Origin of the sequence: Cellulomonas wangsupingiae, from assembly GCF_024508275.1 — a bacterium.
GTDB classification, from domain to species: domain Bacteria; phylum Actinomycetota; class Actinomycetes; order Actinomycetales; family Cellulomonadaceae; genus Cellulomonas; species Cellulomonas wangsupingiae.
The window spans coordinates 3,499,366-3,614,708 of record NZ_CP101989.1 but is presented as its reverse complement, the minus strand read 5'-3'; the positions used below and the strand labels follow the sequence as shown (position 1 = coordinate 3,614,708).

Genomic DNA, 115,343 nt, shown 5'->3' with positions numbered 1-115,343 from the left:
GGCCGCGCTCCCGGGGGACGGTGCGGGTTCGTCGGGGTGCTCGCGCGGTGCGTCGGCTGGCATGACGCCACGCTAGGAGTCGGTCGCCCGCCGCGGGTCCACCTGCGGGTGGACCGCACACGGACGGCGTCGCCCGGTGGTGGGAGGGCGGCGGGGGAGCGGGCGTCCGGTCAGCAGCCGGTGCGGGACGTCGAGACCACGACGTCGTCGTACCAGAGGGTGTCGGCGCCGTCGCCGTAGCTCTCCCAGCCCAGCTTGAGGTCGACGAGCCGCGGCGTCCACGCCTTGTTGTGCCACTGGCCGTCGACGTCGTGGGTGGGGGTGCCGTCGGCGACCAGGCCCGTGACGAGCGTGCCGTCGAGCCACGTCGTCAGACGTCCCGCCGGCTCGATGAGCGCCTCGACGCACGACCACTGGCCCGTCGGCAGCGGCCGGCTGAGGGCGACGCCGGCGGGGCTCTGCTCCGGCAGGGTCGCGTCGTCGGAGGACCGGTTCCACTGCAGTGCGCCGTTCTGGCCGCCCATGCGCAGGTCGCGGTTGCCGTCGTTCGCGTCCTTCAGCGCGGCGAACGTCACGTGCGACGCGAGCAGGGCGGTGGTGTGCCGCACCCAGAACCGCACGTACGTCGGCTGGTCCGCCGTCCCCGGGACGGCGCCGTCGGCCTGCACGAAGACGTGGTTGCAGTAGCCCACGGCGCCGTCGACCCGCAGCGAGCGGCTGCCGGTGCGGGCGACCGACGCGTCGATGCTCGCCGTGCCGGTGCCCGAGCAGTCCGGCTGCACGACGCGCCACGGCGCGGCGGGCACCGTGCCGGTCTGCGTCTCGAAGCCGTCGCAGAAGCCGCCGCCGCAGGCTCCCGGCGTCGGCGTGGGCGTCGGCGTCGGGCTCGGGGTGGGTGTGGGGCTGACGGTCGGTGTCGGGCTCGGCGTAGGGCTGACGGTCGGTGTCGGGCTGACCGTGGGTGTCGGGCTCGGCGTCGGGCTCACGCTCGGCGTCGGGCTCGCGGACGCCGGGTCGGTGGGTGTCGCCTGCCCCGCGCACAGGACGCCGTCGAGCCGGAAGTCCGTGGGGGTGGCGTTGCTGCCCGTCCACGTGCCCTGGAAGCCGAAGGACGCGGTGCCGCCGGCCGCCAGCTGCCCGTTCCACGCCGCGTTCGTGGCGGTCACGGCGGAGCCGGACTGGGTCACCGTCGCGCCCCAGGCGTTCGCGACCCGCTGCCCGGACGGGAACGTCCAGGTGAGCGTCCACGCGGAGCGGGCGTCGCCCGACGTCAGGCGCACGTCGGCGGTGAAGCCGCCGGGCCAGGAGGCGGCCGTCCACGCGACGCGGCAGGCGTCCGCGGCCTGGGCCTGCACCGCCGCGACGACACCGCCGACGGCGAGGAGCGCCGCGACGAGCGCGGTGAGGGCGGTGCGCGCGCGCACCGCTGGTCGCTGAGAGGTCATTCCAGCACCCTCGCGCGCACCACGGTGGCTGTGCAGGTCCCGAACCCTTTCACCGGGCGTCCGCGGTGCCGTCCGCCTGTCGGAATCGACGGCGTCCGCATCCTGGGCCGGGCCTACACTCGCGGGGTCCCCGACCGCCCACCGGAAGCGTCCGAAGCCGTGGCTCTCATCGTCCAGAAGTTCGGCGGCTCGTCCGTCGCCGACGCCGCCAGCATCAAGCGCGTCGCGAAGCGGGTCGTCGAGACGAAGAAGGCCGGGCACGACGTCGTCGTCGTCGTCTCGGCCATGGGGGACACCACCGACGAGCTCATCGACCTCGCGCAGCAGGTCACGCCGCTGCCGCCGGTGCGGGAGATGGACATCCTGCTGACCGCGGGCGAGCGCATCTCGATGTCGCTGCTCGCGATGGCGATCCACAACCTGGGCGTCGAGGCGAAGTCGTTCACGGGCCAGCAGGCCGGTGTCATCACGGACGAGGTGTACGGCAAGGCGCACATCATCGACGTGTCGCCGAGCCGCATCAAGGACACCATCGCGCGCGGCGAGGTCGCGATCGTCGCCGGGTTCCAGGGCGTCAACCCGTCGACGAACGACGTGACGACGCTCGGCCGTGGCGGCTCCGACACCACCGCGGTCGCGCTCGCGGCGGCGCTCAAGGCCGACGTGTGCGAGATCTACACCGACGTCGACGGCGTGTTCACCGCCGACCCCCGCATCGTGCCGACCGCCCGCAAGCGCGACCGCATCGGCTACGACGAGATGCTCGAGATGGCGGCGAGCGGTGCCAAGGTGCTCATGCCCCGCTGCGTCGAGTACGCCCGCCGGTACGACGTGCCCGTGCACGTGCGCTCGTCGTTCTCGACGCACACCGGCACGCTCGTGACGAACCAGGAGGACCCCACCATGGAGCAGCCGATCATCGCGGGCGTGGCGCACGACCGCAGCGAGGCCAAGATCACCGTCGTCGGCGTGCCCGACGTCCCGGGCAAGGCCGCGCGGATCTTCGAGATCGTCGCCGGGTCCGGCGTCAACATCGACATGATCGTGCAGAACGTGTCCGCGGCCGCGACCGGCCTGACGGACATCTCGTTCACGCTGCCCGCGACGGACGGGGCGCGCGCGACGACGGCGCTGACGACCGACCAGCCGTCCATCGGCTTCCAGTCGCTGCAGTACGACGACACGATCGGCAAGCTCTCGCTCGTCGGCGCCGGCATGAAGTCGCACCCGGGCGTCTCCGCGAAGCTGTTCGCGGCGCTGTCGGAGGCCGGCATCAACATCGAGATGATCTCGACGTCGGAGATCCGCATCTCCGTCGTCACCCGCGCCGACTCGCTCGACGACGCGGTGCGGGCCGTGCACACGGCGTTCGACCTGGACGCCGAGGACACCGAGGCCGTCGTGTACGGCGGGACGGGGCGCTGACATGGCCGAGGGTCTGAGGGTCGCGGTCGTCGGGGCGACCGGTCAGGTCGGCGCCGTCATGCGCCGCCTGCTGGACGAGCGGGACTTCCCGGTCGGGTCCATCCGGTACTTCGCGTCGGCGCGCTCGGCGGGCACGACGCTGCCGTGGCGCGGAGAGGACGTCGTCGTCGAGGACGTCGCGACGGCCGACCTGTCCGGCATCGACATCGCGCTGTTCTCCGCGGGCGGCGCGACGTCCAAGGAGCACGCGCCGCGGTTCGCCGCTGCCGGCGCGATCGTCGTCGACAACTCCTCGGCGTGGCGCCGGGACCCCCGCGTGCCGCTCGTAGTGTCCGAGGTGAATCCGCAGGCGCTCGACCACATCGAGATCGGCATCGTCGCCAACCCGAACTGCACGACCATGGCCGCGATGCCCGTCCTGAAGGTGCTGCACGACGAGGCGGGTCTGCGCCGGCTCGTGGTCTCGACGTACCAGGCGGTGTCCGGGTCCGGGCTGGCCGGCGCGCGCGAGCTCGACGCGCAGGTCCGCGCGGCGGTCGAGCAGGACACGCTCGCGCTGGTGCACGACGGCGGCGCCGTCGCGTTCCCCGCGCCCGAGAAGTACGTCGCCCCGATCGCGTTCGACGTGATCCCGCTCGCGGGGTCGCTCGTCGACGACGGCCTGCACGAGACCGACGAGGAGCAGAAGCTGCGGCACGAGTCGCGCAAGATCCTCGACGTCCCGGACCTGCTGGTCTCGGGCACGTGCGTGCGCGTGCCGGTGTTCACGGGCCACTCGCTGAGCGTCAACGCGGAGTTCGAGCGGTCGATCTCGGTGGAGCGCGCGACCGAGCTGCTGTCGACGGCCCCGGGCGTGCAGCTCGCCGACGTCCCGACGCCGCTGGTCGCCGCGGGTCAGGACCCGTCGTTCGTCGGCCGCATCCGGCAGGACGAGGGCGCCCCCGACGGCCGCGGCCTGGCGCTGTTCATCAGCAACGACAACCTGCGCAAGGGTGCGGCGCTGAACGCCGTGCAGATCGCCGAGGTCCTGGCGAGCCGGCGGTTCGCGGTCGCCTGACCGCCCGCGCCGCCTGCCCGGGCCCGCGACAGAGCAGTCCAGCAGCGACTGGACTGCTCTCTCGCGCCCGGGGTGGGCGGGTGGGGGAGGTCAGTCGCGGGGGGTGCCGCTCGGGGGGATCGGGAGCGGCTCGCCGTCGAGGATCGCCTGGCCGGCGCGCAGCTTGGTCTCCTGCCACTCGGTGCCCCAGATCTCGTTGAGCGCCTCGATGTCCTCCCAGACGTAGCCGGCGCCCCAGTAGGCGTCGTACTGCGCGCCGGGGGCGGACGAGTTCGGCGCGATCGGCAGGGGCTCGCCGTCGAGGATCGCCTGACCGATCCGGGCCTTGATGTCGGTGCCCTCGTACTGCCACAGCTCGCCGAGGGCGCGGAAGTCGTCGGTGGTGTAGCCCGAGGCCTCCACGGCGTCGTACTGCGCGCGCGTGTACCCGTCGGGCATGAACGACACGTCCAGCCCGACGGTCTTCGCCGCCGTCTCGACCGCCACGGCGACGCCGGAGTACGGGTTCGCGGCGGCGGCCGCACTGCCGGCGCCCACCGCGAGCGTGCCGGTGACCACGCCGGCAGCGACGATCCTGCCGCCGCGGCGCATCGCGACGACGCGCGGGGCCCCGCGACGGGCGAGCGCGTGCTCGACCGCGGCGGCGACGTCGTCGGGGTCGGGTGCGGTGGCGGCCCGGCGGGCCAGCGCGCTGGTGATCCGGGCGGCGAGCTCGTCGTCCTGCGGGGTTCCCGGGAAGCCGGCGGTCCGGCCGTGCTGGCTCATCGTGTCTCCGGTGCGGTGGTGAGGTCGGTCCGGCGCAGGGTGGCGAGGGCCCGGGAGGCGTGGGAGCGCACGGTGGCGCTCGACGTCTCGAGGACGGAGGCGATCTCGGGGTCCGCCAGGCCCTCGTAGTAGCGCAGCACGAGGACGGCGCGCTGCCGGGGTGGCAGGGCGGCGAGGTGCGCCCACATGACGTCGTCGTGGACGGTGTCGTCGGCGTGGTCACCCTGGTGCGGTGCGTGCGCGGCGAGGACGTCGTCGGCGGCGGGGTGGATGGTGCGGACGTGCCAGCGGCGACGCCACGACAGGTGCTCGTTCGTCACCATGCGGCGCAGGTACAGGTCGGGGCGCTCCATGAGCGCGATCCGGTGCCAGCGCACGTGCGCGCGCAACAGCACCTCCTGCACCAGGTCGGCTGCGGTGTGCCCGTCGCCGGTGAGCGCGGTCGCGTAGCGCACCAGGCCCGGCAGGTGCGTCCGCACGACCTCGTCGAGGACGTTCGCACCGGCAGGCGCGTCGCGGCGGCCGGCGTCGGCGTGTGCGGACGAGCGACGGGTCAGGGTCGTCACGACGGGCACCGCGGCGCTGTCCGGGCCGCCGGTCGGGATCCACGTGGTCATCGGACGGCCACCGCCGCGAGGTCCTCGAGCGCGGCACGCGGGTCGCGTGCGGCGTCCGACCCGGGGCGCGGGAGCGGTGCGGGGTCGAGGCAGCGCAGCAGCAGCCGCTCCACCAGGGCCGCGCGCCGCACGATCGACCGCCCGTCGATCTCGCCGGGCAGGATGCGCACCTCCACGGTGTCCCGCACGGGGCGCGTCGCGACGAGCTGGACGAGGTTGACGTCGGCGTACTTCGTCAGCCCCGTCGCGCGGGCCGCCTCCGCCAGGCCGGACCACGCGTCGTCGCCCTGCGGCCAGGGCTCCGCGACGAGCGCGACGAGCGCGTCGGGCAGGGGCGCGAGGCGCCGGCACGCGGGGTTGGTGCCCAGGGCCGCCCACAGCGGCTCGCGCCAGTGGGTGAAGAGCCGCACGAGGTTCGCGAACGCCGTGGGCCGACGGTAGGGGGCGGCGTCGACGTGCAGGTGCACGGCGGCCTCCTGCGGGACCGTGAAGCCCAGCTCGCGCGCCGGGGCCAGCAGGCGTTCGAGGACGCGGGCGTGGTCCTGCGTCAGCGGCGGCGTGACGACCTCGCAGGGCCGCTCGCGTCCGGGGGGCAGCGGGAGCGCGACCGCGATCGTCGCGCCCGTCGGGTCGTTGACGCGCGCCGCGGCGGGGAAGACGTCGGCCCGGACGCCGAAGAGGTCGGCGACCGGGTCGAGCACGGTCGGCAGCGGTGCGGTCGCGTCGACGAGCCGTTCGACGAGGCGCAGCAGCCGTGCGTCGTCCGACAGCAGCCGGTACCAGCCCCGGTGCCCGGGCCGCGGCTGCGACCCGGGCACCGGGACGAGGTCCGCCTCGATCGTGATGTCGTCGACGAGGTGCGCCATCGGCGCCCCCTGCGCGTCCAGGACGTCGAAGGCGGGCGACAGGTGCCGGAAGACGCTGACGCCCGGCACCGGCGACGGCTGGCTGTCCGCGTGGAAGGACCGCCGCACGCTGCCGCCGGCGCGGGCCGCGAGCACGTCCGCCAGGGCCTGCCTGTCGGACCCGGCCGGTGCCAGGAGCTCGATCTCGAATCCGGTGCGCAGCGTCAGCTCGTCCACGGGAGTCCTCGTCGTCGGTGGGGTCGTCAGGGGGCTGCCGTCAGGACGCGGGCGTGCCGCTCGGGGGGACGGGCAGCGCCTGGCCGTCGAGCAGGGCCTGGCCGGCCCGCAGCTTGGTCTCGAGCCACTCGGTGCCCCAGAGCTCGTTCAGCGCCTCGACGTCCTCCCAGAGGTAGCCGGCGTCCCAGAAGGCGCTGAGCTGCGCGCCCGGCGCGGTCGAGTTCGGTGCCACGGGGAGCTCCTGGCCCTCGAGGAGCATCTGGCCGGCCCGGATCTTGGTCTCGGTCCCGTCGGTCTGCCAGAGGTCGCTCAGCGCGTCGAGGTCGTCCGACGTGTAGCCGGCGCCCCACAGGGCCTCGCTCTGCTCGTCGGTGGGGACCTCGGACGCGCCCTCGGCGGGAGCTGCGCCCTCGGCCGCGGGCGGGGCCACGTCCGGCGTCGGCCCCGCGGGCTGCGTCGTGCCCGCCGGTGCGGAGCCGCTGTTCGCGGCCATCGCGGCCGTGGCGCCGGCGACCGACAGGCTCGCCGCGATGACACCGGCCACCATGAGGCGCTTGCGGCGGGGGCGGGACGTCGTGCTGGGGTTCATCGGTCCTCCAGGTCTCGGGGATGAGCGTGCCCCCTGACAACGCCCCTGGGTACCCGAGATGTGGAGTCCGGACGGCGACAGCGTGTGCAGGGTTCGTGACGCTGAGCACCACGAACCCTGCACACCCTCAGCCCCGGGGGTCGATCGGGAAGTTCTGGTCGAAGACGTGGTCCGGGTCGTACGTGCGCTTGAGGGCGCGCAGCCGGTCGAGCGTCAGCGGGGGGAACGCCTCGAGGAGCCGCTCGGGGCGAGGGTCGGTCTCGAACGACAGGTACAGGCCGTCCATGTGGGGGCGCGCGAGGCGGTCCCAGGCGTCGTCGAGCCCTGTGCGGCTCGACCGCCCCGCGAACGCGGAGGCCGAGAAGCTCTGGTGGCGGTGGGCGTACGCGGTCGCGTCCGGGGCGACGTCGGCGCCCGCCCCGCCCGTCGCGCGCAGCTGCACGAGCATCGCCTCGCCCGACCCGAGGAGCCGTCCCAGGTCGTCGGCCGCGTGGTCCGTCATGGTCGGCAGCAGGCCCGAGCGCGTGACGGGCGGCGCGCCGCCGTCGTGGTGCCGCGCGACGGGCCCGACGACGCCGGAGTACGGCGTGAGCGTCGCGCGCTGGTCGAGCACGGTGCCCGCGCCGAGCAGCTCCTCGAGCGCGGCGACCGCCGACGTCGTGTCGTCGTCCGCCCACACCGTCATGGCCTGCGCGAGCGGCGGACGGCCGCCGCCCCCGGCCTGCACGTGCAGGAAGCTGGTCAGCCGCCGGTCGGCGTCCTGGACGACGCCGCCCCAGCGAGCGAGGAGGCGGGCGGGGTCGGAGGCGTCGAACGTCATGGTCGCGAAGACGACGTCGGGCACCTCCGCGGCCTCGATCTCCACCCACGTGACGACGCCGAGGTTGCCTCCCGCGCCGCGCAGGCCCCAGAACAGCTCGGGCTCGCGCTGCGCGTCGACGACGTGCACCGACCCGTCGGCCGTGACCACCTCGTACGCGACGACGTGGTCGATCGTCAGGCCGTACGACCGGCCGAGCAGCCCGATGCCGCCCGTCGTGGCCAGCCCGCCGACGCCCACGCCGCCGTAGTCCCCGGACGAGATCGCCCAGCCGTGCGGGGCGAGGGTCGCGGCGACCTTGCCCCACGTGGCCCCGGCGCCGAGCCGCACGCGCCGCGTCGCCTCGTCGACGACGGTGACCTCGTCGAGCGCGCCGACGTCGAGCAGCACGCCGCCGTCGTTCGTCGAGCGACCCGAGATGCCGTGGCCGCCGGAGCGCACCGCGAGCGGGCCGCGCTGGGCGCGTGCGAAGCCGAGGGCGTCGACGACCTGGGGCGTCGTGCGGGGGAGCAGGACGACGCCGGGTGCGCCGCGGCGCATGTACGTCGAGCGCAGCGCCGCGTAGGCGCGGTCGCCGGGCTCGACGGCGGGCACGTCGGCCGGGACGGCGTCGTAGTCGATGCCGGGGACGCGCCGGGCGAGGGCCGCTGCCGGGCGCACGGCGGCGGTCGAGGTGCCGGACGTCGCGCGGGCCGCCGCCACGGCGTCGCGCACCGCGGGCGCGACCTGCTCGGCGAACGTCCGGATCGTTCCGGGGTCGTCGGTGGCCAGCACGAACGTGCCGATGCCGTCGTCGAGCGCGTAGCGCACGAGCGTGTCGACCCACTGCTCGGGCGGGCCGTCCAGCCCGTCGCCCGGGGTGGGGGCGAAGCGGCCGTTGACGTTGAGCAGCCGGCGGATCTCGCGGGGGTCGCGGCCGGCGGCGGTGGCGGCCTCGTCGATCGTCGTGTTGCCTCGCCCGAGGTCGCCGGGCTGCAGGTACCCCAGGGACGGCAACCAGCCGTCGGCCGTGCGGCCGACGAGCCGCAGCATGCGCGGCTTGTACGCGCCGACCCAGATGCCGATGTCGTGCGCCGGGGCGGGCCCGCGCTTGGCGCCGGCGAGGTGGTGGTGGTCGCCGCCGACGCGCAGCGGGCCGCGGCCGTCGGTGTCCCACAGGGCGCGGATGACGTCGATGGCCTCGCCGAGCGCGTCCACGGCCTCGCCGGGCGTCAGCCGCGGGACGCCCATGCCCTCGATGGCGTCCCAGAACGCGCCGGCGCCCAGGCCGAGCTCGACGCGACCGCCGGACAGCAGGTCCAGGCTCGCGGCCGCCCGCGCCAGGACGGCCGGTGGCCGCAGCGGGACGTTGAGCACGTTCCCGGCCAGGTGGACGCGCTCGGTGCGCGCGGCGACCCACGACAGCAGCGTCCAGGTGTCGAGGAACGACGGCTGGTACGGGTGGTCCTGGAACGTCACGAGGTCGAGGCCGGCCTGCTCGCTGAGCACCGCGAGGTCGACGGGCGTGCGCGGGTCGGCGTTCTGCGGGGTGAGGAACGTGCCGAACCGCAGCTCGTGCCCGTAGTCGGTCATGACGGCCTCCTTGGTCGTGTTCTGGCTAGATCATATGCACAGCAGACGATCTGGTGAACCGCGGGTATGCTGGCGTCGTGACCGAGACCACGACGCGCGCCGGGGACGACCTGGGCTGGCAGCTGGGGACCCTCCTGGCGCGTTGGCGCACGGCCGTGGGCGACGTGCTCGACGACATCCCCGCCGGTCCGCGCGGGTACCACCTGCTGCGCGTCGTCGCCGACACCCCGACGCCGCCCACCCAGGCGGCCCTCGCCGGGCACCTCGGCATCGACCGGACCGTCATGACGTACCTGCTCGACGACCTGTGCGCCGCCGAGCTCGTGGAGCGCTGCCCCGATCCGGCGGACCGGCGCGTCCGGCGCATCACCGCGACCGCGCTCGGCCGCACCGCGCTCGCGGACGTCGAGGACCGCATCGCCGCCGCCGAGGCCACGGTGCTCGGTGCTCTGACAGCCGACGAGCAGGACGCCCTGCGCGCGCTGCTCGCCCGGGCCACGGGTCCGGCCGCGTCCGGTGAGGACCGCTGCGCCGTCGTCACCGCCTGACGCCTGCCGCGCCTCGCGCCGTATCCAGGGACCGCCGGTCCCCGGATCGACGTGACCTTCTGTGCGGCCGGCGGCGCCCCGAGGGTGGAGTCGCGGGCTGCCGCACGGGCGCCCCGCGGACCTCGGAGGACACCATGACCGGCCTCACCACCCCCCGCCGCGCGCTCGTCACCGGCGGCAACCGCGGCCTCGGTCGCGCGAGCGCGCGGGGGAGGCGCTTGCGCAGAACCCCGCGGCCGCCGCGCTGCTCGGGGACGAGTCCGCGCTGACCGGGCTGGACCGCGTCGTCGTGCACCGCTGGTTCGTGCACCCGTCCTCGCGCGACGTCTACCCCGCGCAGGACCACGACGTGCGCGGCCGGGTGTTCGTCTCCGACCTGCGCGCCGCGCTCGCCCGGCAGGGGCCCGGCTCGCGGGCGGAGCAGGTCGTGCAGTCGCTGCTCGCGCGCAGCGAGGAGTTCGCCCGGGTGTGGGCCGGGCTCGAGGTGGGCCTGCGCCACGAGACGCGGAAGCGACTCGTCCACCCCGAGGTCGGGGAGATGAGCCTCGAGTGCCAGCGGCTCGTGGACGTCGAGCGGTCCCAGGTGCTGCTCGTCTTCACCGCCGCACCGGGCACCCCGGACGACGACGGCCGCGCCTGCTGGCCTCCCTGGCTCCCCGTCCGGCGCTCCTCACCCCCTCCTGACCGCCCACCGGCCCGCGGCCGCAGCGCTCTCGGACGACCACTGGTCACCGGGACGCATCCCTCGGTGACCAGTGGTCACTTGGGGGCGGTCGGGTGCCTGGAGAGTGCTCCCACCTGACCAGTGGTCGCCGATGGGGGCGGGCGGTCCCGGCCTGGGTGACCAGTGGTCACGTGGGGGGTGTGGTGTGCCCGCAGAGTGCTCCCAGCTGCCCAGTGGCCGGGCGGACGGGAGGGCTCGAGTCAGCCCGTCGGTCGACCGGGGTTGTGCGTCCTGCTGGTTCTGTGGTTCATTAGTCGAGTAATGAACCACAGAACCAGCAGGGAGGGGTAGCCGTGTTCGACGGACGTGACCCCGTGTACCTGCAGATCGCGGACCAGATCAGGCAGGACGTGCTCTCGGGTGCGCTGGCAGCCGAGGAGCAGGTCATGTCGACCACGCAGTACGCCACGACGTTCCGCATCAACCCCGCGACGGCCGCCAAGGCGTTCGCGCAGCTCGTCGACGAGGGCGTCCTCTACAAGCGCCGCGGCGTCGGCATGTTCGTCGCCCCCGGGGCTCGCGAGCGGCTGCTCGCCGAGGCCCGCGAGTCCTTCTTCGCCGACACGGTCGACCCCGTCGCCGACGCCGCCCGCGTCCTGGGCATCGACGTCGAGGAGATCGTCGCCCGCCTCCGCGCCCGTGCCGCCCGCCCCGCACCCGAGGGAGAGTCCCGATGACCGCGACCACCGGCTGGGGCGTCGAGCTCCAGGGAGTGACGCAGCGCTACGGCGACGTCACCGCGCTCGACGACGTCGCCCTGACGATCCGTCCCGGCACCATCACCGGGCTGCTGGGCCGCAACGGCTCGGGCAAGTCGACGATGGGCTCGCTGCTCGCCGCGTTCCGCCGTCCGACGGCCGGGCGCGTGCTCGTCGACGGCGAGGACCCGTGGGAGAACGAGCGGGTCGTGCCGGGGGTCTGCTTCGTCCGGGAGTCCGGCGACGTGCTCGACGACTACACCCTCAAGGACAACGTCGCCTACCTCTCGGGTGCCCGCCCGCACTTCTCGCACGAGCTGGCCGGCGAGCTGCTCGAGCTGTTCGAGCTCGACCTGAAGCGCAAGCCGTCGAAGCTGTCGCGCGGCAAGAGGTCGGCGTTCGGGATCGTCGTCGGGCTGGCCTCGCGCGCACCGCTGACGATCCTCGACGAGGTCCACCTGGGTCTCGACGCGCCGAGCCGGTACGCGTTCTACGACGCGCTGCTCGCCGACTACGCCGAGCACCCGCGCACCGTCGTGCTGTCGAGCCACCTGATCGACGAGGTCGAGCGGCTGCTCGAGGACGTCGTCGTGCTCGACCGCGGCCGCGTCCTCATCGCCCAGGACGCCGAGTCCCTGCGCGCCGAGGGCGTCTCGGTCACCGGCCCCACGGCCGCCGTCGCGGACTTCGTCGCGGGGCGCGACGTGCTCGCCACGCAGCGCCTCGGCGGCACCACCCAGACCACCGTGCGCGGCGCACTCCTGGAGGGGGACGTGCGCCGCGCACGGGCGGCCGGGCTCGAGCTCGGCCCGGTCCCGCTGCAGGACCTGTTCGTCCACCTCACCGACCCTGCCCGCACCGGCGGAGCGGCGACGCACGCGCAAGGGGTGGACCGATGACCACGACCGTCGCCAGGCACCCGTCACCCACGGTGCACACGGCGCGCCGCCTGGGCGCGGCGCTGCTGACCATGGGGGGGATCTTCTGGGCCCTCGCGGTCGTGGCGGTCGTCCTCGCCACCCTCGTCGTCTGGCGCGTCAACGGCAGCGTCGACGTGTCGATCGCGGTGTACGCCCGGCAGGGTGCGACCTGGTTCCCGTTCTCGCTCGGCATCATGCTCGTCGCCGCCTACCTGCGCGTGCACGTCGCGTCGGGCATGACCCGCCGGTCGTTCGTCCGGGCCGCGCTGCTCGTCGAGGTGGCCGCCGGCGTCGGGTACGCCGCCGTCTTCACCGCGGTCGTCCTGCTGGAGCGCACGGTCCACGACGCCCTGGGCTGGGGGTCGACGGTCACCGAGATCCAGCTCGCCGACGAGTCCGCGTCCGCCGGGGCGATGCTGCTCGAGCTGTCCGTGACGTTCGTCGTCGCCAACCTGTCCGGGCTGCTCGTCGGGGCCGTCTACCAGCGGTTCGGTGCCTGGGCGGGCACGCTCACGCTCCCGCTGACGGTGGGTCCGCTCGTGCTGCTGCTCTACATCCCCGGTGCCCGGTTCGTCGACCTGCCGGGCATCTGGACCACGACCGAGGCGGGCCACCTGGGCCTGGCGGTCGGCGTGGGCGTGGCGCTCGGGGCGGCCATGGCGACGGTCTTCGCGGCCGTCGTGCTGCGGCAGCAGCTCACTCCGACGCCCTGACGCCCCGACCACGCGACCACGAGAGAGGAGGAGGCGATGAGCGCCACCGCCACCGCCGCCCCAGCCGACCGCACCGGCCCGCTGCGGCACACCGTCACCCGGCTCGCCGCCGCCAACCTCACGCTGCTCGTCTGGTTCTGGGCGTGCTCGGTGCCCGTCGTCGTGGTCGCGAGCGTCCTGGTCGACCGGGTGCTGGGTGTCGACGACGCGGCCGTCGTGCTCTACGCGCGGCACGCCGCCATCTGGTTCCCCTTCTCCCAGGCCATCGCCCTCGTCGCCCTCTACCTGCGGGTGCACGTCGCCGCCGGTATGACGCGCAGGACGTTCGCCCGCGCGACGGTGCTCGTCGGGGTCGGCACCGGCGCGGCCTACGGCGTCGTGCTCACCGTGCTCGCGGTCGTCGAGCGCGGCGTCCGCACCGCCCTCGGCCGGGGCTGGCGGGTGACCGACGGCTTCCTCGCCGACGAGTCCTCGCCCCTCGGCCTGCTGCTCGCCGAGCTCGTCGTGTGCTGCGTCGTCGGGAACGTCGCCGGCCTGCTCGTCGGTGCCGTCTACCAGCGGTGGGGCGCGTTGCGCGGCACGCTCGCGCTGCCGTTCACGGCGGGGCCCGTGTTCCTCGTCTTCGCCCTGCTGGGCGCGGCCGGCGGCTGGGGGCCCCTGCCCGCCGTCGCCCCCGGCCCGCCGTGGCCCGCGCTCGGCTGGTCCGTTCTCGTCGTCGCCCTCACCGCCGCGGCCTACGCCGCCGTCGTCCGTCGCACGGAGCTGCGGCCACCGAACCCCTGACCCGCGCACCGCGTCACCCGCGTCACCCGTCCCCACGGACCCGGCACCCGCCGGGGCCGCGGCACCCCGTACCCACGCGTCGCTCCCCGGCGCACCCACCGCCCACCCGGAGGTCAGCATGAGCACCACCCCGGTCGTCCGCGCGGAGCACCTGCGCAAGTCCTACGGCAGCACCCTGGCCGTGCAGGACGTGTCCCTCACCGTCGAACGCGGCGAGATCTACGGCGTCCTCGGACGCAACGGCGCCGGCAAGACGACGACGGTCGAGATGATCGCCGGGCTGCGCCGCCCCGACGGCGGCACGGTCGAGGTCCTCGGGCTCGACCCGACGACGCAGGCCGCGGCGCTGCACGAGAGGGTCGGCCTGCAGCTGCAGGAGTCCGCGATGCCGGACCGGCTGCGGGTGCGCGAGGCGCTCGACCTGTACGCGTCGTTCTACCCGGACCCCGCCGACCCGGTGGACCTGCTGGACCTGCTGGGGCTGACGGCCAAGAAGGACACCGCGTTCAAGGACCTGTCCGGCGGCCAGAAGCAGCGGCTGTCCGTCGCCCTGGCGCTCGTCGGCCGTCCGGAGCTCGCGATCCTCGACGAGCTCACGACCGGTCTGGACCCGCACGCGCGCCGCGAGACGTGGGCCGTGGTGGAGGCGATCCGCGACGCGGGCGTCACGATCATCCTGGTCACGCACCTCATGGAGGAGGCCGAGCGGCTCTGCGACCGGATCGCGCTCATCGCCTCCGGGCGGGTCGCGGCCGTCGGCACGCCCACGGAGATCGTCACCCTGGCGCAGGGCGAGCAGGTGCTGCGGGTCCGCCCGCAGACGCCCGTCGCCGACGCGGTGCTCCTCGCGGCCGTCGCCGGCGTCCCTGACGTCCGCGACGCGGCCGTCGAGGACCGGGCGCTCGTCGTGCACGGCGGCGGCACGGTCGTGCAGGACGTCATGGTCGCCCTCGCCCGGCACGACGTCCGGGCGCAGGACGTCCGTCTGGAGCGCGCGTCCCTCGAGGACGCGTTCGTCTCCCTCACCGGCAGCGACACCGCCGGCCGCGACACCGCACCGCCGACGACGCCGGCGGCCACCCCGACGACCGCTCCTGCGGAGGTGTGACGTGACCCCCACGACCCCGACCCCCGGCCCGACGACCGGCACCACGACCGGCACCGCGAGCCACGTGCTCCCGCGCGACGCCGCCACCCGTCGCCGCGCCCTCGCCCCCGCCCCGGACGGCGTGGCCCGCCGCACGCCCGGCGGCGCCTTGGCTCGCATGATCGTCGTCGAGGCGCGGCTCATGGTGCGCGACCCCTCGGTGCTGTTCTTCGCGCTGCTCTTCCCGGCGCTGCTGCTGACGGTGCTGGGCCTGGTGATGCCGTGGGCCGACGAGCCCTACGACGAGAGCGACCCGCTGCTCGCCGCGGTCACCGCCATCACCGGGTACACCCCGATCGTCCTGAGCCTGGCCGTCGCGACGGTCGCGGTGTCGACGTTCCCCGCGATCATGGCGACCTACCGGCAGCGGGGTGTGCTGCGGCGGCTGTCGACCACCCCGGTCGGACCGGCGCGCCTGCTGGTCGCCCAGGTGGTCGTGAACCTGGTGGCGCTGGTCGTCGCGGCGGCGCTGGCCGTCACGTCGGCGGTCGTGCTGCTGGACGTCTCGTTGCCGGCGGAGCCGCTGACGGTCGTGCTGGCGTTCCTGCTGGCGGTGCTGTCGGCGTTCGCGGTCGGCTCGTTCGTCGCGGCCCTCGCGCCGACGGCGGGGGCGGCCAACGGCTGGGGGATGATGCTCTACTTCGTGTCGCTGTTCTTCGCCGGGGTCTGGCTGCCGCTGCCGCTGATGCCCGACGTCGTGCAGACCATCGCGCAGTACACGCCGCTCGGCGCCGCGACGCAGGCGATGACGGCCGGGTGGGTCGGCCAGCCGTTCCCGGTGGTCGAGATGGTCGTCATGGCCGCCTGGGGTGTCATCGGCATCCCCGTGGCGGTGCGCATCTTCCGCTGGAGCTGACCCGTCCGGCGGCCCCGTCCGGCCCCCACCCCGCCCGCGTCGCCGATCCGGTGACGCGGGCGGGGCGCTCCTCGTGGCGGGCGGTCTGGTCGCGCTCCCACGAGGTGCGCCGCCTAAGCGATTCGCGGCCTGGACGGCCCCCGCGCGCGTGAACAGAGTGAGCGACGTCCAGACCGCACACCGCGGGCGCGATGCCGCGTCCGGCGCCGGCGGTCCGTTCCTTCGTGCAGGACTGGCGGTGCCACCGAGGGCGCCGCCAGGTTCCACGCCGGCACCGAGGCCGTGCGTGGTCGACGCCTAGAAAGGTACGGAAGATGTCCTCTAGCACCCGACGGCGTGCCGTCAGAGCGGCCTGGGCCGTCCTGACGGCCACGACGCTCGTGGCCGCGGGCGGCCTGCAGGCCGCCCATGCCCTGTCCGGGCCGACGACCCAGGCCGCCCCTGCGGCGGTCGTCGTCGACTCCGAGTACGCGGACCGGTTCCTCGAGCAGTACGCCAAGATCAAGGACCCCGCCAACGGGTACTTCAGCCCGCAGGGCATCCCGTACCACGCGGTCGAGACCCTCATGGTCGAGGCGCCGGACTACGGCCACATGACGACGTCCGAGGCGTACAGCTACTGGCTGTGGCTCGAGGCGCTGTACGGCCAGGCCACGGGCGACTGGGACCCGCTCAACGAGGCGTGGACCAGCATGGAGACGTACATGATCCCGCAGGCCGCGGATCAGCCGACGAACTCCTTCTACAAGCCCGACGCCCCCGCCAGCTACGCGTCGGAGTACAACCACCCGAGCAACTACCCGTCGCAGATCGGCAGCAGCGGCTCGGTCGGCAAGGACCCGATCGCCGCCGAGCTCCGTGCGACCTACGGCAACAACGACATCTACCAGATGCACTGGCTGGGCGACGTCGACAACATCTACGGCTTCGGTGCCGCGCCCGGCCCCGGCTGCCAGCTCGGCCCGGACCACGAGGGCATGTCGCTCGTCAACACCTTCCAGCGCGGCCCGCAGGAGTCCGTGTGGGAGACCGTCCCGCACCCCACCTGCGACGACTTCACCTACGGCGGTCCGAACGGCTACCTGGACCTGTTCACCGGTGACGCGTCGTACGCCAAGCAGTGGAAGTACACGTCGGCGTCCGACGCCGACGCGCGCGCCGTCGAGGCCGTCTACTGGGCCAACAAGTGGGCGACCGAGCAGGGCAAGGCCGCGGACGTCGCGTCGGTCGTCACCAAGGCCGCCAAGCTGGGCGACTACCTGCGCTACACGCTGTTCGACAAGTACTTCAAGACGATCGGCTGCACGTCGCCGAGCTGCGCCGCCGGTTCCGGCAAGGAGAGCGCGCACTACCTGCTGTCCTGGTACATGGCCTGGGGCGGCGCCACCGACTCCAACGCCGGCTGGGCGTGGCGCATCGGCTCGTCGCACGCGCACTTCGGGTACCAGAACCCGTTCGCGGCGTGGGCCCTGTCCAACGACCCGAAGCTGACGCCGAAGTCGGCGACGGCCAAGGCGGACTGGACCAAGGCCGCCGAGCGTCAGGTCGAGCTGTACCAGTGGCTGCAGTCGTCCAACGGCCCGATCGCCGGTGGCGCCACCAACAGCTGGGACGGTGCGTACGCGCAGCCGCCGGCCGGCACCCCGACGTTCTACGGCATGGCCTACACCGAGGCGCCCGTCTACAACGACCCGCCGTCGAACCAGTGGTTCGGCATGCAGGCGTGGGGCGTCCAGCGGCTCGCCGAGCTCTACTACGAGACGGGCAACGCCAAGGCGAAGACCGTCCTCGACAAGTGGGCCGCGTGGGTCGTCGACCACATCGAGACCGACGGCGCCGACTGGTCCGTCCCGTCCGAGCTGACGTGGTCGGGCAAGCCCGACACCTGGAACCCGACCAACCCGGGCTCCAACTCCGGTCTGACCGTCACGCTCAAGAGCTCCGGCCAGGACGTCGGCGTCGCCGGCGACACCGCCCGTGCGCTGCTGTTCTACGCGGCCAAGTCCGGCAACACCGAGGCCCGTGACACGGCCAAGGACCTGCTCGACGCGATCTGGGAGAGCAACCAGGACGCGCTGGGTGTCGCGTCGGTCGAGACCCGTGGCGACTACAAGCGGTTCGACGACGAGTACACCGCCGGCGGCAACGGCGTGTACATCCCCGCCGGCTGGTCGGGCACCATGCCCAACGGCGACGTGGTCGAGCCCGGGGTGTCGTTCCTCGACATCCGCTCGTTCTACAAGGACGACCCGCAGTGGGCGAAGGTCCAGGCGGCGCTGAACGGCGGGGCCGACCCGCAGTTCACGTACCACCGCTTCTGGGCGCAGACGGCCATCGCCGGTGCGCTGTCGGACTACGCGCGCCTCTTCGAGGCCGGCCCGACCCCGACCCCGTCGGTCTCGCCGACCCCGTCGGTGTCCCCGACCCCGTCGGTGTCCCCGACCCCGTCGGTCTCGCCGACCCCGTCGGTCTCGCCCACGCCGAACCCCACGGGTGCCTGCGGGGTGAAGTACACCGCCAACAGCTGGAACAACGGCTTCACGGCCTCGGTCCGCGTGACCAACAACGGGACCAGCGCGCTCAGCGGCTGGAACCTGCGGTTCACGTTCGCCAACGGCCAGCAGGTCCAGCAGGGCTGGAGCGCGACCTGGTCGCAGTCCGGCACGGCGGTCACCGCGACCAACGCCGCGTGGAACGGCTCGCTCGCACCGGGCGCGTCCGTCGACATCGGCTTCAACGGGTCGCACTCCGGTACCAACAACGCACCGACGGCGTTCACCCTGAACGGCGCCGCCTGCACCGCCGGCTGATCGGCTGACGGCTCCCGTCGCGACCCCATGCGCGACGGGTGACGGGCCGGTCCCGGGCACGCGCCCGGGGCCGGCCCCTCGTCGTTGCTCCAGACCGGGGGATCTCGTCAAGGACGCTCTCGGCCCCGGCTCGCTGCGGCGCGGGCCTCCGTGCGGGCGCCGGCCTCAGGCCTGGTCGTCGTGCCCGCCCGTGGACTCGCGGGCCACGATGTGGAACGCGGCCTTGTGGAGCCGGGGCGGGCGGACGTCCCGGGGCCCGGCCTCGATGCGCTCGACGAGCATCGCGACGGCCGTCTCGGCGATCTCCTCCCGGCCCGGGTCCACGCTGGACAGCGAGGGGGTCGAGAAGCGGCCGTCGCCGATGTTGTCGAACCCGATGACGGCCACGTCGTGGGGCACCCGGCGCCCGGCCCGGGCGAGCGCCCGCAGGGCACCGATGGCGAGGCTGTCGTTGAGCGCGAAGAGGGCGTCAAACTCGACGCCGGACGCGAGCAGCTCACGGGTCGCGTCCACGCCGTTCTGCGGGAGCCAGGGCGCGACGGCGCGCTCGAGCCGCGGGTCCTCCGGCAGGCCGGCCACGGCGAGCGCCTCGCGGTAGCCCCGCACGCGCAGGTCCGACGGGCGCATCTGCCCGCTGCGCCGGTCGGGGTGGGCGCCGAGGACGGCGATGCGCCGCCGGCCGAGGCCGATGAGGTGCTCGACGGCTGCGCGGGCGCCCTCGACGTTGTGCATGGTCACGTGGTCGTCGGGCCCGCCGAAGATGCGCTCGCCGAGCAGGACGAGCGGGTAGGTGACGTCGTCGAGGAGGTGGCGGTCCTCGGTGCCGAGGTGCTCGGGACTGAAGAGCATGCCGTCGGTCTGCCGCAGGCCGTTCGTGAGCACGGCGGTCTCGTGGTCACGGTCCGCGCCGGCCTGGCCGATGATCACGCCCAGGCTGCGCCGCTCCGCGGCGGCGATCACGGCGTCCGCGAGCTCGGCGAAGTACGGCTGCCGCAGCTGCGGCACGGCGAGCCCGATGACGCCGGTCCTGCCGGAGCGCAGGCCCCGGGCCGACAGGTTCGGCCGGTAGCCCAGCTCGGCGATGACCCGCTGCACGCGCGCCCGCGTCTCGGGGCGCACGTGGGGGTGGTCGTTGACGACGTTCGAGACCGTCTTGTTGGAGACGCCGGCGCGCCGGGCGACGTCCTGCATCGTCACCTTCACGACGGTTGCCGCGCGTTCTCGGGTGCCTGTGCACCCGCCGCGCGTGCGTCCGCCCCTGCGCCCGGCCCAGGCCGTCCCGTCGTTCCCATGCCGAGAGGTTGACAGACGTACGCCGCGCGCGCAATAGTGACGTGGCGGTTACGACGTCGTAAAGCGCCAGGTCAGAGGTGTATATCGTCATAGGGGACGAGCATCGTGCCACGTGTGGCGAAACGTCCGATCCAGGGTGCCCTGCTCGACAGAGGTGTCGAGCGGCGAGGCCTCCCCTGGAAGGCAGGAGGAGCAGAAGTGGCACAGCTGCAGGAACGACCGGCGTCACCGGGCACGCCGCTCGGGCACCGGCTCAAGGGGCTGCTGTACTCGCAGCGCCTGGCCCCGTACTTCTTCATCGCCCCGTTCGTCATCACGCTGCTGGCGTTCTGGGCGGTGCCGCTCGTGCGGACGTTCGTCATGAGCACGCAGAGCGTGATGTTCGGCGAGGCCGCGTTCGTCGGCACCGACAACTTCGAGCGGCTGTGGCACGACCGGATCTTCTGGCAGGCCATGTACAACAGCGCCCGCTACATGGTGCTGACGCTCGTCATCCTCATCCCCGTCCCGCTGCTGCTCGCGGTCGTGATCAACGCCCGGCTCGGGTCGGACCGCCTGAAGAACCTCTTCAAGGCGTCGATGTTCATCCCCGCGCTGACGTCCGTCGTCGTCGCCGGCATCATCTTCCGGCTCATGTTCGCCGAGACGAGCACGGGCCTGGTCAACCAGGTCATCGCGTGGTTCGGCGCGGACCCCGTGCGGTGGCTGCGCACCGACCTCGGCGGCCTCGTCGCGCTGCTGGCACTGGCCACCTGGCGGTACACCGGCGTCAACATCCTGTACTTCCTGTCCGGCCTGCAGTCGATCCCCGACGAGCTCTACGAGGCGGCGTCGATCGACGGCGCCGGCAAGCTCCGGCAGTTCTTCTCCATCACCCTGCCGAACATCAAGCCGACGATGGTCTACGTCACGACCATCAGCATCTACGGCGGCCTGGCGATGTTCCTCGAGAGCTTCATGCTCTACGCCGGCAACAGCTCCCCGAACAACCAGGGCCTGACGGTCGTCGGCTACCTGTACCGCCGCGGCATCGAGGAGAACGACCTCGGCTACGCGTCCGCCGTGGGGGTGGTCCTGCTCGTCGTGATCATGGCGATCAACCTCACCTACCTCACCCTCACCGGCACGTTCAAGAAGGAGTCCCGATGAGCGCGCCCACCGCCACGACCACGCCCGCCCCCTCGGCGGAGCACGGGACGGGCGTCCCCGGGGGCCGTCGCAAGTACCCGCTGCCCCGGGCGATGTTCGTGACGATCCAGAGCATCTTCCTCGTCGTCATCGGGCTCATCGTCCTGGTGCCGCTCGTCGTGATCTTCGTGGGCACGTTCCAGGACGGCGGCGAGATCATGCGCAGCGGGCTGCGGCTCGACGTCGACATCTCGTCGTTCCGGTTCGACAACTACGTCATGATCTTCACCGACTCGGGCCTGTACTTCCGGTGGTTCGCCAACTCGGTGGGCCTCACGCTCGTCCAGGTGGCCGGCACGCTCCTGGTCAGCTCGTTCGTCGCCTACGGCTTCGCGATGTACGACTTCAAGGGGAAGACCGCCGCGTTCATCTCGGTGCTGCTCCTCATGACCGTGCCGTTCGAGATCATGATGCTGCCGCTGTACGTCATGGTGAACGACCTCGGGCTCGCGGACTCGTACAGCGTCATCGTCATCCCGTTCCTCGCGGCGTCCGTGACGATCTTCTTCTTCCGGCAGTACTTCATGGGGATCCCCAAGGAGCTGCTCGAGGCCGGCCGCGTCGACGGCGTCACCGAGTTCGGCATCTTCTTCCGGGTCGTCCTGCCCATCTCGCGGCCCGCGCTGGCCGCCATGGCGATCCTCAACGGCATGGTCACGTGGAACAACTTCCTGTGGCCCCTGCTGGTGCTGCGCTCGGCGGAGAAGTTCACGCTGCCGATCGGCCTGAACACCCTGCTGACGCCGTACGGGAACAACTACGACCTGCTGATCATCGGGTCCTTCTTCTCCCTCCTTCCCGTCCTCGTGCTCTTCCTCTGCTTCCAGCGATTCTTCGTCGCCGGGATGACGGCGGGGGCGCTCAAGGGCTGATCGCCCACCCGCACCACCCGCACCACACAACGAAACGGAGTCACCACCATGGCAGGACCACGCAGGTACTCGGCGCTCGTCGCGGCCGGCCTGGCCGGGGCGCTCATGCTCTCGGCGTGCAGCGGCAGCTCGGACGAGCCCGCCGCGGCCCCCGCCGACGGCGAGGCCACCAAGCTCGACATGTGGGTGTTCGCCGAGCTGCACGCGGACTACTACGAGCAGATGGCCGACGAGTGGAACGAGAAGAACCCCGACCGGCCCGTCGACCTCGACGTGACCGTCTACCCGTACCAGGACATGCACAACAAGCTGCAGCTCGCGGTCAACGCGGACTCCGGCCTGCCGGACGTCGTCGACATCGAGGTCAACAAGTTCGCCAACTTCGTGTCGGAGGACGGCCGCACCCCGCTCATGGACCTGTCCGAGGCCGCCAAGCCCTACCAGGACGACATCGTCCAGGCGCGGCTGGACCTCTACACCCGCGCCGAGAAGATGCTCGGCTTCCCGATGCACGTCGGGGCGTTCGTGACGTTCTACAACGCGGCGCTCCTCGAGGAGGCCGGGATCGACTACACGACCATCGAGACGTGGGACGACTTCTCGGAGGCCGGGGCGAAGTACAACGCGGCGACCGGCAAGGCGTTCGGCATCGCCAGCACGACCGTCAACTTCGTCGAGCCGCTCATCGTCGCGCAGCTCGGGGGCAACTTCTTCGACGAGAACGGTGACGTCGACGTCGCCAACCCCGACGTCGTCAAGGCGTTCGAGATGCAGAAGGCCATGCTCGACGCGGGCGCGATCTCCACGATCCCCGGCGGCAGCCCCGACGACGAGCAGGCGTTCGGCGTCATCAACAGCGGCGACTACGCCGCCGTGGTGTACCCCGCCTGGTACACGTCGCGCTTCGTCGACTACATGCCCGACCTCGCCGGCGACATCGCGATCGCCCCGGCGCCCGTCGTCGAGGGCAGCGACGTCGCCACGATCGGTGGCGGCGGCACCGGCACGGCCGTCATCGAGTCCTCGCCCAAGAAGGACTTCGCGGCGGAGTGGCTCGCGTTCGCCAAGCTCTCGCCCGAGGCGAACGTCGCCGTGTGGGAGGTCCTCGGCTTCGACCCCGTCAACATGTCGGTGTGGGAGGACGAGGCCGTCACGAAGGACCCGGAGAACAAGTTCAACAAGTACTTCCGGACGAACCTGTTCGACGTGCTCAACGAGGTCAAGGACGGCATCGGCCACTTCGACGGCTTCGCGAACCCGAACCTGCCGACGCTGAACAACCTCTTCACCACCACCACCCTGACCGAGGTCTACGAGAACGGCGTCGCGCCGTCGCAGGCTCTCGAGCAGGCGCAGAAGGACCTGCAGAACCAGATCGGCCAGTAGTCGCGGTGAGCCCGGGCGCCGGCAACCCCGGCGCCCGGGCCCGTGGCCACCACCCCGCGCCCGTGACCCGTCGCGGCGCCCCAGCACAGGAGTAGCAATGCAGAGCGGCAAGCTGTCGATCGACCCCGCCTTCGTCGTGGCCCCCGTCAACCGCCGGGTGTTCGGGTCGTTCGTCGAGCACATGGGTCGGTGCGTCTACGGCGGGCTGTACGAGCCCGGGCACCCGACCGCGGACGAGGACGGTCTGCGCGGCGACGTGATGGAGCTGGTGCGGGAGATGGGCGTCACGGCCGTGCGCTACCCGGGCGGCAACTTCGTCTCCGGGTACCGCTGGGAGGACGGCGTCGGACCCGTCGAGGACCGCCCGACGCGCCTCGACCCGGCGTGGAAGACCATCGAGACCAACGCGTTCGGCCTCAACGAGTTCATGCGCTGGGCGCGTAAGGCCGACATCGAGCCGGTCATGGCCGTGAACCTCGGCACGCGCGGCATCGCCGAGGCCGTCGAGCTGCTGGAGTACGCGAACCACCCGAAGGGCACGGCGCTGTCCGACCTGCGCGTCGAGCACGGCGCGCCCGAGCCCCACGCCATCCGCACGTGGTGCCTCGGCAACGAGATGGACGGGCCCTGGCAGCTCGGGCACAAGACGGCCGAGGAGTACGGCCGCCTGGCGGCCGAGACCGCGCGCGCGATGCGCCAGGTCGAGCCCGACCTCGAGCTCGTCGCCTGCGGGTCGTCCGGCCGCGCGATGGCGACCTTCGGCGCCTGGGAGGACACGGTCCTCGAGCACACGTACGAGCTCGTCGACCACGTGTCCGCCCACGCCTACTACGAGCTCGACGGCGACGACCGGGCCAGCTTCCTCGCCTCGTCCGTCGACATGGACAAGTTCATCCGCGAGGTCGTCGCCACGGCGGACGCGGTCGGCGCACGCCTGAAGTCGTCGAAGAAGATCATGATCTCGTTCGACGAGTGGAACGTCTGGTACAACAAGGCGCTCACCGAGTCCGGCCTGCCGACGGACTGGACGCAGGCGCCGCGGCTCAGCGAGGACGCGTACACGGTGCTCGACGCCGTGGTCGTCGGGTCGCTGCTCATCACGCTGCTGCAGCACAGCGACCGCGTCGCGATCGCGTGCCAGGCGCAGCTCGTCAACACGATCGCCCCGATCCGCTCCGAGCCCGACGGCCCGGCGTGGCGCCAGTCGATCTTCCACCCGTTCGCGCTCACGGCACGTCACGCGCGGGGCCAGGTGCTCGACCTGCGGGTGGACGCACCGACCCTCACCACCGCCAAGCACGGCGAGGTGGCGGTCCTGGACGCGGTCGCCACCCACGACGCCGAGACGGGACAGCTCACCGTGTTCGTGGTCAACCGCGACCCCGCCGAGGCCGTCGCCTTCGCCACGGACCTGCGCGGGTTCGGCGCGGCGACCCTCACGGAGGCCGTCCTGCTCGCCGACGACGACCTGTTCGCGGCCAACACGATGGACGAGCCCGACCGCGTCGCGCCGCGGCCCCACACGTCGGCCGCGGTCGACGGCACGACGCTGCGCGCGGAGCTCCCGCCGGCGTCCTGGAGCATGTTCCGGCTGCAGCTGTCCTGAGCAGCCGCACGCGAACCGTCACCCGGCGACCGCCGCACCCGCCCCGGCAGGGGAGGGGAGGCGCGTCGTCGGGTGGCGGTTCGTGCACGTCCCCGCCGCCATGAGGCGGCGCCCCGGCGTCACCCGCCCGGGTACGGGGTAGGGCGTGCCCTACCCCGCGACGTGGGCGGGCACCGCAGCGCCGACCCGCGCGCGACGCCTACCGTCGTCGGCATGACCACAGCCATCGAGGCCACCACGGCGCCTCCGCTCCCGGACGAGGTCCCGCTCGCCGACGACGTGCGCGTCGTCGCACCGATGCTCGCCGGCGGTCGCGCGCTCGCGCTGGCACCCGTCTCGGGCGCCACCTGGGCCGGCGCCGGGCAGATCGTCCTGGCGGCGGCCGCGAGCCTCGCGGCGTCCGTCCTGCTCGTCACCGGGGTGGCGCTCGGCGTCGGGCTGGCGGTGCTCGTCGTCGGCGTGCCGCTCCTCGTCCTGACGCTGGTCCTGGCCCGCGGGTACGGCACGGGTGAGCGTGCGCGGCTGCGGGCCCAGCTCGGCGTCGTCGTGCCGCCGCCCGCGCCCGGGCCTGCGGCCCCGTACCACCCGCGGTCCTGGTGGCCGTGGCTGCGTGACGCCCGCTCGTGGGCGGCCGTCGCGCACGCGCTGGTCACGTGCGTCCTGGCCTGGGTGGCCGGGTCCGTCGCCCTGGGCCTCGCGTCGTTCGCGCTCGTCGTGCCCGCGGCGCCGTTCGCCGGGCGCGTCAACGCGTGGCACCTCGCGCTGCTCGTCCCCGGGGCCCTGGTGGCGCTGTGGCTGGCGGCGCTCGTCGTGCAGCTCACCAACCTCGCGCAGGTCCGGCTGACCCGCACGCTGCTGGGAGGTCGCTCGCGCGCCGAGGCCGAGCGCGCCGCGCGGGCCGCCGAGCAGCGGGCCGACGTCGCCGAGGGCCGCGCCGAGCACCTGCGCGAGACCCGCACGGCCGCCGTCGTGGCCGCCGACGAGGAGCGCCGCCGCATCGAGCGCGACCTCCACGACGGTGCGCAGCAGCGCCTCGTCGCGCTCGGGGTCGAGCTGGGTGTCGCACGCCGGGCCGCCGCGCAGGACCCCGCCGCGGCCGTCGCCGCGATCGACGCGGCGCACGGCGAGGTCAAGGAGGTGCTGGCCGAGCTCCGCGACCTCGTGCGGGGCGTGCACCCCGCCGTGCTGACCGACCGCGGCCTCGATGCCGCGCTCTCGGCGCTCGCGGCCCGCTGCCCGGTCCCCGTCGACGTCGACGCCCAGGGCGTCGGTGACGGCGTCGGGTCGCAGGCGCAGGCCGCCGCGTACTTCGTCGTCGCCGAGGCGCTGACCAACCTCGCCAAGCACGCCACCGCGACGCGGGCCACCGTGCGCGCGTCCGTGCACGGCGACCGGCTGCGGGTCGAGGTCGCCGACGACGGCGCCGGCGGCGCGCACGCGGCGCCCGGCGGCGGCCTGGACGGGCTGCGCCGCCGCGTCGAGGCCCTCGACGGCACGTTCGACCTCGTCAGCCCTGCCGGCCGGGGCACCGTGCTCACCGTGGAGGTGCCGTGCGTATCGTGATCGCCGAGGACTCCGTCCTCCTGCTCGACGGGCTGACCCGTCTGCTCACCGCCGAGGGGCACGCCGTCACCGGCTACCGCACCGCGGACGAGCTCGTCGCCGTCCTGGGCGACCCTGCCGCCGACCTGCCCGACGTGGTCGTCACCGACGTCCGCATGCCCCCGACGCACACCGACGAGGGTCTGCGCGCCGCCGTGCACCTGCGCGGCCTGCACCCCCGCCTGCCCGTGCTCGTGCTCTCGCAGTACGTCGAGCAGCGCTACGCCCGTGAGCTGTTCGCCGCCGACGCGCGCGGGCTGGGGTACGTCCTGAAGGACCGCGTGGCCGACGTCGACGACTTCCTCGCGGCGCTGGACCGCGTCGCCGGCGGCGGGACGGCGCTCGACCCCGAGGTCGTCGCCCAGGTCCTGGCCCGCTCCCGGCGCACGCTGTCCGACGTGCTGTCGCCGCGCGAGCGTGAGGTCATGGCGCTCATGGCCGAGGGCCGGTCCAATGCGGCGATCGCCGAGCGGCTCGTGGTCGGGCTGCCTGCCGTCGAGAAGCACGTGACCTCCATCCTCACCAAGCTCGACCTGCCGCCCGACGCCGACGACCACCGCCGCGTCCTGGCGGTGCTGCGCTGGCTCGAGGACGGCCCGACGAACGGAGCACGACCGTGACCGCCACCCAGCCCACCCACCTCCCTGCGCCGCCGCCGCCGGCACCCGCCGGCCCGCCCGCCGCGCCGCGCGCGGCCCGCGCGCGGCCCCTGGCCGTCGTGGGTGGCGTGCTCGCGGTGCTCCTGCTCGCCTACGGCGTCCTGCAGGTGCTGGCGTGGATGTTCACGCGGACCACGTCGGCCACCGCGACGCTCGCGGCGACGGACGTCGTCGAGCTCGTCGCCGACGGCGAGGTCCTCGTCACCGTCTCAGCCGTGGACGACGTGCGCGTGGAGCGCGTCGCGCGGTTCGCCTGGGGCGGGCCCCGCTACGAGGTCACGTCGCAGGGCGACCGGACGGTCGTGCGGCACGAGTGCGTCGAGTCGTGGGTGTCGAGCTGCTCCGCGGCGCTGGAGGTGACGGTCCCGGAGGGCACGCACGTCGTGGTCCGCGCAGTCGACGGCGACGTCCGGGTGGCCGGGCCCGCGGCGGACGTCGAGGTGCGCGCGGCCGACGGCGAGGTCGAGGTCTCGGGTGCCCGGGGCGACCTCGACGTCCGTGGCCGCGACGGCGACGTCACGGCGCAGGGCGTGCGCGGCGGCGTCGCGGTGGAGCTCTCCGACGGTGACGTGCGCGTCACCGAGGCCGGTGGCGACGTCACGGTCGGCGGCCGCGACGGGGCCGTCGTCCTGGCCGACGTGGGCGGCGACGCCGACGTGCGAACGTCCGACGGGCGCATCGAGGTGCGCGACGTGGGCGGTGCGCTGACGGTGCGGAAACGGGACGGGGACGTGGGGGTCGCGCAGGTGCGCGGCGACGTCACGGTGCAGGCCGTCGACGGCGACGTGACGGTGCACGGGACGGGTGACCCCGTCGCGCTGCAGATCACGTCGAACGGGCGGCAGCGTGTCGAAGGGGCGACGGACCCCGGCGCCGCCGTGCACGTGGACCTGCGCACGGTCGACGGCGACGTGTCGTACCTCGGCCCTGCGGCCTGACGGTCCGACGGTCCGACGGTCTGCCAGGATTCCCGGCGTGACCACGACACCGCCCCGCACCGCCGCCGGGCCCGGGCGCGCCGCCGCCCGGTACGCCCTCGTCGCGGTCCTGACCGCCGCCTGCTGGCTCGCCTGGCTGGGGTGGGACACGCAGTACCGGACGGACCCGGTCACCGGCGACGTCACCGGGCCCTACGAGGCGTGGCAGGTGGTGGGCTGCGTCGTCAGCCTCCTGGCCGTGACCGTGCTCGCGGTCCGGGCGCTCGGCGGCCTGCGCGCCGTGGCCACGGTCGCCGTGACGTTCACGGCGGCGTGGGTGGCCACCCAGGCGCCGCGGGACGAGTCCGGGCTCTGGCTGGTCGGGGCGCTGCTGGTGCTGCTGGGGACGGCCGCCGGCGCCGGTGTCGTCGCCCTGGTCGCGGGCGCTCGTCGAGCTGCAGTGGCCGGCCGGATGACCAACGGCCGGTGACCCGGGCATCTGCCCTGGTCACCGGCCGTCTGTCTGTGTCGGGGTGGCGGGATTCGAACCCACGACCTCTTCGTCCCGAACGAAGCGCGCTACCAAGCTGCGCCACACCCCGTGGAGCCTGGCAAGGATAGCCGACGAGGCACCCCTGGACGAAATTGGTCAGGGCGACGTCAGGGTCAGCAGCGTCGCCTCCGGGCGGCACGCGAACCGCACGGGCGCGTACGGCGACGTGCCGAGCCCCGCGGACACGTGCAGCCACGACGAGCCGGCACCGTCGGCCCGGTCCGGGCGGGCGCCGGGCCAGCCGTGCAGGCCCTTGGCGCGACGCAGGTCGAGGTCGCAGTTGGTCGTCAGGGCGCCCCAGAACGGCAGTGCGAGCTGCCCGCCGTGCGTGTGCCCGGCGATCGTGAGGTCGACGCCGTCGGTGTGCATCGCGTCCAGCACGCGCCGGTACGGGGCGTGCGTGACGCCCAGGTGCAGGTCGACGGCGGGGGAGCGGCCGTCGGACGCGCGGACGTCGTCGGGGCCACCGGCGGCCGGGAACTCGTCCCGGTCCAGGTGCGCGTCGTCCGTGCCGACGAACGACAGCAGCCGCCCGTCGACCTTGAGCACGTCGCGCCGGTTCGACAGGTCGACCCAGCCGGCCGACGTGAGCCGCGAGACGAGCTCGCGCCACGGCAGCGCCACCGGCGGGCGGGCCGGCGCGCGGCGGGCGTCGGGCAGCAGGTAGCGCGCCGGGTTCTTGAAGCCGGGTGCCAGGTAGTCGTTGGAGCCGAGGACGAACGCGCCGGGCACGGTCAGCAGCGGCTCGAGCGCGCGCAGCAGCGCGGGCATCGCGTCCAGGTGCGCCCAGTTGTCGCCGGTGTCGACGACGAGGTGCGGGTCCAGGGTCGCCAGGTCACGCACCCAGTCGACCTTGCGGCGCTGACCGGGCGTCAGGTGCAGGTCCGACACGTGCAGGATCCGCAGCGGGTCCTGGCCCGGCGGCAGCACCGGGACCGTGACCTCGCGCAGCGCGTACCAGCGCACCTCGACGACGGACGCCCAGGCGAGCGCGGCGACGCCCGCGAGCGCCGTGGCACCGGCCGCGCGCACCACCGGGTGCGAGCCGAGGGAGGGTGCGGTCATCGGTCAGCCGTCACGGCCGGCCGCCGGGGCCGGGGCGTCCCTCGCCGCCGCCCTGGCCGCCGCCCGGCCCGCCGCCGGGCCCGGGCTGCCCGCCGCCCGGGCCGGCGGGCGGCTGCCCGCTCGACAGCTTGATCGTGATGGTCCCGCCCCTCGTCGCGCTCGACGCCGACTGCTCCGCGACGGTCCCCGGCGGGTACGCCGACGGCACCTGCTCGCCGGAGACCGAGACGCGGAAACCGGCCCGCTCGAGCGACGCCCGGGCCTGCTGCTCGCTCTGGCCGAGCACCGACGGCACCCCGACGCGCTCGCCCTCGATCTCGCGGTTCGCGGGCGCCGCGAAGTCCGGGTTGTCCACGCCGGCCAGGATCTGGCTCATGTACCGGCTCCACGTGGGGGCGGCGATCGACGAGCCGTACGGGCCCCGGTAGTACGTCTTGCCGTTGATGGTCGCGCCGTTCATCGAGGTGAACTCACCGCTGTACCCGACCCAGACGGCGGTCGCCCGCAGCGGGGTGTACCCGAGGAACCAGTTGTACTCGTTGTCCGACGTCGTGCCGGTCTTGCCGGCCGAGGGGAACGGCGGCTTCTCGACGCTCTTGGCGGTACCGGACCACACGTTGCTCAGCGTGTAGTTGATCGCCGAGGCGTACTTCGGCTCGACGGCGCCCGCCTGGCAGTCGGCGGTCGGGACGGGCAGCTCGGCACCGCTCGCGTCGACGACGCTCGTGATGGCGATCGGCTTGCAGTAGGTGCCGTTCGACGCGAACGTCGCGTAGGCCGCGGCCATCCGCAGCGGCGAGGTCGACTGCGAGCCGAGGACGTTGCCCGGCAGCGGGTCGAACGGGACGTCACCGGCGGGGGTGTTGATCGCCGGGTCGTTCGTGGCCGGGTTCCCCGCCTTGGTCACGCCGAGCGCGGCCGCGCCGTTCATGATGTCGCACAGGTCGAGCTGCGCCGCCATGGCCATGTACGCGGAGTTGACCGAGTTCCTCGTCGCGTCGAGAACGGTCTGCGGGATCGCGCGGCCGCCCTCGGAGTTGCCGAACTTGTAGGGCGGGCCCGTCAGGCGCCCGATGCAGCCGGCCGAGAACTCGCTCATGTTGTACTGCAGGCGCGTGCCGTTGACCGTCTCCTGCAGCGCGTGGCCCTTCTTGAGCCACTCGAGCAGCGTGAACACCTTGAACGTCGAGCCCGGGCTGAAGCCGCCGGACCCGCCGTACTGGTAGCTGGTGTTGTAGTTGACGGACGTCTCGCCGGGCTGCTGCTCGGCCAGCGCCGAGTAGTTGCGGTTCTGCGCCATCGCGGTGATCTTGCCGGTGCCGGGCTCGACCGTGACGATCGAGCTGGCGATGCCCGACGGGTCGTCCACCGGGACGCCGTTCTTGACCTCGGCGTCGGCCACGGCCTGCTCGCCGGGGACCAGCGTCGTGGTGATGCGCAGGCCACCCTTGTAGAGCTGGTTCTTGCGCTCCTGCGCGGTCGCACCGAACGCCGGGTCGTTGGCGATGACCTTGGTGACGTAGTCGCAGAAGAAGCCGGAGCCCGGGACGACCTCGCCCGCCGACATGCAGCCCTGCCGCAGCGGGGAGACGTGCAGGGTCGCCTCGACCGGCGTCGCGAGACCGGCCGCGAGCTCCTCGGCCGTGATGTAGTGCTCCTGCTCCATGTCGCGCAGCACCTTGTCGCGGCGCTTCTGGGAGTCGGCGTACCTCTTGGCGTCCTGCTCGGGCGTCTCGTTCGCCGGGCCGACCGGGTCCCACGCGCTCGGCGACTGCGTGATCCCGGCGATCGTCGCCGCCTCGATGTAGTTGAGGTCCTTGGCGGACTTGCTGAAGAAGTACTGCGAGGCCGACTCGACGCCGTACACGGACGCACCGAACGCGGCGATGTTGAGGTACTTCTCGAGGATCTCGTCCTTCGACATCGTCTTCTCGAGCGTGATGGCGATCTTGGCCTCGCGGAGCTTGCGGGCGATGCCCTCGGGTCCCTTGTTGTTCTTCGCCGCGGCGCGCAGCCGTGCACGCTCGTTCTTGTCCTCGACCCGCTCCGCCGCGTCCAGGAAGACGTTCTTGACGTACTGCTGCGTCAGCGTGGACGCACCCTGGGTCTCGCCGCCCGCCGACGCGACGGCGGCGCGCAGCATGCTGGCGGGGTCCACGCCCGAGTGCTCGTAGAACCGGCGGTCCTCGACGGCGATGACGGCCTTCCGCATGATCGGCGCGATCTCGGACAGCGGGACGACGATGCGGTTCTGGTCGTAGAACGTCGCGAGCAGCGTGCCGTCGGCTGCCAGGATCTCCGACTTCTCCGGCAGGGGCTTCTGCTCGAGCTCGCTCGGCAGGTCGTCGAACGCGGTGACGGACATGCCCGTCAGGCCGTTCGCGACGGCGACGCCGGGCAGCGCCAGGCCGGCGGCGAGGACGCCACCGATCCCGGCGACGAGGCAGAAGGAGAGCAGCAGGGCCAACGCCTGGACGGCGCTGACCTTGCGTCCGCGCGCGCGGGCAGGGGTCGGCATGCCTGTCAGGGTAGCGGGGGCGCCTGTCGTCGTGGGGGTCGTCCGCGGCCCCGGGCGGGTCCTCCACGGGACCTGCACACCGTCAGTAGGGCCGTCCGGCGGAAAAGACCCGTCCGGGGTCTCGTCAGGACCCGTCCGATGCCGATACCGTCACGGCGGCGACACGCAGGGAGCGACACGCGGAGGAAGACGTGACAGGCCTGGGGGCACACGAGTACGAGGGGCACTGGACGGCGCTGGCGTCCTGCGGCCAGGGCAAGCACGCGCCCGACGCGCTGTTCGTGGAGGGTGCCGCCCAGCGTGAGGCCCGGGCCGTGTGCCAGGGCTGCCCGGTGCGGCTCGACTGCCTCGCCGACGCGCTCGACAGCCGCGCCGACTTCGGCGTGTGGGGCGGGATGACCGAGCGGGAGCGACGCGCGCTGCTGCGGCGCCGGCCCGACGTGGCGTCGTGGCGCGCCGAGCTCGTGGGCTCGGAGCCGGCGCTGGTCGCCCTGGGCGGTGTGTGAGCGCTTCCATGGCCTGTCGGCGCCCGCACTAGGCTGCAGGCATGGCGACCCAGTGGGAGTACGCGACCGTTCCGCTCATCATTCACGCCACCAAGGCGATCCTCGACCAGTGGGGCTCGGACGGGTGGGAGCTCGTGACCGTGATCCAGGGCCCCGACGCGGGCCTCGTGGCGTACCTCAAGCGCCCCACGAGCGCGTGACGGCGGCCCCCGGCCGCGTCGCGGCGCGCCTCGCCGAGCTGGGTCTGACCCTGCCGTCCGCGGCCGCGCCCGTCGGGGCCTACGTGCCCGCGGTGCGCAGCGGCACGCACGTCTGGACGTCGGGTCAGCTCCCGTTCGTCGACGGGGCGCTGCCGGTGACCGGCAAGGTCGGGCGCGACGTCGACCAGGACGCCGCCGCCGGGCTCGCGCGCACGGCGGCGCTCAACGCGCTCGCCGCGGTGGGCGCGCTGCTGGCGGCCGAGGCGGCCGGCGACCCGGTCGACCCGCTCGCCGCGCTGGACCGTGTGCGGCGCGTGGTCAAGGTCGTCGGCTTCGTGGCCTGCGACCCCGCGTTCACCGCGCAGCCCGCCGTCCTCAACGGAGCGAGCGTGCTGCTGCACGAGGTCTTCGGGCAGGCAGGCGTGCACGCGCGCTCCGCCGTGGGTGTCGCGGTGCTGCCGCTCGACTCGCCGGTCGAGGTGGAGCTCGTCGTCGAGACCGACTGACGACCCCGGGCCGCCCACGCGGCGCGGCGGGGTGGTGGCGTCAGCGGGCGCGGCGCTCGAGGCGGTCGACGTCGAGCAGGACCACGGCACGGCCCTCGCGACGCACCCAGCCGCGGGCGGCGAAGTCGGCGAGCGCCTTGTTGACGGTCTCGCGCGACGCGCCGACGAGCTGGGCGAGCTCCTCCTGCGTGAGGTCGTGCGCCACGCGGATCCCCTCGTCCACCGGCTGGCCGAACCGCGTCGACAGGTCGAGCAGGGCCTTGGCGACACGGCCCGGGACGTCGGAGAAGACGAGGTCCGCGAGCGCCTCGTTGGTGCGGCGCAGGCGCCGCGCGAGGGCCTGCAGCAGGTGCTCGGCGACCGTCGGCTTGTCCGCCAGCCACGTCACGAGCTCGTGGTGCCCGAGCTCCAGCACGACGGCGTCCGCGACGACCGTGGCCGTCGCGGTGCGCGGCCCCGGGTCGAACAGGGACAGCTCGCCGAACATCTCGCCCGGGCCGAGCACGGCCAGCAGGTTCTCGCGGCCGTCGTTGGAACGCCGGCCCAGCTTGATCTTGCCGTCCCGCACCAGGTAGAGCCGGTCTCCCGGCTCGCCCTCATGGAACAGCACGTCGCCCCGGGTGACGTCGAGGACCTTCATCGAGGCGATGAGCGCCCCCGAGGACTCCTCGTCCATGCCCGCGAACAGCGGCGCCGTCAGCACGATGTCCTCCGCCACGGCGGTTCCTTCCCTTCTCCCCGCGGTGACCGCGGGCGCGCGTCGTGTCCGACGACGAGGTCGGACCCGTGAGCCAGTCTGCCCCATCGAGGCGCTTGCGCGCGTCGCCGGGTGCGGGCGGTGCATCGGGGCGGCCGCCGTGCTCGCCGGGCGTCACGGGCCCTCGACCGCGGCCGCGCGTGCGCGCAGGGCCGAGCCGGGGTCGGCGGCCAGCCGCGCCACCAGCCGTGCCGTGGCGTCGGCCAGCGCGTGGTCCACGCCTCGGCCGTAGGCCTCGAGCCGGGCGTCGAGGGCGCGCAGGTCGGGCAGCAGGCCGACCTCGTGAGCCGCGCCCACGGGGAGCGCGGCGCGCAGCTCGTCCGCGCGCGGGACCTGCAGGCACACGTCGAGCGGCAGCACGAACGCCACGTCCTCCCCGAGGGGGCCGGGCGGTGCCGCGGCGGCCACGGCGAGGTCCAGGCGGGCACGCACGACCCGGCGCCACCACCTGACCCGGTCGCGCTCGGCGCGCAGCGCGCGGCGCTCCAGGCGGAGGGAGTGCAGGGACTCGACGCGGGACGTCACGCCGGGGGTTCGGCCGGATCGGGCGCGGACTTGACCGTTCCGCGACGATCCTCACGTTCCTTCACCCGCCAGGACCAACGTCGCCGTCCCGGGCCCCCGGTGTGGCGTACGCCACGTAGGCTCACCGCGTGGACGCCACCGTGCAGGAGAGCCAGCTCGCCCGGACGCGGCGTGCCCGCCGTGTCGACCGTGCGCTGTCGGTGAGGTACCCCGACGCGCGGTGCGAGCTGGACTTCCGCAACCCGTTCGAGCTGCTGATCGCGACCGTGCTGTCGGCGCAGACCACGGACGTCCGCGTGAACCAGACGACGCCCGAGCTGTTCGACCGGTGGCCCGACGCGGCGGCGATGGCGACCGCGGACCTGCAGGACCTGGAGGACGTGCTGCGGCCGACGGGCTTCTTCCGGGCCAAGGCGCGGTCGGTCAGCGGGATCGGCGCGGCGCTCGTCGAGCGGTTCGGTGGCCAGGTCCCTGCGCGGCTCGACGACCTCGTGACGCTGCCGGGCGTGGGGCGCAAGACGGCCAACGTCGTCCTCGGCAACGCGTTCGGCGTCCCGGGCATCACGGTCGACACGCACGTGCAGCGGCTGTCGCAGCGCCTCGGCTACACGACGAGCGAGGACCCCGTCGTCATCGAGGCCGAGCTCGGCGCGCTCCTCGAGAAGCGTGAGTGGACCATGGCCTCGCACCGGCTGATCTTCCACGGGCGACGCACCTGCTTCGCGCGGCGCCCCGCGTGCGGCGCGTGCCCCGTGGCCACGATGTGCCCCTCGGCCGGGATCGGCGAGACGGATCCCGTCGTCGCCGCGGAGATGGTCAGGGACTGACGGCGTCGACCTCCGCCAGCCAGTCCACGAGCAGCTCGCCGACGAGCCCCGGGGCCTGGTCGGGCAGGTAGTGCCCGGCGCCGTGCAGCAGCTCGAACCGGTAGGGCCGCGCCAGCTCGGCGGTGCCGGCGCGCAGGGCCGCACCGGACGCGGGCCGCAGCCCGTCGCGCAGACCGTGCACCTGCAGGACGGGCACCGGGCGCGCCGCCCGCAGCGCCGCGCGGTAGCGGCTGCCGTCGGGCCGGGGCATGGACCGCACGAGCCAGCGCACCTGCTCGAGCTGGCTGTGGGCGGCGAACGGCACGCGCACGGCCCGCCGGTACGTCTCGACCGCCAGGCGGTCCGGCAGGCCGGGCACCCCGCCCCAGTGCGTGAGCATCCGGTCCACGAGGTCGCCCTGCGTCATGGCGCGCTCGGGCAGGGACGGCAGCTGCGCGAACGCGAGCAGCGCGGCCGCCGACGGGCCGAGGGCCGGGCGCGGCAGCGCCACCGCGTCGAGCGGGTGCGGCGCCCCCAGGACGCCGATCGCGCGCACGACGTCCGGGTGGTACGCGGCCGTGGCCCACGCGACGTCCCCACCCGTCCCGGAGCCGACGACGACCGCCGACCCGGCGCCCAGCGACCGGACCACGCCCGCCGCGTCGGCCGCGAGCGTCGGGACGTCGTACCCCTGCGGCGGCTTGTCCGACCCGCCGGTCCCGCGCAGGTCCATCGCGGCGACGCGGTACCCCGCGCCGGCGAGCACCGGCAGCTGGTGGCGCCACGCCCACCACAGCTGGGGCATGCCGTGCAGCAGCAGGACGAGCGGGGCGTCCTGGGGACCCGTCACGGCGACGTGGAAGCGTGCGCCGTTCGCGGTCACGAAGCGGTGCTCCCAGGGGCCATCGATCAGGAGCGTGGCGGAGTCGACGGGGGTCATCGGGTGCGAACCTACCCGCTCGCCCCCGGCTCGCGGTGCTCTTCGGTCGTCCCCGGTGCCGGCGCACCGGTGTCGGGCACCGCCGGCGGCGCCTGCGGGTCGGCGGCGCGCTCGGCGGCGTCGGGCGGTGCGACGTCACCGGCACGTGACGTGTGCACGCGCCCGCGCCACGCGAGCACGGCACCACCGGTGAGCGCGGCGAGCAGGGACGCCGCGAGGACCCCGACGACGACCTCGTCGGCCTCGGTGGTCCCCGTCCCGAACGCGAGCGAGCCGACCAGCAGCGACACGGTGAAGCCGATGCCGCCGAGCAGGCCGACGCCGATCACGTCCCACCAGCCCAGGCCGGGCGCGAGCCGTGCCCGCGTGAACCGGGAGGCCAGGAGCGTCGCGAGCGTGATGCCCAGGGGCTTGCCGAGCACGAGCCCGAGGACGACGCCGAGGCCCACGGGCTGAGCGAACGTCGCCCCGATCGTCGCCGTCTCGATGGTGACGCCGGCCGCGAACAGCGCGAACACCGGCACGGCGAACCCGGCGGACACCGGCCGCCACAGGTGCTCGTAGTGCTCGGCCAGGGAGGGTGCGTCGCCCGCGGCTCCCCGGGTGAGCGACCCCGGCAGCGCGGGGACGGCGAAGCCGAGGAGCACCCCGGCGATGGTCGCGTGCACGCCGGACGCGTGCAGCAGCGCCCACGCCGCGAGCGCGAGGGGCACGAGCAGGAACGGTGAGCGCAGGCCGCGGCGCAGGGCCAGCGCGAAGGCCGCGACGCACGCGAGCGAGCCGAGCACGAGGCCGACGGCCACGGCGTCGGTGAAGCCCACCGCGATGATGACGATCGCGAGGAGGTCGTCGACGACCGCGAGGGTCAGCAGGAACGCGCGCAGCGCGACGGGCACGCCCCGCCCGACGATCGCCAGGACCCCCACCGCGAACGCGATGTCCGTCGCCGTCGGGACGGCCCACCCCTGCGGCGCCCCGCCGGGCATCGCGGCGTTGACGGCCAGGTAGATCCCCGCCGGCGCGATCATGCCGCCGACGGCCGCGGCCGCGGGCAGGGCCGCCGTCGCCACGTGCCGCAGCTCGCCGACGGCGATCTCCCGCTTCAGCTCGAGCCCGACGACGAAGAAGAAGACCGCGAGCAGGCCGTCGGCCGCCCAGTGCGCGACGTCGAGGTCGAGGTGCAGCGCGGCCGGCCCGATGACGGTCCCGCTGACCGCGCGGTACGACTCGGGTGCGAGGTTGGCCCACAGCAGGGCGGCGAGGGCGCCGGCGAGGAGCAGGAGGCCGCCCGTGCGCTCGTCGCGCAGGGTGTCGGCGAGGTTGCGCTCGCTGCCGGGGCTCAGCGCGGCGAACAGGGTGCGCGCGGGCCGCTCGGTCCCGGGCTGGTCAGTGGGCACAGGGGCACCTCTCGGAAGGGGTCGGTCGAGTCGTTGCCGACCAGACTTCCCGGCGCACCGCAGACCAGCCTACCGAGCGCGCGCGACGACCGCCCGGGGAGGCGCGACGGCTCAGGCGCCCGCGGGCTCCGGGACGTCGCTGCGGTCCTCGGCGGGGCGCCGGTCCTTGGGCGGGTCGAACCGGTAGCCCACGTTGCGCACCGTGCCGATGAGCTGCTCGTGCTCGGGCCCGAGCTTGGCCCGCAGCCGACGCACGTGGACGTCGACCGTCCGCGTGCCCCCGTAGTAGTCGTAGCCCCAGACCTCCTGCAGCAGCTGCGCGCGCGTGAACACGCGGCCCGGGTGCTGCACGAGGTACTTGAGGAGCTCGAACTCCTTGTACGTGAGGTCCAGCGGCCGCCCCCGCAGCCGCGCGGTGTACCCGCCGGCGTCGATCGTCAGCTCGCCCGACGAGATCTCCTGCGGGGCGTCGTCGTAGGAGGACGACGCGGCGTGCTCCATGACGAGCCGGAACCGCGTCTCGACCTCGGCCGGCGTCGCGTGCTCCAGCACGATGTCGTTCGCGCCCCACTCCGCGGTGACGACCGTGAGACCGCCCTCGGTCAGCACGAGCACCAGCGGCACGGTCAGACCCGTCGCACGCAGGAGCCGGCACGTGGTCCGTGCGGTGACGAGGTCACGGCGCGCGTCGAGCACGACGATGTCCGCGTCCGGGGCGTCCACGAGTGCGGACGGCTCGACGGGGAGCACCCGGACCCGGTGGGACAGGAGCCCCAACGCGGGAAGCACCTGTGCCGAGCCGCCGGACGCAGGTGTGAGCAGCAGCAGATCCGCCACCTGTCACCTCCTGGCTGCGAGGGGGCACACGCTACCGCGTGGTAGGCCCCACCTGCGCCGGGTGCCCGCGCAGGCCACCCGTCCGGGCGCGCGTCGGGTCCCGGCCGCCGCGTCTGCGAGAATCGCCCGCGTGCTTGACGACGACCGCCCGACCTGCCGGCGACCCGACCGGCCCGTGAGCCGTCGACAGGACGGCCGACGCCGGGGTCCGCGATGAGCATCGAGACCCGGTCCGTGCTCACGGCCGTCCTGGCGGCCGTCGTCGCCGTCGCCGGGTACGTCGGCGTCCTGCCCCTCGCGGTGGTCAGCGCGGTGCTCGTGGTCCTGCTGGCCGCCGGCTGGCCCGCGCTCGCGGGGCTGCCGTTCACCCCGGGAGCGGTGGCCGTCGTCGCGCTCGGTGGCCTGGGGTCCGTGGTCGCCGTGACGTTCACCGCGGAGCAGCCGTACCTGCAGCACATGGCGCTCGTGTTCGCCGGTGCCGTCGTGCTCGCGTTCGTCAACGAGCTGCTGCGCCGTGACGGCCGGCTGCGGATGGTCGAGTCCGTGTCCGGCACCGTCGCCGGCACCGTGCTCGCCGTGTGCGTCACCGGGTGGGTCGCCACCGCGCGGCTCGAGGGCGGGGCCGAGCTCGTCGTCGCCGGGGCCGTCGCGCTCGCCCTGGGGTCGGCCGTCGTGGCCCTGCGTGCCCGCAGGTGGCTGGTCTACCTGATCACCGTCGCGGCCGCGACGGGCGGCGGGACGCTCGTGGGCTGGCTGCTGCCGGCGGTCGAGCTCGTCGCCGGCTGCGCCCTGGGCGTCGGCATCGGGCTGCTCGTGGCCGCGCTCGACGCCCTGTTCGACCGGTTCCCGGCCCTCGCCCGACGCCTGCCGTCGATCGCCGTGACCGTCGTCCCGGTGACCGTCAGCGGGCTCCTGGTGTACGTCGCCGGACGGGTCCTGGCGGGCTGATGACCGCGCGCGGGAGCATCCTGGCCGCTCACGTCGTTAGGATCGGTGCATGACTGCGCTCGAGGGCTTCTTCATCGGCCTGCTCGTGCTGGCCACGCTGACGATCGCGTGGTTCGCGGGCTTCGTCGCCTACCGCCTCTACAAGGGCCAGCGCTGAGCCCTCGGCGCTGACCTGCGCCACGCGGGTGACCCGCCGGTCACCTGCCGCCCGTGAGCGTCGGCGACCGCCGACGCGCGCCCGAGCCGAGGAGGCACCGTGCCGTTCGTGCTGCCCGAGGGCCTGGCCCCCGAGGTCTACCCGCTCGCCTGGTTGGTCGGCCGCTGGCGCGGCGAGGGCGTCGTGGGGTACCCCGGGATCGAGGAGAGCGCCTTCACGCAGGAGCTCGAGATCACCCACGACGGTGGCCCCTACCTCGCGTACCGGACCACGACCCGGCTCGTCGTCGCACCGGACGACGCCGCCGACCTCGACCCGGACGCCCCGGCCGCGGGCGACCCCGACGCGGCGCCCGCGGGCGCCCCGGAGGCGACCGACGGCCCCGTGTGGTCCACCGAGGCCGGCTACTGGCGCGTCCCGCCCGAGCGCCCCGCGGACCTGGCACCGGACAAGCACCCGGTCGAGCTGCTGCTCGCCGACCCGTCCGGGCACGTCGCGGTGTACGTCGGCGAGGTCGGCAACGGGCGCATCGACCTCGCGTCGGACCTGGTCGCGCACACCGCGACCGGCGCGGTCGTCACGGCCGGCAAGCGGCTGTACGGCATGGTCAACGGCGAGCTGATGTGGGCCCACGACCTGGCGGCCTTCGGGCAGCCGATCCAGCCGTACGCCTCGGCCCGGCTGGCCCGGGTGGACGGCTGACATGACCGACTCCCCGCAGGGACCGGCCGTGCCGCGGCACCGCAGCCCGCTGCTGGCGCGCCACGGCGCCGTCCCGGCAGGCGGCCCCGACGCGGGCGTCGCGTGGCACTACGGCGACCCGACGGCGGAGCAGCGTGCGCTGATGCGCGGCGGCGCGGTCGTCGACCAGTCGCACCTCGGCGTGGTCACGGTCACCGGCCCGGACCGTCTGACGTGGCTGCACTCCCTGACCAGCCAGGACGTCGCCACGCTCGCGCCGCGCACGTCGACCGAGCTGCTCGTGCTCGACCCGCACGGCCACGTCGAGCACGCGGCCGGCGTCGTCGACGACGGCACGACGACGTGGCTGCTCACCGAGACCGCGCCCGCGCTCGCCGCCTGGCTCGACCGCATGCGGTTCATGCTGCGCGTCGAGGTCGCGGACGCCACCGACGCCTGGGCCGCGCTGGCCGAGCCCGTCGACGCCGAGGGCGCGCCGGACGAGCCGGTCACGTGGCGCGACCCGTGGCCGCGCACCGCAGCCGGCGGCACCCGCTACGGACCGGACGACGACGCCCACCCGGGTGCCGACCGCCGGTGGCGCCTCGTGCTCGTGCCGCGCGAGCGGCTGGTCGAGGAGGTGCGGGCGCGGGAGGCGGCGGGCTGGCCGCTCGTCGGCACGTGGGCGTCCGAGGCGCTGCGCGTCGAGGCGTGGCGGCCGCGCACGAGCCACGAGGTCGACGACCGGACGATCCCGCACGAGCTGGACTGGCTGCGCACCGCGGTGCACCTGCACAAGGGCTGCTACCGCGGGCAGGAGACCGTCGCGCGCGTGCACAACCTGGGCCGGCCGCCGCGGCGTCTCGTCATGCTGCACCTCGACGGGTCCGGGCACCTGCTGCCCGACGCGGGGGCGGCCGTGCGGCTGCCCGGCGCGGCCGCACCGACCGCGGGCGGCGCCGACGCGGCCGAGCCGGGCCGGCCCGTGGGACGCGTCACGACCGTCGCGCGGCACCACGAGCTCGGGCCGGTGGCCCTCGCGGTCGTCAAGCGGTCCGTGCCGGAGGACGCCGTGCTGCTCGCCGACTGCGAGGGCGGTGCCGTGGCGGCCGGCCAGGAGGTCATCGTGGCCGGCGAGGGCGTGACGCCCGACCGGCCCGTCGCGCGGGGTCCGCTGACCCGCGGGCTCGGCGGGCATCCCATGCTCGGCGGGTGAGCGGGCTGCGCCGGGCGGTGAGCACGCTGCGTGGGCGTGGCGGTGCGGGCCGCGGGGGTGGACGGCGGTGAGCGCGCCCTTGCCGGCGCGCGTGATGCTGCGCCTGCAGCTGGGGTCGCGCGTGCGGGCCGGGTGGGCGCGCGTGCGCTCGTCGTGGGCGCTGATCCTGCAGGCCTCGGCCGCCGCGGGGCTCTCGTACGGCATCGGGCTGTACGTGTTCGGCCACGAGATGCCCTTCTTCGCGCCGGTCGCCGCGTGGATCGCGCTCGGGTTCTCGCGGGACCGGTCGGTGCGCCGCGTCGCCGAGCTCGCCATCGGGGTCGCGATCGGCGTCGCTGCCGGCGACCTCGTCGTCCACGTCATCGGGTCGGGCATCTGGCAGATGGCCCTCGTCCTGGCGGCGTCGGCGCTGGTCGGCAGGTTCCTCGACCGTGGGGCGCTGCTCACGACGCAGGCGGGGGTGCAGGCGATCGTCATCGTCGGCCTGCCGCAGATCGGCGGCGGGCCCTTCGGGCGGTGGATCGACGCGCTCGTCGGCGGCGTCGTCGCGCTCGCGGTCGCCCTGCTCACCCCGACGGACCCGCGCCGGCACCCCCGGACGCTGGCGCAGGCCGCGGTCCACGAGCTGACCGAGGTGCTCGACGTGCTGGCGCGCGGGCTGCGGACCCGCTCGGTCGACGACGTCGAGGCGGCGCTGCTCACCGGGCGGGCGTCGCAGCCGGCCCTCGACGAGTGGCGCGACGCGGCGCGCTCGGCAGCCGAGCTCGTGCGGCTGGCGCCCGCCCACCGGCGGCACCGCGGCGAGCTCGACGCGATGGTGGTGCAGTCCGTGCTGCTGGACCGCGCGATGCGCAGCGCCCGCGTGCTCGCGCGGCGCTCGATCGCCGCGGTCGACGAGGGGCACGTCGCGCCGGGGCTGCCGCACGTCGCCGACGTGGTCGGGTCGGCCGCGCGCGCCACGGACGACCTGGCGCTCGCGCTCGGCACGGGGCAGGACCCGCATCCGACCCGTGAGCGGCTCCTGGGCGTCGCGGCGAGCCTCGACCCGTACACCCTGGCGCCCGACGACTGGCAGGCACAGTCGCTCGTGCTGCTGCTGCGCTCGCTCGTCGTCGACCTGCTGGAGGCCGCGGGTGCCGATCCCGAGGGGGCCCGGGCCACGCTGCCCGAGCTCTGACGGGGTCCGGCCGCGTCGGGCGGGTCGGACGGGACGACGCGCAGGCCACCGGTAGCGTCGGGCGGCATGGAGGTCGCGGTCAGCGCGTTGCGCGCGGAGCTCAGGCAGTGGATCGAGACGGCCCGCTCGGGGCAGGACGTCGTCGTCACCGAGCGCGGCGTGCCCGTCGCGCGGCTCGTGGGCATCGGGTCGGCGGACCTCGTCGCGCGCCTCGAGCGCGACGGCCTGCTGACGTCCGCCGACGGCGAGCGGCCCGCCGCGGAGCCCGACCGCGCCGCGCGCCCCGGACGCGCGGTGTCGGGTCTCGTGCGCCGGCTGCGGCGCTGACGTCGTGGCCCTCGCGTACCTGGACACCAGCGCGCTGGTGAAGCTGTGCGTCGTCGAGCCGGGGACCGACCTGGTCGCGGCCGTGTGGGACGGCGCGGACCTGGTCGCCACGTCGCGGCTCGCGGACGCCGAGGTGCGCGCCGTGCTCGCGTCGGGGCGCCGGGCCGGGCTGCTCGACGAGGACGACGCCCGCATGGCGACGGCGGCGTGGGACCGCCTGCGACCGGGCCTGCGGCTCGTCGCGACGGCTCCCGCGGTGCTCGACGAGGCCGCACGGCTCGTCGACGTCCACCCGCTGCGGGCCGCCGACGCGGTGCACCTCGCGTCCGCGCTGGCGCTGCGCTCGCCCGACCTGCTGGTCGTCGCCTGGGACGAGCACCTGGCCGCCGCCGCGCGGGCCGAAGGGCTCACCGTGGTGCCGCGGCGGTGAGCGGCCGCGCCCGGACCCCCGACCTCGTAGGCTCCTGGGCGTGAGCATCATCGGGTCCTTGCAGATCCTCCTGTTCCTCGTCTTCTACGTGGTGATCTTCGGGCTCAGCGCGTGGGCGCTGGTCGACTGCCTGCGTCGTCCCGCCGGCGCGTTCACCGCGGCCGGCAAGCGCACGCGCACGTTCTGGACGTGGGTGCTCGTCGCGGCCACGGTCGTCGCGTTCATCTCGATCCCGCCGCCGCTGGGGCTGCCGCTGCGCTTCCCGAGCATGCTCGCGCTGGCCAGCGCGGCCGCCGCGATCATCTACCTCGTCGACGTGCGTCCCGCCGTCGCGCCGTACTCGCGCCGCCGGGGCGGCGGTCCCTCGCGGGGCGGGTGGTGACCGACGTCGCCGCCCGCGCCGAGCCGCTGGCACGGGTGCACCGCGGTGACCTCGTCGAGTCGGTCCACCTCGGCCACGTCGTGGTCCTGGCACCCGACGGGTCGGTGCGGCACGCCCTGGGGGACCCGGACGCCGTCGTGTGGCCCCGGTCCTCGCTCAAGCCCCTGCAGGCCGTCGCCATGCTCGACCACGGCCTGGACGTGGCGGGCGCGGACCTCGCGCTGGTGTGCGCGAGCCACTCGGGCGAGGAGGCGCACCTCGACGTCGTGCGCGGCCTGCTGGCGGGTGCCGGCCTGACGGAGGCCGACCTGCAGAACACCCCGGACTGGCCGCTGGACCCGGACGCCGCGTGGGAGCGGCGGGCCCAGGGGCACGGCCCGGCGTCGCTCACCCAGAACTGCTCCGGCAAGCACGCCGGCATGCTCGCGACCTGCCGCGCCGCCGGCTGGTCGACGGACGACTACCTCGACCCCGCGCACCCGCTGCAGCAGGCCGTCGTCGCGACGACGTCGCAGGCCACCGGTGTGCCGGTCGACCACGTCACCGTCGACGGGTGCGGGGCGCCGCTGCTGTCGACGACGCTGCGCGGCCTCGCGCGCGCCTTCGGGAGCGTCGCCGCGGCGGCGCACGACCCGCAGGACGGGTCCGCACCCGCGCGCGTCGGACGAGCCATGGCGGCCCACCCGTGGCACGTCGGCGGGACGGGCCGTGACGTGACGGCGTTCATGACGGCCGTGCCGGGGCTGGTCGCGAAGGACGGTGCCGACGGCGTGTACGCCGCAGGGCTGCCGGACGGCGGCGCGGTCGCCCTGAAGGTCCTCGACGGGTCGGGCCGGCCGCGTGCCGCGGTGCTGGCCGCCGCCCTCGCGGTCGCGGGCGTCGACCCGGCGCTGGTCGCCGGGGCCGGCCGCACCCCCGTGCTGGGGCACGGACGACCGGTGGGTGCGGTGCGGGCGACGTTCGGGCCGGACGCGTGACGGGCGACGTGCGATGAGGGCGGTCGTGCAGCGCGTCACGCGGGCCGCCGTGCGCGTGGACGGGGAGGTCGTCGGCGAGATCGACCGGCCGGGGCTGCTCGCGCTGGTCGGCGTCACGCCCGGCGACGGGCCGGCGCAGGTCGAGGTCGTCGCCCGCAAGATCGCCGAGCTGCGGATCCTGCGCGACGAGCGCTCGGCCGTCGAGGTCGGGGCGCCGGTGCTCGTCGTCAGCCAGTTCACGCTCTACGCCGACGTGCGCAAGGGGCGCCGCCCCACGTGGAACGCCGCAGCCCCCGGTGCGGTCGCGGAGCCGCTCGTGGACGCCGTCGTGGCGGCGCTGCGCGCGCGTGGGCTGGAGGTGGCGACGGGCCGCTTCGGCGCCGACATGGCCGTGGAGCTCGTCAACGACGGCCCGGTGACCATCCTGGTCGAGTCGGCGCCGACGGACTGAGCCGCCGCCGGAAGGCCCCTCGGAGTAAGCGTCCGAGGGGCCTCCGGCGACCGTGGGTCGTGCGTCACCGTCCGGTGACCGACGCCGCCGTTGACGACGCGGCTCCGTCCCGTACCCGCAGGGCCCGGCGAACGGGTCCGCTGCGGGCGGGACGACCACGATCGACCTCCCGGTGCCGGTGCTTGCCCCTGTGTCGTCATCCACAGGTCGGCGGGTCTCCTCGCCGCGGCGTCGCGCGTTCTCCGGTCGGTCCGTCCTCGACGGCCGTCCACCACCCGCGGGCACTCCGGGGGGAGCGTCTGTGCTGGTGGTGCGCGATCCGTCGAAGCCGATCACCCAGTTGTAGACCTGCCGCCGCACGCCCACAAGGGTCCTGTGGGACCGATCTCATCCACCGCTGTGTCCACAGGACCGTCCACAGGCCGACCTGCGAACCCACCCGTCAGACACAGCCCTGTGGACGCGATGTGTGGACACGCGGGTGCGCATCGCGCGTCCGCGTGGCGGCCCGCCGTAGCGTTGCCGCCCGGGCCAGGCCCCTCGGGAGTAAGCGTCCGAGGGGCCTCGCCACGTCCCAGGGCACCGTGGCGCCGGTGCGGGTCGCCCGGCCCGCACCGCCGCGCGAGGATGACGCCATGGCCATCGAGACGGTCCTCGGGGACATCACGCAGCAGGACGTCGACGTCGTGGTGAACGCCGCCAACTCCTCGCTGCTCGGCGGCGCAGGGGTCGACGGGGCGATCCACCGCGCCGCCGGACCGCGGCTGCTCTCCGCCTGCCGCGAGCTGCGTGCGACCACGCTGCCCGCTGGCCTGCCCGTGGGGCAGGCCGTGGCCACGCCCGGGTTCGACCTGCCCGCCCGCTGGGTCGTGCACACCGTGGGGCCCAACCGGTACCGCGGCGAGACCGACCCCGGGCTGCTGGCGTCGTGCGTCACGTCGAGCCTCGACGTCGCCGCGGGCCTCGGTGCGGCGAGCGTCGCGCTGCCGGCCGTCAGCGCGGGCGCCTACGGGTGGGACGCGGCCGAGGCCGCCGAGGTCGCGGTGGGCGCGGCCCGCGGGTGGCTGGACGGCCACGCGGGCTCGTCGGTGCGGACCGTGCGCTTCGTGCTGTTCAGCCCGCCCGTGCTCGCCGCCTTCGACGCCGCGCTCGCCGCGCACGGCGCGACCGACCGGGCGGCCCGCTGACGGCTGCGCCCCGGGTGCCGGTCCCGGTGCCGACCCCTAGCGTGGGTGCATGGCCGAGCCGACGACGCTGCCGCCCCTGCCCGACGAGGCACTGACCCGCGTGCTGTGCGTCGTGGCGCACCCGGACGACCTGGAGTACGGCACGTCGGCGGCCGTCGCCGCGTGGACGTCCCGCGGGATCGACGTGGCCTACCTGCTGCTCACCCGGGGCGAGGCGGGCATGGACGCGTCCGACCCCGCGCGGACCGCGCAGATCCGCACGCGCGAGCAGGTCGCCGGGTCCCTGGCGGTGGGCGTCACGCAGGTCGAGTTCCTGGAGCACCCCGACGGCGTGCTGATGTACGGGCTGGACCTGCGGCGCGACATCGCCGCCGCGATCCGCCGCCACCGTCCCGACGCCGTGCTCACCGGGTCGTGGGAGCAGGACACGCCGATCGGGCTCAACCAGGCCGACCACCGCGCCGCCGGGCTCGCCGCGGCCGACGCGGTGCGGGACGCCGGCAACCGCTGGGTCTTCCCCGAGCTGCTGGACGCGGGCCTCGAGCCGTGGACCGTGCGGTGGCTGCTCGTCTCCGGGGACCCGCACCCGACCCACGGTGTCGACGTCACGGGGGAGCCGCTGCAGCGCTCGATCGCGTCCCTCGAGGCCCACCGCGAGTACCTCGCGCTGCTGCCGTGGCACCCGGCCCCGGCCGAGCTGATCCCCGCGGTCACCCGCGCCCAGGGGCGGCTGCTCGGCGTCGAGCACGCCGTCACCCTGCGGGCGATCGACCTGCAGGCGCCGCCGCCGCTGCTCGACGGCACGTCCTGACGGGCGGTCGCAGCCGCACGCCCGTCACGGCAGGCGCAGGAGCGCCCGCAGCGTGCGGACCACGCCGTTGTCGTTGTTCGACGGCGCGACGTACCGCGCCCGCGCCCGCACGTCCGGGTGCGCGTTGTCCATCGCGAACGACCACCCGGCCGCCTCGAGCATGCCCACGTCGTTGAGGTAGTCGCCGAACGCGACGGTCTGCGCGGCGCCGACGCCGAGCGCGCGCTGCACGTCGCGCAGCGCGTGGCCCTTGTCCGCGGTGGGGCTCATGACGTCGACCCAGTGGGCGCCGCTGACCAGCACGCTCGCGACGTCGCCGAACGGGGCCAGCGCCGGCCCCGCCCCCACGGCGGCCGGGCCGAAGTCGTACACCGCGACCTTGAGGACCGTGTCGTCGACCGCCGTCAGGTCGGTCACCCGCGCCAGCAGCGCGTAGTACGGCTCGCACTGGGCCAGGAAGGCCGGGTCCGTGCGCTCGACGTACGCGGAGGCCTGCCCGCAGAGCACGACGCCGACGTCCGCCCCGCCGGCCGCCAGGCGCCGCACCTCGCGCACGACCTCCCGCGCGACCTCGGCGTCGAGGCCGTCGACGGCGAGCACCGCACCGTCCCGGACCACGTGCGCGCCGTTCTCCGCGATGTAGACCAGGTCGTCGCGTCCGAGCTGGCGGCGCAGCGTCGCGTACTGCCGGCCGCTCGCGGGGCACACCGTCACGCCGCGGGCGACGAGCTCGTCGAGCAGCGGCCAGAACGACGGGTCGATCCGCTTGGCGTCGTCGAGCAGCGAGCCGTCCATGTCGACGGCGACGAGACGCACGTCGGGGACCGGACCGGTCGTCGGCAGGTCGGGTACGGGCGGGGTGGTCGCAGGCACGTCTCGATCCTCGCACCGGACGCCGGGCGCCCCGGGACGCCGCGTCACCGGCAGCGCCGCGTCACCGGCAACGCCGCGTCACCAGTTGCGGCCACCCCCGCCCCCGCCCGTGCCCGGCCCGCTGCCGCCGCCGGGTGCGGTCCCCGTCCCGTCCCCGCCCCCGGGTGCCTCCTCGGCGCCCCCGCCGCCGCCGGCCTCCTGGTTGCGCTCGGCCAGCCGCTCCTGACGCTCGGCCTCCGCCTGCCCCGGGTCCTGCGTCGGCGGCTGTCCGGCGCCGGGCGTCGGCACCTCGTCGAGCGTGCCCTCCGACGCGGCGTGGGCGAGCCGCTCGAGCTCGCCGGCCGCGGCGAGCAGCTCCTGCATGCGCTGCTCGGCGGACGTCGCGGGGTCGGGCTGCCCGTCGTCGCCCTGCTGCTGGTCCTGGTCCTGCTGGTCCTGCTCGTCCTGCTCCTGGTCCTGCTGGTCCTGCTGCTGGTCCTGGTCGGCCTGCTCCTCGTCGGCGCCGCCGCCCTGGTCCTGCTCGTCCTGCGACCCGCCGCCCTGCGACGGGGGAGGCGTGCAGGCGGGGTCCGCGAGCGCCTCCGCGGCCAGCGCCGCGTCGTCGGCCGCGCTCCGGAAGAGGTACCCCGCGTACCAGAGCTCCTCGTCCACGGCGGGCGGGTCGCCCCCTTCGTACAGCGGCTCGAGGACCTCGGCGTCGAACGGCTCGCCCGCCGCCTGCGCGGCGGTCGCCTCCGCGACGGCCTGCGCGTACTCCAGCTGCTCCTCCGCACGCGCGGTGGTCTCCGCCTCGGCGGCCTGCAGCGCGAGCGCCCGGTTGGTCTGGACGACGCAACGGTGCTCGTCCGGCACCTTCGCGAGCGCCTCGTCCAGGTACTCGACCGCGCTGTCGTACATGCGGGCGCGGTACCGCGCCGTGCCGGCGTTGAACGGCCCCTTCCAGGGCTCGACGAACGTCCACCGGTCGATCCGGTCGAACGCGTCGACGGCGTCCCACACGTCGTCCGCGTCGTACGCCGCACGCGCGCCGCGGTACTCCGGCCCCAGCAGCGCCAGGTTGGCGGCGGCGCCGAGCAGGAGGAGCGCCGGCAGCCACGACCACCGCAGGAGCCGGCGGCGGCGGCGCACGTGCGGGGGCAGGGCACGGATGCGGTCGCGCCTGGCGGCGCGGCGCTGCGCGGAGGTCTGGCGGCCCGCGCGCAGGACGGCGGCGCGACTGGCGAGGGCGGCGGCGCGTGCCGCGTCCCGCTGGGCGGCGGCGGCCTGGCGGCGGGCCCGCGCGGCGTCGGCGCGGCGGCTCATCGTCGCCCCCGCAGGCGGCTCGACGCACGCGCCCACGTCCACGCCTCGGCGGCGAGCAGCGCACCCGCCAGGAGCGCGAGGGGCCAGACGAGGTCACGACGCGTGCTGAGGTCCGCGCGACCGTCGGCGGCGATCGCCTCCACGTCGATGTCGGCGACGAGGTCGGCGGTGCTCGTCGGGCCGTCGCGGTGCACGTACGGCACGCCCAGCTGCGCCGCGACCTCGCGCAGCGCGGTCTCGTCGGTGTGCGACAGCGCGGGGCGCGTGGGGTCCTCCGGGTCGGGGATGTACGGGGCGTCGGGATCGAGGGTGCCGTCGTGCTGCCGCATCGGCGCACCCGCGGCGGTGCCGTACCCCAGGACGGCCCCGCCGTCGACGAGGGCCGCGACGTCCGCGAAGCCGGCACCCTCCGGTGCCGCCTGCTCGTCCTCGACGGTCTGCTCGCCGTCGGACAGGTAGAAGACGAGGCGGACCATGCCGGGGTCGCGCTCCTGCGCGTCCTGCAGCGACCTGTGCAGGACGTCGAGCGCGCGGTCGCGGCGCGTGCCCGTCGACCCGGCCGTGACCTCCTGCGTCATCGTCTGCGCCCACGAGCGGACCGCCGTCGCGTCGTCCGTCAGCGGCAGCTGGGTGCCGGCCTCGTCGGCGAACGCGACCACCGAGTAGAACGCGCCCGTCACGTCGCCGGTCAGCGACACCACGTCGTGCCGCACCCCGTCGAGCCGCTGCACGGCGGGGACCGGGGGCAGGCCCGGCGCGCGCACCACGGGGTCGCCCGGACCCCAGTCCTCGGCGGCCATCGAGCCCGTGCGGTCCACGACGAACCACAGCTGCACCCCGACGCGCGCGCCGCCGCTCTGCGTCGCGGCGACCGTGGGCGTCAGGCCGACGGCCGCGAGCACCACGACGAGCGCGGCACGCCGCCACCACGTCCACGCACCCGCGCGGGGGCCGCCCGCCCGCCCGCGCCCCCGTCGCACGACCGGGCCGAGCGCCTGCGCGACGCACAGCAGGAGCACGGGCAGCGCCGTGACCAGCACGACCACCACCGGCACCACCGCGCGGGCGCTCATGCGCGCACCCGCCACGCCAGCAGCACGGCCGCCAGTCCCGCCGCGTACAGCAGCCACACCCACGCGTCGCCGTCGTCCGTCACGACGCGCTCCGGCGCCGCCTGCATGGCCGCGAGCTGGCTGTCCTGGATGCGCGCGAGCATCTGCGGCACCGCGTCGGCGTCGTCCACGACCCAGAACGTGCCGCCCGTGCCCTCGGCGGCGATCCGCAGCTCCGCGGCGGTCGCCGCACCCAGCCGCTCGTCGTCGGGGAAGAGCGCGTGCAGCGCGACGCCGCGCTCCGCGGCCAGCGCCGCCGCGTCGGGCAGCGTGTACACCGGGTCCCCCCACAGCTCGTTGTCGGTCGCCAGCACCACCGAGCGCGAGCGGTCCGCGTCGTGCTGGTCGAACAGCAGCGCGCAGGACGCGACGCCGTCGCCGATGAGCGACGCCTGGCCCTCGAGCCCGTCCGTGCCGCGGAACAGGTCGGCCGTCGCCTCCGCGGACGCGTCACCGGCGAGCACCTCGCGTGCCGCGCCCAGCTGCGCGGTCACCAGCTCGTAGTCGTCGGTCAGCGGGAACACCGTGGCGGACGTGGAGTCGAACACCGACAGCGCCACGCGCTCGCCCGTGAACCCCTCGACGAGCCGCTCGAAGGTGGCCACGACGCGCTCGTCGTACTCGATCATCGAGCCCGAGACGTCGAGGCACAGCACGATGTCGCGGTTGGCGAGCTCGCGCGTGCGCTCCTCGACCGTCACGGGCCGCGCGGCGAGCACGGCCGCGCCGACGGCGGCCGCGGCCACCGCCACGGCGACGGCCACCCGCAGCGCGCCGTACCGCACGCGCCACGCCCGCAGCGCGGGGACGCGGCGCAGGTCGTCGGTGTTGGCCACCGGCGTGACGCCCCGCCGGTCGCGCACCAGCAGCCCGACGACGAGCGCGGCGACGATGACGCCCAGCACCACCGGCACCAGCCACGGCACCTCGAGGCCCTCGCGCGTCACCACGTCCGCACCTGCTTGCGGGCCTGCTCGAGCGACCGGCTGACGCGGGTGCGCGACGTGGCGCCGAACGTCGGCACGGACGAGTTCTCCAGCAGCGACGCCAGGCGGCGGGTCCGGCGGTCCGCGCGCGCGGCGGCCGCGGTCATCGCGGAGGTGTCCACACCCGTGCGACCGGTCGCGAACTCCCGCACCGCGTACCGGATCTCCAGGTGCGCGCCGCGCTCGTCGACCTCGCCGGCGCGGTACCGCCGCTCGACCTCGTCCAGCCGTGCCAGCGCGGTGCCGCGCAGCGCGCCGTACGGGTCGCGCCGCGACGCCGGTGCGGGGGGCGCCGACGCGGCCAGCGGCGTCGGCGCGGGCGTCGGCGCGGGTGCGCGCGTCGAGCGCACCGCCCACACGTAGTAGGCGACGACGGCGACGACGATGCCGAGCGCGACCCACGGCCACCACGACGCGTACGCGACGGGGTCGACCAGCTCAGCGCCCGGCACGGCGGGACCTCCCCAGCAGCGCGACCATCTCGTCGAGGACGTCGTGCGTGCTCTCCACGGTCACGGACCGCACGCCCAGGCGGCGCATCCGGGTGCGGACCTCCGCGTGGCGGGCGGTGCGCGCCGCCGCCACCGCGTCCCGCACGGCCCGTCGTCCCCGCAGGTACGCGGGCAGCGACCAGCCGCTGACCACGTCACGGACCGTGCGGCTGTGCGGCGGCGCCACGACGGGCCGTCCCCGGTCCCGCGACGGCGACGCGCCCGCGAGCGTCCCCGGTGCCGTGCCGAGCCCGGCGGCGAACAGGTCGGCGTCCACGACCTGCACGACCATCACCTCGTGCCGCGTGCGCAGCCGGGCGAGCGCACGCTCGTCGTCGGCGCCCGGACGGGCCTCGTCGGTGACGACCACGACCAGCGAGCGGCGCGCCGTGCGCCGCAGCGCCCGCTCCAGCAGCCGGGTCAGATCGCCCTCGGGCGCGTCCGGGTCGAACGTGCGCTGCAGGCGGCGCAGCAGCACCTCCAGGTGCGTGGTGCCGGCGCCGGGCGGGACCTCCACCACGCGCCCGGCGTCACCGGCCAGCAGCGAGACCCGGTCCCCGCGCTGGTGCGCCAGGTGCGCGACGACGTCGGCGACCAGCAGCGCCACCTCGTGCTTGGGCTCCCCGCCGGCGGACGTCGCGCACATGTGCCGGCCGGTGTCGACGACGAGGACGAGCGCGACGTTCGACGTCGCGACGTACCGCTTGACCACGGGCTGCGCCGACCGGGCCGACGCCCGCCAGTCGATGTCGCCGACGTCGTCACCGGGGGTGTAGACGTGCAGGTCGTCGACCTCGTCGCCGTGGCCCTTCCACACCGCCTCGTGCCGCCCGTCGAGCAGGCCGGTGGCGCGCCGCAGCGTGGGCAGCTGCAGGCGCGCGCGCACCAGCGCGAGGCGGGACCGGGCGGGCACGGGTCAGGGCACCGGGACCGCGTCGAACACCGACGTGACGATCGACTCGGTCGACACGTCGTCCGCGATGGCGTCGAACGTGCGCACGATGCGGTGGCGCAGCACGGCGTTGCGCAGCGCGTGGACGTCCTCGGGCACGACGTGGCCGCGGCCCGCCCGCAGCGCCACGGCCTGCGCGACGCGCATCAGCGAGATCGACCCGCGCGGGCTGGCGCCGACGCGCACGAGGCGGTCCAGGCCCGGCACCTGCACCGGACCGCGGCCGCGCGTCGTGGCGACCAGGTCGACGACGTACCGGCGGATCGAGGAGTCGACGTACACCTGGTCGACCAGCCGCTGCAGCCACGCGACCTCGTCGAGGGTCAGCGGGTTCGCGCGCATCGGCCGCGTCATGCGCCCGTCGGAGATGCGGTCGAGGATCTCGACCTCCTGCTCGGCGTCCGGGTAGTCGAGGACCTCCTTGAGCAGGAACCGGTCCATCTGGGCCTCGGGCAGCACGTGCGTGCCCTCCTCCTCGATGGGGTTCTGCGTGGCCAGGACCATGAACGGCGACGGGACCTTGTGGATCTCCCCGGCGATGGTGGTCTGCCGCTCCTGCATCGCCTCGAGCATCGCGGACTGCGTCTTGGCCGACGAGCGGTTGATCTCGTCGAGCAGGACGACGTTGGCGTGCACCGGGCCGAGCTGCGTCGTGAACTGCGACGTCCCGTAGTTGAAGACCTGCGTGCCGACGATGTCCGACGGCATGAGGTCCGGGGTGCACTGGATGCGGTGGAACGACCCGGAGACGGCCTGGGCGAGCGTCTGGGCGGCGGTCGTCTTGGCCAGACCGGGCACCGACTCCAGCAGCACGTGGCCCCCGCACATCAGCGCGACCACGAGCGACGTGCGCAGCTGCTGCTGCCCCACGACCCGCTGGTCGAAGACGCCCTCGATGCGCTCGCAGAGCACACCGGCCCGGGTGCGGTCGGACGAGGAGACGGTGTCGCGGTTCACGGCGGGCAGGCTACCTGGGGGAATGCCCTTCCCCGGTGTCGGGGGAGGGTGATGTCGCCCGGCCGGCAGCGACCGGGCCCGTCCCGGTGGTGGTGACAGTGCGATCCAGTCGCGCGTGGGTCCCCCCGGGGTGGTGGTGAGAGTGCATTCCAGTCGGGGGTGGGTGCCCCCCGCTGGTCGTGAGAGTGCGATCCAGTCGTGGGAAGGATGCTGGATTGCTCTCTCGCGCCCGGGTGGCTCCCCTTGGTGGTGGTGAGAGTGCATTCCAGTCGGGGGTGGGTGCCCCCCTGGTCGTGAGAGTGCGATCCAGTCGTGGGAAGGATGCTGGATTGCTCTCTCGCGCCCTGGGTGGGGTGACTGGATTGCTCTCTCGCGCCCGGGGTGGGGTGACTGGATTGCTCTCTCGCGCCCCGGGGTGGTGGGTGGGGCGGGAGGATGGGGGGATGGTGGAGGTGCGGGTGCTGCGGGCGGGGTCCGGGCCGGTCGACGTCGCGGGAGTGCTGCTGGCACCCGGGGCGGGCGCGACGCGGGACAACCGCACCCTCGTCGCGCTCGACACCGCGCTGACGGCCGTCGGGCTGCCGGTGCGGCGTGTCGACCTGCCGCGCGGTGCGACGGCCGCACCCGCCCGGGTGCGCGAGGAGGCCGACGCGTTCGCGGCCGACCTGGGCGTGGGGACCGAGCGGCTGGTCGTCGGCGGGCGGTCGTTCGGCGGGCGGATGAGCTCGATGGCCGTCGCGGACGGTCTCGCGGTCGCCGGCCTGCTGCTCCTGTCCTACCCGCTGCACCCGCCCGGCAAGCCCGGGTCGCTGCGGGTCGAGCACCTGCCGCGCGTCACCGTGCCCGTCCTGGCGGTCAGCGGCGCGACCGACCCGTTCGGCACGCCCGACGAGCTCGCCACGCACCTCGCGACGCTGGCGGGTCCCACGACGCTCGTCGTCGTCCCCGGCGCCCACGGACCGGCCGACGCACCGGTCGTCGCGGCGGTCCGCGACTGGCTCACCTGACGGCGACGCCCACCCGGCGAGGCGACGCCACGGTCCGCCGGCGCCTCCTCGGTCTCGCTCACACCGGGTGTCAGCGGGCCGCGAGCACGTCGGCGACCAGGGCGGGCAGGGCCTCCTCGATGGGGTCGCGGACGACCTCGTCGGCCAGGTGGTCGTACGCCGTCGGCTCGGCGTTGACGACGACGAGCCGCGCACCCGACTCCACGGCCAGCGGCACGAGGCCCGCCACGGGGTGGACGGTGAGCGTCGTGCCCACCGCGACCAGCGTGTGCGCGTCGGTGGCCGCCGCGACCGCACGCTCGACGGCGTCGTCGGGCAGGCGCTCGCCGAAGTAGACGACGTCGGGCTTGAGCACCCCACCGCACGCGGTGCACGCCGGGTCCGGCTCGACCGGCAGCCGCGCGAGGACGTCCCGGGTCGGGGTCGTCGCCCCGCACCGCAGGCACGACGTGGTCGCGAGCGTCCCGTGCAGCTCGACGACCACGTCCGGCGCGGACCCCGCCGCCTGGTGCAGGCCGTCGAAGTTCTGCGTGAGCACCGCGATCAGCGCCCCGGCGCGCTCCAGCTCGACGAGCGCGCGGTGCGCCGCCGTCGGCCGCGCGTGCCACACGGGGTGCTCGGCCCACATGCGCCACCCGCGCTCGCGGACGTGCGGGTCGCGCACGTACGCGTCGATCTCGAGGAGGGTGGCGGCGTCCGGGTCCTGCGTCCACACGCCTTGCGGGCCGCGGAAGTCGGGGATGCCGGACGCGGTCGAGATGCCCGCCCCGGTCAGGACGGTGACGGTCGGCGGACGGGCGTCGTGCGGCACGGTGCTCCCTGCGGGGTCGGGGTCGTCGCGCACCCATCGTGCACCCGCCCGCGGCCGCGTCGTGCGGCGCGGTGGGTAGCGTGAGCCCGTGAGCCACCGCACCGCGCCCGCCGACCCGCCGACGTCCGGACCGGGGGCCGTCCCCGACGCCGCCCCGGGACTGCCGCAGACCGGCCGCGGCCGCGTCGTGATGCAGGTCCGCTGGTCGGACGTCGACCTGTTCGGTCACGTCAACAACGCCGCGTTCCTGCGGTTCCTCGACGACGCGCGCTTCACGCTCTTCCCGCTCATGGGGGTCGACGAGGTCGGTGCGATGACCGCGTCGCGGCTGGTCGTCGTCAAGCACGAGATCGACTACCTCGCGCCGATCCGGTTCCGGCCCGCGCCCGTCGTCGTCGAGGTCTGGGTGCCGCGCCTGGGCCGCTCGTCGGTGGACTTCGCGTACGAGGTCCTCGACGGCGAGGCGCCTGGCGCGACCGTCGCGCTGCGAGCCCGCTCCCGCATGGTGCAGCTCGACCACGAGACGCACACGCCGCGGCCGTTCACGGACGAGGAGCGCGCGACGTTCGCGGCGTACCCCGGCCCGTCGCCGGAGCTGCACCCCTGGTGAGGGTCCGGGTCAGCCGGAGGGGACGGCGGCCGGAGGGCGCGTCGGCCTGATCGCGAACCCCCCGAGCAGCCCGGTGACCGGCTTGGGCGGCGGTGCGGCGTACTCGCCGCGGGTCGAGGTCCGCAGCCCGGCCCGGACCAGTCCGGTGGCGAAGGCCGTCGCCGCACCCACCCCGTCGACGACGGGGACGCCCACCGCGTCGGAGATCCGCCCGGTGAACGCCGCCATCCCGGCACAGCCGAGCACCACCGCGTCCACGTCGTCGGCCTCGACGGCCGCGCGGCACGCCGCCGTCACGCGGTCCAGCGCGCCAGACGCCGGGTCCTCGAGCGCCAGCACCGGGATCTCGCACGCGTGCACCGCGGCGCACGCGCCTGCGAAGCCGTAGCGCTCGACCAGCTCGTGCGCCCGGCCGGCCGTGCGGCCCAGCGACGTCACCACGCTGAACCGCCGCGCGACCATCGACGCGGCGTGGAACGCCGCCTCGGCGATGCCGAGGACCGGCCCGCGCGCCAGCTCGCGCGCCGCGTCGAGCCCCGGGTCGCCGAAGCACGCGACGACGTACGCGTCGACGCCCTGCGCCTCGCCGAGCAGCACCTGCTCGAGGACGCCGACCGCGGCCAGCGCCTCCTCGTAGTGGCTCTCGATCGAGGCCGGACCGGTGCTGGGCTGCACGGCCTCGACCGTGACCCCGGGCCCGGCCACCACCCGGGCGGACCGACCGATCAGGTCGGTCATCGCCCGGGTGGTGTTGGGGTTGACGACCCGGAGGTGGATGTCGTCGGTCACGACGGACCTCAGGAGCCCGTGGGCTCGGCGTGGTGGCTGACGACCGCCGGGGTGTCCTGCGTGCCGTCGGAGACGTGCGCCTCGGACCCGTCGAGCACCGGGATCTGCGGGTTGCGGCGTTCGAGCCACACGAACATCGCGAACCCGACGCCGCAGCCGATGAACCAGGAGTACGACGCGATCCACTGGACGTCGAGCAGGCCGAGCGCCGCCAGCGGCTTGGGCAGCACGGCCGCCGCGACCGCCACGAGCCCCGCCCCCACGACCGTCGCGACCGCGTTGCGGTTGTAGCCTCGGGTGTACCAGTACCGGCCGGTGGGGGCCATGGTGAACATGTCGTCGACGTGGACGCGCTGCTTGCCGATGACGTAGTACCCGGCGATGAGGATGCCGAAGAGCGGGCCGATGAGGGCGCCGAGCACCCCGAGCGTGTAGTGGATCGCGTCGTCGTTGGCGTACCAGTTCCAGGGCGTGAGGAGCACGGAGCCGACCGCCGCGATCATGCCGCCGGTGCGCCACGAGATGCGCTGGGGGGAGACGTTCGAGAAGTCGAACGCGGGGGAGATGAAGTTGGCGACGATGTTGATGCCGACGGTCGCGGTGACGAACGTCAGACCGCCCAGCAGGATGGCGAACGGTGTGTCGATGGCCTCGACGGTCTTGATGGGGTCGGTCATCAGCTCGCCGAACACGGGCACGGTGGCCGACGCGCACACCACGGTCAGCAGCGAGAAGAACAGGAAGTTGACCGGCAGGCCGAGGAAGTTGCCCTTCTTGACGGCGGCGAACGAGTGCCCGTAGCGCGAGAAGTCGCCGAAGTTCAGCATGGGGCCGGCGAAGTACGAGACCACGAGCGCGATGGCCGAGAGCATGACGGGGATCGACGCCGCGAACGTCATCGGCGGCCCGGACGACAGGCTGAGGGAGATGTTGCTCCAACCGGCCTCGGAGACCAGGTAGACGGCCAGGACGATCATGACGACGTACACCGCGGGGCCGGCCCAGTCGATGAACCGGCGGATCGTCTCCATGCCGTTCCAGAACACCGCGGCCTGCGCGACCCACAGGATCGCGTACGAGATCCAGCCGAGCGCGGACAGACCCAGGAACGAGGGCTCGAGCAGCGCGGCGGAGCCGGGCAGGAACTTGAGGAAGATGATGTTGAGCGCCTCGGACGCGAGGAACGTCTGGACGCCGTACCAGGCCACGGCGATCAGGCCGCGGATGACGGCGGGGATGTTGGCGCCGAGCACCCCGAAGATCGCGCGGTTGATGACCGGGTACGGCACGCCCGTCTTCTGGCTGGGCTTGGCGACGAGGTTGCAGAACACCTGCACGATGACGATGCCGACGACGAGGGCGACGAGCACCTGCCAGGACGCGATGCCGAGCGCGAACAGCGAGCCGGCGGTGACGTAGCCGCCGACGCTGTGCACGTCGGACATCCAGAACGCGAAGATGTTGTACGACGACCAGGTCTGCTTCTTCAGCGGCGCCAGGTCCTCGTTGGTCAGCCGCGGGTCGTACGTCGCCTTGATCTCGCCCGCGCCCACGGGCATGCCCGCGGCCTGGACGAGGTCGTGCGGGGACGCGGCGGCCAGGGCGGCCGCGGGTGGCGGCGGTGCGTCGGTCGGGGTGACGGCGGGGGTGTCGTGCGGAGCGGTCATGGCGGTCCTCGCACTCGGGACTCGGGAGGGGTGCGTCGAGCGGGCACCGGGGTGCCGAAGGTCGTGGTCCGACCGGGCGTCCACCCTGGCCAGGGGTGGGGGAGTCACGTACCGTGAGCGGACCTGTGAAGCAGGCGCTGCAGGACCGCTCTGATCCGTGAATCTATGGCTTCACAACCCAGGGCAGGTTTCTGCGACGTGAACTTCCTGCTTCACGCAGGTACCGACGGAGAGGACGGCGTGAGCACCGCACCGGACACAGGCAGCCTCCTGGCGTCCTTCGACGCCGAGCAGCTCGGTGCGCGGCTGCGCGAGCTGCGCGAGGACCGCGGCCTGACGCTGCGCGAGGTCGGGAGCAGGCTCGGCATCTCCGCCAGCGCGGTCTCGCAGATCGAGCGCGGCGTCCTGCGCCCCTCGGTCAACCGGCTCTTCGAGCTCGTGACGGCCGTCGACGCGACCCTCGTCGACGTGTTCGGCGGGACGTCCGGCACGCCCGACGTCGAGCTGTCGGGCGTGCCCGACGGGTACGTCGTGCGCCGCGCGGTGGAGGTCGAGTCCGTCACCCTCGAGGGGGGCGTCGTGTACCGGCGGCTGTCGCCCGGGGTCTCGCACGACGTCGACTTCTTCGAGTCCACCTACCCGCCGCACACCGTCGCGGGCCGCCAGCACGAGCTCGTGACCCACGTCGGGTACGAGATCGGGACGGTCGTGCGCGGCGAGCTGACGATCGACTTCGCCGACGAGCGCGTCATGCTGCGCGCCGGCGACACCATCTCCTACGCGTGCACCACGCCGCACCGGCTGAGCAACCGGTCCGACGACGTCACGGTCGCCACCTGGCTGATCGTGCACCCCGGCGCCGGCGTCCGCTGAGGGTCTCGGCCACCGATCCCACCAGGTGGGACGTGCGGCTCGCGAGACCGGGCCTGGCGTCGCTCTGGGCGGCGATCAGCGCACCAGGCCCGGTCTCGCGGGGACCTCGTCCCACGATGCGGGACGCCTGGTGCGTCGATGCCTCAGGTCGCGGCGTCGAGGCGTGCGGCGACGTCGGCCGGGAAGCCGCCCGTCGCGAGCGGGCCCCAGCGCTCCGGCGTCACGCGGATCAGGCTCTTGCCCTGCAGGCGCATCGCCGCGCGGTACTCGGCCCAGTCGGGGTGCTCGCCGGCGATGCAGCGGTAGTAGTCGACGAGCGCGTCCTCGGCCTGCGGCATGTGCAGCACCTCGGCGCGGCCGTCGACCTGCACCCAGGGGCCGTCCCACTCGTCGGAGAGCACGCAGACGCTCACGTCGGGGTCGCGCTCGGCGTTGCGGACCTTCGCCCGGTCGGGGTACGTCGAGATGACGATGCGTCCGGCGTCGTCCACGCCGCCGCTCACCGGGGAGACCTGCGGGCGCCCGTCCGCGCGCGTGGTCACCAGCAGCAGGTGGTGCCGCGGGCGCACGAACTCCAGGAGCCCGGCCAGGTCGACGGTGGTGGTCGTCGCGATGCTGCGTGCCATGGGGCCGACCCTACGACGCCCCGGCCGCCGAGCGCGGTAGACGACCACCGAGCGCGGTACTCGTTTTCCCCGCGCTCGACGGTCGTGTGCCGCGCTCGGCGGGTGGTGTCCACAGGGGGTGGGCATCGGCCCTGCGGGGTGTCCGGAATCGGTAGGTTCGGCGCATGCGTCGACAGGGTGCTGGGGTCGGGCGGGTGCGGTGAGGTGACGCGCCTGCCGGTGCCACGCCGCGGGCACGAGCAGGGGCGCGCCCGCACCCGCGCCGGCTCCCCGGTGCGTCGCGCGGGACATCACAGAGGAAGCGGCTGGATCGACCTGTCGGGGGGGTACTGGATCGACCTGTCGCGGGCGTGACTGGATTGACATGTCGGCGAGAGGGCGGTGCGACTGGATTGAGCTGTCGGCGAGGGGTGGGCGGGTGGTCAGACCTCGCCCGGGAGGGCTCGGCGGACGACGAGGCGGGTCCAGGAGCCGATGTACAGGCGGTCGCCGTCCTGCAGCTCGTGCCGCTGACCGGGCCGGATCGGGTTCTCCGGCAGCGCCTCGCCGACGCGTGCGACGAACGTGCCGTTGGACGACTGCAGGTCCTCGACCCACCACCGGTGGCCGTCGGTGTTGAGCTGGCAGTGCCGGCGGGACACGCCGCTGTCGGCACCCGCGTCGACCTGCGGGCGGATGTTGCGCGACGCCGACGGGCGGCCGACGAGCACGCTGCGCTCCCGCAGCGGCACCAGCACGGGCAGGCCCACGGACGGCATGGGGTCCTCGGCCTGCTGCGCGGCGTACCAGTCCGGGTCGATCCACAGCTCGGCGACCCACGCGTCGTCGCCGGCGAGCGGCGGGGCGAGCGGGGCCGAGGGGTCGGTGGTCGTCGGCGACGCCCCGGTGGCCGGAGACGTCACGGAGGACGGCGGCGCCGCCCCGGTTCCCGGCGGTGACGCGACGGCCGGGGGCGGCTCCAGCGGGTCGGGCGCCGGGGTGGCACCCGTGCCGGACGGGACCGCGGTCGTCGGGGCGCCGGCGGTGGCCGCACCCGCGGGCGCCGGAGCCGTCGCCCCCAGGTCGAGCGACGAGGTCGCGGGGACGTGCGGCGCGGCGCCGGTCGTGAAGTCGTAGCCGCAGTTCTCGCAGAACAGGGCCCCGGTCGCGGCGGGGGAGCCGCAGTGCGGGCACGTGGCAGGCGTCGGCGCCGCGGCGGACGGGGTGGGCGAAGCGACCGCGGACGGCGTGCCGATCGGCGCTCCGCACACGTCGCAGTAGTCGGTCGACGCGCTCGTGTGCCCCTCGGGGCAGGTGACGCTCATCGCCGCACCCGCGACGTCTTCGTCGAGGCCGTGTCCAGGGCCATCTCGTCCAGGCGGGACGCGCCGCGCTTCAGTCGCACCGTGCCGTGCTCCTCGTCCTCGATCTCCACCACGCGACGCAGCTTCGACGTCGCCTCCTCGTTGCCGGTCTCGGCGGCGAGCTGCACCGCCCGGCCCAGCTTGACGGTGGCCGTCGCCTCGTCGCCGGCGGCCTTGGCCGCCAGGCCCTCCTGGATGACGGACGCGAGCTCCGCCTGGCCCGTGTAGTGCGCGACCTCGGGGCTGATGCGCGCCGTCAGGGACGCGTCGTCGGACCAGGCGGCCTTGACCAGCCCGGACGCGACGACCTCGTCGCCGACGGCGACCTGCACGCGCGCGGCGAGCTGCTCGGACCCCAGCGGCTTGGACGGCACCCGCACGGCCACGTGGTAGTCGCGGGACTCGTCCGCCCAGGCGCCCGTCGGGTACCCGCCGATCAGCGGCGTCACCGCGGTGCGCCGCGCCGTGAGGTCCTCGACGGTCGGCGCGACCTGCCGGACGAACAGGACCTGCCCGCCCTGCGGCGTCCACACCCGCAGCTGCGCGTCCGAGACGCCGCGGGACAGCGAGGCCGCGAGCAGCGCCCGGAAGTCGTCGGCGATGCCCGCCGGGTCGGCGATCAGCTCGACGCTGCCGAGCAGCGCCGTCGCGATCTCGCGCAGCTCGTCGACCTGCCACCGCTCCCCGACGCCGCGCGCGTCGCACTGGAACCGGCCGGTGACGTCGCGGATCGCCGACGTGAGCTGCTCGCGCGGCTCCGACTCGTTCTTGCCGTCGGTCAGCAGGATCGCGTGCCGCTGCGTCACGGCCGGCTGGGTCGCGAAGATCTTGTCGGCCAGGCGCAGCCACGTGCTCATCGCCGTGCCGCCCTGCGCGCCCAGGCGCGACACCGCGCGCTTGGCCTCCGCGCGCGCGGCGGGCTCCATCTGCACGATGGCGACCGGCGCGTTCGGGTACGGGAAGACGCGCTGCGCGACGTGGCTGCCGCTGACGATCGCGAACCACGTGCCGTCGGGGATGTGGTCGAGCGCGACCTGCGCCGCGTGCTTCGCGGCCGCGAGCATGGGCCCCGTCATCGAGCCCGACGTGTCGACCATGATGATCTCCGCGACGCCGCCGGCGGCGGTCGCCGCACCTCCGACGCCCTGCGCGGTGACCGTGACGATGGCGTGGACGTCGGTCCCGCCGTCGGGCAGGAACTCGTTCTGGAAGACGTCGGCACGGAACGTGGCCACGCTGGCTCCTCGTCGGGGTCGGTGCGGTGGTGCGACGGACGGATCGGTGACGGTCAGGGTGCGGGTGCGACAGGCTGTTCCCGGAGGTTACCGGGAGGTCGTCGCCGTGCCGTGGGTGCGGTGCCGGCGTCAGCCTCGTGCGCGTCGGCGTCACCGGCCGTGGGCCCGGTGACCCGTGCGAGCGCGGCCGTCACGTTGTCGTGCCCGCCGCGGGCGTTGGCCCAGGCGACCAGGTCGCGCGACAGGGCCAGGGGGTCCGTGCCGACGCGCCGCACGGCCTCGCGCAGCAGGTCGGCGACGACCTCCGGGGCCGAGGCGTAGTTCCACAGGCCGTCGGAGCACGCGAGCACCCAGCCGGGCCCGGACGGGCGGGTCGCGACGGTGCGGGCCGTCGTCTCGCCGGCGTCGGCGCCGAGCCACCGGGTGATGGCGTGCGCGTCGGGGGAGCGCTCGGCCGCGGCGCGGGACATGCCGCCGGCCATGAGCTCGGCGGCCACCGAGTCGTCCTCGGTGAGCTGCTCGGGCGTGCCCGCGTCGGGCAGCCAGTAGACGCGGGAGTCGCCCAGCCAGCCCGCGACCAGCAGCGTCGGGCCGGCGACCGCGGCGGCGAACGTGCACGACGGCGGGTCCTGCCGGGCTGTCGCGTCGTCGACGGCGGCGTGCGCGGCGGCGTCGGCACGGTGCCCGGACGCGACCAGGAGCCGCGACCACCCGGCGGCGTCGTCCGCGCCGACGTCGGCGGCGCCGGCCACCAGGACGTCGCGCGCCGTGGTGGCCGCCGCCTGGCTGGCGACGTCGGAGTCGGGTGCGGAGGACACGCCGTCGCACACGACGAGCACGCTGACGTCGCCGACGACGCCCAGGGCGAGTGCGTCCTCGTTGCGGCGGCGCCGCACGCCCACGTCGCTGACGCCGGCGACGTGAGGCGCCGGCTGCTCCTCGCGGTGGTCGCGCTCGACGGGTGCACGGGCGCCGCACTGCGTGCAGTAGCCGTCGGTCGCGACCTCCCCGCCGCAGGCCGGGCACGCGTCCGGGTGCGGGACGGGCCCGGTCCCGGGTGCGTCTGCCGTCGACGGTCCGACGGCCGGCTCCGCCGCCACCTCCGCCGCCACGACCTCCGGCGCCACCTCCGCCGCGGTCGGCGTCACCTCGGCCGCCGGCGCCGCCGCCGCGAGCGGCGCACCGCACGACTCGCAGAACCGCGCACCGTCACCGGCGCGCTCACCGCACGCGGCGCACACCGTCCCCCCGGCAGCCGGGGCCGCGGCCCCGGGGGCCTCGTTCACCACGTCGTCCACCTGCGCACCTCGTTGGCGCGGTCGACGAGCGCGACGCGCGTCGCACGGTCCTCGGTGAGGGCCGCCTGGTCGCGGTACGCGGCCTCCAGCGCGTCGGTCACACCGGCGCGGGTCGCCGGAGCGCCGTCGAGGGTCACGCCGGGCGCCGTACCGCCCGCGTCCACCGTCGCGAGCGCGGTGCTCAGCACGTCGACCCGCAGGGCCGCGTGCTCGGCCGGTGCGAGCGACACCGTGCGCACCGAGTCGAGCGCGGCGGCCAGCGAGGGCAGGTCGCTGCGTGACCGGGCGAGGATCCGGGCCCGCATGAGGCGCGCCTGCGGGTAGGAGCTGCGCGTCGGCGTCACCAGGTCGAGCGCCGCGAGGGCGTCGTCGAGGTGCAGGGACGCCAGGCGCAGGCGCGCGAGGCCGAACGCGGCAGGGGCCGTGTAGTTGGCGTCGGCGTAGGCGCACGTCGCGTAGAGCTGCTCCGCGATCCCCGGCTCGCCGGACAGCTCGCAGGCCACCGCGAGCGCCAGCTTGGGCGCGAGCTCGCCCGGGACCTGCCCGTAGACGGCGTTGAACGACGCGCGCGCCCCCACGGGGTCCCCGGTCGCGAGCTGCGCGAGGCCCTGCGTCCACACCGCGCGCCACTCCCACGGGTCGTCGGCGAGGATCGCCTCGACCGCGGCCGTCACGACGTCGGGACGTCCCGCCTCGATCGCGCTGGTCGCGCGCAGCAGACGGACCTCGACGGTGTCGTCCGGTGCGTCCGCGAGGGCCGCGAGCCGCTGCTCCGGGTCCGTCACGTTGACGCCGGACAGCCACCCGGCAGCGGGGTCGTCCGGGTCGACCTTGAGCGCCGGCAGCTCGTCCCACGCCAGCGGCCGGTCGACGTGGTCGGTCACGGGCGGCTCGAACAGCACGGACGCGGCGCTGGTCAGCGGGGGGTCGCCCGCGCCGCGGTCGGCGGCGACGACCTCGCGCAGGACCCCGAGCACCTGGGCGCGCATCTCGTCGACGGACCCGAACCGGTCCGACGGGTCGGGTGCGCACGCCTTGGCGAGCAGCCGGTAGAACGAGTCGTACCGCGCGAACACGGGGGTCTCGTCGACCGGGGGCAGCGCCGCGACGTACGTCGTGGTGTTGCCGCGGAAGTCCAGGACGAGCGTGGCCAGGGTGCGGCCGATCGTGTAGACGTCCGACGCGACGGACGGGCCGTCGACCGGCACCTCCGGCGCCTGGTACCCGACCGTGCCGTAGATCGCGGACTGGTCGTCGTCGATGCGCCGGACGCCGCCCATGTCGATGAGCTTGAGGGCGTCGCCGGCCTGGATGACGTTGTCGGGCTTGAAGTCGCAGTACAGCAGGCCCACGTCGTGCAGGTACGCGAACGCGGGCAGCACCTCGAGGACGAACGCGAGGGCCTGGTCGACGGGCAGCGGGTCGACGTGCCCGGAGGCCTCGCGGCGGTCGGTCAGCAGCTCCTTCAGCGACCGCCCGCCGACGAACTCCATGACGGTGTACCCGTCGCCGTCGTGCTGCACGAAGTTGTAGATCTCGACGATCAGCGGGTGCTCGACACGCGCGAGGAACTGCCGCTCGGAGATCGCCGCGGCGACCGCGTCCGGGTCGCCGCTGTTCAGCAGGCCCTTGAGGACGACCCACCGGCCGGACACGTTGCGGTCGCGGGCCAGGTAGATCCAGCCCATGCCGCCGTGCGCGAGGCACCCGGCGACCTCGTACTGCCCGCCTACGAGCGTGCCGGGCGTCAGGCGCGGGTCGAAGTCGAACCGGGCGCCGCACGACGGGCAGAAGCCCTGGGTGCGCGCCGGGACGCCGTCGCGGCCCCGCCCGACGGGCTCGCCGCACGCGGCGCAGAACCGCTTGCGCTCCGGGACCTGCGGGTCCGTCATGACGGCCTGCAGCGGGTCGTCCACCGGGGCGGGCGGGACCGTCGTCAGGCCGGCGCCGAGGCGTGCGCGCCGCAGGCGCGTCGAGGACGTGCCCAGGCGCCGCGTCGCGCGCGAGCCGGTCGCGGCCGTGCGTGCCGAGCCGAGTGCCGCCGACGCGAGCCGCGTCGAGCTGGTGCGGCCGGTGCGGGTGGAGCGCTCCGCCTCGGGGTCGGCGCCCGCGCGCCCGGGTGCGGGGACACCGGGCGCGATGCCGGTGCCGAGCATCGCGGACGGGGTGCGTGCACCCGTTGCGCCGCCGGGCGCCGGGCCGGTGGCCGGCGGCGTCGCCGTCCCCGTGGTCGTCGACGTGGCGCCGGCGGGTGCGGGCGACCCGCACACGTCGCACCAGCCGTCCTCGTACGTCCCCGTGCAGCCGGGCTCGCGGCAGGCGGTCGCGGTGGTCATCGGGCTCCTCCCGGTCCGCCCGGCAGAGGCCGGGCGAGGTGCTCGTACTGCTCGACGAGGGCGCGTGCGAGGCCCACGTCGCAGGGCGTGGTCCCGACGGCGTCCCGTGCCTCGTCGTGCGCCGCGCGCACGGTGGGCGACGCGTCGCGGCCGTTGGACGACGCGAGGCTCGCCGCGCGTCCCAGGCGGTAGCGCAGCTCGGCGCGCTCCCGCAGCGGCGCGCTGTACGCGTCCTGCGCGGCGTCGAGGGCGCGGCGGACCGCGTCGAGCCGGGCGACGAACGCGTCGAGGGCGTCGCGGTCCAACGGGACCGGGCCGAGGCGCGACACGTCGGGCACCGCGAGGCGCGGCGGGTGGGCCACCTCGCGGCGGCAGCGCTCGGCCAGGGCGTGCAGCGCCGGCTCGCGGGCCTCGAGGGCGGCGGCCGTGGCCTGGGCGTCGACGCGGGCCCGCGCGGCCGACCGGCGCTGGGACACCGCCACCATGAGGTCGCGCTCGGCGTGCGCGGTCCGCGTCTCCAGCTCCGTCAGCGGTCCCGAGACGTCGCCACCGCGGGCCGCCTGCGCCGACAGGCGCTGCTCGCGGTCCCGCAGCGCCGTGAGCCGCTCGTGGGCGGCGGTGTCGGAGCCGGCGAGGTCCTCGGCACGGACGAGCGCCGCGCGCACCCCGCGCAGCCGGGCGACGACGTCGGCGGTGTCCGGGTCGAACGCGAGGCGTGTGCGCAGCGCCGAGACCATCGCGTCGCACAGCGTCAGCGCCTCGGGCAGCGAGACCGGCGAGGCGCCGGCGCGCGTGTCGACCCGCCCCCACACGAGCTGCGACATGCGTTCCCGCTCGACCTCGGTCACGCGCCCGTCGTCCCACACCGCCAGCAGCTCGTCGGCGCGGGTGCGCACCGACTGCCACACGGACAGGGCGAGCACCACGTCCGGCGTGTACCGCTCGGAGTCGGCGGTCGCCTGCGCGGCGGTGTCGAGCGCGTCCAGCCGGGACCGCCGGTCGTCGAGCCACGTCAGGAGGCCGTCGAGGTACGTCATGAGGTCGCGCGCGCCGATGGCCTCGCCCAGCCGCCCGGGGGCGACGGGAGCGACGACGTCGGCGGACGCGGCAGCCATGGCGGTCGGGGTCACGACCGTCCGTACACGGACGACGGCGGTGCGGGCGCCGGGCCCAGGGCCTCGCCCAGCCAGCGGTCGTAGAGCTGCGTCCACGTGCCGTCGGCCTTCATGCCGTCGAGGACGGCGTTGACGAACCGTGCCATGTCGACCTGGTCGGCGGGGATGCCCAGGCCGTACGGCTCGGCGCTGAACGCCTCGCCGACGACGCGCGCGTACGGGTCCTGCGCGACGAACCCGGCCAGGACGGTGTCGTCGCCGGTGATCGCGTCGACGCGCCCCTGCTGGAACAGCGCGAGGCAGGCGGAGTGGGTCCGCGCCCCGACGGCCTCGACGTCGTAGTCGGCGAGCCGCTCGAGCGTCGTCGTGCCCTCGGGTGCGCACACGCGCCGCCCGGCGAGCCCTTCGATGCCCGTCGCCTCGGACTCCGTGCTGACCAGCACCTTCTGCCCGGCCGTGAAGTACTCCGCGGAGAAGGCGATGTCCGCCCAGCGCTCGCAGTTCATGGTGAACGCGCGGGCGACCAGGTCGACCTCGTGGTCCACGAGGACGGGGATGCGGTCGCCGGCCGTGATGACGCGGAACCGGATCGCGTCGGGGTCGCCGAGGATCGCCTGGGCGACCTGCCGCGCGACGTCGATGTCGAAGCCCTCGATCTGCCCCGTGAACGGGTTGCGCGCACCCATGCGCAGGGTGTCCGCGGACACCCCGACGACCAGGTGGCCGCGTGACCGGATGGCCTCCATCGTCGAGCCCGCCGGGATCTGCGTGCCCGTGGTCGGCGCGTACGACGTGATGGCGTCGGCGCACTCCGCCGCGGCCGGGGCGGGCGCGGCGGCGGCCTCGGCCGCCGGGGGGATCACGGCCGTGCCCCCGGGGGCGGGCCGTGCGCAGCCGCCGAGCGCGACGGCCACGAACGCCGCCGTCGCGAGCGCTGCGCGCAGCACCCGGCGCCGGCGCGCGGCGCCGTCCCCGTGCGAGGTGTCCGTCGTGCGTGTGCTCATCGGTACTCCTCCCGTCGTGCGCGCAGCCCCGTCCAGGCGAGCACGGCGCCGCCCGCGCCCAGCGCGGCGAGCAGCCACCCGACCCAGGCGCCGCCTCCCCGCAGCCCGTCGGCGACGTCCGCGCCGCCCGTCTCCACGGCCGCGGCGAGCGTCGTGGACAGGTCGTCGAACAGCGCCGGCGGCGCCCCCGGGTCCTCGCTGGTGACCAGCGCGACCGCACCGTCCCAGTCGCCGGCGTCGTCCAGCGCCCGCACCTGCTCGTGCGCCGCGACCCACGCGTCCAGCCGGTCGACCAGCGACCCGTCGAGGCGCGCGCCGTCGCCCTCGAGCGCGGTGCGCGCGTCCGCGACGCTCGTCACGAACGACTCCTCGTACGCGGCCCCCGACCCGCGGCGGATGAGCGTGAACGCCTCCATCGAGCGGGCGTCGTTCACCAGCGCGAACGCCTGGGACGTCGCGACCGTCGCCGCGTACGCCTCGTCGTGCACGCGGGTCGCGGCCGACGAGGTGCCGCCGAGCGTGATGCCGCCCACGACGCCGATCACCAGCACCGCGACCGTCGCGCCCACGAGCCCGGCGTTCAGCCGTCGGCGCGTGCGGCGGGCGACCCACACCTGCACGCCGACGAGCACGGCGAGCGCGAGGAACGCGGTCCCGATCACCAGGGGAGCGGCGATCCGCACGAGCCGGAGCTCGCCGTCCACCCGGTCCTGCTCGGCGGCCACGAGCTCGTCCAGCGCCGGGACGATGTCCTCGCGGAGCACCGTCGACGCCTCCTCCAGGTACGCCGAGGCGACGGGGAAGCCCTGCCGGTTGTTGGCGCGCGCCTGCTCGACCAGCCCGGTGTACGTCGTGAGGTCCGCCGACACGCCCGCGAGGCCCTCGGCGCCCTCCGGCCCGCTCGCCGCGAGCAGCGTCAGGGCGTGCGCGCCGGCGTCGACCGCGGCGTCGTACCCGGCCCGCAGGTCGGTGGGCTCCAGCCCGCCGACGAGGAACGCGGTGGTCGCCGCCGCGTCCGCCGCGACGAGCTGGTTGCGCGCGTCCTGCAGGCCGACGAGCTGTGCGGCGGCGTCCCGGACGCCGGCCACCGCGGTGCTCTGGTTCGTCGTCGTCCACAGCGCGAGCAGCCCTGCCAGGGCCGTGACCAGCACCGCCACGGCACCCCACAGGCGCAGGCCGCCCGGCGTGGAGCGCCAGCCGCTCGTGGGACGGTCCGGGGCCGCGGCCGACGCGGTGGCGCCGGGCGCGGGGGGTGCGCTCGGTGTCGTGGGCACGACGGTCGTGGTCACGCGGGCTCCTCGGTGGGGCTGGCCGGGGTGGTGACGGCGGGGGGTGCCGGTGCGTCGGGGGCTCCGGGCGCGGGCAGGTCCGGGGCGACGTCCTCGACGTCCGTCGCGAGGTCCTCCGGCAGCAGCGTGCGCAGCTGCTCGACCGTCGGGGCCGCGACGTCCCGCAGCCGCCACGCGTGCCGCAGGACGGCGCGGTCCAGCAGGTTCCGGGCGAGGCGCCCGTTGCCGAAGCCCTCGTGCCGCGGCTGGGCGGCGACGATCTGCTCGACCAGGTCCAGCGCCTCGGGGGACGGCTCGAAGTCGGCCGTGCGCGCCGCGAGCGCGAAGATCTCGCGCAGCTGGGCGTCGGTGTAGTCGTCGAAGGCGATGGTGGTGGCGAACCGGCTCTCGAGGCCCGGGTTGGTGGTGAGGAACCTCGCCATGGGCAGCGGGTAGCCCGCCACGATCACCACGAGCTCGTCGCGGTGGTCCTCCATGTCCTTGACCAGCGTGTTGACGGCCTCGGCGCCGTACTGGTCCTCCGCCAGGGAGTACGCCTCGTCGATGAACAGCACGCCGCCGAGGGCCCTGGCCACCACCTCGGTGGTCTTGGTGGCGGTCTGGCCGAGGTACCCGGCGACGAGCTCGGAGCGGTCCACCTCCACGAGGTGGCCGCTGCTCAGCAGGCCCAGCGCGCGGTACAGGCCGGCGACGAGCCGCGCGACGGTGGTCTTGCCCGTGCCGGGGTTGCCGACGAACACCAGGTGCCGCGTCAGCGACGGGCGCGTCAGGCCGGCGTCGGCGCGCAGCCGCTCGACCCGCAGCACCTGCGCCTGCTGGCGGATCTCGCGCTTGACGCTGTCGAGGCCGACGAGCGCGTCGAGCTCGGCGAGCAGCTCGTCGAACGTCTTCTCGGGGGCGTCGTCCGCGGCCCCGGTCGAGCCGGACCCGACATGACCGGATTGCTCTCTCGCGCCCGGGGGGTGGGGGTCGGGGTCCCCCCTCCCGGTGGTGACGGTGCGATCCAGCACGGGGGAGAGGTGACTGGATTGCTCTCTCGCGGCCGGGGGGGTGGGGGCGGGGGCCAGGGCGGCGGCGGCCCGTTGGACGGCGGCCGTGACCGAGGCGGCGGCCACCACCTGCAGGTCCGGGGTGCCCAGGTCGCACGCGGCGGACGCGACGTGGGCGAGCGCGTCGGCGTAAGCGGCCGCGTGCGGTGAGCGGACGGCGACGAGCGACGTCAGCAGGTCCGTGGGGGCGTGCCGCCAGCGGCGGGCGGACGCGGCCGCGGCGAAGAACGGCGTGAGTTCGGCGTCGGACCGGCCGAGCGCCGCGAGCCACGCCGGGCCCGCACCCGTCACCGACTCGGCGACGGCAGCGGCCAGGCGCTCGCCCTCGTCGCGCACGTCCGCCGGCGGCAGGCCGGCCGCGGTGCCGGCCGCGACGAGCGCGTCGACGGCCCCCGGCAGCGCGCTCACGGCGCACCCGCCCCGGGCACGTCCAGCGACGACTGCCCGAACTTCTCGGCGAGGAACTGCCCGTGCGCGACCAGCGCCTGGGCGTCGGCCCGCGACACCGCGTCGGAGATCTTCTCGAGCGTCATCGCCAGCAGGTCGAGCTGGTCGCACAGCAGCATGAGCGACGTCTTGCCGCGCGACACCACGCGGCGGTCCGCGAAGTCCCGCGGCAGCCGCAGGTACCCCTCGACGGCCTCCGGCAGGTAGCTCGTCGCGGTCGCGACGACCGTGTACGCCTGCCGGTCACCCACGCCGAAGCGGTCCAGCCGCGGCACCATCTCCTCGACCGTCCCGGTGATGCGGTGCACGCGCGCCGTCACCGCCGCGGGCACCCGCCCCTCGATGCTCGTCTCGACGTCGCGCACGGCGGTCGCGATCTGCTCGGCCGTGGGGACCGGGTCCTCCTCGATCGTCACCACGTGCCGCGGGGCGCGCCCGAACAGGCGCGCGACGAGGTCGCCCAGGCCGCTCACCTGCGGTCCACCTCCCCGCCCCCGTCCGCCACCCGGCGCGTCAGCGCAGACCCAGGTCGAGGGACCCGCTCGCGACCTCGGTGCGGTCCGAGCGCGAGACGCGGTCCAGGTAGGCCTTGGCCTTCGACGTCTCCGTCTCCAGGACGCCGACGGTCTGCGCCATCGAGTCCAGCGCCTGCACCTTGAACGTGTCGATGGAGTCCATCGCGGCGAAGATGTCGGAGAACGACTGCTGCAGCTGCGGCAGCCCGATGGTCGCGCTCGCGGCCTGCTGCTGGATCGTCACCGACTGCTCGCGCAGCAGCTTGGACGTCGACGCGATCATGTTCGACGTCGTCGTGTTCAGCGCCGTGATCTGGTCGAGCACGAGCTTCTGGTTGTTCAGCGCCTGCGCCACCAGGACCGCGGTGCGCAGCGCCGAGACCGTCGTCGTCGTCGCCCGGTCGACGCCCTTGATGAGCTCGAGGTTGTTCTTGATGATGATGTCGATCGCCAGGTAGCCCTGGATCGACACCGCGAGCTGCGTCAGCAGGTCCTGGTGCTTCTGGCGGACGTAGAACAGGACGTCCTCGCGCAGCGCGCGCGCCCGCTCGGGGTCGCTCGCCTCGACCTGCGCGATCTTGGCCGACAGCTGGGTGTCCAGCGCGCTCGCGACGTAGATGTACTGGTTGAGCCGGCCCATCGTGTCCCAGAGGTTCTGCTTCTCCAGGTTCAGCGCCGCGTTGTCCTTGCGCAGCTCGTCCTGGCCCCGGTACAGCGCACGGACGATCGCGTCGATCTGCTTCTGCGAGCTCTCGTAGCGGCGGAAGTAGTCGGTGAGGGTGTCGCCGAACGGGAAGATGCCGAGCAGCTTGCGCCCGACCGTCTTCTCCGACGGGTCGAGGTCCTCCACCGTGCGGCGCAGGTCGAGCAGCGACTTCGACACCTGCGAGGTCCCCGAGACGCCGCCCTCGCGCAGCTCGCGGACGGGGACCTGCAGGAGACGGTTCGACGTGTCGGCGGCCGCGCGGACGTCGCTGTCACCCATGAGCCGCACGTCCTCGGCCTTCGCCGCGAACTCCGGCGACCCGGCCTGCGCCGCGTCGAGGCTGCTCAGGTAGGCGCCGACCTTGGCGTCCAGGCCGGGGAGTGCCGCGGGGTCGACGCGCGGGGCCATGGCCGGGGCGTCGTGCGCGGCCACGGGCGCGACGGGCGCGGGCGCCTCGAGGGCGAACGCGCCGCTCGACGCGGGCGGCTGCAGCGGGGTCGGCTCGGTCATCTTCGTCCTCCCGGGAGGCCCTGGTGGCGCGGCTGCCGTCTGACGACGACGGTGCTGGTGACGGTACCGGAACGCCCGGTCGTGATGAGCAGAACGCCCGGGCCGTGGTCGTGGTTCCACCGACCCGGTGGGCGGTGGCGGCCGGCTGTCACCGCAGGACGTTCCCCAGCTCCTCGCGCGAGTGCACGCCGAGCTTGGCGAACACGCGCGACAGGTGCGAGTCGACCGTGCGGGTGGACAGCACGAGGCGCTGGGCGATGGCCCGGCTGGTCATGCCCCCGGCGGCCAGCGACGCGATCTCCTGCTCGCGGGACGTCAGCGACACCGGTGCCTCGAGCGGCGGCAGCCACAGCCCGCGGCGGTTGAGCTCGCGCTCCGCGATGCGGACCAGGTCCGCATCGCCCGCCGCGAGGGCCTCGACGTGCGCGACGAGGGCGGCGCACCGCTCGCCGTCGCACACCCGCCCCAGGTCCCGGACCCGCGCGACGACCGCCGGGTCGAGGGCGCCGCCGGTGCGCCGGGTCGCGTCGACCCACCGGTGCAGCGCCTCGAGCTCGACGCGGGCGGCGCCCCGCGCGTGCGCCCAGCGGGCGGCGGCACGGGCCTCGGCGACGAGCTCGGGGCTGCGCATCCAGCCGAGCGCGTCGAGTCGACGTACCCGCAGGTCGCCCTCCAGGGCACCGCTCGACCCGACCGCGGCGTGCGCAGCCTGGTCGAGCAGGTCGCGCGCCGCCGCGGCGTCACCGCAGGCGGCCGCCGCCACGGCCTCGGCCGTGAGGCTCGACCGCAGGAACCCGCTGAGGTCGGCCGGGCCGGACCGGGCGCGCGCGGTCGACAGCTGCGTGCGCGCCTCGCTCCACGACCCAGCCGCGACGGCCATGAGACCGAGCGCAGTGTGCACGGACGACCACTCCACCGCGAACGGCAGGTCACCGCCCGGGGGGCCCAGCGCGTCGCGCACGGCGTCGACCTCGCCCGACCACAGCAGCGTGAGGAACGTCGAGACCAGCACCTCGCCACTGCCCCAGCGGTGCTCGTCGCCGTGCGCGGACGCGACGGCCCCGAACTGCAGGCACAGCGCGAGCGCGCGCCGCAGCTCGCCGCGCTCGCCCAGGCCGAGGGCCGTCGGTGGGGCGAGCGACACGCGACGGGCCGGGTGCGTGTCGCCGTCGAGGGCGACGAGGGCGGCGTCCAGGGACTCGGCGAACCGGCCGGCGTAGCCCAGCCGCGTCAGCCGCGTGACCTCCACCTCGTCGCGCCAGCGCCGCAGGTGCCCCTCCGGGTCGGCCGCGCGCAGCGGCGCGACCACGTCGTCGAGACGTGCGAGCGCCCGGTCGACGTCGCCCAGGCGCGTGTGGGTGACGTGCGCCGTCATGTCCGCGACGTGCAGCAGCAGGCCGGCGGCCTCGTCGAGCGGGCCCGCGGCCAGCAGCTCGGCGGCGCGGGCCAGGTCACGCTCGGTCTCGGCCAGCTCGCCGAGCATCACGCGCGCGTCCGCGCGCAGCGCGTGCAGCTCCGCCGCCTGCTCCGGCGGGCAGGACGCGAGCGCACCGGTCGCGAGCCGCACGGCCGCGTCGTACTGGTGGATCGCGAACGCCGCGTCGAACGCCTCCCGCAGCCGCGTCGGCGGGACGCTCATCCCCAGGTCGATCGCGAGGGCCACCGAGCGGACCAGCGAGCCGGCCGCGACGCCGCGCAGCACGGGCGTGTCGAGCGCGCGCTGCAGCAGGTCCCGCTGCCGCGAGGCGGGGATCCACGCACGCGCGACGTCCGCGTACGCCGACGTCGTCAGGTCCACGACCCGGGTCGTCCCGCCCGACGGCGTGGGTGCGGTCGTCGTGGTGACGGCGCCGGCGAGCACGAGCTCGTCGACCGCGGCGGCGGGCACGAGGTCGAGCAGCGCGTCGAGCGTGATCGGGCACACCACGGCGCACACCTCGAGCGCCGCGCGGGCCTGCCCGCTCGCGCCCTGCAGGTCGAGCTCGGCCAGGTCCTCCATGCGCGAGCGCGGCTGCGGGCCGCCGCGCCACATCCACGCGCCGTGGCGGCGGGCGAGCGCGCCCGAGGCCAGGGCGTCCTTGACGGTCTCGCGCAGGAGCGTCGCGCTGCCGCTCGACGCCTGCCACAGGTGGTGCGCCGTCTCGGCCGTCACCGGCCCGCCGAGCTCGGCCGTGAGCCAGCGCTCCGCGTCGTCGCGCGTGAGCGGGGCGATGTCGACGCGCTCGACGAGGTCGTCCTTCCACAGCGCGGCCCAGGGCGCGCGGGACGCCCAGCTCAGCCGCAGGGTCGCGACCACCTGGACCGTGCCCTGCCGGACCAGCCAGTCGAGCGCGCGGGCCGAGGCCTCGTCGAGGCGGTGCGCGTCCTCGACGCGCAGCACCAGGCGGCCGTCGCCGCGCAGCCGGTCCAGGCCGGCGGTCAGCGAGCGCAGGGTCGCCGCGAGGTCGCCGAACGCGGCGCCCGCGTCGTCGAGCAGCGGCTCGAGCGCCGCGAGCGGCAGCGCGTCCTGCGTGCCGGTGCCGCTGATGAGCACGACGCGCACGTCGTCCTGCTCGGCGCGCAGCCGCTCGACCGCCCGCGCGACCGCCTGCGTCTTGCCCGTGCCCGCGTCCCCGACGACGAGGACGCTGCGCCCCGCGCCCAGCGAGGACGTGACGTGCTCCACGACGTCCGGGTGCAGGACGTGCACGGGTGCGCGGGACGGGCCCCGGCGGGGGGTGGGGACACCGGCGGAGGTGGACCGTCCGCGGACCGCGCTGGCGCCTGCGTCGGACGTGGTCATAGCGCCTCCGGAGGGATCGTGCCTGGGGTGAAGGTCGCGTGCGCGTGCTGGGGGGGTGAGCGCCGTTGCGGCCGGCGAGGCGGGCAAGTGCGACGAAGGAGTGCCGAAGCCCTTCGTCGGACATGAAGTTCACCCGTTCGAGGGCCGCCCGGACGGGTCCGCGAGCGGCCGCCGCGAACCTCGGTAGCGATTACCGATGTCCGCTGCGCAGGTCGCTGCCTAGCCTCACGACGACCCGCGACGCGCCGGACCGGACCGGCCGGACGACGGCGACCTCACGACCGAGAGAAGGACCCCACCCGTGCCCACCTACACCGCCCCCGGCGTGTACGTCGAGGAGATCCCCTCGTCCCAGAAGGTGCTGTCGTCGGCGCCCACGGCCGTGACGGCCTTCGTGGGCTTCACCGCGTCGGCGCCCTCGGACGACCCCGCCGACCCGCAGGGCCTGGCCCCGCGCCTCGTGACGAGCTGGACCCAGTACGAGGCCCTGTACGGCGGGTTCGCCGACGGCGCGATGCTGCCGCTGTCGGTCTACGGCTACTTCCTCAACGGCGGCACGCAGGCGTACATCGTGCGCGTGGCGCACGCCGAGCCGTCCGGCAAGCCGGCGACGCTCGAGCTGCCCGCCGCCGACCGCGCGCTCGGCCTGCCGATCGCGGTGGAGTCCGTCGAGCCCGACGCGCAGCTGTCGGTCGTCGTGCAGACCGACGACGCCCCGGACGACCTCGAGGGCCCGACGACGTTCACGCTGGTGGTCCTCGACGGCGGTGAGGCCGTCGAGGAGTACCCCGGCCTGAGCCTGGGCGGCCCGCGCGACGCGGCCACCGTGGTCAACAAGACGTCCACGAAGGTGAAGCTCGAGATCCGCCTCGACGAGGCGACCGACCTGTCCAGCCAGCTCGAGCTGCTGCGCCCCGGCACGTACGCGCTGCAGCAGGCCGAGCCGGTCAAGGTCCCCGTCACCGGCCGCAAGTTCGCCGGCTCGGAGGCCGCCCGCACCGGCATCAACGGCCTGGCCATCGCCGAGGACGTCACGATCGTCGTCGTCCCCGACCTGGTCACCGCCGCGACGCGCGAGGACGGCACGCTCGACCTCGGGCTGTGGAAGGCCGTGCAGACGTCGCTCATCGCGCACTGCGAGCAGCACGCCAACCGCATGGCCCTGCTCGACGCGCCCCCCGGGATGACGCCGCAGCAGGTCAAGGAGTGGCGCTCGGAGGTCGCGCAGTACGACTCGGCGTTCGCGACGATGTACTACCCGTGGATCAAGGTGGAGAACCCCCTGGGCTCGGGTGCGTCGGCGGAGATCGTGGTCCCGCCGTCCGGTCACGTCGCCGGCGTGTGGGCCCGCACGGACGAGACGCGCGGCGTGTGGAAGGCCCCGGCCAACGACACGATCCGCGGCGTCCTGGACGTCGAGCGCTCCGTCACGCAGACCGAGCAGGGCTTCCTCAACCCGATCGGCGTCAACGCGATCCGCCCGTTCGGCACCCGCGGCATCCGCATCTGGGGCGCCCGCACGCTCGCGTCGGACACCGACTGGCAGTACGTCAACGTGCGTCGCCTGTTCAACATGGTCGAGTCGACGATCCTCGAGGGCACCCAGTGGGCCGTCTTCGAGCCGAACGACGTGACCCTGTGGGAGGGCGTCAAGCGGACCCTCACCGGGTACCTGCACGGTCTGTGGCAGTCGGGTGCGCTGTTCGGCTCGACGGCCGACCAGGCGTTCTTCGTCCGCTGCGACGAGACCACCAACACGCCCGAGTCGATCGACGCCGGGCGCCTGATCGTCGAGGTCGGCCTCGCCCCGGTCAAGCCCGCGGAGTTCGTCGTCTTCCGCATCAGCCAGAACAAGCAGAGCGCGGCCTGACGGCTGAGCCCGCCCTAGCCCCCGACCACCACAGGAGCACCCCATGGCAAGCAACGGCCTGTTCAGCGCCGACCCGATCATCTCCCAGAACTTCTTCCTCGAGCTCGACGGCAAGGTCGTCAGCGCCCTCGTCTCGGTGTCCGGCCTGGACGTCGAGGTGGGCGTCGGCAAGGTCACCCAGATCGGCAAGGACGGCAAGAAGCAGCAGGTCAAGTTCCTCGGCCAGACCGTCGAGGTCCCGGACCTGCAGCTGAGCCGCGTCGCACCGGCCAACATCGCCAACGACGAGCTGTGGAAGTGGTTCAAGGCGGTCCGCGAGGGCGGCCTGTCCGGCGACCGCGCGAAGAACCGCAAGAACGGCTCGGTCGTGCTCTACGACGCCGGGGCCACGGAGGTCGCGCGGTTCAACTTCTTCAACGGCTGGCCCAGCAAGATCTCGACCGACCAGCTGTCGGTCGACGGGTCGGACGCGATCAAGGAGACGGTGTCGATCGTCATCGAGCGCCTCGAGAGGGTCAAGTGACCCTGCGCACCCGGTACGAGTTCACGCTCCCTCGCGGTTACGTCGACCGCGAGGGGGCGCTGCACCGGCAGGGCGTCATGCGGCTGGCGACGGCCCGCGACGAGCTCGAGCCGCTGCGCGACCCCACGATCAGCGGACCCGACGACCCGCGCCTGACGGTCGTCGTGCTCGCGCGCGTCGTCGAGCGCCTCGGGGCGCTGGAGCTCGTGACGACGCACGAGATCGAGGGCCTGTTCGCCGCCGACCTGGCGTACCTGCAGGACTTCTACGGCGTCATCAACTTCGGCACCCCCGCCGAGGTCGAGGAGTTCCTCGCCGGTCAGGACGACGTCGCACCCGCGGCGCCGGCCCTCGCCGAGGAGCCGACCCCGGCCACCGACGTCCCGGACCCGGGCTTCGTGCCGTCGACGCGACAGCGCTCGGCGATCGAGGAGCTCCCGGCCGAGACCCGGTGAGCGGACCGTGCTGCGCTACCCCGTCGATGCGGTCTGGCAGGAGATCGCCTACCTGGCGTACCACCTGCACTGGCCGATGGACGACCTGCTGGACCTCGAGCACCTCGACCGGGTCCGCATGGTCCGGGCGGTCGCGGCGATGAACGAGCAGGCGTGGGAGGCGGTGCGCGACAGTGTCTGAGCAGACGCCCCTGGGCGGTGGGTCCCCGACGACCTCCAGCAGGTTCCTGCTGGAGGTCGACGGGGTGGAGATCGGCACGTTCCGTGAGGTGCAGGGCCTGCGCCTCGACGTCGACGTCGTCGAGCACGTCGAGGGCGGCCAGAACGGGTACGTGCACCAGCTGCCCGGCGTGATGCGCTGGCCGCACCTGGTGTTCACGCGCGGCATGGTGCAGTCCGACGCGCTGTTCGGCTGGGTGCAGAAGTCGTCCGGGCAGGGCTTCGCCGGCAACGGCGACACCCTGACGCGGGCGACGGGCGCGGTCACCGTGGTCGACGACCGCGGCAACCGCATGCGGTCCTGGGAGCTCGACGGCGTCTTCGCCGTGAGCTGGACCGGGCCGTCGCTGTCCGCCGACTCCGACGCGCCGCTCACCGAGTCGCTCGAGGTCGCGCACCACGGGTTCCGTGCGGTGACGCGGTGACGGCGGCGCCCGGCTCGGGCGGTGTCGGTGTGGGTGGTGTCGGCGTGAGTGGTGTCGGTGCGGGCGGTCAGGTCGCGACGTCGGCGGCGGTGCGCGCGTCCGGTGCGCCGGCGACCCCGCTGGGTGCGGCCGTCGCGCAGCGCTGGCGGCGTCCCGGTCCGGTCGGGCGTCCGCGCCCGGCGGCGATCGGGTCGCTCGCGTCCGCGGCGGTGCGGTTCGCTGCCGGGTCGGGGCGTCCCGTCGCGGTGCGTCGGGCGCTGGTCGGCCCGGCGACCGTCCCGGCGCGCGTCCGCGTGGCCGACGACGTGCGTCCGCCGCGCTGGTGGTCCGGCGACCTCGCGGCCCGCCGTCGCGCCCGCGCCGCGCAGGACGACGTCGTCGTCGCTGCCCACCGGGACCGGCCGCGGGGCCTGCCGCGCTCCGCCGACCGCCTGCCCGACGAGCGCGGCCACCGACCGGGCGCCGTCCAGGCCCGGCTCGCGCCGCGCGTCGTCCCGATGCGCCTGCCCGACGCCGTCCGCGCCGTCGGCACCATGACCACACCCTCCGACGTCGCCCCGCGCCGCCGGACGCCCCGGGGCCGCCCGGGGCCGTCGTCGGCGTCGCAGCAGCCGACCCCCGGCGCCGCGCCGGGCGCTGCGGCGCCGACGGGCACGACCCCCGGAAGGGTGCTCGTCGGCGGTGCACCGGCACCGAGCGGGCGGCCGGGGCTCTCGGGCGTCCTCGTGCGCCGTCAGGCCCACGCGCGCACCGCCCTGCACCGCCGCACCACCGAGCGCCGAGCAGCCGTGGAACCGGATCGCACTGTCACCACCGGCCTGAGGGCGTCGGCGACATCCACCACCCCCCTCCCGGGCGTGAGAGTGCAATCCAGTCACGTGGCGGCGCGAGCCGTGCGACTGGATCGCACTGTCGCGGGGGTGGGGGGTGGGGGTGTGCGTCCGGCGGTCGTACCTCCCCCCATGGGTGTGAGAGAGCGATCCGGTCACGTGCGGCGGGCGACGGCGCCGGGCTCGGCCCTCGTCGGCGGGACACCGCGGGCTGCCGCCGGGCTGCCGACGGCCGTCGCCGCCCTGGGAGGGCCGGTGCATCGCGCGGCGCTCGCGATGCGCGGGTCGCAGGAGGTAGCACTCCGGGCCGCGGTGCCGTCCACCGTCACCCCGGGCCGTGAGGGAGTCGCCGTGCGCCGCCTCGCGCGCGGTGCGGCGTCCGCGGGCACACGCCAGCCGGCCGTCACCGTGCGCCGGAGTGCCGCGACGACGCCTGGCGGCGCGGTCCGCTCGTCGCACCGAGCGGACGTGGTGGCGCGCGCCGGGTCGAGCGCGGCGTCCGGCTCCGTGGCGGCTGCCGCCGTGCTCGGCCCGGGTCCCGGCGTCGTGCCCGGTCCGGACGTCGCACCCGGCGTCGCGTCCGGTCCGGCGTGGCGAGCTGCCGGACGGGTGCCCGGTGCCGGTCACCGGCGACCCCTCGTGCGGCGCTCGACGGGGCTCGGGACCGGCAGCCCTGTCCTGCCCGTCGGCCGCCACGGCGGTGCCACCGCTCACCGGCGGCGTCCGGGCGGAGGGACGCCCGTCGCACCTCCCGCTGCCGCCGGACGTGCCGGCGCACCGACCGCCGCCTCGGTCGCCCCGGGCGTGGCTCCGGGTGTCGCCCGGCGGACCGTCGCGGGTGCGCCCGCGGACGTCCGCGTCGGCACGGTGCCCCGGTCGGTCGCACCGGCGGTCCCGGCCGTCGCCGCCGCGGCACGCGATCAGCGGTCGGCGGTCACCGCGGCGACGTCCCCGACCGTGTCGACGTCCCCGACCGTGTCGACATCGCCGACCGTGTCGACATCGCCGACCCTGGGGGCCTCGCCGACGCGTGGGACGGCAGCGCCCGCGTCCTCCGTCCCCGCGGTGACGTCGCCGAGCGGCGATCCGACGTCACGGGCCTCCGCCACGCCGCCGCACGCCGCTGCGCCTCCGCACGCCGCCACGCCTCCGCACGCCGCCACGACGCCACCGCGGGCCCTCGTCACGCCGGCGCACACCCCCGCCGCGCCGGCGCACGCCGCGTCCGGGCGGTCGTCCGCCCTCACGGCGTCGTCGACCACGACCTCGGCCACCTCGGTGCGCCGCTCCCTGGCAGCCGGCCCCGCCGCCCGCACCCCGGCCCTGGTGCCCCTGCGCGGTGCGGGCGAGCTCGCGCGTGCGGTGCAGCCGGTCGGTGTGCGGGCCCCGGTCACCGCTCCCGCGCTGCGGTCGGCGGTGAGCGCCCCGACCCTCCCGGCCGTCGCACGCGCCGCGCGTCACGGCGGGCCGCCGGCCGGTCCGTCGCCCGTCGGCGTCCGCACCGCGACCGCACCACCCCGCACCGGGGCGTCGACGCGCGGCACGTCGCGGCACGACGGCAGCCCGTCGCGCACCGCCCGGTCCGTGGGCGCCACCGCGCTCGCGGGCACCGGCGCCGTGCGCCGGCTGACCGTGCTGCCGCCACGGACGGTCGTCCGCCGTGGGACCGCGGCACCCACGCTCGCACCCGCCGGCGTCGCCGCGTCGTCGGCCGTCACGTCGGCGCCCCCCGCGCCGCGCCACGCCCTCGGCGGCACCCCCGGCACCCCGTCCGCCGCGCCCGGTCAGGGTCCCGGCGCCGGCGTCGTCCGACGGTGGCTGCCCCCGACCGGTCTGGAGAGGACCCCCGTGCACGACGAGGTACGCCCACCGCACGCGGACGTCGAGCGCCGGCTGCGCGCCGAGCTCACGTCCTGGCTGGAGCACGAGCTGGACGACCGCGTCGTGCGGATCGTCGAGGAACGCCTGCAGGAGCAGGACGAACGGCGCACCTGGCGCCGCACCCGGGAGGTCTTCTCATGACAGCGACGACGGCTCCGGTCAAGGCGTTCCTCGAAATCGAGGGCGGGCAGAAGGTGCCGTGCCTGTTCAACCCGGCGCAGCTGCAGCTCACGCGCGAGAACCACTGGGTGGGTGACCCGCGCCCGGGCCGCGGCGTGCCGCGCCTGCGGTACGCGGGGTCGTCGTCGGGCGTGCTCAGCGTCGACCTGTTCTTCGACACGACGCACGACGGCAGCGACGTCACGCGGCACACCGGGCGCCTGCTGGAGCTCATGGAGGTCGACCCGACGCTGCCCGGCGCGGACGAGGCCACGGGCAACGTGCGCCCGCCGACCGTGACGTTCCACTGGGGCGACCTGCACGCGTTCACGGCCGTGGTCGCGGCGCTCGAGCTGACGTTCACCTACTTCTCGGCGTCCGGCACGCCGCTGCGCGCCCGTGCGGCGCTCGAGCTGCGGCAGTACGAGCCGTCGCGGGCCTTCGGACCGCAGAACCCCACGTCCGGCACGCCGCAGCCGCACCGCGTGCACCGCGTGCAGGCCGGCGAGACGCTCGACCGCATCGCCGCGCAGCACTACGGCGACCCGACGCGCTGGCGTGCGCTCGCGCAGGCCAACGGCATCGAGGACCCGCTGGACCTGCGTCCGGGCACCGTGCTGTCCGTGCCCCGGGGCGACGCGTGAGCACCGACGTCGGCACCGCCCGCCTCAACCCGCTCGCGCACACGTCGTTCGACGTGCGCCTGGGCGGGCGCCCGCTGGGTATCACGGAGCTCGACGACCTCGTGGACGTGCGCGTCCAGCGCGGCGTGCGGACCGTGGGCCGGGCCTCGCTGACGTTCGTCGACCGCGGGTACGCGCTGGTGACGTCGCGGCTGGCGATCGGGCAGGACGTCGAGGTGTGCGTCGACGGCACGTCGCTGTTCACGGGCACGGTCACGGCGCTGGGCACGCGCGCCGACGACCGCGGCGCCACCACGACCGTCACGGCGCACGACGGCGCGTACGGCCTGACGACCGACGCGACGGTCGTCGCGCGCGCCAACGTGGACGCCTCCCAGGTGGTCACCGAGCTCGCGCGGGCGGCACGCCTGAGCGTGCAGGGCTGGCCGTCGTCGCGCGCCGAGCCGTGGCACCTGCAGGCGGACTCGCCGCTCGGCCTCATCGACGACCTGGCGGTCGCCTCGGGGCTGGACTGGGTGGTCGACGGCACGACGCTGCGCGTCTGGGAGCGGGCCTCCGGCACGGCGTCCGGCACCCGCACCGCGCGCCTGACCGTCGGCGTGGACCTCGACGAGCTGTCCGCCCGGCAGGTCGGCCGGCCCGACGCGACGTACGTCGTGCAGGGCTGGGACGCCGCGACGACGACGGCCGTGCGCGCGACCGCGGACGTCCCCGCGCCGCGCGCGGGGTTCACGGCCCGCGTCGACGCCGACGGTGCGACCCCCCAGATCCAGGTCGGCGGCCTGCAGGTGCGCTCGGCGGAGGAGGCCCGGGTGCGCGCGGAGGCGATGGCCGCGCGGCACGGGCGCGTCGAGGCGCAGGGCCGCGGGCCGCTCGCGCCCGGCATCGTGCCCGGCGGGGAGATCGAGGTCGTCGACGGCGGGCCGCTGGACGGCACGTACTACGTGCAGGAGGTCGAGCACCGGTTCGACGGGCGCGCGTCGCGCACGTCGTTCGTCGCGGGCGACCGTGAGCCGGTGCGCCTGGGCGGTGCCGCGGGGGAGCGGACCGTGTCCTCCGCGCGGCACACCGGCCTGGTCGTCGCGACCGTCAACAGCACCGACGACCCCGACCGGCTGGGCCGCGTGCGCGTCACGTTCGTCACCGCGTCGGACCGCACGTCGTCGGACTGGGCGCGCGTGCTCGCGCCGGGCGGCGGCAGCGCGGGCGGCATGGTGCTGCAGCACGAGCCCGGCGACGAGGTGCTCGTGGCGTTCGAGGGCGGCGACGTGAGCCGGCCCGTGGTGCTCGGCGGGCTGCACTCGGCGGCGGCGCTGCCCCCGCAGACCGTGCGCGCCGACGGCGGCCCGCGCGTGCGCGCCATGCACTCGCGGCACGGGCAGCGGCTGGTGCTGGGCGACGGCGAGTCCGGTGACGACGCCTACGTCGAGCTCGCGCTCGGCGCCGCGGGCCACGGGCTGCGGATCTCCCAGCAGCAGGCCGTCCTCGAGGTCGGGAAGATCCCGCTGCGCATCGTCGCCGGGTCGTCGTCGATCGAGCTGGACGGCACCGGCAAGGTCACCGTGCGCGGCACCGACATCGCGGTGCAGGCGGACAACGAGCTGCGACTGAAGGGCACGACCGTGAAGATCGAGGGCACCGCGAAGGTCGAGGTCACGGGCGCGCAGGTCGCGCTCAAGGCCAGCGGCACCGCCGAGGTCTCCGCGTCCGGCCCGACGAAGGTCGTCGGCAACCCGGTGGCGATCAACTGATGAGCGAGATCCACCCCGCCCGCATGACCGCGGCCGCGGACTTCGTCGGCCGCGGGTTCGCGTGGCCGTTCGGCGTCGACCACACCGGGTCGATCGCCATGACCGGCGGCGCGGGCGACGTCGAGGACGCCATGCGCGTCGTCCTGCTCACCGCGCCCGGCGAGCGGCTCATGCGCCCCGCGTTCGGCTGCCGCATCTGGGACCTGCTCTTCGAGCCGATCACCCCGAACCTCGTCGGCCTGGTGCGCCAGGCCGTGCGCGACGCACTGGCCCAGTGGGAGCCGCGGGTGGACGTCGAGGACGTCCGCCCCCTGCAGGACACGGCGGACCACGGCCTGCTCCACATCGAGATCGACTACCGCGTCCGGTCCACCAACGACCGCCGCAACCTGGTCTTCCCCTTCTACGTGATCCCCCGCGAGGACTCCTGACATGCCGCCGCTCGACCCGCCGAACCTCGACGACCGCCGGTTCCAGGACATCGTCGACGAGACCAAGCGCCTCATCCCGCGCTTCACGCCCGAGTGGACCAACCACAACCTGTCCGACCCCGGCGTCGCTCTCGTCGAGCTGTTCGCGTGGGTCGGGGAGATGGTGCTGTACCGGGTCAACCAGGTGCCGGACCGCATGTACGCGCACTTCCTGGGCCTGGTGGGCGTCGAGCCGTTCCCGCCGTCGGTCGCGCGCACGCGCCTGACGTTTCGGCTCGCGGCGCCCGCGACGGAGCCCGTCGTGATCCCCGGCGGGACCGCGGTGTCGACCGTGACGGTCGGCGGGCAGGACCCCGTGGTGTTCGCGACGTCCGCCGAGGCCGTCGCCGTCCCGCCGCGCCTGGTCGCGGCCCGCACCGCCGGACCCGACGGTGCCGCGTCGAGCGACGCGTGGGAGGCACTGCAGGTGCCGGGCGAGTCCGTGCGCTGCTTCCCGTCGTCACCCATCCGCGACGGCGACGCGTTCTACCTGGGCTGCGCCGACCCGCTCACCGACCTCGTGCTGCGCCTGGACGTCACCGCGCACGCCGAGGGCATCGGCGTCGACCCGACCCGCCCGCCGCTCGCGTGGGAGGTGTGGAGCGGGGAGGCGTGGGTGCCCACGGTCGTCGACGACGACACGACCGGCGGGCTCAACCGCGACGGCGCCGTGACGCTGCTGGTCGGCGAGCGGCACGCGCCCCTGACGATCGGCGGCACGACCGCGTACTGGCTGCGCGCGCGCCTGCTCGACCGCGCCGACGGGCGCCCCGCCTACCAGGCGTCGCCGCACGTGGGGTCCGTGCAGGTGCGGACCGTCGGCGTGAGCGTGCCCGCCGAGCACGCGCAGGCCATGCCCGCCGAGGTCCTGGGACGGTCCGACGGACGCCCGGGCCAGCGGTTCGCGGTGTCCGCGGCGCCGGTCGCGACGCGCCGGCCCGACGAGCGCGTCGTCGTCGTCGACCGCGCGGGTGCCGCCGAGTGGGACGAGGTCCCGGACTTCGCCGCGTCCGGCCCGGACGACCGGCACGTGGTGTGGGACTCCGCGAGCGGTGAGGTGCGGTTCGGCCCCGCCGTGCGCCAGCCCGACGGGCGGACGCGGCAGCACGGCGCCGTCCCGCCGGACGGTGCGCAGGTCCGCGTCACCGGGTACCGCACGGGCGGCGGCGCGCGCGGCAACGTCGGGCCGCGCACAGTCACGTCGCTGCGGACCGCGCTGCCGTCGGTGCGCAGCGTCGTCAACCTCGTGCCGGCCACCGGCGGTGTCGACGCCGAGACGGTCGAGGAGGCCAAGGTCCGCGGCCCGCTCGCGCTGCGCACCGGGCAGCGTGCCGTCACCGCGTCGGACTTCGAGCAGGTCGCCCGGCAGGCGTCGGTCGAGGTCGCGCGCGCCCGCTGCCTGCCGGTCGCGCCCGACGGCCCCGCGGCGCCCGTGCACGTCCTGCTGGTGCCGCAGGTGCGCACCGACCCCCGCACCCACACGATCGACGACTTCGTGCTCTCGCCCCGGCTGCTCGACACCGTGGCCGCCGAGCTCGACCTGCGCCGCACGGTCGGCGTGTCGGTGGGCCTGGGTGCGCCGTACTACCACGGGGTGTCCGTGGCGGCCCTCGTGCGCGCGATCCCCGGGCGGCCCGTGCAGGCCGTGCGCGAGCGCGTCGTCGAGGCGCTCACGCGCTTCGTGCACCCGCTGGTCGGCGGGCCGCAGGGCACCGGCTGGCCCTTCGGCCAGACGCTCACCGCGACGGCGGTCGCGCAGGTCGCCGAGGGCGTCGACGGCGTCCTGGGCGTCGACGAGGTCACGCTGTTCGGGTACGACCTGCGCAACGGCCGCCGCGTCGGCGAGGGGCGCGAGTCCCTCACGATCGACGCGGACACGCTGCTGCTGTCGGCCGAGCACCGCGTGGTGGTCCGATGACGTCCGTGGCGACGGGAGCCCGACGTGGGACGCGCTGAGGACTGGCTGCTCGCGCAGCTCCCGGCGGGCATGGTCGCGGAGGACTTCTTCGCGCGGTTCGTGCGGATCTTCCAGGCCGAGGCCGAGACCCTGCTCGCCCACCCGGACAACCTGCCGCACCTGGCGGACCCGCACCTGGCCCCGCCGGAGATGGTCCGCTACCTCGCGCGCTGGATCGGGCTGCCCGGCCTCGACGCGGACCTCCCGGAGGACCTGCAGCGCGACCTGCTCGTCGCGGGGGCGTCGGCGCTGCCCTGGCGCGGCACCGCGCACGGGCTGCGCGTGCTGCTGGAGGGCTGCACGGGTGCTCCCGCACGGGTCGTCGACGGCGGCGGGGTGCACCCGCTGGGCGAGGAGCCGACCGACACCGCCTGGGTGCGCCTGGAGGCGGGGTCGACCGGGCGTCTGACGCAGGACGAGCTGGTCGAGCTGCTGCGGGCCGAGGTGCCCGCGCACGTGCACGTCGAGGTGGTGGTGGCGGGTCGCACGGTGTGGCCGCGGCCGGAGGGAGGGGTCCGATGACCGACGTGCTGCGTGAGCCGGTGCCGGGGCTGGGCCGCGAGCGGTCGGCGGACACCGCGCGACTGGCACCCGTGCCCGTGGCGCAGGTCGGGCCGGTGGGCGCGGTGCGTCCGACCGACACCGTGACCTGCCCCGAGTGCGGGACGCGCTCGGCGCTCGACCTGCTGCGTCGCGACGCGAGCGGGTTCTGCCCGCAGTGCGACTTCCCGCTGTTCTGGGCGGAGCGCGGACCGGGGCGGGCCGACGTGGCCACGTCCGACCCCGGGCCGGTCCGCCGGTCGCCCGGCGTCGGGGGCGAGGCCGCGGGCGTCGTCGTCGCGTGCCTGACCTGCGGCGAGCACAACGCCCACGCGCGCGGGCCGTGCGTGCGCTGCGGCGCCGACCTGACGCCCCGGCCGGCTCCCGTGCCGCCGCTGCCGCCGGCCCCCGAGCCCGAGCCGCAGGTCGTGCACGTGCCCGTCCCCGTCCCGTGCGGGCACCCGCGCACGTGGGTCGTGGCGCTGGTGGCGGCCCTGCTGGGCGCCGGCGCGGCGTTCGTCCTGGCCATGGCGCTGCTCGGCTGACCGTCCTCGCCGCGCTGCCGCGTGAGGAGTGTGAAGCGTTGGTGCCGGATAGCGGCTCCAACGCTTCACACTCTCCCGGGCGCCGCGCGGGCGCCGGCGGACGGCCCGCCCGGTGGGTGGGCCGCCGTCACGGCCCGGGCGGACCACCGGGCGTGGACGGTGCCGGTGTCGGCACCGGTCGCACCTGCACGTCGACCGTCGTGTCCGACGTGCTCCACGCCGACGTCGACGGCACGTACCGCACCGACAGCGTCGTGGTCCCCGACGCCCACCCGGTCGTCGGCAGGGTCACGGTCGCGGTGCCGCCCGCGAGGGTCGCGGAGACGGCCTGCGCCCAGTCCGGCGGCGCGCCGACGGCCACCTGCACGCCCCCGGCGGGGGTGCCGCCGGGCGTCGTGACGGTCACGGCGACGGTCAGGTCCGTGCCGGCCTGCACCGGGCCCGACGTCGTCGCGGACGTCTCGGTCACGGCCGGTGCGGGAGTCGTCGCGGCGGTGACCAGGAGCTGCGTGGCCCCGGCCGGGACGGTGGTCTGCGACAGCGTGACGAGCCAGCTCGCGGACGTGGTGGCGCCCAGCGTCGCGGCGGGCCCGGCCGTGGTGCCCGGCAGGTACAGCACCGAGTCGCTCGCGCCGCCCAGCAGCCGCACCGGGACGGCGACACCGCCCGTGGGGGTCACGGTCACGTCGACCGACGGCGCGCCGCCGGTGGCCCGCAGCCGCAGCTCGACCTCCCGCAGCTCCAGCGGCAGGGTCGTCGCGCCGCTGACGTCGACGGTCTGCTCGACCGTCGCCAGGTGGCCCGCCGGCCCGGCCGCACGGACGGTCCACGTGCCGGGCGGCACCTGCGGGAACGTCGTGACGTACCGGGTGCCGGACCGCGCGACCGGCTGCGGCCCGAGGGTCGTGCCGCTCCCGGACGTCAGCGTCACCAGCCCGCCCGTGAGGTCCGCGCCGATCGACGACGTGACCTGCACCGTCACCGGGTGCCGCACCAGCGGGAACGTCACGTCGAGCACCGTGCCCTGGCCGGGCACGACGTGGACGGCGCGCGTGAGGGTGGCGCCGGACGCCGTGAACGTCACGGTGTACGGGCCGCCGCCGAGCCCGCTGAGCAGGTAGCGCCCGTCGGGTCCGGTGGTGACGTCGACGCCCTCGGTCGCACCCTGCGCCGTCGCGGTCACCTCGACGTCGGGGACGGGGACGGGGACGAGACTGCCGTCGGCGGCCTCGCGCGTCACCGCGCCCTGCACCGAGCCGGTGGGTGTCGCGAGCGGCACCTCGACGCGTCCCGGCTGCCCGGGGCCGACGGTGACGCGCGTGCTCACGGTCGTGTACTCGCTCGTCGACGGCACGACCCACAGCGTGTACGTCAGCGGCAGCAGGCCGCTGAAGACGAACTCGTCGTCCTGCACCGCGGGCGGGTCGATCGTCACGGCGTGGTCGGAGTACGCGAGCCGCACGGCCAGGCCGTCCGTCACGGCGGCCCCGCCGGCGTCGGTGACGCGCACGGTGAGCGTCGAGCCGCGCGGGGTGAGCCGCAGCTCGGCCGGCTCCGGGCCCGTCCCGACCGTCGCCACGGCGGTCGCCGGGTCGTGGTCGGACGCCTCGGCCGTCAGGTCCCAGTCGCCCGCCCACAGGCCCTCGCGGTCGAGGTCCCCGGCGAGCGTGACGCGGCCGTCGGCGTCCGACGTGGCGGTGAACGTGACGTCGCTGGTCCCGGCCTCGTCGGCGGGGCCGACGGCGCTCACCCGGGCACCGGGCAGCGCGACGGACCAGCCCGTGCCCAGGTGCGTGGACACGGTGCCCTCGACCCGGCCGAGCCCGACCAGCGCGACGGTCGGCCTCGCGTCCGCACCGGGGGGCACGTCGACGGTCGTCGCGGGGCCGGTGCGGAACCCGGCGGCGACGACCCGCAGGTCGTACCGCCCGACGGGCAGCGCCCCCAGGTGGACCGGTGCCGTCGAGGTGACGCGACGCTCGGCGACGACCGTGCCGCCCGACGACAGCGTGACCCGCGCGTCGGTCAGCGGCGCCGCCGCGTCCGGTGCGAGCGTGACCAGGACGCCGCCGTCGCGCACCAGGACCACCTGGGCGGCGGTCGTGAACGGGGAGTCGTCGTCGCGGTACGGCACGACCACGACCAGCTCGGCCGTGCCCGCCCGCACGCTCCAGCCGTCGGCGGTGACGCGGAACCGGTACGTGCCCGGGCGGATGCGGTTCTCCACGCCGAGCGCCGTGTCGACGAACGTCAGCGGGACCTGCGTGGCGTCCTGGCCGTCGACGGTCGTCGGGAACCCGCCCACCGCCGGCGTGAGCCGGACCGTCCCCGTGCCGGGCGGCGCGTCGACGGCCTCGAGCGTCACGCCGGGCACGGCCGTCACCCGCGGCACCAGCACCATCGAGGCGTCGAGCAGCTGGTACGACGGGGTGAGCACGACGCGGTCCACGCCGCCGAGCTCCACACCGTCGAGCCGCAGCGGGTCGAACCCCTCGGCGTGCACGACGACGTCGACGTGGCCGGACACCAGCGGCAGGACGGGCCGGCCCGCGCACGCACCGGTCGGCGCCGTGCAGACCAGGACCTCGCCGAACCCGTCGGTGGTGAACGACTGCGAGCGGCGCACGGGCGTGGTCCCGGAGTAGCCGACGACGCCGGTCACGGTGACGCGTGCCGACGCGAGCGCCCGGAACGCGTCGTGCGCGGACTGCACGACGACCTGCACGACCTGGTCCCCCACGGGGGAGGCGAGCACGACCGTGGCGTCGAGCTGCTGGTTGAGCGAGATGTCGCGCTCGATGGTGATCGCGGCGCTCGCGGCGTCGGCGGCCGTCGTCACGATGCGGTACGTGCCGGGGGTCAGCCCGGTGAGCACGGCGACGCCGTCGGTGTCGGAGACGGCGTTCGCGACCGTCGGGCCGCCGACCTGCGTGGCGTGGACGGTGGCGTTCGCGGCCGTGCCGATGGCACCGCTCGCGTCGGCGCGCAGCGTGGTCACGCGGATGATGCCGAGGCGCTCGACGGTCGCGTCGTAGCGGCGGGTCTCGCCCGGCAGCAGGACGACCTCGACCGGGTCGGGCGTCACCCACTCGGCCGGCAGCCCCACCAGGACGACCTCCCACGCCCCGGCGGGCAGCCGCCGCAGCTCGTACATGCCCTGCTCGACGTTCGCGCAGCGCGCGTCGGGGCCCGTGCACGTCGCCGTCGCGGGCGTGCACGACGTGGTCGAGCCGGCGGGGCGCGCCACGACGCACACACCGGTCGGCAGCGCGCCGACGCGCGGCAGCACGGTGCCGACGAGCGACGGCGAGGGCGTCAGGGCGACCGTGGCGGCCTCGACCACCGCGCCCATGGGCACGGCGACGTCGACGGTGCTGCGCTCGTAGCCGGGCACGGAGACCGTGAGGGTGTACCGCCCCGGCAGCAGGCCGGGCTCGCCGTCGCCGGGCAGCACGTAGGCGTCGTCGGGCCCGGCTGTGGCGGTGACGGTGCGCGTCGTGCCGTCGAGGGCGGTGGCGCGGGTCGTGACGGTGACGAGGCACGGTTCCGTGGTCGCCAGGCACGTCACGCGTCCGCCCGTGGCCGCGTCGGTGGCGCGCCCGGTGACGCTCGCCGTGGCGACGAGCCCGTCGCCCGGCACGGTGGTCAGCACGAGGTCCGACGTGACGGTGCCGCCGGCGGCGACCGTCACCTGCGCGTACCCCGTGACGTACCCGAACGCCTCGGCGGAGAGCACGTACGTGCCGGCCGCGACCCCGACGAACCGGTAGGAGCCGTCGCCGTCGGACGCCGACATCGACTTGTACGTCTCGGTGCCGTCGCTGAGCCGCAACCCGGCGGCCGTGACACCGGCGCCGTCGTCGCCGCGGACGGTCCCGGTGACGGCGCCGCCGATCGCCGTCATCGCGACCTCCCAGCCCTCGACGCCCTGCGGGGTGAGCGCCAGCTCGCGCGTCACGGTCGCGTAGCCGGGGCCCGCGACCGTGACGGTGTAGGTGCCGGGCACCGGCAGGTCCGCGAGGACGAAGCGGCCCGCGTCGTCCCCCGTGAGCGTCGTCGCGGTGCGGGTCGTGGTGCCGTCGGTCGCGGTGACGGTGAGCCCGCCGATGCCGCCGACGCCCCCGAGCGTGGCGGTCCCCAGCGCGACCCCCGAGAGGGACGCGACACCCGGGGAGACGGCGAGGTCGACCGTGCGCTCGGCGGCCGCCGGCATCGTGACCAGCCGCGACGTGCTGCCCCACCGGTCGGAGGACGCCGTGACGAGGTACGTGCTCGGGGTGCTCAGGCCCTCGACCGACCAGCTGCCCACGCGGCCCTCGGTCACGGTGCGCGTGGTCACGGTGGTGGTGCCGTCGGTGATGGTCAGGCCGACGCCGCCCACGGGCCCGTCCGGTCCCGTGACGACGCCGCGCAGGACGCCGTCGCCCGCGCGCAGCTCGGTCTGCAGGGGCGTCGCCGACAGCTCGGCGCCCGTCAGGACGTAGCGCGCGGTGCGGTAACCGGGCTTGGCGACCGTCACGAGGTACCGCGTCGTGGGTGACAGGCCGGCGACGGCCCAGGTCCCCGCCTCGTCGGTGGTGGTGCGCACGCGCTGCGCGGTCGGGCCGGTGCCCTCGACGGTGAGCGCGGTGCCCAGCAGCCGCCCCGGCGCCGTGGGGGCGGTCAGCGCGGTGCGCGCGGCCCGCACCGCGGCGACCGCCGGTGCCAGGACCCGGCCCAGGGGCACGCCGGACGCGGCGTCGGTGACCAGCCGCCCGACGCCCACCGCGCCGTCCGGGACCTCGGCCGCGGTCGGCGTGGTGCCCCACAGCTCGGAGGTCGGCACGACCTGCACGCTGGCCCCCGCGGGGTCCACGCCGGACACCTGCCCGGCGACCCGCAGCGCGGGGGCCGGTGCGGCGTCGAGGGCTCCGGGGGCGCCGCCGGCGTCGTCACCGCTCGCACCACCGCTCCCACCGCCGGCAGCACCGCCGGGCGCGCCGGCACCCGGCTGGGCATCGGCCCCGCCCGCACCCGCCGCCGGCGGGGCGTCCTGGCCGCCGTCGAGCGCGGCGACGACGCGCGGGATGCCGACGACCGCGCCACCCGCCCACAGCGCGACGACCGCGACGACGGCCGCGACCTTGAGGACGGTGGGGCCGAGCCACGCGCGGGACGTGAACGTGCCCGGCACCTGCTGCGGGGCGCTGCGTCCCGTCGCGGTGACCGTGAACGTGTGGCGTCGCGCGCGCCCCACCCACCGGTGCCCGGACCGCAGCACCGCCGGCACGCGGACGGTCGCGGCGGGCGCGACCTGCACGGGGACGGCGGGGACGTCGACGTCCACCCCGACGCCCGCCGCGGTGAGGTCCACGGACGTGGGTGCCGCACCGGTGTTCGCGAGCACGACGTCCACGCGCCGGCGACCGCGCCCCCGGGAGTCGGCGGGCTCGACGCTGACCAGCAGCTCGCTCGCACCGTCCACGGTCAGCTGCGCGTCGGTGACCGTGCGGCCGGCGGGCGTCTCGGCGACCACGAGGAACGGGTAGGCGCCCGCGGCGGCGCCCGCGGGCACGGCCACGCGCAGCGTCGTGCCGGCCGTGGCCTGCGGGGCGAGCGCCGGGACGTCGACCGTCGCCGGTGCCCACCCGAGGCCCACGGCGTGCACGCGCACGTCGACGGGCCCGGTGGTGACGTTGCGGACGCGGACCGCGACGTCGACGTGCGTGCCGGGTGCGCCGTGCGCGGTCGCGTCGACCGCGACCGTGGGTGCGGACGTGCCGCTGCGTCGACCGGTGTCGCTCACGAGGTCCTCCGTCCCGGCGCGCGGGTGGCCCGCGCGCTCACGAGGTCACGTCCACGGCCCGCTGCTCGCTGGCGGCGAGCGTGAACGGCGGGGAGACGCCGACCACGGACCCGCCCGCGACGACGCGGACCTCCACCAGGTAGTTCTGCGGTGCGTCGACGTCGTCGAACGCGTAGACGCCGTTCGCGTCGGTCGTGGTGGTCGCGACGGGCGCGGCGCCCGCGAGGCCGTAGTCCGAGGCCCGGTACAGGCGCACGCCCGCACCCGCGAGGGGGTCGTTGCCGCGCCTGACGGTGCCCGTCACGGCGGCCGGGCGCACCAGCACAGGGCTCAGGGTCGCGTCCTGACCGGCCTGCACCACGACGATCTGGGACACGCTGCGCGTGCCCGCGCGCGTGAACGTCACCGTGTACGTACCCGGGGGCAGGGCGTCGACGGCGTACGCGCCCACCGCGGCCGCGGGCGTCGACGCGGTCGTGACGGTGCGCGTCACCGTGCCCGACGCGACCTGGACCGTGACGTTGCCCGCGGCGACCGCGCCGCCGGCGCCGTCGAGCTGCCGGACGGTCCCGGACAGGGTCCCGGACGCCGAGCGCATCGTGACGTCCAGCCCACCGGCCGACGCGGCACCGGACGTCACACGCCCGAACCCGTCGATGCTCACCGACAGCACCTGGGACTGCAGGTCCGCGTGGGCGAACGTCACGGTGTAGGTGCCCGGCACGGGCACGCCCGCGAGGCGCCACGACCCGGACCCGGACCGGGCCGCCGTGCGCCACGTGCTCGCGCCGTCGGTCACCGTGACCTCGACGCCGCCGGGGTCGCCGCCGGGGACGGCGACCGTGCCGCCCAGCGTGCCCTGCGCGTCCCCGAGCACGACGTCGACGCCCGTGAGCTCCTGCGCGGCCGTGAGCGTGAGGGTGAGGGTCGCCGGTGCGCGGCCGTCCGCGGAGACCACCACGGTGTACGTCCCGGGCGTGGGCAGGCCGCGCAGCACGAACGAGCCGACGCCGTCCTGCGTGAGCGAGACCGTCTCGACGCGCACGGTCGCCGACGACGCCACGACGCTCGCGCCGCCGAGCGGCCCGGCGCCGCCGCTGACGGTGCCGCTGATCGTGCCGTCGCCCAGCAGCAGCGGCAGCTCCAGGCCCGCGCGGGACTCCCCGGCGGCGACGTCGACGCGCTGCACGTGCGTCGCGTAGCCGGGCTTGGTGACCACCAGGTCGTACACCGCCGGGGACGGGACGTCGGCGATCTCGACGGTCCCGTCCTCACCGACCGGGACCGTCCGCACGACGACGCCCTCGCCGGGGGTCCCCGCGTCGTCGGCGACGATCCCGGACCCGAGCAGCGGAGCGGCGTCCAGCGGCATCTGCACCTGCACGGTCGCCCCGCCGACGTCGTCGCCGGTCACGGTGCCCGCGAGCGTCGCGGGCACGCCCCCGACCACGACGACGAGCCCGTCGACGGCCGCCCCGTCCGCCAGGTCGACGGCCGTGGCGTCGTCGGCGGTCGCGGCGGCGGGGTACCAGACCTCCGCGAACCCGGCGCCGCGCACCCGCAGCAGGTAGGAGCCGTCGGCGAGCCCGCCGACCGCGAACGCGCCGTCCTGCGTGGTCGCGGCCGTCGCGACGGCCGTCGTCGTGTCGTCGGGGGAGACGACCTCGACGCTGACGCCACCCAGCACCGTCCCGGTCGTCAGCTCGAGGACCGTCCCGCTCAGCCCGGCCGTGCCGGTCGTCGCGGCGCTGTCACGGGCCTGGGCGACCTCGAGGGCCAGGTCGCGGTCCGCCGCCGAGCGCTGCACGACCGTGCCCAGCGCGAGCGCGATGACGGTGGCGAACACCGTGACCGCCGCGAGCAGCCCTACGAGCGCGATCGCGCCGCGCGTGAACCGGGGCCGCTGCAGGAACACACCGGTCGCGGCGGGTGGTGCGTCGGGCCCCGGCGCGTGCGTCCCGGTCGTGCGGACCTCGAACGGCCGCAGCACCGGGTCGCCGGCCCACGGCCGGCGTGCCCGTGCGGTGAGCGTCACCGACGTCGACGCGCGCGGCGGCACCGTGACGGTCGCCGGGACGAACGCGAACGTGGTCCGCGCCTCGGGGTCGACCGCGGTCAGCCCGCCCACGTGCGGGGTGTTGCCGTCGTTGTGCACGACGGCCGTGAAGACCGCCTGACGCCCCGCGGTCACGGTCGGCGGCTCCAGCACGACGCGCGTGCGGTGCACCGCCGGGACCTCGAGGACGACCTCGTGGACAGCGACGGCGGCCGGGTCGGCCAGGTCCTGCACCTCGACGCCGACCGTCCACCGGCCCGCGGGGGCGTCGGCGGGCAGCGTCAGCGCGACGCGCACGCTCGCGGAGGCGCCGGGGAACAGGCGCGGCTGCGGGTCCGCGACGTGCACCCACGACGGGTCGACGCCGAGCACGCGCACCGCGAAGCCCGCGATGACGTCGCGCGTGTTGGTCAGCGTGACGACGGCCTCGCTCGTGGTCCCGGCGGCGGCCGGCAGGTGCCGGGGGGTGACGTCGACGTGCATCACGGCCCCGGCACGGTGAGGTCGGTGCGTGCGGTGCCGCCGCCGGTCACGGTGACCAGCGCGGTGGTCAGGACGCGCCCGTCGGCACCCAGCACGCTGACGGTCCAGCGGCCCGCGTGCAGGCCGTCGAGGGAGTACGTGCCCGCACCGTGCGCACCGCTCTGCGCGGACGTCGTCGTGCGGACCTCGGCGCCGTCGGTGGCCTGCACGGACATGCCCGCGACGCCCCCACCGGCGCGCAGCACGCGCCCGGTGACGGTGCCCACGGCGTGCCGCAGCGTCACCGTGCCGGCGGACCCGCCGGACGCGTCGACCGCGACGGTCGTCGGGGTGTACCCGTCCTTCGTGAACGTCAGCGTGAGCTCGCCCGCCCCGACGCCCGCGAGCGTGAACGCCCCGACGTCCCCGGCGGTGAGCGTCGTCGTCGAGCCGCCCGAGCCGCCCGCGCCGACCCGCACGCCGCCGAGGCCCGCGCCCGTCCCGTCGACGACCCGTCCGGTGACCGTGCCCGCGCCCGCCGGCAGCACGACGCGCGCGTCGGCGCGCTGCTCACCGGCGGCGAGGTCCACGACGAGCGTCTGCGTGCCGTACCCCTCGCGCGCGAACGTCAGCACGTACGTCGCCGGCGTCGGCAGTGCCGGCAGGACGAACCGGCCCACGTCGCCGACGGTCGGTGTGCCGACCTCCACCTCGGTCCCGTCGACCGTGGTCGTGACGGTCACGCCGCCGAGCGGGCGGCTGCCGTCGGTGACGACCCCCGCGACCTGGCCCGCGCCGGCGCCGAGCCGCACCGCGGTCGCGATGCGCTCCTGCCCGCCCAGCACGCGCTCGGTCGTCGTCGTGGCCGTGTAGCCCTCCGCGGCGAACGTCAGCGCGTACGTGCCCGGTGCGGGCAGCCCGTCGAACAGGTAGGTGCCGTCCTGGGTGCTCGTCGTCCAGGTCAGGGCCGGGTCGGCGCCGACCCACGCCGCGGTGGCCGTGACCTCGACGGCGACCTCCCGCGTGGTCTGGCCCACGTCGACCGTGCCGGTCAGCGACGCGGGGTCGCCCTCGACGCGCAGGTCGACGCCCTCGGTGGTCTGCTGGGCGGCCGCGTGGACCGCGCGCGCGGCGCCGTCGCCGGCCGCCGCCGGGTACCAGACGGGCGTGTGGCCGTCGGCCTGCACGCGCACCAGGTACGGCCCGGGGAACAGCCCGGACATCGTGTACGTCCCGTCGGCCTGGGTCGCGGCGGACGACACCACGACGAGCCCGTCGCGGGTGCGGCGCAGCGCGTCGACCGTCATGCGGCCCACACCCTCGCCGTCGACCGCGGACGTCACCGTGCCCGCCAGCGCCGCACCCACCGCCGCCGGCACGGCACCCTCCTTGGCCAGTGCGCCGTCCGGCACGCCGCCCGCCCCCAGCGTCGCGGCGTAGAACGACCCCGCGACCGCTTTGGCCACGGGCTCCGCACCCAGGGCCATCCGCATGCCGAACCACATGGCCGCCGCCCACGCCGCGAGGATCGCGAGCAGGACGAGCACGGTCACGACGCCGCGCCCCACCAGCGGACGGTGGCGCAGCGTCAGCGTCACGTCGCCCGTCGCGCCGTCGGTCCGCACGCGCACCGTGCGGTCCTGGTCCGAGCCCAGCAGGCGGCGCGGCGCGTGCACCACGACCGTGCTGGTCGCGGCCGCCCCGACGGGCACGTGCAGCGTCGACGGCGTGAGCGTCGCCGTCAGCGCGCGGTCCGTGTCGAGGGTGCGCAGCGCGAGGTCCAGGGGGACGTTGCCGGTGTTCGCGGCCTGCACGGTGTAGGCGGCGCGGCGGCGCGCGCGCACGAGCGTCGGCACGGCCGTCAGGCGCGCGCGGGGGTGCGCGGGCACGGTCAGCTCGACGGGCAGCGGGGCCGGCGCAGGCCCCGCGACGCGCCCGGTCAGCACCACCGAGAGCACGTGCGTGCCCGCCGGGAAGTCCTCGGGGAGCGTGAAGGTGAGCTGCACGTGCGCGGTCGCGTCGGGGAACAGCACGACGCGACGCGGTGAGACGTCCACGGCGTCCGCGGGCACGCCGAGCACCTGGACCGTCAGCTCGTCGATGACGTCGCCGGTGTTCCGCACCTCCAGCGGGACCGTGCCGGTGCCGCCGGGCGGCACCTCGAGGGCGCTGGGTGCGCTGACCGCCCTCATCGTGGCTCGACGACGTGCGGCGACACCTGCGCCTCGACCCCGGCGACGGCCGTGGGTGCGTCCTGCCACGGGTACGCGTCGGCGGCGACGGTGGCGACCAGCGTGAACGACGCCCGGACCTGGCCGCCCAGCGACGACCACAGGTCCCGCGGCCGGTTGCGCTCGTCGGACGCGACCGCGAGCTGCACGGAGGAGGCGAGGGCCGCCGGGGCGAGCTCCGCCGGCACCGTCGGGTGCGCGAGGAGGCGTGTGAGCACGTCGCCCAGGAGCTGGTGCTCGTCGCGCGTCGAGCCCGCCCACGCGCTGACGAGGAAGCTCAGCTCGACCATCGGCAGCGGGAAGCGGCGGCGCGCGACGGTGCCGTCGGCGGCCCGCACGGGTGCGTCCATGCGCGGGGGCAGGCCCGAGCGTGCGACGTCGTAGAGGAAGAGGTTGACCGTCAGGCGGTTGACGGTGGCCGACCACGTCGACGTCGGCGCGTCGAACACGACGTCGCCCTGCTGCTCGCTCAGCGGCAGCGCGGTGCGCAGCAGTCGCTCGAGCCCGTCCTGGACGGCGGGGATGAGCACGGCACCTCCCGGCGGGCTGCGGAACACGGACACGCCCGCGCGGCGCCGGCGCGCAGGAGAGCTGCGGGACCTGCCGTCGGGTCGTGTCACCGTACGGACGGCGCCGCGCGCGGGGCATCGGTAATCGCTACCGAACCTGCTCCGCCGGGCTCGACGGGCCGTCGCGCGGGGTGCCAGGGTGCCAGGGGCGTGCGGACTCACCGCGCGCGTCGCGACCCGGGACGACCCGGCGGAGACGGGGGAGTCCTGTGGGTGGCACGACACCGGTGCTCGATGCGCTGGCGTTGACGGTCGACGCGCTGGGGAAGGCGGTCGACCGGCGCGGACCGCAGTGGTCCGACGCGCCCGCGGCCCGGGCCGCCCTCGACGCGCTGCGGGCCGACGCCCCGGGCCTGGCCGGGCTGGACCCCGCCCTCGACGACCTCGCCGACGCGTGCGCGCTCGACGCGACGGACCGGCACGTCGTCGCCGTGGCGCTGCTCGCCGAGACGCACCCCGTCGCGCACCTGCTGACCGGGCTGCTCGCGGGTGCGGGCGGTGCCGACCTGCCGACCCGGGCGCTCGCGCTCGAGCTCGCGGGTGCGTCGGTGCTCGACCCGGCCGCGCACGCGCGGTTCGCGCCCGGCGCCCCCCTGCACCGGGCGGGGCTGCTGCGCGTCGTCGCGGGCGGGACGTTCGCGACCGCGCGGGTCGGGCTGCGGCCCCGGGTCGTCGCGCACCTGCTGGGCCGGCGCGACGCGGACGACGCGGTCCGCGGCCTGCTGGGCGAGGCGGTGCCCGCCGACGTCGACGGGTACCGGGACGTCGCGGCGGCCCTCACCGCGGGGGAGCCGCTGGTGTGGGTGCACGCGCCCGTCGGCGCCGCCGGCACCGGGCTGGCCGTGGCCGCGTGCCGCGAGCTCGACGTCGCGTGCGTCGTCGTGGACCTCGACCGCCTGCCGGCACCCGCGGGCGCCGACGGCCCGGACCGTGCCACGGCGTGCGAGGCCGTGCGCGCCGCGCAGCTCGAGGCCGTGCTGGGGCGCAGCGTGCTCGTGCTGGCCGGTGCGCACGCCGTCGGCCCGGACCTCGTGCGGCTCGCCGACGCCGGCGCCGTCCCCGTGGTGGCCGTCGGCGGCACCGTGTGGGACCCGCGCTGGGCGCCGTCCCTGCCGCCGACGGTCACGGCCGGGCGGCTCACCCTCGCCCAGCGCGCGCAGCGGTGGGCGGCCATGACCGGCCCCGACGTCGCGACCCCCGACGTCGTGTCCCTGCGCATGACCCCCGAGGAGATCGTCAAGGTCGGCCGGCGCGCCCGCACCGACGCGGCGCGCGACGGCCGCGGCGTGGACGTCGACGACGTGCGCCGCACCGCGCGGCGGCTCGGTGGCGTCGCCGGGTCCCGCGTGCGCACGCAGGGCACGTCCGCGACGCTCGACGACCTCGTCCTGCCGGAGCACACGCGCGGCGAGGTCGAGCGGCTGCTCGCGTGGGCCCGGCACCGCGACGACGTCCTCGCCCAGGGCGACCTGCACGGCAAGGGCGGCAAGGGCACGGGCATCAGCGCGCTGTTCTCCGGCAGCCCCGGCACCGGCAAGACGCTGGCCGCGCACGTGGTGGCCGACACGCTCGGCATGGACCTGTTCCAGGTCGACCTGTCGTCCGTCGTCGACAAGTACATCGGGGAGACGGAGAAGAACCTCGAGCGCGTGTTCGGCCAGGCCGAGTCGCTCAACGCCGTGCTGTTCTTCGACGAGGCCGACGCGCTGTTCGGCTCCCGGTCCGCGGTGACCGACGCCAAGGACCGGTACGCCAACCAGGAGGTCGCCTACCTGCTGCAGCGCATGGAGGCCGCCGAGGGCCTGACCATCCTGGCCACCAACCTGCGCGGCAACCTCGACCCGGCCTTCGCCCGGCGCCTGCACTTCATGATCCACTTCCCCGACCCGGACGTCCCCACCCGCCGCGCGCTGTGGGAGCACCACCTCGCGCAGCTGCCCCGCACCGACCCCGACGACCCGGTCGACGTCGACCTGCTCGCGGAGACCGTCGAGGTCTGCGGCGGCGACATCCGCAACGTCGTCCTCGCCGCGACGTACGACGCCGTGGCCGCCGGGGTGCCGCTGGGGATGCGGCACGTGCGGGCCGGGACGCTGCGGGAGGTCGCGAAGCTGGGGAGGCGGTTGACGGACCCGCGGTGGTGAGGGGGGAGCGAACTGCTCGGGCTGCCCACGCACTTTGTCCCTAGGCTCATTGGGGTGAGACCGTTGTCCCGCGCACGCCGGCCGTGGCATAGTTGTCAATGCCCGAGGAGTTGATCCTCGTGGAAGACGAAGACCCGAGACCCTTCCGGACGGTTGTGGCGCTCGGGTCGACGCATGTCCGGGGTCAGACAGCGACGACCGACGTCACGAGCGGGGCCGCACGTCGTCGCCACTCACCGCCCTTGCTCCACGCCCACGCGATGGCATCAGGTGCCGCAAGGAGATACTCCCTGCTCGCGGGGGCGTGCTCGTAGGTGAGCTTGTCGTGGCACCGCAGGCGGCGCGTCAGTTCGATGAGTTGCTGCTGGTCGCGCCCGTCGACACCAGCGGCGGTCTCCAGGCAGAGGCGGGCTCCGCCCGTCTCGACGACGTCGATGACGAGGCGCTCAAGGCATGCGTGCCGCCGCGCGATGTTGGTCTTGTGGTCCGGGCCTGCTTCGTAGAGAGTCGCGGAGACATTGAGGTCGTTCAGGCGTTGCAGGATGAGGCGCTTGCGCGGCTCCGACTCCTTGACCATGTGCAGGCGGCGCTGACCACGCCCGACCAGTTCCTTGATCCCGCGGCGGGTGGCAGCGACGTCTTCCGGGAGCACGACGGCGGCGACGAGCAGGTACCCGCTCCGCATCGACTCGTCGATGAACATGCGCCGTGGATCCATAGAACTTCCCCTCACCGTTGACACACACGGGAGGGGGCTCGATCAGAGTCTCCGATGTGACCGCCACGTCGGGACGGCACTCCCCAGCCTAAACACGAACACCGACACTGCGGCCAGCGTCTTGACCTGCACAAACGCTGGTCGCGGCTTGTGCTGGGTGGGTATGAGCGACGTAGCATCAGGGAATGCCTGATGCCGGGTCACGCCACCCACGATCCGACGACGCGTCGCGCCACGTCACGCAAGCTCTGCGCGACCTACTTCACGTACGGGAGCGCGAAGACCGGGAGTTGCCGACAGAACTGCGAGAGGTGGCAGCGGCTCGAGCTCTCGTCGAGATGGCGAAGGATCTCGAGTTTCGGACTGTCTTGGCCGCGCGAGGTCGTGGACCTCGTCCAGGGCAGCGGACCCCTCTCACGGTCACAGGAGCCCGCCGCGATACCCCAGGACCTCGATCGTGGGCGGCCATCGGTGGCGCTGTCGGCATCACAGCCCAGTCCGCGCACGAACGGTGGGCTGCGGGCGTCGCGCAGTTCTGACTGAGGGCGGGTGAGCGCCGGTGCAGTGAGGTCGGTAGGGCAGCCACGTGGCCGACCTGCGCCCGCACTGGCCGCAACATGCGTAGTGCTTACCGATGTGCGCGGGTCCGCCCCGCCGCGAGGGTGGGGCGGGCACATCCGTGCCCCCAGCCCGCGCACCGCCACCGGAGGCCACGTTGAGCTCACACCACGCGCGCGTCCCCGTGCCCGCCGCCGCCGCACCCGCCGCCGCCGCGCCGCAGGGTGCCGCGCCGGCCGCACCGGAGGCGCTGCGTCCGGCCGCCGCCACGCTCACCGTCGGCGCGGCCGACGACCACGCGGAGGTCGCGGCCGACGCGCTCGCGGACCGCGCCCTGGCCCGGCTCGACGGCGTCGACCCGCACCGGCACACGCCGGGCTGCGGGCACCTGCGCCGGTCGTTCGACGCCGGTGCGGGAGTCGTCGGCGCGGACGGCGGGGCGCTCGACGCCGACGTCACGTCGCAGGTCGAGGCCGCACGCGGCGGCGGCACGGGGCTCGCCGCGCCCGTGCGACGGCGCATGGAGCAGGCGTTCGGCACGGACCTGGGGCACGTGCGCGTGCACACCGGACCCGAGGCCGGGCGCCTGTCACGGGCGATGTCCGCCGAGGCGTTCACCACCGGCGACGACATCTTCTTCGGCCACGGCCGGTTCGCCCCGCACGACGCGGTGGGGGAGAAGGTGCTCGCGCACGAGATCGCGCACGTCGTGCAGGAGACGGGCTCGCGTGCCGTGCGCAGGTTCTCCAACCCGTTCAAGAAGCTGTTCGGCAGCGGGTCGTCCGCGCCGTCGGCGAAGGACGTGAAGGCCCAGAAGGTCAAGGACAGCAAGGTCGCCGAGAAGGCGGAGCTGGCCGCGCTCGCGCAGGACCGCGCCAAGGGCGAGCAGGGGCGCGCCGACCTGTCGAGCATGGTGCACGACGACGACGGCCTCACGTCGGTGTCGGCCGGTGACCGCATGGACGTGCTGTGGGCCCGGTTCGACAAGGCCCTCGCGTACGAGGTGCGCACGTACCGCAAGCTGCTCGCCGTCCCCGGGGCGACGCCTGAGCAGGCCGCGCAGGACGCGTACGACGCGACGTGGCACGGCAGGTTCGTCTCCCTGGAGTCGGTGCGTCCCGCGCGGGAGACCGCCGCCGAGCGGCTCATGCTGCAGGTCCGCGACGCGCGCCAGGTCGAGGGCGCGCACGCCGCGGCCATGGAGTCCGAGGAGGAGGAGCTCGCCGGGTCGCGCATCATGCCGCGCGAGATCGAGGACGTGTACGACCGCATGGTCACGGCCTTGCGCCAGGTCCAGCAGGCCGAGCCGGACCTGCACCCCGAGCTCGCGCGCGACAAGGCCGCCCAGCAGGTCCGCGGGTCCCTGACGCCGAAGGTCGCGGGCACGCTGCCCGTGCGCAACTCGGCCGTGGACCGCGAGGCGTGGGCGCTCGCGGAGCAGCGCGCGCCCGTCCTGCAGGCCCGTCGTGAGCGCCAGGCGCAGGGCGTCGCGGCCAACCTGGCGACGCTGGACAGGATGGACGGGACCATGGGGTCCGTCGGGTCCGCGGGTGGGTCGGCGCTGTCGGGCGTCGCTGCCGTCGGCGGCAAGATCGCCGACAAGTACACGCCCGACCTGAAGAAGTCACCCGGCGGGTCGGACCTCGGCATCCCGGAGGCCGTCGACGGCGGCGCCGTCGACGCGATCTCCCGCGCCACGTGGCGCAAGGCCGACGGCGTGAAGTCCGACGACGCGTACGAGAAGCTCGCGGACGACCCGCTGAAGACCGCCGGGGGCCAGGCCAAGGAGGGCATCTCGACGGTCACGGGCATGCTCGGTGGCCTGCTCACCGCGGTCCGGGAGGCCTTCGCGACGGCGCGCTCGGTGCGCGACGCGTGGAAGGAGAAGGACCCGTACGCGGCGATGAAGGCCACGAAGTCCGGTGCGTCGGCCGTCGACGGCCTGGTGTCCGCCGCGAAGTCCACCGCGAACCTCGCCAAGCTCATCGACTCCGGTGTCGCCGGCGGCGTCGCCAAGGTCGTCCCGGGCCTCGACATCGCCGCGTCGGCCCTGGCCATGGTCAAGGCCGTCACCGACGTGGCCGTCGCCGGCATGCGCCAGCACGAGACGGACACCGCGATGTGCGACGCGCGCGTCAACCGCACGGGCAAGAGCGTGAACGTCATGGTGTGGCCGCTGATGAACGTGTCCCGCAGCCACACCAAGAACCTCGAGAGCACGACGTGGGCGCTCGGGTCCTCCGTGGTGGACCTGGGCCTGTCGATCGGGCAGGTCGCGTCGGGCGGCGGGTTCGGCATCCCCGCCGCGATCAAGGGCGTCAAGGCCGTCGTGGACAACGTGCACTCGCTGGGCCACTTCATCGCCGACGAGGTGTTCGTCGTGCAGGCGCAGACCGCCGAGCGCGAGTCCGCGGTGCAGCACCTCGAGGGAGGTGCCGAGCGTGAGCTGCGCAAGCACCCCAAGGCCGCGGTCGACGGGATCATCCTGCGGGCGGCGGCGAAGGACCCGACGGCCGAGGCGTTCCTCGCCAACTACCGCGTCCACGGCCGCCCGGTCGGCCGCGCGCTGCTCGACCGCATCAAGCCGAAGCCCGTCGTCGTGCACGACCCGCGCCGGCAGCGCTCGGCGCCCACCGACCTGTCGGGCGCCGAGGCCGAGCAGACGACCGACGACGGTGCGCTCGCGCTCATCCGGGAGGCGGTGCTGGAGTCGATGGGCGTCGACGCCGACCCGCAGACCGTGTTCGAGCGCACGCGCGCGGCGTTCGACGACGCGGTCGGTGCCGTCGGCGGCACCGCGGGCGGCCTGCTGGGTCGCTGGCGGCGCACCGAGAACCTGGCGACCGACCGCAACGCGGCCCGGGCCGGCGCCGAGGCGAACGGCGGGAAGGTGCGTGACGACCGCGGCTTCATGTGGCGGGTGCGTCAGACGCTCAAGGGCGAGGAGCACCTGGCACGCAAGGAGCGCATGACGGCGGTGCTCGGGGCCCAGGCGCCGGGCGGGGCGTCCGCGACGCTCGTCGTCGGGACGCACGAGCTGCCCGTCGACGCGACGCCGCCGCAGTTCGCCGCCTTCATCGACGGGATCACGACGCAGGACATCGAGGCCGAGCTCGCCGCCCGCCCGCAGCGCAACTCCCCGGAGATGGTCGACGTGCTCCTCGAGCTCCTGCAGCGCAAGCTCACCGAGGCCGCGGGGGCGACCTCGTGAGGCCGCTGCTCGACGCGGTCGCCGCCGCGCTCGCCCCGGCCCGGCCCCTGCAGGTGGACGCGGACGCCGGGACGCTCGACCTCGCGTCGCAGCTGCCCGGCGGGGAGCCGGTCCTGGTGCTCGTGCGCGAGGACGCCGGCACGGTCACCTGCTACGGCCGGGTCCCGGTGGCCGTGCCCGACGAGCGGGCGCAGGACGTCGCCACGCTGGCCGGTGCGGTCAACGCGACCCTGTTCACCGTGTGCGTCGAGGTGGGAGCCCCGGCCGGCACCGTCGCGGTGCGCGGCTCGCTCGCGCTGGGCCCGCTGGCGCCCGTCGCCGACGGCCGCCCCGTCCTGCACCCCGACGTGCTCGGGGCGCTCGTCCTGGCGGTCGTGGAGGACGTCGAGGCCACGGTGGAACGCATCCTCGACGCCGTCGAGGACGTCGTCGCCGGCACCCGCACCGCCCCGGAGGCGGCCCACGACGTGCGCACCGCCGACCTCGACGCCCTCGTCCTCCAGGTCGACGCCCTCGACCCGACCTGAGGGCGGCAGGGCGGGCGGGTCAGGAGACCGTCGTGCGGACCGGGCCCGGGACGACGACCTGGACGACGCCCCCGTACGCGCACATGCACATCGCGCCCTGGGCCAGCACGGGGCGGCCGCCGACGACGGTGCGGGGGGCGGCGGGCGTCCACGTGCCGGTCGTCGCCGGGACGCACGGCATCGGCGTCAGGACACCGAGCGCGGCCGCCGTCGCCGCCGCGACCTGGGGGTTGGCCAGCGACGTGCACATCGCGAACGTCGCGACGTTCACCAAGGGGGCCGCGTCCGTGACGGTCGCCACCGGGCGTCCCTCGACCAGGACGCGCGGCGTCGGGAGCGCGACGAGCGTCGCGGGTGCCGTGCCGAACGAGCAGCTCACCGTGGCCGACGTCGTGACGGGCAGCGGCACCTCTCAGCGCCCCGACCCGGCGACGGACGCCGTCAGGGGCTCACCGGTGGTGGTCACCAGGCAGGTGACGGTGGTGTCGCCCTCGGACCAGCCGCGCGTGGACGGCAGCAGGTACGTGAAGAAGAGGTCGGAGTCGCGGTAGTCGACGCCGACGTACTCGGCGAACCGCTCGGCGCAGGCGCCGTCGGCGAGCTCGGTGAGCGCGTCGGCGCCCGGGTAGGCGTCGGGGCCGTCGAGCGCGTCGGGCACCAGTGCGTACACCTCCATCTGGTGGGTGGTGTCGCACGGGACGGTCGACACGTCCGTGAGCTCGGCCTGCACGTCCTGCGGGGTGACCACGCAGTCGCCGACGGCCAGCTCGAGCACCGGGGTGCTGCTCGTCCCGTCACCGCCGAACCACGCGCAGCCGGTCAGCAGGGTCAGCACGCCCGCCGCCGTCGCGGCACCTCGTGCACCCGCCCGCCTGTCCACTCCCACCTCCGTGCTCGGGGCCGCGCACTCTGCGGCCTCCCGCAGGCTAGGTGGCGTGCGCGCCGCTGCCATCGGTAGTTGCTGCGCAACTGCTGCGCGCCGGCCGCCTCCGGCGTGCCGGGTCGACGTCCGGTCGGTCGTCACGGAGGCGCGCCCCGGTACGTTGAGCGACGCCATGGCCGACCGTCACCCGCACAGCGCCCGCCTCGGCCTCCTGCAGGTGTGCGCCGCCGGTGTCCTGTGGGGCACCGGCGGGCTCGTCGTCGCCCTCCTGCACGACCGTGACGGCCTGTCCGCCCTGACCGTCAGCGCGTGGCGGACCGCGCTCGCCGCGCTCGCCCTGCTGGCCTTCGCCCTGGTCGCACGCCGCGGCCGTGCGGTGCGGGACGCCGTGCGGGCGCGGCCGCTGCTGACGGTGCTGGTGGGCGGCGGCACCGCGCTGTACCAGGGCCTCTACTTCGCCTCGGTGCTGCTGGTGGGGGTGGGCGTCGCGACGGTCGTCTCGCTCGGGCTCGCGCCGGTGCTCGCGGCGGCCGCGGAGCACGCCCGTGCCCGGACCCGGCCGGGACGGCGGCAGATGACCGTGCTGGTGGCGGCGCTCGCCGGCCTCGTCCTCATCAGCGCCACCGCCGCGGACGGGTCGACGGCGACCGGGAGCCGGCCGGGGCTCGGCCTGCTGCTGGCCGTCGCGTCCGGTGCCACGTACGCGACGACGACGGTGCTGGGTCACGGGCTGGCCCAGCGGACCGAGCCGGTCGCCCTGACGACCGCCACCACGACCGTGGGCGGGCTCCTCCTGGCGCCGTTCCTCGTCACCGCGGCGGTGACCGGGGCGCCCGCCCTGCCGTCGACGCCCGGCTCGCTCGCGCTCCTGGTCTACCTCGGCGTCGCGACGATGGCGCTGGCCTACGGCCTGCTGTACGCCGGGCTGCGGACCACCTCGGGCTCCGCGGCGACCGTGGCGACCCTCGTGGAGCCGGTGTCGGCGGCCGCGCTCGCGGCGGTCGTCCTGGGTGAGCGCCTGACGTGGCCCGCGCTGGTCGGTGGCCTGCTCGTCCTCGCGGCCGTCGCCGCGCTGCGCCCCGGAGGACCGCGCCCGGCGACGCGATGAGCGGCGCGCCCGTGCTCTCCGCCTGCGGCGAACACAGGACGTCCGGTGGGTACCCCGCCGTTAGCATCGAAACACGCCGCTTCGTCGGCTCCGCGCGGACCCCTGCCACGCGGTGCCCGGCGGGGCACGCCGCTCGTGAGGAGTGCACATGTTCGAGAGATTCACGGACCGAGCCCGTCGCGTGGTCGTCCTCGCCCAGGAAGAGGCGCGGATGCTCAACCACAACTACATCGGCACCGAGCACATCCTCCTGGGTCTCATCCACGAGGGCGAGGGTGTCGCGGCGAAGGCCCTGGAGTCCCTCGGCATCTCCCTGGAGGCCGTCCGCGCCCAGGTCCAGGAGATCATCGGCGAGGGCCAGCAGGCGCCCAGCGGGCACATCCCGTTCACGCCGCGCGCCAAGAAGGTCCTGGAGCTGTCGCTGCGCGAGGCGCTGCAGCTCGGCCACAACTACATCGGCACCGAGCACATCCTGCTCGGCCTGATCCGCGAGGGCGAGGGCGTCGCCGCCCAGGTCCTCAACAAGCTCGGCGCCGACCTCAACCGGGTCCGCCAGCAGGTCATCCAGCTCGTCTCGGGCTACCAGGGCAAGGAGCCGGTCGCCTCGGGCGGCCCGGCGGAGGGCCAGCCGTCCGGCTCGGCCGTGCTCGACCAGTTCGGCCGCAACCTCACGCAGGCGGCCCGCGACGGCAAGCTCGACCCGGTCATCGGGCGCGAGAAGGAGATCGAGCGGGTCATGCAGGTGCTGTCCCGCCGCACCAAGAACAACCCGGTGCTGATCGGTGAGCCCGGCGTCGGCAAGACCGCCGTCGTCGAGGGTCTCGCGCAGGACATCGTGCGCGGCGACGTGCCGGAGACGCTGAAGGACAAGCAGCTCTACACGCTCGACCTCGGCGCCCTGGTCGCCGGCTCGCGCTACCGCGGTGACTTCGAGGAGCGCCTGAAGAAGGTCCTCAAGGAGATTCGCACGCGCGGCGACATCATCCTGTTCATCGACGAGATCCACACGCTCGTCGGGGCGGGTGCCGCCGAGGGTGCGATCGACGCCGCGTCGATCCTCAAGCCCATGCTGGCGCGTGGCGAGCTGCAGACCATCGGTGCCACGACGCTCGACGAGTACCGCAAGTACGTCGAGAAGGACCCGGCCCTGGAGCGCCGCTTCCAGCCGATCCAGGTCGCCGAGCCGAACCTGCAGCACGCGATCGAGATCCTCAAGGGTCTGCGCGACCGGTACGAGGCGCACCACCGCGTGTCCATCACGGACTCCGCCCTGGTGGCCGCCGCGACGCTGGCCGACCGGTACGTCAACGACCGGTACCTGCCGGACAAGGCGATCGACCTGGTCGACGAGGCCGGCGCGCGCCTGCGCATCCGTCGCATGACGGCCCCGCCGGAGCTGCGCGAGCTCGACGAGCAGATCGCCGAGACGCGCCGCGACAAGGAGTCCGCGATCGACGAGCAGGACTTCGAGAAGGCCGCGCGCCTGCGCGACGAGGAGAAGCAGCTCGGGCTCAAGCGCGCCGAGAAGGAGAAGGCCTGGAAGAACGGCGACCTGGACGCCGTCGCCGAGGTCGACGAGGAGCTCATCGCCGAGGTGCTGGCGAACGCCACGGGCATCCCGGTGTTCAAGCTCACCGAGGAGGAGTCCAGCCGGCTCCTGCACATGGAGGAGAACCTGCACAAGCGGGTCGTCGGGCAGGACGCGGCGATCAAGGCGCTCTCGCAGGCCATCCGCCGCACGCGTGCGGGCCTCAAGGACCCGAAGCGCCCCGGTGGCTCGTTCATCTTCGCGGGCCCCACGGGTGTCGGGAAGACGGAGCTGGCCAAGGCCCTCGCCGAGTTCCTCTTCGGGGACGAGGACGCGCTGATCCAGCTCGACATGTCGGAGTTCTCCGAGAAGCACACGGTGTCGCGGCTGTTCGGGTCGCCTCCCGGGTACGTCGGGTACGACGAGGGTGGTCAGCTCACCGAGAAGGTGCGCCGCAAGCCGTTCTCGGTCGTGCTGTTCGACGAGGTCGAGAAGGCGCACGCGGACATCTTCAACTCGCTGCTGCAGATCCTCGAGGACGGTCGCCTGACCGACTCGCAGGGCCGCGTCATCGACTTCAAGAACACCGTGATCATCATGACGACGAACCTCGGCACGCGGGACATCGCCAAGGGCGTCATGACCGGCTTCCAGGCCGGAGGCGAGCTCGCGACGGACTACGAGCGCATGAAGGCCAAGGTGAACGACGAGCTGAAGCAGCACTTCCGGCCGGAGTTCCTCAACCGCGTCGACGACGTGGTGGTCTTCCCGCAGCTCTCGCAGTCGGAGATCTTCGCGATCGTCGACCTCATGGTCGCCAAGCTCGACAAGCGCCTGCGCGACAAGGACATGAGCATCGAGATCACGCCGGCGGCCAAGAAGCTGCTGTCGGAGAAGGGTTACGACCCGGTGCTCGGTGCCCGTCCGCTGCGTCGTGCGATCCAGCGGGACATCGAGGACGCGCTGTCCGAGAAGATCCTGTTCGGCGAGCTCAAGGCCGGTCAGACGGTCATCGTCGACGCGCAGGGCGAGGGCCTGCTGGGCGAGTTCCTGTTCCGTGGGGTGCCGCGCGGCACCACGGGCAAGGACCCCGTCCCGGTGGGCGCGTCGGTCGGGACGCCCGGTTCCGGCACGGACGTCCCCGCGGCGCCCTCCGCCCCGGCGCGTGGCGACGGCGGAACGGGCCTCGCACCGGCCTGACCGAGCGGTACACAGGGTCCCGACGGCCCCGGCTCCCCTGACGGGGGGCCGGGGCCGTCGTCGTGCCGGGGTGTCCGACGTCCCCCGCGCCGCGCGGCGCCGGGGGCGTGTCCTGCGCACCAGCCGCGGCTCCCGCCGCAGTGACGTACGCCACGTCGACGACGGCGGGGGATGGGTCCAACGTCCCGCGGCCGTCCGGGCGACGCGACGGCCTTCCCGGGGCCCTCGAGGGGGTCTGGAGGCGTCCGGGACGCCCTCACACATCACGACTTGTCGGGCGCGCTCGCCGCCTCGCCGACCTGTCGCGCGGGCCGCCCGACACAGGGGGCGATCCGGGCTGCACAACCCTCGGTGTGAGTGTCGTCGCAGGTCAGCACGGCGATCCGGCGTCGATAGGCGAACCGCTTCGATATCGTTATCGGAGCGATTTTGATCCGTCATGGGACGTCCTGCAGAGTCAGGACAGCCACCCCGGCACGCCGGGGAGAGGGCAGGCGAACGTTCACGGCCGGCACCGCGCGTCGGGCCACGACGTCATGTCGGCCAGCGGCTCGTCACGCCCTCCAGGCGACCTCCAGGTGGGGTCGCCCGGGCTTTGTGTGGCTCGACGAAGAGGACAGACCATGAAGGCAAGGAAGTCACTGGCGACCTCGGTCGCAGTGCTCATGGGCGCGCTCGCGCTCGCCGCCTGCGGCGGCTCGGACGACACCAGCGCGGGCGGCGACGGCGACGTCGAGCTCACGTTCTGGCACAACTCGACGACCGGTGACGGCAAGGCGTACTGGGATGCCACCGCCGCGGCCTTCGAGGAGGCCAACCCGGGTGTCACCGTCAAGATCCAGTCCATCCAGAACGAGGACATGGACGGCAAGCTCCAGACCGCCCTCAACTCGGGCGACGCGCCGGACATCTTCATGGCGCGCGGTGGCGGCAAGCTCGCCGACATCGTCGACTCCGGCCAGGTCATGGACCTCACCGACAAGATCGACGACGACGTGCGCGAGGCCGTCGGCGGCGCGCTCGACGCGTTCGCGGTGGACGGCAAGGTCTACGGCATGCCGACCGCCGTGCTCCCCGGTGGCATCTGGTACAGCAAGGACCTGTTCGCGCAGGCCGGCATCACCGAGACGCCGACCACCATGGCCGAGCTCGAGGACGCCGTCGCCAAGCTCAAGGCCGCGGGCATCCAGCCCATCGCCCTGGGTGGCAAGGACGCCTGGCCCGCCGCGCACTGGTACTACTTCTTCGCGCTGCGTGCCTGCTCGCAGGACACGATCAACGAGTCGGCCGCCGAGATGAACTTCGACGACCCGTGCTGGACCGAGGCGGGCCAGGCGTACGCCGACTTCGCCGGCATCGAGCCCTTCAACAACGGGTTCCTGACGACGACGGCGCAGCAGGGTGCCGGCTCCTCGGCCGGTCTGCTGGCCAACCACCAGGCCGCGATGGAGCTCATGGGTGCGTGGAACCCGGGCGTCATCGCCGGTCTGACGCCTGACGGCGAGCCGCTGGCCGACCTCGGCTGGTTCCCGTTCCCCGCCATCGAGGGTGGCAAGGGTGACGCGACGGCCATGATGGGTGGCGTCGACGGTTACGCCTGCCACGTGGACGCCCCCGACGCCTGCGCCGACTTCCTGAACTTCTACATGAAGCAGGAGCACCAGGAGGGCTACGCCGAGGCGTTCGTGACCCTGCCGGCGTCGAAGGACGCTCAGGGCGCCGTCACCGACCCGGCCCTGCAGGACGTGCTCGCGTCCTACAACGACGCGGCCTACGTGTCCGTGTGGCTCGACACGCTGCTCGGCCAGAACGTCGGCAACGCGCTCAACGCCGGGGTCGTCGACATGCTCGCCGGCGACGGTGACGCAGACAGCATCGTCGCCGCGGTCAAGGCCGCTGCAGCCAAGGAGTAACTGGTCCGATGAGCAACTCCCAGGGCGGGAACGCACTGCTCAGGACGTCGACGCCCGGGGATGGCTCGGCAGTCGGGGACGGTGCCGTCACGGCACCGTCCCCGGCGCGCCGGCCGCGCCGTAGGGGTGACTGGCGCAAGCGCGCCGAGATCGCGCTCCTCGCAGGCCCCGCGATCGTCGTCTTCATCGCGTTCGTCATCTTCCCCGTCGTCATGGCGGCGTACTACGGGTTCTTCAAGTGGAAGGGCTACGGGGTCCCGACGGACTTCGTCGGCCTCGAGAACTACCTGACGATCCTCCAGGACAGCACGTTCATCGACGCGCTGTCGCACAACGGCTTCATCGTCGTGATGTCCCTCGTCATGCAGGGACCGGCGGCCGTCATCCTCGCGCTGCTGCTCAACCGCAAGATGCGCGGCCGTGGCCTCATCCGCGTGCTGATCTTCGTGCCCTACGTGGTCTCCGAGGTCATCGTCGGCACCGGCTGGAGCCTCATGCTCCAGACCACGGGTGCGATCAACGACCTCTTCGGCAAGATCGGGCTCGAGGGCTGGGCGGTCGACTGGCTGTCCGACCCGGACGTCGCGATCTGGTCGCTGATGATCATCATCACGTGGAAGTACATCGGCTTCGCCGTGATCCTCTTCCTCGCGGGGCTGCAGTCCATCCCCGAGGAGCTGCACGAGGCCGCCGCGATCGACGGCGCCTCCTACTGGCAGACGCAGCGCAGCATCACGCTGCCGCTGCTCGGCCCGACGCTGCGCATCTGGGCGTTCCTGTCGATCATCGGCTCGCTGCAGCTGTTCGACCTCGTCTACATCATCTGGGGCCAGTACGTGTCCGCCACGGCCGGCACCTCGACGATGGCGACCTACATGGTGCTCAACGGGCGCAACGCCGGGAACTACGGCTTCGGCAACGCCGTCGCGGTGGTCCTGTTCATCATCTCGCTCGTCATCGCCCTGACCTATCAGCGCTTCGTGCTGCGGCGTGACACCCAGGGTGCGATCACCGAAGGGAAGAAGTGATGGCCGCCACCGCCGTGCAGGCAACCCCTGCCCAGCCCTTGGCCCCCGCGCCGAAGCGGCGTCGCGGGAAGACGCTCGACAAGGTCAACCCGCTCGTCTACGTCGTTGCGTGGCTGCTCGTCGGCGTGTGCGTCGGCCCCGTCATCTACATCATCCTCGGCGGCCTGCGGACCAACTCGCAGATCACGCAGGACCCGTCCGGGTTCCCGACGACGTGGGAGTGGGGCAACTACTCCTCGGTCCTCAACAGCTCGCTGTTCTGGCAGCAGGCGGGGAACTCGGCGATCAGCGCGATCGTCACGACGATCGGCGTCGTGGTCCTCGGGGTCATGGCGAGCTACGTGCTCGCCCGGTACGACTTCAAGGCCAACGCCGCGATGTACTCGCTGTTCGCCGCCGGCCTCATGTTCCCCATGACGGTCGCGATCACCCCGCTGTACCTGATGATCAAGAACCTCGGTCTGATGAACAGCCTCGCGGGGATCATCCTCCCGCAGATCGCGTTCGCGCTGCCGACGACGATCATCATCCTCGTGCCGTTCCTGCGGGCCATCCCCAAGGAGCTCGAGGAGGCGGCGTCCATCGACGGCGCGAGCCGGCTCGGGTTCTTCTTCCGGATGGTCGTCCCGCTGTCGATCCCCGGCGTCGTCACCGTCGGCATCCTCGCGTTCGTGGCGGCCTGGAACAGCTACATGCTGCCGCTGTTCATCCTCAACGACGAGTCGATGTACACCCTGCCTCTGGGTGTGCAGTCGTTCGCGTCGCAGTACTCGGTCGACACCGCCCGGGTGCTGGCCTTCACGTCGCTGTCGATGATCCCGGCGCTGATCTTCTTCTCGCTGTTCGAGCGCCGCATCGTCGGTGGCCTCACCGGCGCCGTCAAGGGCTGACGTCCCCTTCTGCGCGCCCGTCCGGGTTCGTCCCGGGCGGGCGCGCAGCCGTACCACCTCGCCATACCTTCCGAAGGAGCACCACCCCGTGTCCGACACCCTCGGCAGCGCCGCCCAGCAGCGGTCGTCG

General features: G+C 74.9%; 102 protein-coding genes and 1 tRNA gene (1 of these 103 running past the window's edge). 57 read left to right on the top strand and 46 right to left on the bottom strand.

Annotated elements, in window-relative coordinates:
• On the bottom strand, positions 1-63 hold the start of the coding sequence (locus NP075_RS16630) for an ABC transporter ATP-binding protein (RefSeq protein WP_227566346.1). 972 nt of this gene lie to the left of the window's left edge; only the first 63 of its 1,035 coding nucleotides appear in the window; it begins with the start codon at positions 61-63; its stop codon lies off the left edge, out of view.
• A gap of 107 nt (positions 64-170) precedes the next feature.
• Positions 171-1,445 carry a cellulose-binding domain-containing protein gene (locus tag NP075_RS16625; RefSeq protein WP_227566347.1) on the bottom strand — a complete coding sequence of 425 codons (1,275 nt, stop codon included), beginning with the start codon at positions 1,443-1,445 and terminating at the stop codon, positions 171-173.
• A 159-nt stretch (positions 1,446-1,604) separates the two neighbouring features.
• Between NP075_RS16625 and NP075_RS16620 the strand changes: the two genes are divergently transcribed.
• Positions 1,605-2,870, top strand: coding sequence for an aspartate kinase (locus NP075_RS16620; RefSeq protein ID WP_227566348.1), 1,266 nt, complete (start codon positions 1,605-1,607; stop codon positions 2,868-2,870).
• A 1-nt stretch (position 2,871) separates the two neighbouring features.
• Positions 2,872-3,927 carry an aspartate-semialdehyde dehydrogenase gene (locus tag NP075_RS16615; protein ID WP_227566349.1) on the top strand — a complete coding sequence of 352 codons (1,056 nt, stop codon included), beginning with the start codon at positions 2,872-2,874 and terminating at the stop codon, positions 3,925-3,927.
• 90 nt (positions 3,928-4,017) lie between these two features.
• On the opposite strand, the gene NP075_RS16610 is transcribed toward NP075_RS16615, so the two are convergent.
• From NP075_RS16610 to NP075_RS16590, 5 genes are all read right to left on the bottom strand, one after another.
• A complete protein-coding gene (locus tag NP075_RS16610) occupies positions 4,018-4,692 on the bottom strand; it encodes a hypothetical protein (RefSeq protein ID WP_227566350.1) in 675 nt (224 codons plus the stop codon).
• Positions 4,689-5,309, bottom strand: coding sequence for a SigE family RNA polymerase sigma factor (locus NP075_RS16605; protein ID WP_227566351.1), 621 nt, complete (start codon positions 5,307-5,309; stop codon positions 4,689-4,691). Before NP075_RS16605 ends, NP075_RS16610 begins: the two co-directional genes overlap by 4 nt.
• Positions 5,306-6,391 (bottom strand): amidoligase family protein, encoded by a 1,086-nt coding sequence (locus NP075_RS16600; RefSeq protein WP_256791264.1) that lies wholly within the window; start codon positions 6,389-6,391, stop codon positions 5,306-5,308. The genes NP075_RS16605 and NP075_RS16600 overlap by 4 nt, the downstream gene beginning before the upstream one ends.
• Positions 6,392-6,431: 40 nt before the next feature.
• Positions 6,432-6,980, bottom strand: a complete 549-nt coding sequence (locus NP075_RS16595; RefSeq protein ID WP_227566353.1) for a hypothetical protein — start codon at positions 6,978-6,980, stop codon at positions 6,432-6,434.
• A 127-nt stretch (positions 6,981-7,107) separates the two neighbouring features.
• Positions 7,108-9,372 carry an LLM class flavin-dependent oxidoreductase gene (locus NP075_RS16590; protein ID WP_227566354.1) on the bottom strand — a complete coding sequence of 755 codons (2,265 nt, stop codon included), beginning with the start codon at positions 9,370-9,372 and terminating at the stop codon, positions 7,108-7,110.
• A 77-nt stretch (positions 9,373-9,449) separates the two neighbouring features.
• Between NP075_RS16590 and NP075_RS16585 the strand changes: the two genes are divergently transcribed.
• The 9 genes from NP075_RS16585 (at position 9,450) to NP075_RS16545 (ending at position 18,571) form a co-directional block, all read left to right on the top strand.
• A complete protein-coding gene (locus tag NP075_RS16585; RefSeq protein WP_227566355.1) occupies positions 9,450-9,920 on the top strand; it encodes a MarR family winged helix-turn-helix transcriptional regulator in 471 nt (156 codons plus the stop codon).
• Positions 9,921-9,981: 61 nt separating this feature from the next.
• Entirely contained in the window at positions 9,982-10,722 is a 741-nt protein-coding gene (locus NP075_RS16580) for an MmyB family transcriptional regulator (protein WP_227566356.1), read from the top strand.
• A gap of 215 nt (positions 10,723-10,937) precedes the next feature.
• Entirely contained in the window at positions 10,938-11,321 is a 384-nt protein-coding gene (locus tag NP075_RS16575) for a GntR family transcriptional regulator (protein WP_227566357.1), read from the top strand.
• Positions 11,318-12,241 carry an ATP-binding cassette domain-containing protein gene (locus NP075_RS16570; protein WP_256791261.1) on the top strand — a complete coding sequence of 308 codons (924 nt, stop codon included), beginning with the start codon at positions 11,318-11,320 and terminating at the stop codon, positions 12,239-12,241. Before NP075_RS16575 ends, NP075_RS16570 begins: the two co-directional genes overlap by 4 nt.
• A complete protein-coding gene (locus NP075_RS16565; protein ID WP_227566359.1) occupies positions 12,238-12,975 on the top strand; it encodes a hypothetical protein in 738 nt (245 codons plus the stop codon). Before NP075_RS16570 ends, NP075_RS16565 begins: the two co-directional genes overlap by 4 nt.
• A gap of 36 nt (positions 12,976-13,011) precedes the next feature.
• Positions 13,012-13,758, top strand: a complete 747-nt coding sequence (locus NP075_RS16560; RefSeq protein WP_227566360.1) for a hypothetical protein — start codon at positions 13,012-13,014, stop codon at positions 13,756-13,758.
• 118 nt (positions 13,759-13,876) lie between these two features.
• The gene (locus NP075_RS16555) at positions 13,877-14,866 is read left to right on the top strand and encodes an ABC transporter ATP-binding protein (protein WP_227566361.1); all 990 of its coding nucleotides are present in this window, start codon (positions 13,877-13,879) and stop codon (positions 14,864-14,866) included.
• Between the two features lies 1 nt (position 14,867).
• Positions 14,868-15,761 carry an ABC transporter permease gene (locus NP075_RS16550; RefSeq protein ID WP_284439900.1) on the top strand — a complete coding sequence of 298 codons (894 nt, stop codon included), beginning with the start codon at positions 14,868-14,870 and terminating at the stop codon, positions 15,759-15,761.
• A 314-nt stretch (positions 15,762-16,075) separates the two neighbouring features.
• A complete protein-coding gene (locus NP075_RS16545; RefSeq protein ID WP_227566362.1) occupies positions 16,076-18,571 on the top strand; it encodes a glycoside hydrolase family 48 protein in 2,496 nt (831 codons plus the stop codon).
• A gap of 165 nt (positions 18,572-18,736) precedes the next feature.
• Here the strand turns inward: NP075_RS16545 and NP075_RS16540 are convergent, their stop codons facing one another.
• Entirely contained in the window at positions 18,737-19,762 is a 1,026-nt protein-coding gene (locus tag NP075_RS16540; RefSeq protein ID WP_227566401.1) for a LacI family DNA-binding transcriptional regulator, read from the bottom strand.
• Between the two features lie 300 nt (positions 19,763-20,062).
• On the opposite strand from NP075_RS16540, the gene NP075_RS16535 reads away from it, so the two are divergent.
• The 8 genes from NP075_RS16535 (at position 20,063) to NP075_RS16500 (ending at position 28,584) form a co-directional block, all read left to right on the top strand.
• Positions 20,063-21,013, top strand: a complete 951-nt coding sequence (locus NP075_RS16535) for a carbohydrate ABC transporter permease (RefSeq protein WP_227566363.1) — start codon at positions 20,063-20,065, stop codon at positions 21,011-21,013.
• A complete protein-coding gene (locus tag NP075_RS16530; protein WP_227566364.1) occupies positions 21,010-21,924 on the top strand; it encodes a carbohydrate ABC transporter permease in 915 nt (304 codons plus the stop codon). The genes NP075_RS16535 and NP075_RS16530 overlap by 4 nt, the downstream gene beginning before the upstream one ends.
• Positions 21,925-21,972: 48 nt before the next feature.
• Positions 21,973-23,310, top strand: a complete 1,338-nt coding sequence (locus NP075_RS16525) for an ABC transporter substrate-binding protein (RefSeq protein WP_227566365.1) — start codon at positions 21,973-21,975, stop codon at positions 23,308-23,310.
• 97 nt (positions 23,311-23,407) lie between these two features.
• On the top strand, positions 23,408-24,916 hold the full coding sequence (gene arfA / locus NP075_RS16520; RefSeq protein WP_227566366.1) for an arabinosylfuranosidase ArfA: 1,509 nt from the start codon (positions 23,408-23,410) through the stop codon (positions 24,914-24,916).
• Positions 24,917-25,129: 213 nt separating this feature from the next.
• Positions 25,130-26,479, top strand: coding sequence for a sensor histidine kinase (locus tag NP075_RS16515; RefSeq protein ID WP_227566367.1), 1,350 nt, complete (start codon positions 25,130-25,132; stop codon positions 26,477-26,479).
• On the top strand, positions 26,467-27,138 hold the full coding sequence (locus tag NP075_RS16510) for a response regulator transcription factor (protein WP_227566368.1): 672 nt from the start codon (positions 26,467-26,469) through the stop codon (positions 27,136-27,138). Before NP075_RS16515 ends, NP075_RS16510 begins: the two co-directional genes overlap by 13 nt.
• On the top strand, positions 27,135-28,115 hold the full coding sequence (locus NP075_RS16505) for a DUF4097 family beta strand repeat-containing protein (RefSeq protein ID WP_227566369.1): 981 nt from the start codon (positions 27,135-27,137) through the stop codon (positions 28,113-28,115). The genes NP075_RS16510 and NP075_RS16505 overlap by 4 nt, the downstream gene beginning before the upstream one ends.
• 37 nt (positions 28,116-28,152) lie before the next feature.
• Positions 28,153-28,584 (top strand): hypothetical protein, encoded by a 432-nt coding sequence (locus NP075_RS16500; protein ID WP_227566370.1) that lies wholly within the window; start codon positions 28,153-28,155, stop codon positions 28,582-28,584.
• Between the two features lie 38 nt (positions 28,585-28,622).
• On the opposite strand, the gene NP075_RS16495 is transcribed toward NP075_RS16500, so the two are convergent.
• The 3 genes from NP075_RS16495 to NP075_RS16485 all read right to left on the bottom strand — a co-directional run bounded on the left by NP075_RS16495 (position 28,623) and on the right by NP075_RS16485 (position 32,230).
• A tRNA-Pro gene (locus NP075_RS16495) sits at positions 28,623-28,696 on the bottom strand.
• Between the two features lie 47 nt (positions 28,697-28,743).
• The gene (locus NP075_RS16490; RefSeq protein ID WP_227566371.1) at positions 28,744-29,712 is read right to left on the bottom strand and encodes a metallophosphoesterase; all 969 of its coding nucleotides are present in this window, start codon (positions 29,710-29,712) and stop codon (positions 28,744-28,746) included.
• 10 nt (positions 29,713-29,722) lie between these two features.
• Positions 29,723-32,230 carry a penicillin-binding protein gene (locus NP075_RS16485; protein ID WP_227566372.1) on the bottom strand — a complete coding sequence of 836 codons (2,508 nt, stop codon included), beginning with the start codon at positions 32,228-32,230 and terminating at the stop codon, positions 29,723-29,725.
• A 191-nt stretch (positions 32,231-32,421) separates the two neighbouring features.
• On the opposite strand from NP075_RS16485, the gene NP075_RS16480 reads away from it, so the two are divergent.
• Genes NP075_RS16480 through NP075_RS16470 form a run of 3 tightly spaced genes read left to right on the top strand, consistent with a single transcriptional unit; the run spans position 32,422 to position 33,442 of the window.
• Positions 32,422-32,736: a WhiB family transcriptional regulator gene (locus NP075_RS16480; RefSeq protein ID WP_284439899.1), complete on the top strand. Its 315-nt coding sequence runs from the start codon at positions 32,422-32,424 to the stop codon at positions 32,734-32,736.
• Positions 32,737-32,777: 41 nt separating this feature from the next.
• A complete protein-coding gene (gene sp36, locus NP075_RS16475) occupies positions 32,778-32,936 on the top strand; it encodes a Sp36 family protein (RefSeq protein ID WP_190278870.1) in 159 nt (52 codons plus the stop codon).
• Positions 32,933-33,442: a RidA family protein gene (locus NP075_RS16470; RefSeq protein WP_227566373.1), complete on the top strand. Its 510-nt coding sequence runs from the start codon at positions 32,933-32,935 to the stop codon at positions 33,440-33,442. Before sp36 ends, NP075_RS16470 begins: the two co-directional genes overlap by 4 nt.
• Positions 33,443-33,482: 40 nt before the next feature.
• Here NP075_RS16470 and NP075_RS16465 read toward each other — a convergent pair whose 3' ends face one another.
• Together NP075_RS16465 and NP075_RS16460 are read right to left on the bottom strand one after the other, a co-directional pair.
• Positions 33,483-34,160, bottom strand: coding sequence for a Crp/Fnr family transcriptional regulator (locus NP075_RS16465; protein WP_284439898.1), 678 nt, complete (start codon positions 34,158-34,160; stop codon positions 33,483-33,485).
• Positions 34,161-34,313: 153 nt separating this feature from the next.
• Positions 34,314-34,724, bottom strand: coding sequence for a hypothetical protein (locus NP075_RS16460; protein WP_227566374.1), 411 nt, complete (start codon positions 34,722-34,724; stop codon positions 34,314-34,316).
• A gap of 128 nt (positions 34,725-34,852) precedes the next feature.
• On the opposite strand from NP075_RS16460, the gene nth reads away from it, so the two are divergent.
• Positions 34,853-35,551, top strand: a complete 699-nt coding sequence (nth, locus tag NP075_RS16455; protein WP_227566375.1) for an endonuclease III — start codon at positions 34,853-34,855, stop codon at positions 35,549-35,551.
• Here nth and NP075_RS16450 read toward each other — a convergent pair.
• The 3 genes from NP075_RS16450 to NP075_RS16440 form a co-directional block, all read right to left on the bottom strand.
• Complete coding sequence (locus NP075_RS16450) at positions 35,541-36,470, bottom strand: alpha/beta fold hydrolase (RefSeq protein WP_227566376.1); 930 nt, start codon at positions 36,468-36,470, stop codon at positions 35,541-35,543. The two genes, nth and NP075_RS16450, sit on opposite strands and share 11 nt — an antisense overlap.
• 11 nt (positions 36,471-36,481) lie before the next feature.
• Positions 36,482-37,867, bottom strand: a complete 1,386-nt coding sequence (gene nhaA / locus NP075_RS16445) for a Na+/H+ antiporter NhaA (protein WP_227566377.1) — start codon at positions 37,865-37,867, stop codon at positions 36,482-36,484.
• A 111-nt stretch (positions 37,868-37,978) separates the two neighbouring features.
• Positions 37,979-38,704: a winged helix-turn-helix transcriptional regulator gene (locus NP075_RS16440; protein WP_227566378.1), complete on the bottom strand. Its 726-nt coding sequence runs from the start codon at positions 38,702-38,704 to the stop codon at positions 37,979-37,981.
• A gap of 213 nt (positions 38,705-38,917) precedes the next feature.
• Between NP075_RS16440 and NP075_RS16435 the strand changes: the two genes are divergently transcribed.
• The 11 genes from NP075_RS16435 (at position 38,918) to NP075_RS16385 (ending at position 47,448) form a co-directional block, all read left to right on the top strand.
• Positions 38,918-39,652, top strand: a complete 735-nt coding sequence (locus NP075_RS16435; RefSeq protein ID WP_227566379.1) for a hypothetical protein — start codon at positions 38,918-38,920, stop codon at positions 39,650-39,652.
• Positions 39,653-39,908: 256 nt separating this feature from the next.
• Positions 39,909-40,511: a heme-binding beta-barrel domain-containing protein gene (locus tag NP075_RS16430; protein WP_227566380.1), complete on the top strand. Its 603-nt coding sequence runs from the start codon at positions 39,909-39,911 to the stop codon at positions 40,509-40,511.
• Position 40,512: 1 nt separating this feature from the next.
• A complete protein-coding gene (gene ygfZ, locus NP075_RS16425; RefSeq protein WP_227566381.1) occupies positions 40,513-41,706 on the top strand; it encodes a CAF17-like 4Fe-4S cluster assembly/insertion protein YgfZ in 1,194 nt (397 codons plus the stop codon).
• Positions 41,707-41,773: 67 nt separating this feature from the next.
• On the top strand, positions 41,774-42,883 hold the full coding sequence (locus NP075_RS16420) for an FUSC family protein (protein ID WP_308054153.1): 1,110 nt from the start codon (positions 41,774-41,776) through the stop codon (positions 42,881-42,883).
• A 66-nt stretch (positions 42,884-42,949) separates the two neighbouring features.
• Positions 42,950-43,210 (top strand): type II toxin-antitoxin system Phd/YefM family antitoxin, encoded by a 261-nt coding sequence (locus NP075_RS16415; RefSeq protein WP_227566382.1) that lies wholly within the window; start codon positions 42,950-42,952, stop codon positions 43,208-43,210.
• Between the two features lie 4 nt (positions 43,211-43,214).
• Positions 43,215-43,640 (top strand): type II toxin-antitoxin system VapC family toxin, encoded by a 426-nt coding sequence (locus tag NP075_RS16410; protein ID WP_227566383.1) that lies wholly within the window; start codon positions 43,215-43,217, stop codon positions 43,638-43,640.
• Between the two features lie 40 nt (positions 43,641-43,680).
• Positions 43,681-44,022: a DUF2516 family protein gene (locus NP075_RS16405; RefSeq protein WP_227566384.1), complete on the top strand. Its 342-nt coding sequence runs from the start codon at positions 43,681-43,683 to the stop codon at positions 44,020-44,022.
• Positions 44,016-44,999, top strand: a complete 984-nt coding sequence (locus NP075_RS16400) for an asparaginase (RefSeq protein ID WP_227566385.1) — start codon at positions 44,016-44,018, stop codon at positions 44,997-44,999. Before NP075_RS16405 ends, NP075_RS16400 begins: the two co-directional genes overlap by 7 nt.
• A 13-nt stretch (positions 45,000-45,012) precedes the next feature.
• Positions 45,013-45,450 (top strand): D-aminoacyl-tRNA deacylase, encoded by a 438-nt coding sequence (gene dtd / locus NP075_RS16395; protein WP_227566386.1) that lies wholly within the window; start codon positions 45,013-45,015, stop codon positions 45,448-45,450.
• 635 nt (positions 45,451-46,085) lie between these two features.
• Positions 46,086-46,637 carry an O-acetyl-ADP-ribose deacetylase gene (locus NP075_RS16390; RefSeq protein WP_227566387.1) on the top strand — a complete coding sequence of 184 codons (552 nt, stop codon included), beginning with the start codon at positions 46,086-46,088 and terminating at the stop codon, positions 46,635-46,637.
• Positions 46,638-46,686: 49 nt separating this feature from the next.
• The gene (locus NP075_RS16385; protein WP_227566388.1) at positions 46,687-47,448 is read left to right on the top strand and encodes a PIG-L deacetylase family protein; all 762 of its coding nucleotides are present in this window, start codon (positions 46,687-46,689) and stop codon (positions 47,446-47,448) included.
• A gap of 24 nt (positions 47,449-47,472) precedes the next feature.
• On the opposite strand, the gene NP075_RS16380 is transcribed toward NP075_RS16385, so the two are convergent.
• From NP075_RS16380 to NP075_RS16350, 7 genes are all read right to left on the bottom strand, one after another.
• Positions 47,473-48,321 carry a Cof-type HAD-IIB family hydrolase gene (locus NP075_RS16380; RefSeq protein WP_284439897.1) on the bottom strand — a complete coding sequence of 283 codons (849 nt, stop codon included), beginning with the start codon at positions 48,319-48,321 and terminating at the stop codon, positions 47,473-47,475.
• A gap of 78 nt (positions 48,322-48,399) precedes the next feature.
• Positions 48,400-49,623 (bottom strand): hypothetical protein, encoded by a 1,224-nt coding sequence (locus tag NP075_RS16375; RefSeq protein WP_227566389.1) that lies wholly within the window; start codon positions 49,621-49,623, stop codon positions 48,400-48,402.
• Complete coding sequence (locus NP075_RS16370; RefSeq protein ID WP_227566390.1) at positions 49,620-50,696, bottom strand: VWA domain-containing protein; 1,077 nt, start codon at positions 50,694-50,696, stop codon at positions 49,620-49,622. Before NP075_RS16370 ends, NP075_RS16375 begins: the two co-directional genes overlap by 4 nt.
• Positions 50,693-51,685 carry a vWA domain-containing protein gene (locus NP075_RS16365; protein WP_227566391.1) on the bottom strand — a complete coding sequence of 331 codons (993 nt, stop codon included), beginning with the start codon at positions 51,683-51,685 and terminating at the stop codon, positions 50,693-50,695. Before NP075_RS16365 ends, NP075_RS16370 begins: the two co-directional genes overlap by 4 nt.
• Positions 51,679-52,173 (bottom strand): hypothetical protein, encoded by a 495-nt coding sequence (locus NP075_RS16360; protein WP_227566392.1) that lies wholly within the window; start codon positions 52,171-52,173, stop codon positions 51,679-51,681. Before NP075_RS16360 ends, NP075_RS16365 begins: the two co-directional genes overlap by 7 nt.
• Positions 52,160-53,125 carry a DUF58 domain-containing protein gene (locus tag NP075_RS16355; protein WP_227566393.1) on the bottom strand — a complete coding sequence of 322 codons (966 nt, stop codon included), beginning with the start codon at positions 53,123-53,125 and terminating at the stop codon, positions 52,160-52,162. Before NP075_RS16355 ends, NP075_RS16360 begins: the two co-directional genes overlap by 14 nt.
• A 3-nt stretch (positions 53,126-53,128) precedes the next feature.
• Positions 53,129-54,121: an AAA family ATPase gene (locus NP075_RS16350; RefSeq protein WP_250788511.1), complete on the bottom strand. Its 993-nt coding sequence runs from the start codon at positions 54,119-54,121 to the stop codon at positions 53,129-53,131.
• 443 nt (positions 54,122-54,564) lie between these two features.
• Between NP075_RS16350 and NP075_RS16345 the strand changes: the two genes are divergently transcribed.
• A complete protein-coding gene (locus tag NP075_RS16345; protein WP_227566394.1) occupies positions 54,565-55,128 on the top strand; it encodes an alpha/beta hydrolase family protein in 564 nt (187 codons plus the stop codon).
• Between the two features lie 70 nt (positions 55,129-55,198).
• Here the strand turns inward: NP075_RS16345 and NP075_RS16340 are convergent, their stop codons facing one another.
• On the bottom strand, positions 55,199-55,972 hold the full coding sequence (locus tag NP075_RS16340) for an SIR2 family NAD-dependent protein deacylase (RefSeq protein ID WP_227566395.1): 774 nt from the start codon (positions 55,970-55,972) through the stop codon (positions 55,199-55,201).
• A gap of 55 nt (positions 55,973-56,027) precedes the next feature.
• Between NP075_RS16340 and NP075_RS16335 the strand changes: the two genes are divergently transcribed.
• Positions 56,028-56,549 (top strand): acyl-CoA thioesterase, encoded by a 522-nt coding sequence (locus NP075_RS16335; protein ID WP_227566396.1) that lies wholly within the window; start codon positions 56,028-56,030, stop codon positions 56,547-56,549.
• A gap of 9 nt (positions 56,550-56,558) precedes the next feature.
• Here NP075_RS16335 and NP075_RS16330 read toward each other — a convergent pair whose 3' ends face one another.
• On the bottom strand, positions 56,559-57,338 hold the full coding sequence (locus tag NP075_RS16330; RefSeq protein ID WP_227566397.1) for an aspartate/glutamate racemase family protein: 780 nt from the start codon (positions 57,336-57,338) through the stop codon (positions 56,559-56,561).
• An 8-nt stretch (positions 57,339-57,346) separates the two neighbouring features.
• Complete coding sequence (locus NP075_RS16325; RefSeq protein ID WP_227566398.1) at positions 57,347-59,005, bottom strand: NCS1 family nucleobase:cation symporter-1; 1,659 nt, start codon at positions 59,003-59,005, stop codon at positions 57,347-57,349.
• 240 nt (positions 59,006-59,245) lie between these two features.
• On the opposite strand from NP075_RS16325, the gene NP075_RS16320 reads away from it, so the two are divergent.
• Positions 59,246-59,878: a helix-turn-helix domain-containing protein gene (locus tag NP075_RS16320; RefSeq protein ID WP_227566399.1), complete on the top strand. Its 633-nt coding sequence runs from the start codon at positions 59,246-59,248 to the stop codon at positions 59,876-59,878.
• A gap of 143 nt (positions 59,879-60,021) precedes the next feature.
• On the opposite strand, the gene NP075_RS16315 is transcribed toward NP075_RS16320, so the two are convergent.
• The 12 genes from NP075_RS16315 to NP075_RS16260 form a co-directional block, all read right to left on the bottom strand.
• Positions 60,022-60,504, bottom strand: coding sequence for a PPOX class F420-dependent oxidoreductase (locus NP075_RS16315; protein WP_227566407.1), 483 nt, complete (start codon positions 60,502-60,504; stop codon positions 60,022-60,024).
• 422 nt (positions 60,505-60,926) lie between these two features.
• Positions 60,927-61,808, bottom strand: a complete 882-nt coding sequence (locus NP075_RS16310; RefSeq protein WP_227566408.1) for an FHA domain-containing protein — start codon at positions 61,806-61,808, stop codon at positions 60,927-60,929.
• A complete protein-coding gene (locus NP075_RS16305; protein WP_227566409.1) occupies positions 61,805-63,082 on the bottom strand; it encodes a VWA domain-containing protein in 1,278 nt (425 codons plus the stop codon). Before NP075_RS16305 ends, NP075_RS16310 begins: the two co-directional genes overlap by 4 nt.
• Positions 63,083-63,135: 53 nt before the next feature.
• Entirely contained in the window at positions 63,136-64,380 is a 1,245-nt protein-coding gene (locus NP075_RS16300) for a PP2C family protein-serine/threonine phosphatase (RefSeq protein WP_227566410.1), read from the bottom strand.
• Entirely contained in the window at positions 64,365-66,716 is a 2,352-nt protein-coding gene (locus NP075_RS16295) for a serine/threonine-protein kinase (RefSeq protein ID WP_227566411.1), read from the bottom strand. Before NP075_RS16295 ends, NP075_RS16300 begins: the two co-directional genes overlap by 16 nt.
• Entirely contained in the window at positions 66,713-67,846 is a 1,134-nt protein-coding gene (locus tag NP075_RS16290; RefSeq protein WP_256791246.1) for a hypothetical protein, read from the bottom strand. The genes NP075_RS16295 and NP075_RS16290 overlap by 4 nt, the downstream gene beginning before the upstream one ends.
• On the bottom strand, positions 67,843-68,835 hold the full coding sequence (locus NP075_RS16285) for a glutamate ABC transporter substrate-binding protein (RefSeq protein WP_256791244.1): 993 nt from the start codon (positions 68,833-68,835) through the stop codon (positions 67,843-67,845). The genes NP075_RS16290 and NP075_RS16285 overlap by 4 nt, the downstream gene beginning before the upstream one ends.
• Positions 68,832-70,124 (bottom strand): hypothetical protein, encoded by a 1,293-nt coding sequence (locus NP075_RS16280; RefSeq protein WP_227566414.1) that lies wholly within the window; start codon positions 70,122-70,124, stop codon positions 68,832-68,834. The genes NP075_RS16285 and NP075_RS16280 overlap by 4 nt, the downstream gene beginning before the upstream one ends.
• Complete coding sequence (locus tag NP075_RS16275) at positions 70,121-71,581, bottom strand: AAA family ATPase (protein WP_227566415.1); 1,461 nt, start codon at positions 71,579-71,581, stop codon at positions 70,121-70,123. Before NP075_RS16275 ends, NP075_RS16280 begins: the two co-directional genes overlap by 4 nt.
• Positions 71,578-72,093 carry a hypothetical protein gene (locus NP075_RS16270; protein WP_227566416.1) on the bottom strand — a complete coding sequence of 172 codons (516 nt, stop codon included), beginning with the start codon at positions 72,091-72,093 and terminating at the stop codon, positions 71,578-71,580. The genes NP075_RS16275 and NP075_RS16270 overlap by 4 nt, the downstream gene beginning before the upstream one ends.
• A 40-nt stretch (positions 72,094-72,133) precedes the next feature.
• On the bottom strand, positions 72,134-73,351 hold the full coding sequence (locus tag NP075_RS16265) for a toxic anion resistance protein (RefSeq protein ID WP_227566417.1): 1,218 nt from the start codon (positions 73,349-73,351) through the stop codon (positions 72,134-72,136).
• A gap of 148 nt (positions 73,352-73,499) precedes the next feature.
• Complete coding sequence (locus NP075_RS16260) at positions 73,500-76,133, bottom strand: LuxR C-terminal-related transcriptional regulator (protein ID WP_227566418.1); 2,634 nt, start codon at positions 76,131-76,133, stop codon at positions 73,500-73,502.
• A gap of 301 nt (positions 76,134-76,434) precedes the next feature.
• Between NP075_RS16260 and NP075_RS16255 the strand changes: the two genes are divergently transcribed.
• The 5 genes from NP075_RS16255 to NP075_RS16235 are packed head-to-tail and all read left to right on the top strand — an operon-like array spanning position 76,435 to position 79,625.
• Positions 76,435-78,003 (top strand): phage tail sheath family protein, encoded by a 1,569-nt coding sequence (locus tag NP075_RS16255; protein WP_227566419.1) that lies wholly within the window; start codon positions 76,435-76,437, stop codon positions 78,001-78,003.
• Positions 78,004-78,046: 43 nt separating this feature from the next.
• Positions 78,047-78,526, top strand: a complete 480-nt coding sequence (locus NP075_RS16250; RefSeq protein WP_227566420.1) for a phage tail protein — start codon at positions 78,047-78,049, stop codon at positions 78,524-78,526.
• The gene (locus tag NP075_RS16245; protein WP_227566421.1) at positions 78,523-78,981 is read left to right on the top strand and encodes a hypothetical protein; all 459 of its coding nucleotides are present in this window, start codon (positions 78,523-78,525) and stop codon (positions 78,979-78,981) included. The genes NP075_RS16250 and NP075_RS16245 overlap by 4 nt, the downstream gene beginning before the upstream one ends.
• Before the next feature lie 7 nt (positions 78,982-78,988).
• Positions 78,989-79,162: a DUF6760 family protein gene (locus NP075_RS16240; RefSeq protein WP_227566422.1), complete on the top strand. Its 174-nt coding sequence runs from the start codon at positions 78,989-78,991 to the stop codon at positions 79,160-79,162.
• A complete protein-coding gene (locus tag NP075_RS16235) occupies positions 79,155-79,625 on the top strand; it encodes a phage tail protein (RefSeq protein ID WP_227566423.1) in 471 nt (156 codons plus the stop codon). The genes NP075_RS16240 and NP075_RS16235 overlap by 8 nt, the downstream gene beginning before the upstream one ends.
• A 1,750-nt stretch (positions 79,626-81,375) precedes the next feature.
• Here the strand turns inward: NP075_RS16235 and NP075_RS16230 are convergent.
• The gene (locus tag NP075_RS16230) at positions 81,376-81,729 is read right to left on the bottom strand and encodes a hypothetical protein (protein WP_227566424.1); all 354 of its coding nucleotides are present in this window, start codon (positions 81,727-81,729) and stop codon (positions 81,376-81,378) included.
• A gap of 4 nt (positions 81,730-81,733) precedes the next feature.
• On the opposite strand from NP075_RS16230, the gene NP075_RS16225 reads away from it, so the two are divergent.
• From NP075_RS16225 to NP075_RS16195, 7 genes are read left to right on the top strand one after another with little or no spacing between them, the layout of a single operon-like run.
• Positions 81,734-82,477, top strand: coding sequence for a hypothetical protein (locus NP075_RS16225; RefSeq protein WP_227566425.1), 744 nt, complete (start codon positions 81,734-81,736; stop codon positions 82,475-82,477).
• The gene (locus tag NP075_RS16220; RefSeq protein ID WP_227566426.1) at positions 82,474-83,139 is read left to right on the top strand and encodes a CIS tube protein; all 666 of its coding nucleotides are present in this window, start codon (positions 82,474-82,476) and stop codon (positions 83,137-83,139) included. The genes NP075_RS16225 and NP075_RS16220 overlap by 4 nt, the downstream gene beginning before the upstream one ends.
• Positions 83,136-84,890 (top strand): phage baseplate assembly protein V, encoded by a 1,755-nt coding sequence (locus NP075_RS16215; RefSeq protein ID WP_227566427.1) that lies wholly within the window; start codon positions 83,136-83,138, stop codon positions 84,888-84,890. The genes NP075_RS16220 and NP075_RS16215 overlap by 4 nt, the downstream gene beginning before the upstream one ends.
• Entirely contained in the window at positions 84,890-85,321 is a 432-nt protein-coding gene (locus tag NP075_RS16210) for a GPW/gp25 family protein (protein ID WP_227566428.1), read from the top strand. Before NP075_RS16215 ends, NP075_RS16210 begins: the two co-directional genes overlap by 1 nt.
• 1 nt (position 85,322) lies before the next feature.
• Complete coding sequence (locus tag NP075_RS16205; RefSeq protein WP_227566429.1) at positions 85,323-87,278, top strand: putative baseplate assembly protein; 1,956 nt, start codon at positions 85,323-85,325, stop codon at positions 87,276-87,278.
• A gap of 24 nt (positions 87,279-87,302) precedes the next feature.
• Positions 87,303-87,839 (top strand): phage tail protein, encoded by a 537-nt coding sequence (locus tag NP075_RS16200; protein WP_227566430.1) that lies wholly within the window; start codon positions 87,303-87,305, stop codon positions 87,837-87,839.
• Entirely contained in the window at positions 87,836-88,402 is a 567-nt protein-coding gene (locus NP075_RS16195) for a hypothetical protein (RefSeq protein ID WP_227566431.1), read from the top strand. The genes NP075_RS16200 and NP075_RS16195 overlap by 4 nt, the downstream gene beginning before the upstream one ends.
• Positions 88,403-88,529: 127 nt before the next feature.
• On the opposite strand, the gene NP075_RS16190 is transcribed toward NP075_RS16195, so the two are convergent.
• The 4 genes from NP075_RS16190 to NP075_RS16175 are packed head-to-tail and all read right to left on the bottom strand — an operon-like array spanning position 88,530 to position 99,466.
• A complete protein-coding gene (locus tag NP075_RS16190; RefSeq protein ID WP_227566432.1) occupies positions 88,530-94,187 on the bottom strand; it encodes a carboxypeptidase regulatory-like domain-containing protein in 5,658 nt (1,885 codons plus the stop codon).
• A 37-nt stretch (positions 94,188-94,224) separates the two neighbouring features.
• Positions 94,225-96,726, bottom strand: coding sequence for a carboxypeptidase regulatory-like domain-containing protein (locus NP075_RS16185; RefSeq protein WP_227566444.1), 2,502 nt, complete (start codon positions 96,724-96,726; stop codon positions 94,225-94,227).
• A complete protein-coding gene (locus tag NP075_RS16180) occupies positions 96,726-98,897 on the bottom strand; it encodes a carboxypeptidase regulatory-like domain-containing protein (protein WP_227566433.1) in 2,172 nt (723 codons plus the stop codon). Before NP075_RS16180 ends, NP075_RS16185 begins: the two co-directional genes overlap by 1 nt.
• A complete protein-coding gene (locus tag NP075_RS16175; protein ID WP_227566434.1) occupies positions 98,894-99,466 on the bottom strand; it encodes a Pvc16 family protein in 573 nt (190 codons plus the stop codon). Before NP075_RS16175 ends, NP075_RS16180 begins: the two co-directional genes overlap by 4 nt.
• A gap of 248 nt (positions 99,467-99,714) precedes the next feature.
• On the opposite strand from NP075_RS16175, the gene NP075_RS16170 reads away from it, so the two are divergent.
• Entirely contained in the window at positions 99,715-101,649 is a 1,935-nt protein-coding gene (locus NP075_RS16170; RefSeq protein WP_227566435.1) for an AAA family ATPase, read from the top strand.
• 184 nt (positions 101,650-101,833) lie between these two features.
• Here the strand turns inward: NP075_RS16170 and NP075_RS16165 are convergent, their stop codons facing one another.
• A complete protein-coding gene (locus tag NP075_RS16165) occupies positions 101,834-102,352 on the bottom strand; it encodes a hypothetical protein (RefSeq protein ID WP_227566436.1) in 519 nt (172 codons plus the stop codon).
• A 730-nt stretch (positions 102,353-103,082) separates the two neighbouring features.
• Here NP075_RS16165 and NP075_RS16160 point away from each other — a divergent pair.
• Together NP075_RS16160 and NP075_RS16155 are read left to right on the top strand one after the other, a co-directional pair.
• Positions 103,083-106,136: an eCIS core domain-containing protein gene (locus NP075_RS16160; RefSeq protein WP_227566437.1), complete on the top strand. Its 3,054-nt coding sequence runs from the start codon at positions 103,083-103,085 to the stop codon at positions 106,134-106,136.
• The gene (locus NP075_RS16155) at positions 106,133-106,663 is read left to right on the top strand and encodes a hypothetical protein (protein WP_227566438.1); all 531 of its coding nucleotides are present in this window, start codon (positions 106,133-106,135) and stop codon (positions 106,661-106,663) included. The genes NP075_RS16160 and NP075_RS16155 overlap by 4 nt, the downstream gene beginning before the upstream one ends.
• 19 nt (positions 106,664-106,682) lie before the next feature.
• Here NP075_RS16155 and NP075_RS16150 read toward each other — a convergent pair whose 3' ends face one another.
• A complete protein-coding gene (locus tag NP075_RS16150; RefSeq protein WP_227566439.1) occupies positions 106,683-107,072 on the bottom strand; it encodes a DUF4280 domain-containing protein in 390 nt (129 codons plus the stop codon).
• A 3-nt stretch (positions 107,073-107,075) separates the two neighbouring features.
• Entirely contained in the window at positions 107,076-107,498 is a 423-nt protein-coding gene (locus NP075_RS16145) for a septum formation family protein (RefSeq protein ID WP_227566440.1), read from the bottom strand.
• 220 nt (positions 107,499-107,718) lie between these two features.
• On the opposite strand from NP075_RS16145, the gene NP075_RS16140 reads away from it, so the two are divergent.
• From NP075_RS16140 to NP075_RS16120, 5 genes are all read left to right on the top strand, one after another.
• Positions 107,719-108,654, top strand: coding sequence for a DMT family transporter (locus NP075_RS16140; RefSeq protein ID WP_227566441.1), 936 nt, complete (start codon positions 107,719-107,721; stop codon positions 108,652-108,654).
• Between the two features lie 148 nt (positions 108,655-108,802).
• On the top strand, positions 108,803-111,382 hold the full coding sequence (locus NP075_RS16135) for an ATP-dependent Clp protease ATP-binding subunit (RefSeq protein ID WP_227566442.1): 2,580 nt from the start codon (positions 108,803-108,805) through the stop codon (positions 111,380-111,382).
• A gap of 623 nt (positions 111,383-112,005) precedes the next feature.
• Positions 112,006-113,295, top strand: coding sequence for an ABC transporter substrate-binding protein (locus NP075_RS16130; protein WP_227566443.1), 1,290 nt, complete (start codon positions 112,006-112,008; stop codon positions 113,293-113,295).
• Positions 113,296-113,303: 8 nt separating this feature from the next.
• Entirely contained in the window at positions 113,304-114,323 is a 1,020-nt protein-coding gene (locus tag NP075_RS16125) for a carbohydrate ABC transporter permease (protein ID WP_256791236.1), read from the top strand.
• On the top strand, positions 114,323-115,213 hold the full coding sequence (locus NP075_RS16120) for a carbohydrate ABC transporter permease (protein WP_227566446.1): 891 nt from the start codon (positions 114,323-114,325) through the stop codon (positions 115,211-115,213). Before NP075_RS16125 ends, NP075_RS16120 begins: the two co-directional genes overlap by 1 nt.
• The last annotated feature ends 130 nt before the right edge of the window (positions 115,214-115,343 follow it).

What these genes read in the sequence shown, in the direction of transcription:
- NP075_RS16625 (WP_227566347.1), bottom strand. Translation starts at nt 1,445, where the DNA reads ATGACCTCTCAGCGACCAGCGGTGCGCGCGCGCACCGCCCTCACCGCG.
- NP075_RS16615 (WP_227566349.1), top strand. Translation starts at nt 2,872, where the DNA reads ATGGCCGAGGGTCTGAGGGTCGCGGTCGTCGGGGCGACCGGTCAGGTC.
- NP075_RS16610 (WP_227566350.1), bottom strand. Translation starts at nt 4,692, where the DNA reads ATGAGCCAGCACGGCCGGACCGCCGGCTTCCCGGGAACCCCGCAGGAC.
- NP075_RS16605 (WP_227566351.1), bottom strand. Translation starts at nt 5,309, where the DNA reads ATGACCACGTGGATCCCGACCGGCGGCCCGGACAGCGCCGCGGTGCCC.
- NP075_RS16595 (WP_227566353.1), bottom strand. Translation starts at nt 6,980, where the DNA reads ATGAACCCCAGCACGACGTCCCGCCCCCGCCGCAAGCGCCTCATGGTG.
- NP075_RS16590 (WP_227566354.1), bottom strand. Translation starts at nt 9,372, where the DNA reads ATGACCGACTACGGGCACGAGCTGCGGTTCGGCACGTTCCTCACCCCG.
- NP075_RS16570 (WP_256791261.1), top strand. Translation starts at nt 11,318, where the DNA reads ATGACCGCGACCACCGGCTGGGGCGTCGAGCTCCAGGGAGTGACGCAG.
- NP075_RS16565 (WP_227566359.1), top strand. Translation starts at nt 12,238, where the DNA reads ATGACCACGACCGTCGCCAGGCACCCGTCACCCACGGTGCACACGGCG.
- NP075_RS16560 (WP_227566360.1), top strand. Translation starts at nt 13,012, where the DNA reads ATGAGCGCCACCGCCACCGCCGCCCCAGCCGACCGCACCGGCCCGCTG.
- NP075_RS16555 (WP_227566361.1), top strand. Translation starts at nt 13,877, where the DNA reads ATGAGCACCACCCCGGTCGTCCGCGCGGAGCACCTGCGCAAGTCCTAC.
- NP075_RS16545 (WP_227566362.1), top strand. Translation starts at nt 16,076, where the DNA reads ATGTCCTCTAGCACCCGACGGCGTGCCGTCAGAGCGGCCTGGGCCGTC.
- NP075_RS16540 (WP_227566401.1), bottom strand. Translation starts at nt 19,762, where the DNA reads ATGCAGGACGTCGCCCGGCGCGCCGGCGTCTCCAACAAGACGGTCTCG.
- NP075_RS16530 (WP_227566364.1), top strand. Translation starts at nt 21,010, where the DNA reads ATGAGCGCGCCCACCGCCACGACCACGCCCGCCCCCTCGGCGGAGCAC.
- NP075_RS16525 (WP_227566365.1), top strand. Translation starts at nt 21,973, where the DNA reads ATGGCAGGACCACGCAGGTACTCGGCGCTCGTCGCGGCCGGCCTGGCC.
- arfA (WP_227566366.1), top strand. Translation starts at nt 23,408, where the DNA reads ATGCAGAGCGGCAAGCTGTCGATCGACCCCGCCTTCGTCGTGGCCCCC.
- NP075_RS16515 (WP_227566367.1), top strand. Translation starts at nt 25,130, where the DNA reads ATGACCACAGCCATCGAGGCCACCACGGCGCCTCCGCTCCCGGACGAG.
- NP075_RS16490 (WP_227566371.1), bottom strand. Translation starts at nt 29,712, where the DNA reads ATGACCGCACCCTCCCTCGGCTCGCACCCGGTGGTGCGCGCGGCCGGT.
- NP075_RS16485 (WP_227566372.1), bottom strand. Translation starts at nt 32,230, where the DNA reads ATGCCGACCCCTGCCCGCGCGCGCGGACGCAAGGTCAGCGCCGTCCAG.
- sp36 (WP_190278870.1), top strand. Translation starts at nt 32,778, where the DNA reads ATGGCGACCCAGTGGGAGTACGCGACCGTTCCGCTCATCATTCACGCC.
- NP075_RS16450 (WP_227566376.1), bottom strand. Translation starts at nt 36,470, where the DNA reads ATGACCCCCGTCGACTCCGCCACGCTCCTGATCGATGGCCCCTGGGAG.
- NP075_RS16435 (WP_227566379.1), top strand. Translation starts at nt 38,918, where the DNA reads ATGAGCATCGAGACCCGGTCCGTGCTCACGGCCGTCCTGGCGGCCGTC.
- ygfZ (WP_227566381.1), top strand. Translation starts at nt 40,513, where the DNA reads ATGACCGACTCCCCGCAGGGACCGGCCGTGCCGCGGCACCGCAGCCCG.
- NP075_RS16415 (WP_227566382.1), top strand. Translation starts at nt 42,950, where the DNA reads ATGGAGGTCGCGGTCAGCGCGTTGCGCGCGGAGCTCAGGCAGTGGATC.
- dtd (WP_227566386.1), top strand. Translation starts at nt 45,013, where the DNA reads ATGAGGGCGGTCGTGCAGCGCGTCACGCGGGCCGCCGTGCGCGTGGAC.
- NP075_RS16390 (WP_227566387.1), top strand. Translation starts at nt 46,086, where the DNA reads ATGGCCATCGAGACGGTCCTCGGGGACATCACGCAGCAGGACGTCGAC.
- NP075_RS16385 (WP_227566388.1), top strand. Translation starts at nt 46,687, where the DNA reads ATGGCCGAGCCGACGACGCTGCCGCCCCTGCCCGACGAGGCACTGACC.
- NP075_RS16375 (WP_227566389.1), bottom strand. Translation starts at nt 49,623, where the DNA reads ATGAGCCGCCGCGCCGACGCCGCGCGGGCCCGCCGCCAGGCCGCCGCC.
- NP075_RS16370 (WP_227566390.1), bottom strand. Translation starts at nt 50,696, where the DNA reads ATGAGCGCCCGCGCGGTGGTGCCGGTGGTGGTCGTGCTGGTCACGGCG.
- NP075_RS16345 (WP_227566394.1), top strand. Translation starts at nt 54,565, where the DNA reads ATGGTGGAGGTGCGGGTGCTGCGGGCGGGGTCCGGGCCGGTCGACGTC.
- NP075_RS16325 (WP_227566398.1), bottom strand. Translation starts at nt 59,005, where the DNA reads ATGACCGCTCCGCACGACACCCCCGCCGTCACCCCGACCGACGCACCG.
- NP075_RS16315 (WP_227566407.1), bottom strand. Translation starts at nt 60,504, where the DNA reads ATGGCACGCAGCATCGCGACGACCACCACCGTCGACCTGGCCGGGCTC.
- NP075_RS16310 (WP_227566408.1), bottom strand. Translation starts at nt 61,808, where the DNA reads ATGAGCGTCACCTGCCCCGAGGGGCACACGAGCGCGTCGACCGACTAC.
- NP075_RS16295 (WP_227566411.1), bottom strand. Translation starts at nt 66,716, where the DNA reads ATGACCACCGCGACCGCCTGCCGCGAGCCCGGCTGCACGGGGACGTAC.
- NP075_RS16285 (WP_256791244.1), bottom strand. Translation starts at nt 68,835, where the DNA reads ATGAGCACACGCACGACGGACACCTCGCACGGGGACGGCGCCGCGCGC.
- NP075_RS16265 (WP_227566417.1), bottom strand. Translation starts at nt 73,351, where the DNA reads ATGACCGAGCCGACCCCGCTGCAGCCGCCCGCGTCGAGCGGCGCGTTC.
- NP075_RS16260 (WP_227566418.1), bottom strand. Translation starts at nt 76,133, where the DNA reads ATGACCACGTCCGACGCAGGCGCCAGCGCGGTCCGCGGACGGTCCACC.
- NP075_RS16250 (WP_227566420.1), top strand. Translation starts at nt 78,047, where the DNA reads ATGGCAAGCAACGGCCTGTTCAGCGCCGACCCGATCATCTCCCAGAAC.
- NP075_RS16220 (WP_227566426.1), top strand. Translation starts at nt 82,474, where the DNA reads ATGACAGCGACGACGGCTCCGGTCAAGGCGTTCCTCGAAATCGAGGGC.
- NP075_RS16210 (WP_227566428.1), top strand. Translation starts at nt 84,890, where the DNA reads ATGAGCGAGATCCACCCCGCCCGCATGACCGCGGCCGCGGACTTCGTC.
- NP075_RS16205 (WP_227566429.1), top strand. Translation starts at nt 85,323, where the DNA reads ATGCCGCCGCTCGACCCGCCGAACCTCGACGACCGCCGGTTCCAGGAC.
- NP075_RS16195 (WP_227566431.1), top strand. Translation starts at nt 87,836, where the DNA reads ATGACCGACGTGCTGCGTGAGCCGGTGCCGGGGCTGGGCCGCGAGCGG.
- NP075_RS16185 (WP_227566444.1), bottom strand. Translation starts at nt 96,726, where the DNA reads ATGCACGTCGACGTCACCCCCCGGCACCTGCCGGCCGCCGCCGGGACC.
- NP075_RS16180 (WP_227566433.1), bottom strand. Translation starts at nt 98,897, where the DNA reads ATGAGGGCGGTCAGCGCACCCAGCGCCCTCGAGGTGCCGCCCGGCGGC.
- NP075_RS16165 (WP_227566436.1), bottom strand. Translation starts at nt 102,352, where the DNA reads ATGTTCATCGACGAGTCGATGCGGAGCGGGTACCTGCTCGTCGCCGCC.
- NP075_RS16140 (WP_227566441.1), top strand. Translation starts at nt 107,719, where the DNA reads ATGGCCGACCGTCACCCGCACAGCGCCCGCCTCGGCCTCCTGCAGGTG.
- NP075_RS16135 (WP_227566442.1), top strand. Translation starts at nt 108,803, where the DNA reads ATGTTCGAGAGATTCACGGACCGAGCCCGTCGCGTGGTCGTCCTCGCC.
- NP075_RS16130 (WP_227566443.1), top strand. Translation starts at nt 112,006, where the DNA reads ATGAAGGCAAGGAAGTCACTGGCGACCTCGGTCGCAGTGCTCATGGGC.
- NP075_RS16125 (WP_256791236.1), top strand. Translation starts at nt 113,304, where the DNA reads ATGAGCAACTCCCAGGGCGGGAACGCACTGCTCAGGACGTCGACGCCC.
- NP075_RS16120 (WP_227566446.1), top strand. Translation starts at nt 114,323, where the DNA reads ATGGCCGCCACCGCCGTGCAGGCAACCCCTGCCCAGCCCTTGGCCCCC.